General features: G+C 71.9%; 103 protein-coding genes, 3 tRNA genes, 5 pseudogenes and 1 riboswitch (2 of these 112 only partly in view). Of the genes and pseudogenes, 70 read left to right on the top strand and 41 right to left on the bottom strand.

What is annotated here, in order from left to right; all coding sequences use genetic code 11:
- The 6 genes in view from pcaB to ACWD1Z_RS05365 are tightly spaced (at most 19 nt apart) and all read right to left on the bottom strand, a layout consistent with a single transcriptional unit that may run on beyond the window.
- Positions 1-531, bottom strand: partial view of a 3-carboxy-cis,cis-muconate cycloisomerase gene (gene pcaB, locus ACWD1Z_RS05390; RefSeq protein ID WP_451115732.1) — the 5' end (the start) only. 783 nt of this gene lie to the left of the window's left edge; 531 of the gene's 1,314 nt are visible here — the first part of the coding sequence; it begins with the start codon at positions 529-531; the stop codon falls past the left edge of the window.
- A complete protein-coding gene (gene pcaG, locus ACWD1Z_RS05385) occupies positions 528-1,133 on the bottom strand; it encodes a protocatechuate 3,4-dioxygenase subunit alpha (protein ID WP_451115730.1) in 606 nt (201 codons plus the stop codon). The genes pcaB and pcaG overlap by 4 nt, the downstream gene beginning before the upstream one ends.
- Before the next feature lie 6 nt (positions 1,134-1,139).
- Positions 1,140-1,913 carry a protocatechuate 3,4-dioxygenase subunit beta gene (pcaH, locus tag ACWD1Z_RS05380; RefSeq protein WP_451115728.1) on the bottom strand — a complete coding sequence of 258 codons (774 nt, stop codon included), beginning with the start codon at positions 1,911-1,913 and terminating at the stop codon, positions 1,140-1,142.
- A gap of 19 nt (positions 1,914-1,932) precedes the next feature.
- Complete coding sequence (locus ACWD1Z_RS05375; RefSeq protein WP_451115727.1) at positions 1,933-3,135, bottom strand: thiolase family protein; 1,203 nt, start codon at positions 3,133-3,135, stop codon at positions 1,933-1,935.
- Positions 3,132-3,776, bottom strand: a complete 645-nt coding sequence (locus ACWD1Z_RS05370) for a CoA transferase subunit B (protein ID WP_451115725.1) — start codon at positions 3,774-3,776, stop codon at positions 3,132-3,134. Before ACWD1Z_RS05370 ends, ACWD1Z_RS05375 begins: the two co-directional genes overlap by 4 nt.
- Positions 3,776-4,558 carry a CoA transferase subunit A gene (locus ACWD1Z_RS05365; protein WP_451115723.1) on the bottom strand — a complete coding sequence of 261 codons (783 nt, stop codon included), beginning with the start codon at positions 4,556-4,558 and terminating at the stop codon, positions 3,776-3,778. The genes ACWD1Z_RS05370 and ACWD1Z_RS05365 overlap by 1 nt, the downstream gene beginning before the upstream one ends.
- A gap of 198 nt (positions 4,559-4,756) precedes the next feature.
- On the opposite strand from ACWD1Z_RS05365, the gene ACWD1Z_RS05360 reads away from it, so the two are divergent.
- Positions 4,757-5,221, top strand: a complete 465-nt coding sequence (locus ACWD1Z_RS05360; protein WP_451115721.1) for a MarR family winged helix-turn-helix transcriptional regulator — start codon at positions 4,757-4,759, stop codon at positions 5,219-5,221.
- Between the two features lie 16 nt (positions 5,222-5,237).
- Here the strand turns inward: ACWD1Z_RS05360 and ACWD1Z_RS05355 are convergent, their stop codons facing one another.
- On the bottom strand, positions 5,238-6,203 hold the full coding sequence (locus tag ACWD1Z_RS05355) for a DUF3048 domain-containing protein (RefSeq protein WP_451115719.1): 966 nt from the start codon (positions 6,201-6,203) through the stop codon (positions 5,238-5,240).
- 173 nt (positions 6,204-6,376) lie between these two features.
- On the opposite strand from ACWD1Z_RS05355, the gene ACWD1Z_RS05350 reads away from it, so the two are divergent.
- Positions 6,377-7,567, top strand: coding sequence for a zinc-dependent alcohol dehydrogenase (locus ACWD1Z_RS05350; protein ID WP_451115717.1), 1,191 nt, complete (start codon positions 6,377-6,379; stop codon positions 7,565-7,567).
- Here ACWD1Z_RS05350 and ACWD1Z_RS05345 read toward each other — a convergent pair whose 3' ends face one another.
- Positions 7,568-8,632 carry an ATP-dependent DNA ligase gene (locus ACWD1Z_RS05345; protein ID WP_451115715.1) on the bottom strand — a complete coding sequence of 355 codons (1,065 nt, stop codon included), beginning with the start codon at positions 8,630-8,632 and terminating at the stop codon, positions 7,568-7,570.
- Positions 8,633-8,706: 74 nt separating this feature from the next.
- Here ACWD1Z_RS05345 and ligD point away from each other — a divergent pair, with 74 nt between their 5' ends.
- Positions 8,707-9,732: a non-homologous end-joining DNA ligase gene (gene ligD, locus ACWD1Z_RS05340; RefSeq protein ID WP_451115713.1), complete on the top strand. Its 1,026-nt coding sequence runs from the start codon at positions 8,707-8,709 to the stop codon at positions 9,730-9,732.
- On the opposite strand, the gene ACWD1Z_RS05335 is transcribed toward ligD, so the two are convergent.
- Together ACWD1Z_RS05335 and ACWD1Z_RS05330 are read right to left on the bottom strand one after the other, a co-directional pair.
- Positions 9,719-11,902 carry an OmpL47-type beta-barrel domain-containing protein gene (locus ACWD1Z_RS05335; protein ID WP_451115711.1) on the bottom strand — a complete coding sequence of 728 codons (2,184 nt, stop codon included), beginning with the start codon at positions 11,900-11,902 and terminating at the stop codon, positions 9,719-9,721. The two genes, ligD and ACWD1Z_RS05335, sit on opposite strands and share 14 nt — an antisense overlap.
- A complete protein-coding gene (locus tag ACWD1Z_RS05330; RefSeq protein ID WP_451115709.1) occupies positions 11,902-14,379 on the bottom strand; it encodes a ThuA domain-containing protein in 2,478 nt (825 codons plus the stop codon). The genes ACWD1Z_RS05335 and ACWD1Z_RS05330 overlap by 1 nt, the downstream gene beginning before the upstream one ends.
- A 163-nt stretch (positions 14,380-14,542) precedes the next feature.
- Between ACWD1Z_RS05330 and ACWD1Z_RS05325 the strand changes: the two genes are divergently transcribed.
- The 7 genes and pseudogenes from ACWD1Z_RS05325 to ACWD1Z_RS05295 form a co-directional block, all read left to right on the top strand.
- Entirely contained in the window at positions 14,543-15,553 is a 1,011-nt protein-coding gene (locus tag ACWD1Z_RS05325; RefSeq protein ID WP_451115708.1) for a multicopper oxidase domain-containing protein, read from the top strand.
- Positions 15,554-15,619: 66 nt separating this feature from the next.
- Positions 15,620-16,630 (top strand): LacI family DNA-binding transcriptional regulator, encoded by a 1,011-nt coding sequence (locus ACWD1Z_RS05320; RefSeq protein ID WP_451115706.1) that lies wholly within the window; start codon positions 15,620-15,622, stop codon positions 16,628-16,630.
- A gap of 459 nt (positions 16,631-17,089) precedes the next feature.
- A complete protein-coding gene (locus ACWD1Z_RS05315) occupies positions 17,090-17,884 on the top strand; it encodes a VOC family protein (RefSeq protein ID WP_451115704.1) in 795 nt (264 codons plus the stop codon).
- 151 nt (positions 17,885-18,035) lie between these two features.
- Positions 18,036-18,281 carry a WhiB family transcriptional regulator gene (locus ACWD1Z_RS05310; RefSeq protein WP_250073254.1) on the top strand — a complete coding sequence of 82 codons (246 nt, stop codon included), beginning with the start codon at positions 18,036-18,038 and terminating at the stop codon, positions 18,279-18,281.
- Positions 18,282-18,357: 76 nt separating this feature from the next.
- Positions 18,358-18,432, top strand: a tRNA-Gly gene (locus ACWD1Z_RS05305).
- Positions 18,433-18,441: 9 nt separating this feature from the next.
- A tRNA-Glu gene (locus tag ACWD1Z_RS05300) sits at positions 18,442-18,517 on the top strand.
- 65 nt (positions 18,518-18,582) lie between these two features.
- A pseudogene (locus ACWD1Z_RS05295) lies at positions 18,583-18,864 on the top strand (short-chain dehydrogenase); the annotation flags it as partial.
- A gap of 8 nt (positions 18,865-18,872) precedes the next feature.
- Here ACWD1Z_RS05295 and ACWD1Z_RS05290 read toward each other — a convergent pair.
- The 4 genes from ACWD1Z_RS05290 to ACWD1Z_RS05275 form a co-directional block, all read right to left on the bottom strand.
- The gene (locus ACWD1Z_RS05290) at positions 18,873-19,850 is read right to left on the bottom strand and encodes an acyl-ACP desaturase (RefSeq protein ID WP_451115702.1); all 978 of its coding nucleotides are present in this window, start codon (positions 19,848-19,850) and stop codon (positions 18,873-18,875) included.
- A gap of 218 nt (positions 19,851-20,068) precedes the next feature.
- A complete protein-coding gene (ddaH, locus tag ACWD1Z_RS05285) occupies positions 20,069-20,845 on the bottom strand; it encodes a dimethylargininase (RefSeq protein ID WP_451115701.1) in 777 nt (258 codons plus the stop codon).
- Positions 20,846-20,937: 92 nt separating this feature from the next.
- Complete coding sequence (locus tag ACWD1Z_RS05280; protein WP_451115699.1) at positions 20,938-23,196, bottom strand: ATP-binding cassette domain-containing protein; 2,259 nt, start codon at positions 23,194-23,196, stop codon at positions 20,938-20,940.
- Between the two features lie 10 nt (positions 23,197-23,206).
- Positions 23,207-24,829 (bottom strand): ABC-F family ATP-binding cassette domain-containing protein, encoded by a 1,623-nt coding sequence (locus ACWD1Z_RS05275; protein ID WP_451115697.1) that lies wholly within the window; start codon positions 24,827-24,829, stop codon positions 23,207-23,209.
- Between the two features lie 339 nt (positions 24,830-25,168).
- On the opposite strand from ACWD1Z_RS05275, the gene ACWD1Z_RS05270 reads away from it, so the two are divergent.
- Together ACWD1Z_RS05270 and ACWD1Z_RS05265 are read left to right on the top strand one after the other, a co-directional pair.
- Positions 25,169-25,822, top strand: a complete 654-nt coding sequence (locus tag ACWD1Z_RS05270; protein ID WP_451115696.1) for a GNAT family N-acetyltransferase — start codon at positions 25,169-25,171, stop codon at positions 25,820-25,822.
- A 133-nt stretch (positions 25,823-25,955) separates the two neighbouring features.
- A pseudogene (locus ACWD1Z_RS05265) lies at positions 25,956-26,739 on the top strand (isocitrate lyase/PEP mutase family protein).
- On the opposite strand, the gene ACWD1Z_RS05260 reads toward ACWD1Z_RS05265, so the two are convergent.
- Positions 26,736-27,152, bottom strand: a complete 417-nt coding sequence (locus ACWD1Z_RS05260; protein ID WP_451115694.1) for an SsgA family sporulation/cell division regulator — start codon at positions 27,150-27,152, stop codon at positions 26,736-26,738. The pseudogene ACWD1Z_RS05265 and the gene ACWD1Z_RS05260 sit on opposite strands and share 4 nt — an antisense overlap.
- A 246-nt stretch (positions 27,153-27,398) precedes the next feature.
- On the opposite strand from ACWD1Z_RS05260, the gene ACWD1Z_RS05255 reads away from it, so the two are divergent.
- The 4 genes and pseudogenes from ACWD1Z_RS05255 (at position 27,399) to mmpA (ending at position 30,351) form a co-directional block, all read left to right on the top strand.
- A complete protein-coding gene (locus tag ACWD1Z_RS05255) occupies positions 27,399-28,532 on the top strand; it encodes a WD40/YVTN/BNR-like repeat-containing protein (protein ID WP_451115692.1) in 1,134 nt (377 codons plus the stop codon).
- A 48-nt stretch (positions 28,533-28,580) separates the two neighbouring features.
- Complete coding sequence (locus tag ACWD1Z_RS05250; RefSeq protein WP_451115690.1) at positions 28,581-28,910, top strand: plasmid stabilization protein; 330 nt, start codon at positions 28,581-28,583, stop codon at positions 28,908-28,910.
- 28 nt (positions 28,911-28,938) lie between these two features.
- Positions 28,939-29,622 (top strand): annotated as a pseudogene (locus ACWD1Z_RS05245) (endonuclease V); the annotation flags it as partial.
- A 552-nt stretch (positions 29,623-30,174) separates the two neighbouring features.
- Positions 30,175-30,351: a morphogenic membrane protein MmpA gene (gene mmpA, locus ACWD1Z_RS05240; protein WP_451116325.1), complete on the top strand. Its 177-nt coding sequence runs from the start codon at positions 30,175-30,177 to the stop codon at positions 30,349-30,351.
- Between the two features lie 3 nt (positions 30,352-30,354).
- On the opposite strand, the gene ACWD1Z_RS05235 is transcribed toward mmpA, so the two are convergent.
- Positions 30,355-31,533 (bottom strand): saccharopine dehydrogenase family protein, encoded by a 1,179-nt coding sequence (locus ACWD1Z_RS05235; RefSeq protein WP_451115688.1) that lies wholly within the window; start codon positions 31,531-31,533, stop codon positions 30,355-30,357.
- Between the two features lie 281 nt (positions 31,534-31,814).
- On the opposite strand from ACWD1Z_RS05235, the gene ACWD1Z_RS05230 reads away from it, so the two are divergent.
- From ACWD1Z_RS05230 to ACWD1Z_RS05215, 4 genes are read left to right on the top strand one after another with little or no spacing between them, the layout of a single operon-like run.
- A complete protein-coding gene (locus ACWD1Z_RS05230; protein ID WP_451115686.1) occupies positions 31,815-32,945 on the top strand; it encodes a CaiB/BaiF CoA transferase family protein in 1,131 nt (376 codons plus the stop codon).
- Entirely contained in the window at positions 32,942-34,084 is a 1,143-nt protein-coding gene (locus tag ACWD1Z_RS05225; RefSeq protein ID WP_451115684.1) for an acyl-CoA dehydrogenase family protein, read from the top strand. The genes ACWD1Z_RS05230 and ACWD1Z_RS05225 overlap by 4 nt, the downstream gene beginning before the upstream one ends.
- Before the next feature lie 40 nt (positions 34,085-34,124).
- Positions 34,125-35,339 carry an acetyl-CoA C-acetyltransferase gene (locus tag ACWD1Z_RS05220; RefSeq protein ID WP_451115682.1) on the top strand — a complete coding sequence of 405 codons (1,215 nt, stop codon included), beginning with the start codon at positions 34,125-34,127 and terminating at the stop codon, positions 35,337-35,339.
- A gap of 41 nt (positions 35,340-35,380) precedes the next feature.
- Positions 35,381-37,549, top strand: coding sequence for a 3-hydroxyacyl-CoA dehydrogenase NAD-binding domain-containing protein (locus ACWD1Z_RS05215; RefSeq protein WP_451115680.1), 2,169 nt, complete (start codon positions 35,381-35,383; stop codon positions 37,547-37,549).
- A 13-nt stretch (positions 37,550-37,562) separates the two neighbouring features.
- On the opposite strand, the gene ACWD1Z_RS05210 is transcribed toward ACWD1Z_RS05215, so the two are convergent.
- Positions 37,563-38,285: a MerR family transcriptional regulator gene (locus ACWD1Z_RS05210; RefSeq protein ID WP_451115678.1), complete on the bottom strand. Its 723-nt coding sequence runs from the start codon at positions 38,283-38,285 to the stop codon at positions 37,563-37,565.
- Positions 38,286-38,539: 254 nt separating this feature from the next.
- Between ACWD1Z_RS05210 and ACWD1Z_RS05205 the strand changes: the two genes are divergently transcribed.
- The gene (locus ACWD1Z_RS05205; RefSeq protein ID WP_451115676.1) at positions 38,540-40,012 is read left to right on the top strand and encodes an amino acid permease; all 1,473 of its coding nucleotides are present in this window, start codon (positions 38,540-38,542) and stop codon (positions 40,010-40,012) included.
- A gap of 41 nt (positions 40,013-40,053) precedes the next feature.
- Positions 40,054-40,578 carry an Appr-1-p processing protein gene (locus ACWD1Z_RS05200; protein WP_451115674.1) on the top strand — a complete coding sequence of 175 codons (525 nt, stop codon included), beginning with the start codon at positions 40,054-40,056 and terminating at the stop codon, positions 40,576-40,578.
- Positions 40,579-40,670: 92 nt separating this feature from the next.
- Here the strand turns inward: ACWD1Z_RS05200 and ACWD1Z_RS05195 are convergent, their stop codons facing one another.
- Entirely contained in the window at positions 40,671-42,164 is a 1,494-nt protein-coding gene (locus ACWD1Z_RS05195) for a M1 family metallopeptidase (protein WP_451115672.1), read from the bottom strand.
- A 189-nt stretch (positions 42,165-42,353) separates the two neighbouring features.
- On the opposite strand from ACWD1Z_RS05195, the gene ACWD1Z_RS05190 reads away from it, so the two are divergent.
- The 3 genes from ACWD1Z_RS05190 to ACWD1Z_RS05180 all read left to right on the top strand — a co-directional run bounded on the left by ACWD1Z_RS05190 (position 42,354) and on the right by ACWD1Z_RS05180 (position 47,328).
- Complete coding sequence (locus tag ACWD1Z_RS05190) at positions 42,354-44,294, top strand: Xaa-Pro dipeptidyl-peptidase (RefSeq protein WP_451115671.1); 1,941 nt, start codon at positions 42,354-42,356, stop codon at positions 44,292-44,294.
- On the top strand, positions 44,291-45,538 hold the full coding sequence (locus ACWD1Z_RS05185; protein WP_451115669.1) for a M14 family metallopeptidase: 1,248 nt from the start codon (positions 44,291-44,293) through the stop codon (positions 45,536-45,538). The genes ACWD1Z_RS05190 and ACWD1Z_RS05185 overlap by 4 nt, the downstream gene beginning before the upstream one ends.
- A gap of 86 nt (positions 45,539-45,624) precedes the next feature.
- Positions 45,625-47,328, top strand: coding sequence for a BCCT family transporter (locus ACWD1Z_RS05180; RefSeq protein WP_451115667.1), 1,704 nt, complete (start codon positions 45,625-45,627; stop codon positions 47,326-47,328).
- A 6-nt stretch (positions 47,329-47,334) separates the two neighbouring features.
- Here ACWD1Z_RS05180 and ACWD1Z_RS05175 read toward each other — a convergent pair whose 3' ends face one another.
- Positions 47,335-48,273, bottom strand: a complete 939-nt coding sequence (locus ACWD1Z_RS05175) for an FAD-dependent oxidoreductase (protein WP_451115665.1) — start codon at positions 48,271-48,273, stop codon at positions 47,335-47,337.
- 66 nt (positions 48,274-48,339) lie between these two features.
- Here ACWD1Z_RS05175 and ACWD1Z_RS05170 point away from each other — a divergent pair, with 66 nt between their 5' ends.
- Together ACWD1Z_RS05170 and ACWD1Z_RS05165 are read left to right on the top strand one after the other, a co-directional pair.
- Positions 48,340-49,362 carry an oxidoreductase gene (locus tag ACWD1Z_RS05170; RefSeq protein ID WP_451115663.1) on the top strand — a complete coding sequence of 341 codons (1,023 nt, stop codon included), beginning with the start codon at positions 48,340-48,342 and terminating at the stop codon, positions 49,360-49,362.
- A gap of 49 nt (positions 49,363-49,411) precedes the next feature.
- The gene (locus ACWD1Z_RS05165) at positions 49,412-51,052 is read left to right on the top strand and encodes an ABC-F family ATP-binding cassette domain-containing protein (RefSeq protein WP_451115661.1); all 1,641 of its coding nucleotides are present in this window, start codon (positions 49,412-49,414) and stop codon (positions 51,050-51,052) included.
- Here the strand turns inward: ACWD1Z_RS05165 and ACWD1Z_RS05160 are convergent.
- The 4 genes from ACWD1Z_RS05160 to ACWD1Z_RS05145 all read right to left on the bottom strand — a co-directional run bounded on the left by ACWD1Z_RS05160 (position 51,049) and on the right by ACWD1Z_RS05145 (position 55,918).
- Positions 51,049-52,236, bottom strand: a complete 1,188-nt coding sequence (locus ACWD1Z_RS05160; RefSeq protein WP_451115659.1) for a serine hydrolase domain-containing protein — start codon at positions 52,234-52,236, stop codon at positions 51,049-51,051. The genes ACWD1Z_RS05165 and ACWD1Z_RS05160 overlap by 4 nt on opposite strands.
- Before the next feature lie 127 nt (positions 52,237-52,363).
- Entirely contained in the window at positions 52,364-54,754 is a 2,391-nt protein-coding gene (locus ACWD1Z_RS05155; protein ID WP_451115657.1) for a Tex family protein, read from the bottom strand.
- An 82-nt stretch (positions 54,755-54,836) separates the two neighbouring features.
- Positions 54,837-54,968 carry an LPFR motif small protein gene (locus ACWD1Z_RS05150; protein ID WP_256959483.1) on the bottom strand — a complete coding sequence of 44 codons (132 nt, stop codon included), beginning with the start codon at positions 54,966-54,968 and terminating at the stop codon, positions 54,837-54,839.
- A gap of 80 nt (positions 54,969-55,048) precedes the next feature.
- On the bottom strand, positions 55,049-55,918 hold the full coding sequence (locus ACWD1Z_RS05145; RefSeq protein WP_451115656.1) for an SCO6745 family protein: 870 nt from the start codon (positions 55,916-55,918) through the stop codon (positions 55,049-55,051).
- A gap of 115 nt (positions 55,919-56,033) precedes the next feature.
- Here ACWD1Z_RS05145 and ACWD1Z_RS05140 point away from each other — a divergent pair, with 115 nt between their 5' ends.
- The gene (locus ACWD1Z_RS05140) at positions 56,034-56,993 is read left to right on the top strand and encodes a GlxA family transcriptional regulator (protein WP_451115654.1); all 960 of its coding nucleotides are present in this window, start codon (positions 56,034-56,036) and stop codon (positions 56,991-56,993) included.
- A gap of 19 nt (positions 56,994-57,012) precedes the next feature.
- Positions 57,013-57,648: a DJ-1/PfpI family protein gene (locus tag ACWD1Z_RS05135; RefSeq protein WP_451115652.1), complete on the top strand. Its 636-nt coding sequence runs from the start codon at positions 57,013-57,015 to the stop codon at positions 57,646-57,648.
- Here the strand turns inward: ACWD1Z_RS05135 and ACWD1Z_RS05130 are convergent.
- Entirely contained in the window at positions 57,635-58,390 is a 756-nt protein-coding gene (locus ACWD1Z_RS05130) for an enoyl-CoA hydratase/isomerase family protein (RefSeq protein WP_451115651.1), read from the bottom strand. The genes ACWD1Z_RS05135 and ACWD1Z_RS05130 overlap by 14 nt on opposite strands.
- A gap of 113 nt (positions 58,391-58,503) precedes the next feature.
- Here ACWD1Z_RS05130 and ACWD1Z_RS05125 point away from each other — a divergent pair, with 113 nt between their 5' ends.
- Positions 58,504-59,154 (top strand): HdeD family acid-resistance protein, encoded by a 651-nt coding sequence (locus ACWD1Z_RS05125; protein ID WP_451115649.1) that lies wholly within the window; start codon positions 58,504-58,506, stop codon positions 59,152-59,154.
- 175 nt (positions 59,155-59,329) lie between these two features.
- Positions 59,330-59,806, top strand: a complete 477-nt coding sequence (locus ACWD1Z_RS05120; protein WP_451116324.1) for an ATP-binding protein — start codon at positions 59,330-59,332, stop codon at positions 59,804-59,806.
- A gap of 1 nt (position 59,807) precedes the next feature.
- Here the strand turns inward: ACWD1Z_RS05120 and idi are convergent, their stop codons facing one another.
- From idi to galE, 3 genes are all read right to left on the bottom strand, one after another.
- Positions 59,808-60,401: an isopentenyl-diphosphate Delta-isomerase gene (idi, locus tag ACWD1Z_RS05115; RefSeq protein ID WP_451115647.1), complete on the bottom strand. Its 594-nt coding sequence runs from the start codon at positions 60,399-60,401 to the stop codon at positions 59,808-59,810.
- 163 nt (positions 60,402-60,564) lie between these two features.
- Positions 60,565-61,503 (bottom strand): cation diffusion facilitator family transporter, encoded by a 939-nt coding sequence (locus tag ACWD1Z_RS05110; protein WP_451115646.1) that lies wholly within the window; start codon positions 61,501-61,503, stop codon positions 60,565-60,567.
- A 134-nt stretch (positions 61,504-61,637) separates the two neighbouring features.
- Positions 61,638-62,603 (bottom strand): UDP-glucose 4-epimerase GalE, encoded by a 966-nt coding sequence (gene galE / locus ACWD1Z_RS05105; protein ID WP_451115645.1) that lies wholly within the window; start codon positions 62,601-62,603, stop codon positions 61,638-61,640.
- Between the two features lie 277 nt (positions 62,604-62,880).
- Between galE and ACWD1Z_RS05100 the strand changes: the two genes are divergently transcribed.
- The 20 genes from ACWD1Z_RS05100 (at position 62,881) to ACWD1Z_RS05005 (ending at position 83,833) form a co-directional block, all read left to right on the top strand.
- Entirely contained in the window at positions 62,881-64,656 is a 1,776-nt protein-coding gene (locus tag ACWD1Z_RS05100; protein WP_451115643.1) for a DUF5941 domain-containing protein, read from the top strand.
- Positions 64,653-65,405, top strand: coding sequence for a phosphocholine cytidylyltransferase family protein (locus ACWD1Z_RS05095; RefSeq protein ID WP_451115641.1), 753 nt, complete (start codon positions 64,653-64,655; stop codon positions 65,403-65,405). The genes ACWD1Z_RS05100 and ACWD1Z_RS05095 overlap by 4 nt, the downstream gene beginning before the upstream one ends.
- Positions 65,393-66,454 (top strand): iron-containing alcohol dehydrogenase family protein, encoded by a 1,062-nt coding sequence (locus ACWD1Z_RS05090; protein ID WP_451115639.1) that lies wholly within the window; start codon positions 65,393-65,395, stop codon positions 66,452-66,454. Before ACWD1Z_RS05095 ends, ACWD1Z_RS05090 begins: the two co-directional genes overlap by 13 nt.
- A complete protein-coding gene (locus ACWD1Z_RS05085; protein WP_451115638.1) occupies positions 66,432-67,211 on the top strand; it encodes a CDP-alcohol phosphatidyltransferase family protein in 780 nt (259 codons plus the stop codon). The genes ACWD1Z_RS05090 and ACWD1Z_RS05085 overlap by 23 nt, the downstream gene beginning before the upstream one ends.
- An 8-nt stretch (positions 67,212-67,219) precedes the next feature.
- Positions 67,220-68,092: a glycosyltransferase family 2 protein gene (locus ACWD1Z_RS05080; protein ID WP_451116322.1), complete on the top strand. Its 873-nt coding sequence runs from the start codon at positions 67,220-67,222 to the stop codon at positions 68,090-68,092.
- A gap of 95 nt (positions 68,093-68,187) precedes the next feature.
- The gene (locus ACWD1Z_RS05075) at positions 68,188-69,117 is read left to right on the top strand and encodes an ABC transporter permease (RefSeq protein WP_451115636.1); all 930 of its coding nucleotides are present in this window, start codon (positions 68,188-68,190) and stop codon (positions 69,115-69,117) included.
- Positions 69,110-69,886, top strand: coding sequence for an ABC transporter ATP-binding protein (locus ACWD1Z_RS05070; RefSeq protein ID WP_451115634.1), 777 nt, complete (start codon positions 69,110-69,112; stop codon positions 69,884-69,886). Before ACWD1Z_RS05075 ends, ACWD1Z_RS05070 begins: the two co-directional genes overlap by 8 nt.
- Before the next feature lie 402 nt (positions 69,887-70,288).
- A complete protein-coding gene (gene hpnC / locus ACWD1Z_RS05065) occupies positions 70,289-71,176 on the top strand; it encodes a squalene synthase HpnC (RefSeq protein ID WP_451115633.1) in 888 nt (295 codons plus the stop codon).
- Positions 71,173-72,123 carry a presqualene diphosphate synthase HpnD gene (hpnD, locus tag ACWD1Z_RS05060; protein ID WP_451115632.1) on the top strand — a complete coding sequence of 317 codons (951 nt, stop codon included), beginning with the start codon at positions 71,173-71,175 and terminating at the stop codon, positions 72,121-72,123. Before hpnC ends, hpnD begins: the two co-directional genes overlap by 4 nt.
- Positions 72,123-72,263, top strand: a complete 141-nt coding sequence (locus ACWD1Z_RS05055; RefSeq protein ID WP_451115631.1) for a DUF6380 family protein — start codon at positions 72,123-72,125, stop codon at positions 72,261-72,263. Before hpnD ends, ACWD1Z_RS05055 begins: the two co-directional genes overlap by 1 nt.
- Positions 72,260-73,654, top strand: a complete 1,395-nt coding sequence (gene hpnE, locus ACWD1Z_RS05050) for a hydroxysqualene dehydroxylase HpnE (protein ID WP_451115629.1) — start codon at positions 72,260-72,262, stop codon at positions 73,652-73,654. The genes ACWD1Z_RS05055 and hpnE overlap by 4 nt, the downstream gene beginning before the upstream one ends.
- Positions 73,654-74,781, top strand: a complete 1,128-nt coding sequence (locus tag ACWD1Z_RS05045) for a polyprenyl synthetase family protein (protein WP_451115627.1) — start codon at positions 73,654-73,656, stop codon at positions 74,779-74,781. Before hpnE ends, ACWD1Z_RS05045 begins: the two co-directional genes overlap by 1 nt.
- Before the next feature lie 118 nt (positions 74,782-74,899).
- On the top strand, positions 74,900-76,891 hold the full coding sequence (gene shc, locus ACWD1Z_RS05040) for a squalene--hopene cyclase (RefSeq protein WP_451115625.1): 1,992 nt from the start codon (positions 74,900-74,902) through the stop codon (positions 76,889-76,891).
- Positions 76,891-77,532 (top strand): phosphorylase family protein, encoded by a 642-nt coding sequence (locus ACWD1Z_RS05035; protein WP_451115623.1) that lies wholly within the window; start codon positions 76,891-76,893, stop codon positions 77,530-77,532. The genes shc and ACWD1Z_RS05035 overlap by 1 nt, the downstream gene beginning before the upstream one ends.
- Positions 77,533-77,537: 5 nt before the next feature.
- Entirely contained in the window at positions 77,538-78,560 is a 1,023-nt protein-coding gene (gene hpnH / locus ACWD1Z_RS05030; RefSeq protein ID WP_451115621.1) for an adenosyl-hopene transferase HpnH, read from the top strand.
- Between the two features lie 4 nt (positions 78,561-78,564).
- Positions 78,565-79,722 carry a flavodoxin-dependent (E)-4-hydroxy-3-methylbut-2-enyl-diphosphate synthase gene (gene ispG / locus ACWD1Z_RS05025; RefSeq protein WP_451115619.1) on the top strand — a complete coding sequence of 386 codons (1,158 nt, stop codon included), beginning with the start codon at positions 78,565-78,567 and terminating at the stop codon, positions 79,720-79,722.
- Between the two features lie 27 nt (positions 79,723-79,749).
- On the top strand, positions 79,750-81,642 hold the full coding sequence (gene dxs, locus ACWD1Z_RS05020) for a 1-deoxy-D-xylulose-5-phosphate synthase (protein WP_451115617.1): 1,893 nt from the start codon (positions 79,750-79,752) through the stop codon (positions 81,640-81,642).
- Entirely contained in the window at positions 81,639-83,024 is a 1,386-nt protein-coding gene (locus ACWD1Z_RS05015) for an aspartate aminotransferase family protein (RefSeq protein ID WP_451115615.1), read from the top strand. Before dxs ends, ACWD1Z_RS05015 begins: the two co-directional genes overlap by 4 nt.
- A 78-nt stretch (positions 83,025-83,102) precedes the next feature.
- Positions 83,103-83,714 carry a helix-turn-helix domain-containing protein gene (locus tag ACWD1Z_RS05010; protein WP_451115613.1) on the top strand — a complete coding sequence of 204 codons (612 nt, stop codon included), beginning with the start codon at positions 83,103-83,105 and terminating at the stop codon, positions 83,712-83,714.
- Positions 83,711-83,833, top strand: a complete 123-nt coding sequence (locus ACWD1Z_RS05005; RefSeq protein WP_451115611.1) for a DUF6126 family protein — start codon at positions 83,711-83,713, stop codon at positions 83,831-83,833. The genes ACWD1Z_RS05010 and ACWD1Z_RS05005 overlap by 4 nt, the downstream gene beginning before the upstream one ends.
- Positions 83,834-83,842: 9 nt before the next feature.
- Here ACWD1Z_RS05005 and ACWD1Z_RS05000 read toward each other — a convergent pair whose 3' ends face one another.
- Complete coding sequence (locus tag ACWD1Z_RS05000; RefSeq protein ID WP_451115609.1) at positions 83,843-84,628, bottom strand: tyrosine-protein phosphatase; 786 nt, start codon at positions 84,626-84,628, stop codon at positions 83,843-83,845.
- Positions 84,629-85,112: 484 nt separating this feature from the next.
- A riboswitch (cyclic di-AMP (ydaO/yuaA leader) is annotated at positions 85,113-85,282 on the top strand.
- Positions 85,283-85,284: 2 nt separating this feature from the next.
- Here ACWD1Z_RS05000 and ACWD1Z_RS04995 point away from each other — a divergent pair.
- The 3 genes from ACWD1Z_RS04995 to ACWD1Z_RS04985 all read left to right on the top strand — a co-directional run bounded on the left by ACWD1Z_RS04995 (position 85,285) and on the right by ACWD1Z_RS04985 (position 88,158).
- Positions 85,285-86,241, top strand: coding sequence for a LysM peptidoglycan-binding domain-containing M23 family metallopeptidase (locus tag ACWD1Z_RS04995; RefSeq protein WP_451115607.1), 957 nt, complete (start codon positions 85,285-85,287; stop codon positions 86,239-86,241).
- A 219-nt stretch (positions 86,242-86,460) separates the two neighbouring features.
- Positions 86,461-87,246 (top strand): SGNH/GDSL hydrolase family protein, encoded by a 786-nt coding sequence (locus ACWD1Z_RS04990; protein ID WP_451116320.1) that lies wholly within the window; start codon positions 86,461-86,463, stop codon positions 87,244-87,246.
- A gap of 123 nt (positions 87,247-87,369) precedes the next feature.
- Complete coding sequence (locus ACWD1Z_RS04985) at positions 87,370-88,158, top strand: SIMPL domain-containing protein (protein WP_451115605.1); 789 nt, start codon at positions 87,370-87,372, stop codon at positions 88,156-88,158.
- A 9-nt stretch (positions 88,159-88,167) separates the two neighbouring features.
- On the opposite strand, the gene ACWD1Z_RS04980 is transcribed toward ACWD1Z_RS04985, so the two are convergent.
- Positions 88,168-88,788: a TetR family transcriptional regulator C-terminal domain-containing protein gene (locus tag ACWD1Z_RS04980; RefSeq protein WP_451115604.1), complete on the bottom strand. Its 621-nt coding sequence runs from the start codon at positions 88,786-88,788 to the stop codon at positions 88,168-88,170.
- Positions 88,789-89,434: 646 nt separating this feature from the next.
- The gene (locus ACWD1Z_RS04975; RefSeq protein WP_451115602.1) at positions 89,435-90,613 is read right to left on the bottom strand and encodes a Glu/Leu/Phe/Val dehydrogenase dimerization domain-containing protein; all 1,179 of its coding nucleotides are present in this window, start codon (positions 90,611-90,613) and stop codon (positions 89,435-89,437) included.
- 150 nt (positions 90,614-90,763) lie between these two features.
- Between ACWD1Z_RS04975 and ACWD1Z_RS04970 the strand changes: the two genes are divergently transcribed.
- The 6 genes from ACWD1Z_RS04970 (at position 90,764) to ACWD1Z_RS04945 (ending at position 96,342) form a co-directional block, all read left to right on the top strand.
- The gene (locus ACWD1Z_RS04970) at positions 90,764-91,957 is read left to right on the top strand and encodes an MBL fold metallo-hydrolase (protein ID WP_451115601.1); all 1,194 of its coding nucleotides are present in this window, start codon (positions 90,764-90,766) and stop codon (positions 91,955-91,957) included.
- A 431-nt stretch (positions 91,958-92,388) separates the two neighbouring features.
- Entirely contained in the window at positions 92,389-94,119 is a 1,731-nt protein-coding gene (locus tag ACWD1Z_RS04965) for an ATP-binding protein (protein WP_451115599.1), read from the top strand.
- Between the two features lie 181 nt (positions 94,120-94,300).
- Complete coding sequence (locus ACWD1Z_RS04960; protein ID WP_389419069.1) at positions 94,301-94,735, top strand: roadblock/LC7 domain-containing protein; 435 nt, start codon at positions 94,301-94,303, stop codon at positions 94,733-94,735.
- A 2-nt stretch (positions 94,736-94,737) separates the two neighbouring features.
- Positions 94,738-95,109 carry a DUF742 domain-containing protein gene (locus ACWD1Z_RS04955; protein WP_451116318.1) on the top strand — a complete coding sequence of 124 codons (372 nt, stop codon included), beginning with the start codon at positions 94,738-94,740 and terminating at the stop codon, positions 95,107-95,109.
- On the top strand, positions 95,087-95,704 hold the full coding sequence (locus tag ACWD1Z_RS04950) for a GTP-binding protein (RefSeq protein ID WP_451115597.1): 618 nt from the start codon (positions 95,087-95,089) through the stop codon (positions 95,702-95,704). Before ACWD1Z_RS04955 ends, ACWD1Z_RS04950 begins: the two co-directional genes overlap by 23 nt.
- Positions 95,705-95,763: 59 nt before the next feature.
- On the top strand, positions 95,764-96,342 hold the full coding sequence (locus ACWD1Z_RS04945) for a GAF domain-containing protein (RefSeq protein ID WP_451115595.1): 579 nt from the start codon (positions 95,764-95,766) through the stop codon (positions 96,340-96,342).
- A gap of 13 nt (positions 96,343-96,355) precedes the next feature.
- Here the strand turns inward: ACWD1Z_RS04945 and ACWD1Z_RS04940 are convergent, their stop codons facing one another.
- A complete protein-coding gene (locus ACWD1Z_RS04940; RefSeq protein ID WP_451115593.1) occupies positions 96,356-96,958 on the bottom strand; it encodes a GOLPH3/VPS74 family protein in 603 nt (200 codons plus the stop codon).
- Positions 96,959-97,183: 225 nt separating this feature from the next.
- Between ACWD1Z_RS04940 and tdh the strand changes: the two genes are divergently transcribed.
- The 9 genes and pseudogenes from tdh to ACWD1Z_RS04895 all read left to right on the top strand — a co-directional run bounded on the left by tdh (position 97,184) and on the right by ACWD1Z_RS04895 (position 104,437).
- A complete protein-coding gene (tdh, locus tag ACWD1Z_RS04935; RefSeq protein WP_451115591.1) occupies positions 97,184-98,212 on the top strand; it encodes an L-threonine 3-dehydrogenase in 1,029 nt (342 codons plus the stop codon).
- A 19-nt stretch (positions 98,213-98,231) separates the two neighbouring features.
- Positions 98,232-99,425: a glycine C-acetyltransferase gene (locus tag ACWD1Z_RS04930; protein WP_451115589.1), complete on the top strand. Its 1,194-nt coding sequence runs from the start codon at positions 98,232-98,234 to the stop codon at positions 99,423-99,425.
- A gap of 17 nt (positions 99,426-99,442) precedes the next feature.
- Positions 99,443-100,345, top strand: coding sequence for a LysR family transcriptional regulator (locus ACWD1Z_RS04925; protein WP_451115588.1), 903 nt, complete (start codon positions 99,443-99,445; stop codon positions 100,343-100,345).
- A 55-nt stretch (positions 100,346-100,400) separates the two neighbouring features.
- Positions 100,401-100,976 (top strand): helix-turn-helix domain-containing protein, encoded by a 576-nt coding sequence (locus tag ACWD1Z_RS04920; RefSeq protein WP_451115586.1) that lies wholly within the window; start codon positions 100,401-100,403, stop codon positions 100,974-100,976.
- Positions 100,973-101,494, top strand: a complete 522-nt coding sequence (locus ACWD1Z_RS04915) for an N-acetyltransferase family protein (protein WP_451115584.1) — start codon at positions 100,973-100,975, stop codon at positions 101,492-101,494. Before ACWD1Z_RS04920 ends, ACWD1Z_RS04915 begins: the two co-directional genes overlap by 4 nt.
- Positions 101,495-101,523: 29 nt before the next feature.
- Positions 101,524-101,883 (top strand): MmcQ/YjbR family DNA-binding protein, encoded by a 360-nt coding sequence (locus tag ACWD1Z_RS04910; RefSeq protein ID WP_451115582.1) that lies wholly within the window; start codon positions 101,524-101,526, stop codon positions 101,881-101,883.
- 116 nt (positions 101,884-101,999) lie between these two features.
- Positions 102,000-103,284: pseudogene (locus tag ACWD1Z_RS04905) on the top strand (MFS transporter).
- 79 nt (positions 103,285-103,363) lie between these two features.
- A tRNA-Pro gene (locus ACWD1Z_RS04900) sits at positions 103,364-103,437 on the top strand.
- Positions 103,438-103,585: 148 nt separating this feature from the next.
- Complete coding sequence (locus ACWD1Z_RS04895; protein ID WP_451115581.1) at positions 103,586-104,437, top strand: DUF72 domain-containing protein; 852 nt, start codon at positions 103,586-103,588, stop codon at positions 104,435-104,437.
- A 145-nt stretch (positions 104,438-104,582) separates the two neighbouring features.
- Here the strand turns inward: ACWD1Z_RS04895 and ACWD1Z_RS04890 are convergent, their stop codons facing one another.
- The 10 genes and pseudogenes from ACWD1Z_RS04890 to ACWD1Z_RS04845 form a co-directional block, all read right to left on the bottom strand.
- The gene (locus tag ACWD1Z_RS04890; protein ID WP_451115579.1) at positions 104,583-104,873 is read right to left on the bottom strand and encodes a DUF1905 domain-containing protein; all 291 of its coding nucleotides are present in this window, start codon (positions 104,871-104,873) and stop codon (positions 104,583-104,585) included.
- A 112-nt stretch (positions 104,874-104,985) separates the two neighbouring features.
- Entirely contained in the window at positions 104,986-107,205 is a 2,220-nt protein-coding gene (katG, locus tag ACWD1Z_RS04885; protein ID WP_451115577.1) for a catalase/peroxidase HPI, read from the bottom strand.
- A gap of 34 nt (positions 107,206-107,239) precedes the next feature.
- Positions 107,240-107,677, bottom strand: a complete 438-nt coding sequence (locus ACWD1Z_RS04880) for a Fur family transcriptional regulator (RefSeq protein ID WP_451115575.1) — start codon at positions 107,675-107,677, stop codon at positions 107,240-107,242.
- A 122-nt stretch (positions 107,678-107,799) separates the two neighbouring features.
- Positions 107,800-108,327 (bottom strand): NUDIX hydrolase family protein, encoded by a 528-nt coding sequence (locus tag ACWD1Z_RS04875; protein ID WP_250073405.1) that lies wholly within the window; start codon positions 108,325-108,327, stop codon positions 107,800-107,802.
- Positions 108,328-108,369: 42 nt separating this feature from the next.
- Positions 108,370-108,615: pseudogene (locus ACWD1Z_RS04870) on the bottom strand (amidohydrolase family protein); the annotation flags it as partial.
- A gap of 109 nt (positions 108,616-108,724) precedes the next feature.
- Complete coding sequence (locus tag ACWD1Z_RS04865) at positions 108,725-109,105, bottom strand: hypothetical protein (RefSeq protein WP_451115573.1); 381 nt, start codon at positions 109,103-109,105, stop codon at positions 108,725-108,727.
- Between the two features lie 215 nt (positions 109,106-109,320).
- Positions 109,321-110,130, bottom strand: coding sequence for an SAM-dependent methyltransferase (locus tag ACWD1Z_RS04860; RefSeq protein WP_451115572.1), 810 nt, complete (start codon positions 110,128-110,130; stop codon positions 109,321-109,323).
- 146 nt (positions 110,131-110,276) lie between these two features.
- Positions 110,277-110,609: a DUF3140 domain-containing protein gene (locus ACWD1Z_RS04855; RefSeq protein WP_451115570.1), complete on the bottom strand. Its 333-nt coding sequence runs from the start codon at positions 110,607-110,609 to the stop codon at positions 110,277-110,279.
- A 49-nt stretch (positions 110,610-110,658) separates the two neighbouring features.
- Entirely contained in the window at positions 110,659-111,141 is a 483-nt protein-coding gene (locus ACWD1Z_RS04850; RefSeq protein ID WP_451115568.1) for a Dps family protein, read from the bottom strand.
- Entirely contained in the window at positions 111,138-111,395 is a 258-nt protein-coding gene (locus tag ACWD1Z_RS04845; protein WP_451115566.1) for a WhiB family transcriptional regulator, read from the bottom strand. The genes ACWD1Z_RS04850 and ACWD1Z_RS04845 overlap by 4 nt, the downstream gene beginning before the upstream one ends.
- 144 nt (positions 111,396-111,539) lie before the next feature.
- Here ACWD1Z_RS04845 and ACWD1Z_RS04840 point away from each other — a divergent pair, with 144 nt between their 5' ends.
- Positions 111,540-111,805, top strand: partial view of a thiolase family protein gene (locus ACWD1Z_RS04840; RefSeq protein WP_451115564.1) — the beginning only. Its footprint extends 922 nt past the window's final position; only the first 266 of its 1,188 coding nucleotides appear in the window; the start codon lies at positions 111,540-111,542; the stop codon falls past the right edge of the window.

The raw sequence follows: 111,805 nt of genomic DNA, 5'->3' as shown, positions 1-111,805 counted from the left end.
GGTCACCCGGTCCCGCGCGTCCAGCACCAGCGAACGCCAGCCCGCCGCCTTCAGCCCGAACGTCGTCGGTACGGCGTGCTGGGTGAGGGTGCGGCCGGGCAGCGCGGTGTCCCGGTGCTCGGCGGCCAGCCGCGCCAGCGCCGACTCGGTGCGCGCCAGGTCGGCGAGGAGCGGCTGCAGGGCGCGGTGGGCGACCAGCATGGTCGCGGTGTCCATGATGTCCTGGCTGGTCGCGCCCCGGTGGACGCAAGGCCCGTACTCCTCGCCCACCGCCTTCGTCAGATCGGCGACGAGCGGGATGACCGGGTTGCCGGCGGCGCGGGCGCGCCGGGCGATCGACGCCACGTCGAACCGTGCGGCGTCGGCCGCCCCGGTCACCGCCTCGCCCGCCTCGGCCGGGCCCTGGGCGCGGGCCAGCGCGGCCTCGGCGTCGAGCAGCGCCTGGAGGTAGGCGGTGTCACCGGTCGCGGACGCGGCGGCGGAGTCCGCCCACCCGGGACCGAGCAGCGCGTCGTCGTCGGCAGAACTCACTGGAACTCCAGGAAGACCGTTTCGCCCTCGCCCTGAAGGCGGATGTCGAAACGGTAGGTGCCGTGCGGTCCCTCGGCGGCGATCAGCGTGGCGCGCCGCTCCGGATCCACCCGGGACAGCAGGGGGTCCGCGGCCAGTGCCGCGTCGTCGCCCGGCAGGTAGATCCGCGTGTACAGGTGCACGAGGAGTCCGCGCGCGAACAGGCAGACGCTGAGGTACGGCATGTTCCGCCCGCGCGCGCCGGGCCGCAGTGTCCGCGCGGACCAGTGGCCGTTGGCGTCGGTCTGCACGCGTCCCCAGCCGGTGAACTCGACGCCGTTGCGGCCCAGGAAGCCGCCGCTCGCCGGGTCGCGCCGCATGGAGCCGTCGACCCGCGGCACCCGGCCGTCCGGGTCGGGACCCCAGAGCTCCAGGAACGCGTCCGGCAGCGGATCGCCCGCGCCGTCGCGGACGTATCCCTGGAGGGCGATCGTGTCCGGGTGGCCGACCGGGGCGATGTCGCCGCCGCCGGGGAAGGGCAGGGCGTGGCCGTAGAAGGGCCCGACGGTGTGCGAGGGGGTGGGCAGGACCGTCTCGGGACGACTGGTGTCGATCTTCGTCATGGCAGCTCAGCGCCCTTCTTCGATCCAGGTGGCGTGCGGGCCGTCGAGGACGATGTCCCAGTGGTAGCCCAGGGAGAACTCCGGTACCGACAGGCTGTGGTCGTAGGTCGCGATCAGCCGCCGGCGGGCCGCGTCGTCGGTGACGGACTGGATGATCGGGTCGTAGGGGAACAGTGGGTCGCTGGGGAAGTACATCTGCGTCACCAGCCGCTGGGTGAACGCCGAGCCGAAGACCGAGAAGTGGATGTGCGCCGGACGCCAGGCGTTGAGGTGCTGACGCCAGGGGTAGGGGCCCGGCTGGATGGTGGTGAAGGTGTAGCAGCCGCTGTCGTCGGTCAGGGTGCGGCCGACGCCGGTGAAGTTCGGGTCCAGCGGGGCGTCGTGCTGCTCGCGCTGATGGGCGTAGCGGCCGGCCGAGTTGGCCTGCCAGATCTCGACGAGCTGGCCGCGGACCGGGCGTCCGTCGCGGTCGAGGAGCCGTCCGGAGACGGTGATGCGTTCCCCGATCGGCTCGCCGTCGTGCTGCCGGGTCAGGTCGTTGTCGATCTCGGTGATGTCCCGCTCCCCGAAGGCGGGGGAGGCCAGCTCCACCAGCTCCGGGTCCTTGCTGACGTCGATCGCGACCGGCGGCTGCTTGGGGTGGCGCAGGACGGAGGAGCGGTACGGCGCGTAGTCGCGCCGCGGGTGGTGCTCGACGGGGGCGCCGTCGGCGATCCGCTTCTCGTAGGCGGCGTGCTCGGCCGCGATCTCCCGGTCGATGTCGTGCTGGGTGAGAGTCATGGGGTTTCCTCGGGGGTTCTCAGCGTTCGAGGACGAGGGCGAGGCCCTGGCCCACGCCGATGCACAGGGTGGCGACGCCGACTCCGGAGCCCTTGCGGGCGAGCTGGTGGGCGACGGTGCCGGCGAGACGGGCGCCGGAGGCGCCGAGGGGGTGGCCGAGGGCGATGGCGCCGCCCTGCGGGTTGAGGATCGCCGGGTCCAGGCCGGGCCATTCGGCGAGGCAGCCGAGGACCTGGGCGGCGAAGGCCTCGTTGAGTTCGAGGACGTCCAGGTCGCCGAAGATCCGGCCCGCCTTGGTGAGGGCGCGGTGGACGGCTTCGACGGGGGCGAGGCCGAAGTAGTGCGGGTCGAGGGCGTGGACGCCGGTGGCGGAGATCCGGGCGAGGGGTTCGCGGCCGGTGGCCTTCAGGCCCGCCTCGTCGACCAGCAGCAGCGCGGCGGCGCCGTCGTTCAGCGGTGACGCGTTGCCCGCGGTGACCGTGCCGCCGTCCGGACGGAACGACGGCTTCAGCTTCGCCATCGCCTCCGGCGACGCGTCCGGCCGTACGCTCTCGTCGGCGCCGACGACGACCGGGTCGCCCTTGCGCTGCGGGACCGGCACCGGCGCGAGTTCGGCGTCGAACAGCCCCTCGGCCTGGGCCCGGGCCGCCTTGTGGTGGCTGTGCAGGGCGAACTCGTCCTGCTGCTCCCGGGTGATCTTGTGCTTGTCGGCGATCAGTTCCGCCGACTCGCCGAGCGGGATCGTCCACTGCGGTTCCATCCGCGGGTTGACCATGCGCCAGCCGAGCGTGGTCGAGTACAGCTCGGTGTGGGCGGCGGGGAACGGCTTGTCGTTCTTGGGCAGGACGTAGGGGGCGCGGGTCATGGACTCCACGCCGCCGGCCACGGCGATGGAGGCGTCCCCGGCGGCGATGGCGCGGGCCGCCTGGACGACCGCCTCCAGGCCCGAGGCGCACAGGCGGTTGACGGTCACGCCGGGGACCGAGGTCGGCAGCCCGGCGAGCAGCGCCGCCATCCTGCCGACGTTGCGGTTCTCCTCGCCGGCGCCGTTGGCGTTGCCGAAGTAGACGTCCTCGATGCGGGCGGGATCCAGCCGCGGGGTGCGGGCGATCAGTTCCCGGACGGCGTGGGCGGCCAGGTCGTCCGGGCGTACGGCGGCGAGAGCGCCGTTGTAGCGGCCGATCGGGGTACGGACCGCGTCGACGATGTAAACGGGGTTCACAGCAGATTCTCCGCAACGGTCAGTTCTGCGTCGGTCTTCGCGACGATCTCGTCCACGTCCACACCGGGCGCCGTCTCGACGAGGAGCAGACCCTCGGGCGTCACGTCGAGCACGCCGAGATCGGTGATGACCCGGTTCACACACGCCTTGCCGGTGAGCGGCAGCACGCACTCCTTGAGGATCTTCGGGGAGCCGTCCTTGGCGGTGTGCGTCATCACCACGATCACCGTGCGGGCGCCGTGCACCAGGTCCATGGCCCCGCCGATCCCGGTGATCAGCTTGCCCGGGATGGCCCAGTTCGCCAGATCGCCGCCCGCGGAGACCTGCATCGCCCCGAGCACGGCGACGTCGATGTGGCCGCCCCTGATCATCGAGAAGGACAGCGCCGAGTCGAAGAAGGAGGCGCCCGGCAGGACCGTCACGGTCTCCTTCCCGGCGTTGATCAGATCCGGGTCCACCTGGTCCTCGGCGGGGTACGGGCCCGTGCCCAGGATGCCGTTCTCCGACTCCAGGATCACCTCCACGCCCTCGGGCAGGTAGTTGGGGATCAGGGTCGGCAGGCCGATGCCGAGATTGACGTACTGGCCGTCCGCCAGCTCGCGCGCCGCCCGCGCGGCCATCTCCTCGCGTGTCCAGGCCATCAGCCGCTCACCGTTCCTCGTGCCGCGGGCGCGGAGACCGTGCGCCGTTCGATCTTCTTGTCGCCCGCCTGCTCGGCGGTGAGGGCGAGGACCCGCTGCACGAAGATCCCCGGCAGATGGACCGCGTCCGGGTCGATCTCGCCGGGCTCGACCAGCTCCTCCACCTCGGCGATCGTGATCCGCCCGGCCATCGCGGCCAGCGGATTGAAGTTCCGCGCGGACTTGCTGAACACCAGGTTCCCGTGCCGGTCGCCCTTCGCCGCCCGGACCAGCGCGAAGTCGGTGCGGATCCCGTGCTCCAGCACGTACTCGGTGCCGTCGAACTCGCGGACCTCCTTCGCGGGGGAGGCGAGAGCGACGCCGCCGGAGCCGTCGTAGCGCCACGGCAGTCCGCCGTCGGCGACCTGCGTGCCCACTCCGGCGGGGGTGTAGAAGGCGGGGATCCCGGCCCCGCCCGCGCGCAGCCGCTCGGCGAGGGTGCCCTGGGGGATCATCTCCACCTCCAGCTCACCGGCGAGGTACTGGCGGGCGAACTCCTTGTTCGCGCCGATGTAGGAGCCGGTCACCCGCGCGATCCGCCCGGCCGCGAGCAGGACGGCGAGCCCGGACTCCATCGCCCCGCAGTTGTTGGACACGACCGACAGCCCGCCGGTGCCCTGCTCGTACAGCGCCTCGATGAGCACGTTGGGCACACCGCTCAGCCCGAAACCGCCCACCGCCAACGACGCGCCGTCCGGCACGTCTGCCACCGCCTCGACGGCCGTGGCGACCACCTTGTCCATCCGTGAAGCCCCATCTCGTCCGAGCGCCCGGTCTGGAATTAGTCAGGGCACTGAGTATTTCAGCGAGGTGTCCTTCACGCTGCCACTGGTCGGCCGAAGCGTCAAGACCTCGGGTAAACGGCAGGTCATCGGTGCAGACGGTGAGTGTCGAGAGGGGTATCGTTCCGTGCACCAACGAATTCAAGGACGGGAGCGCACATGGCCGCGGTGGATCTGACCAGCCACCCCGGGCACCTGGCCCGGCGGTTGCAGCAGGCGCACTACCTGCTGTGGAACACGATGGTCTCGGAGGAGATCACCTCACCGCAGTTCGCCGTCCTGAACGCGCTCGTGGCCGAACCCGGGCTCGACCAGCGGACGGTGGGGGAGCGGGTGGGTCTTGACCGGTCCACCATCGCGGAGGTCATCAGCCGGCTCGGCCGGCGCGGGCTGCTGGACAAGGTCCGTGACCCGGCGGACGGCCGCCGCTTCCTGCTGCGTCTGACGGACGACGGGGTGCGCACCCACCGCAAGCTCACCGTGCGCACGGCCCGGATGAACCAGGTGTTCCTCGCCCCGCTCTCGGCTGACGAGCAGACCGTCTTCTTCGACCTCATCCGGCGGGTCGCGGACGCGGCCGAAGGGCTCCGCAACCCCGCGGAACCCCTGGTGGCTCCCCGCTGACCGAGCCGCCCGGACCTCAGGCCGCCCGCGCGTAGACCACCCACACCTGGCCCTCGGCGAAGTTCACGGGGCTGCCGTCCGGGTCCGTGAACTCGGTGCCGTCCGCGGGCGTCGCGCGCTTCCAGTCGGCGTCGTAGGCCCGCCCGTCGCGCAGCACCTTCGCCTTCCCCGAGCCCACCGTCTCGGTGTACGGCGTGTAGTTGCCGAGGGAGTCGTGGTACCCGGACGTGCGGATCGTGACGTACTGCACGACCACGGTCGCCGGAGCCACCCGCTTGCCGTCCGTCTGCACGGTCGGCGCGCCGTCCTGCGAGACCAGCCAGCGTCCCTGGTCCGCGGACCAGGAGAAGGTGAAGGCGGCGGCCGGGTAGCGGACCGTCTCCGAGGTGTCCGCCCGGCCGCCGGCGGGGGCGGCGCCGTAGCGGAAGCCGGTGGTCAGCGCGCCGGCGCCGGGCGGCGAGGGCATCAGCCGGGCCGGGCGCAGATAGAGGTTGTGCGGGGAGGGCCGGTCGGTGCCGCGGTAGTAGGCGCCGTCGGTCCGGCCCGGCGGCTGCGCGTCGATCGGGGCCTTGTCGATCAGCGGGAGCAGCTTGCGCTGGACTCCGGAGAAGGCGAGCGTCGGGTTCTCGAACTGGCGCAGCAGTTCCAGGTCGGACTCCCGGGCGCTGCGCACCGGGCCGACGGTCTCGGGCAGCTGCGTCGCGTACACCGCCATCAGGCGGCTCAGGCCGCCCTCGACCGGTTCGACGTAGACGATGTCCGCGGCGTCGAGGCCGGTCTGGGGCTTGGCCCGGCGGACGTTGTCGATCTTCACGGCGAGCACCGAGGCCGGGGTGGCCGCCTCGGAGCTCCGGTCGGGCGCGCGTCCGTCGTCCCGCCCGTCGCCCGGCGCGGTGCAGCCCGCCGCCAGCGAGACCGCCATCGCCGTGGCCAGCAGCGCCGCGGTCGTCGCGGCGCGTCCCGTCCGCGTCCTGCGTCCCATGCCCACCGACGCCACCCCGTTCTGTTGCCTTGATTGTGCGCTTATCAGTTCATTGATGGCCATACCCGGTGGAATCCGATCGCTCGCTGTGAATAGACCGATCGGCGCACCCGCGGTTCACAGCAGCGGCCCCGGGTACCCGGGACGCGGATCCGATGGAGGGAGCCAGAGGCGTGAAGGCTGTGACGTGGCAGGGCAAGCGGGACGTCCGGGTGGAGAACGTGCCCGATCCGATCATCCAGGAGCCCACGGACGCGATCATCCGCATCACCTCCAGTGGGCTGTGCGGCTCCGATCTGCATCTGTACGAGGTGCTCACCCCGTTCATGACGCCGGGCGACATCCTCGGGCACGAGCCCATGGGCATCGTCGAGGAGGTCGGCGCGGGCGTCGTGGACCTCAGCGCGGGCGACCGGGTCGTGGTGCCGTTCCAGATCGCCTGCGGCGACTGCTGGATGTGCCTGAACGGGCTGCCCACCCAGTGCGAGACCACCCAGTGCACCGGCGAGGGCATGGGCGCCGCCCTCTTCGGCTACACCCGGCTGTACGGCTCGGTGCCGGGCGCGCAGGCCGAGTACCTGCGGGTCCCGCAGGCGCAGTTCGGCCCGATCAAGGTGCCCGAGGGCCCGCCCGACGACCGGTTCGTCTACCTCTCCGACGTGCTGCCCACCGCCTGGCAGGCGGTCGCCTATGCCGACGTCCCGCCCGGCGGCAGCGTCGCGGTGCTCGGACTCGGGCCGATCGGTGACATGGCCTGCCGGATCGCGCGGGCGCGCGGCGCCGGGAGCGTGTTCGGCGTGGACCTGGTCACCGAACGGCTGCAGCGGGCGCGGGACCGGGGCGTGGAGACGTTCGACCTGCGGGACTTCGACAGCGAGAAGGAACTCGTCACGGCCATCCGCGACCGCACCGACGGCCGCGGCCCCGACGCCGTGATCGACGCGGTCGGCACCGAGGCGCACGGCAGCGCCGCCGCCCGCCTCGCCCAGCAGGCCACCGGGCTGCTGCCGAGGGCACTGAGCGGGAAGCTCGCGGAACGCTTCAGCGTCGACCGGCTCGCCGCCCTCTACACCGCCATCGACCTGGTCCGCCGCGGCGGCACCCTCTCGCTGGTCGGTGTCTACGGCGGCACCGCCGACCCGCTGCCGCTGCTCACCATGTTCGACAAGCAGATCCAGATCCGGATGGGCCAGGCCAACGTCCGCCGCTGGGCCGACGAGATCATGCCGTACCTCACGGACGAGGACCCCCTCGGCGTCGACGACTTCGCCACCCACCGGGTGCCGCTGACCGACGCGCCGCACGCGTACGAGATGTTCCAGCGCAAGCAGGACGGCGCGGTCAAGGTGCTGATGCAGCCCTGATCAGCCGCCGAGGATCTCCTCCAGGTCGTACCGGACCGGCTCCTCCAGCTGGGCGTACGTACAGCTCTCCGGAGTCCGGTCCGGGCGCCAGCGGCGGAACCGGGCGGTGTGCCGGAAGCGCGCCCCCTGCTCCATGTGGTCGTACGCCACCTCGCACACCCGCTCGGGTCTGAGCGGCACCCACGACAGGTCCTTCTTGCCCGACCAGCGGCTCGGCGCCCCCGGCAGCCGGGCCGTCTCGTGCGCCGCCTCCTCGGCCCAGGCCGCCCAGGGATGCCCGGCGACCTCGTCCATGCGCAGCGGCTCCAGCTCCTCGACCAGCGCGGCGCGCACCTTCATGGAGAAGGCGGCGGACACCCCGACATGCTGGAGGGCGCCCCGGTCGTCGTAGAGCCCGAGCAGCAGCGAGCCCACGACGGGCCCGCTCTTGTGCAGCCGGTACCCGGCCACCACCACATCGGCCGTCCGCTCGTGCTTGATCTTGAACATGGTCCGCTCGTCCGGCCGGTACCGCGAGGTGGGCGGCTTGGCGATCACCCCGTCGAGACCGGCCCCCTCGTACTGCTCGAACCACCGCTCGGCCACCTCGATGTCCATGGTCGCGGGTGCCACGTGCACGGGCGGCGTCGCCCCGGCCAGCGCCCTGGTCAGCAGCGCCCGGCGGTCGGTCAGGGGTACGTCCAGCAGCGACTCGTCCGCCAGGGCGAGCAGATCGAAGGCGACGAAGGAGGCGGGGGTCCGCTCGGCGAGCGTCCGCACCCGGGAGGCCGCCGGATGGATCCGCTCGGTGAGCGCGTCGAAGTCCAGATGCCCCTCGCGGGCGATCACGATCTCCCCGTCCAGCACGCACCGCTCGGGCAGCCGCTCCTTCAGCGCCGTCACCAGCTCGGGAAAATACCTGGTCAGAGACTTGGTGGTACGGCTGCCCAGCTCCAGCTCGGCACCGTCGCGGAACACGATCGCCCGGAACCCGTCCCACTTCGCCTCGTAGTGCATGCCCGCCGGGATCCTGGCGACCGACTTGGCGAGCATCGGCTTGACGGGCGGCATCACGGGGAGGTCCATGGTCCGATTTTGCGCGGAACCCTCCCGATCCGCCCGGTATGCGAGCCATGGGAGGTGCGCCTACCGTGGCTCGCATGGGTGAAGCGGTGGAGTTGGCGGCGGGCGGGCGCACGGTACGGCTGTCCAGCCCGGACAAGGTCTTCTTCCCGGAGCGCGGTTTCACCAAGCTGGACCTCGCCCGGTACTACCAGGCCGTCGGGCCCGGCATCCTGCGCGCCCTGCGGAACCGGCCCACCACGCTGGAGCGCTATCCGGACGGGGTGAACGGCGAGAACTTCTTCCAGAAGCGGGCCCCCAAGAACATGCCCGACTGGATCCCCACCGCCCACATCACCTTCCCCAGCGGACGCAGCGCCGACGAGATGTGCCCGACCGAGGAGGCGGCCGTGCTCTGGGCCGCCCAGTACGGCACGCTCACCTTCCACCCCTGGCCGGTGCGCCGGGACGACGTCGACAGCCCCGACGAACTCCGCATCGACCTCGACCCGCAGCCCGGCACCGACTACGACGACGCGGTCCGCGCCGCCCACGAACTGCGTGCCGTGCTGGAGGAGTTCGGGGGCCTGAAGGGCTGGCCCAAGACCTCCGGCGGACGAGGGCTGCACGTCTTCGTGCCGATCGAACCGCGCTGGACGTTCACCCAGGTCCGCCGGGCCGCCATCGCCGTCGGCCGGGAGATGGAGCGCCGGATGCCGCGGCAGGTGACGATCAAGTGGTGGAAGGAGGAGCGGGGTGAGCGGATCTTCATCGACTACAACCAGACCGCCCGCGACCGCACCATCGCCTCCGCCTACTCGGTGCGCCCCCGCCCGCACGCCCCCGTCTCCGCACCCCTGACCTGGGACGAGGTCGGCACCGCACACCCCCGCGACTTCGACCTGGCGACCATGCCGGCCCGCTTCGCCGAACTCGGCGACGTGCACGCCGACATGGACGAGCACCGCTTCTCGCTGGAGGCACTGCTGGAACTGGCCGCGCGGGACGAGCGCGACCACGGGCTCGGGGATCTGCCGTACCCGCCCGAGTATCCGAAGATGCCGGGAGAACCCAAGCGGGTACAGCCGAGCAAGGCCCGCAAGGAGGGGCCTACAGCTCCTTGATCCGGATGTCCCGGTACGACACCACGTCCGTCGTGCCGTGCACCTGGAGGCCCAGGTAACCGGAGGCGAACCGGCGTCCGTCCGTGCCGGGATCGTCCGAGCGGGGCGGGGAGAAGTCCTGGCCGCCCAGGTTGTCGAACTCGTTGATCAGCACGCCGTTGCGGTAGACCGAGTAGTGCTGGTCCACCACCCGGATCTCGTAGTCGTTCCAGGTGCCCTTCTCGGTCACGCCCGCGCCGGCCAGGCCGACCCGGTCGAAGCCGTAGACCGAGCCCGTCTTGTACATGTCGCCGTCGGGCCGGTCGAGCACCTGCACCTCGTGGCCGTACTTGATGGCGACCCACTCGGGACGGGTCTCCTCGGGATGGTCGTGGACCCACGGGAAGCGCACGAAGACACCGGAGTTGGCGTTCCCGGTGCCCGGAGCGTCGTCACGCCACTGCAGGCGCAGCGAGAAGTCGCCGTACTTGCGCTCGGGGAACCACAGCATGCCGAGCCCGGCCCGGGTGGTGCCGCTGGTCATCGACCCGTCGGCGTTCAGGCCGAACGAACCGCCGCCCACGTGGCGCCACTTGGCGAACGAGCCGGCGCTGCCGTCGAAGAGCGTGCGGTAGCCCTCGGTCTGGCCCGGTGTGCCGATACCGGACTGGCGGGCGGCCCGGGTGATCAGGTTGTACTCGCGCTGGTCGACGACGCCTTCCCGCAGCAGCCGGTCGAGGACCGTCTTCACATGCTTGAGGAACAGCGCCTGGGACGTCCACTCCTTCTCGTCCTCGATCAACTCGTTGATCCGGCACCGGTTGTCGGTCAGCCGGTTCGGCACCCCGGAGTCGACCGTGCCGACGATGACCGTCAGCCGCTCGTCGTACTCCGGACAGGGCGGCGCGGGCACCCCGCCCGACACGACCGTGAAGCTCACCGTCCGCGCCGCGGAGGTGTTGCCCGCCGTGTCGGTCGCCCGGTACGCGAGCGTGTGCGCGCCCGCCCGGTCGACGATCACGGGTGCGCCGTACGCCAGATAGGGCCCGCCGTCGAGCGAGTACTCGATGCCCGCGACCCCGCCCGCGTCGGTCGCGCTGACCGTCACCCTGGCGCTCGCCACGTACGCCCCGTCGGAGTTGCGCGTGCCCTCCACGGTCACGCCCGTCACCGGCGGTGTGGTGTCCTGCGGCGGCGCCGCGACCACGGTGAACTCCACGCTCTTGACGGCCGCCACGTTCCCGGCCTTGTCGGTGGCGCGGAACCGGACGGTGTGCGTGCCGACCTGATGCACCATCACGGGCATGGTGTACGGCTGCCAGGCGCCCGTCCCGACGGCGTACTCGATGGTGTTGACGCCCGAACCGGTGTCGGACGCGGAGACGGTCACCGTCGCCATGTCGGTGTAACTGCCGTCGGGATTGCGCTCCCCGCTCACCGTCGCGGAGGTCTCCGGCGGGGTCGTGTCGTCCGTGGGCGGCGCCACCACCGTGAACGCGGCGCTCTTCTCGGCGGAGACGTTCCCCGCCTTGTCCACGGCCCGGTAGCGCACCGTGTGGTCACCGACCTGGTCCACCACGACCGGCGTGGTGTACGGCTGCCAGGCGCCCGTGCCGATCGCGTACTCGACGCGGTCCACCCCGGAGCCGCCCTCGTCGGTGGCGTGGATCATGACGCTCGCCGAACCGACGTACTGGCCCTGCGCGTTCTGCGTGCCACTGACGTGCGCCGAGGTCGCGGGCGCGGTGGTGTCCTCGCCGGTGCCCTCGGTGACGACGAGGATGCCCTGCATCTGGCCGTGGCCGGGGATCGTGCAGGAGTAGAAGTAGCGGCCCGGGGTGAGCGTGACCTCGGCGGTGTGGCGGCCGCCCTGGTCGTCGCCCGGGGTCGCCAGGATGTTGAGCTGGACATCGCTGTTGAACTCGGGGTCGCTGGTGGCGAACGTCAGCGTGTGCGGCATGCCGGTGGTGTTGCCGGTCGCCGCGCTGTTCTCGAAGACGATCGTCGCCGCGCCCGCCACCGCCGTGGTGGGGGCCGAGGTGTACTTGGTGATGTCGTCGCCCGCCGTCCAGGTGAGCACCTGCGCCGCGGCGGCCGCCGGTTCGGGCCGGGCGGTGGACGGCGCCGCCTGCACCCCGAGCAGGACCAGGACGGCGGCCAGCAGGGCCGTCAGGAGTCTGCGCTGCCGCATCACTGCGCTCCCCTCGCCAGCTGTCCGGCGGCCGGCGTCGGGCCGCCGCCGGTGTACGTGATCCGCCACAGCGCGGACTTGGCGTCCGAGGTGAAGAAGCCGCGGCCGTAGTCGAGGACGTAGAGCGCGCCGTCCGGACCGAACCTCCAGTCCATGAGGTTCTTGATGCCGTCGCTGCCGACCGGCACGATCTTCTTCAACGACTCCGAGTGCACCGGCAGTCCGCCCTCGCCGTGCGTCCTCGGGTCGGTGATGACCGCGTTGCGCGGCTGGTCGGCGTCGTAGAAGTCACCGACGAACCACTTCCCGTCCCAGTACGCGGGCCACTTGGTGGTGCTGGTGCTCGCCGCGTCGTAGCGGTAGACGGGTCCGTTCATCGCGGCCTGTCCGCCTCCCTTGAGCCACGGCAGCAGATACGTCGACTCCGCCTGCTGGTAGGACGGGACGCCGTCCGCGTCGCGCGGGAAGTCCGGGGCGCCGCCCTGGGGCGAGTACCAGATGTTGTTGCCGGTCACCGGCGGCAGGTTGACCAGGCCGTCGTTGTTCGGCGACTCGTTCTTCGGGTGGTCGCAGTCGTACCAGCCGAGCGGCTTGGCCGGGTCCGGCAGATTGCGGTCCCGGTAGGGCTGCTTGTTGCCCATGCAGTACGGCCAGCCCCGGTTGCTCGCCTTGGTGATGACGGCGAACGTGTCGTACTTGGCCGGACCCCAGGTCGGTGACGGAGCGCCGGCGTCCGGGCCGACCCAGCCCGCGTAGAGGATGTCGGTCGACCTGTCGACGAAGATACGGGCCGGGTTCCTGACACCCATCACATAGATCTCGCCGCGCGTCTTGCCGCCGCCCTCGTCCGTCTCCCGCCCGGTGAACAGGTTCCCCTCGGGCAGCGTGTACGTCCCGTCCCGCTCCGGATGGATGCGCAGGATCTTGCCGTTGAGGTTGTTGGTGTTCCCGGCGGTCCGGCGCGCGTCGGCGAAGGAGACGCCCTTGTAGTTCGGCTGAGGGTTGTTGCCCGAGTAACCGTCGCTGAAGCGGCTGGAGTTGTTGTCGCCGGTCGCGATGTACAGGTTGCCCTTCGAGTCCCAGGCCATCCCGCCGCCCGCGTGGCAGCAACTGTGGATCTGCACCGGCCACTTGAGCAGCACCTTCTCGCTGCTCAGGTCCAGCTTGTTCGTCGCGAGGTCGAGCGTGAAGCGGGAGACCCGCCGCTCGGCCATGCGGGTGTCACGGTTGATCTGCGCGTGCGGGGTCCAGTGCAGGTACACCCACCCGTTCTCCTGGAACCGCGGATCCAGCTCGATGCCGAGCAACCCCTCCTCGACCTTGACCAGTTCGTCGCCGCCGCCCTTGTTGCCGAAGACGGTGAGCGCGCCCGCCCGGGTGACCTGCTCGGTCTTCGGGTCATAGACGTGGATCTCGCCCTGGCCCTTGCCGATGTCCGGGTTGTTCCAGTCGGTGATCACCGGCTGGGAGGAGTCGGCGCCGCCGCGCCCGATGTAGAGCACCCGCCCGTCGGGGGCGGTGACCAGGCCGTGCGGTTCGCCGATCTGGTCGTTCTGGCCCGGCTGGTTGGGCCGGGTGAGCCGCTCGGCCGTGTAGTGGCCGGTGATGGTGGCCTTGCAGTCCGCCCGCACCAGCCGGGTCGTCCACAGCAGGGCGCCGCGCAGATGGGCGCGGAAGTCCGTCTCGTCGTACGAGGAGACCGTGCCGCCCATGCCGGTGTAGAAGGACCGGCCGCCGTCGTAGTCACGGCACCAGCTCACCGGGTGGTCCCAGCCGTTGGCGCCCGCACCGGGCTGGTACGTCGACTCGCGCACCCGGGCGACGGTGTGCACGCTGCCGGTGGGATTCTTCGCCCAGTTCAGCCAGCGGTCCGGCCGCTTCCACTGCACCGGCAGATCCTTGGTCGCCGGATGCGAGCGGTCGCCGACCTCCACGGTCGCCCGCTGCACGCCGGCCGGGCCGCCGGCCGCCGGCCGGGCACCGATCAGCCCGGTGAACCACTCCGAGTACGGCTCCGCGCGCGCCGCGTCGTGCAGGCCGACGAAACCGCCGCCCGCCTCCATGTAGGCCTCGAGTCCCGCTTCCTGCTCGGGGTCGAGGACGTCGCCGCCGCCGGTCGGGAACACGATGGCGTTGTAACGGCCCAGCGCGGTCTCGTCGGTGAAGACCGAGGCGTCGTCCGTCGCCTCGACCTTGAAGCGCTGGTTCAGCGGCCCCGAGAGACCGATCTTCTCGATCGCCTCGATACCGGCGTTCACCAGGGGCGACTCGTCGCCGGCGGCGGCGGAGCCGTAGAAGATCAGCACGCGTACGTTCGCGCCGCCCGGGGGCGACTTGATGGACATCGTTGTCAGGGTCGGGTCGGGGGCCACGCGCGCACTCGCGGGCGGGCCCGACAGCAGTCCGGCGGCAACGGCTCCGGCCGCTACGGCCGCCGCCCAGCCGCGTCTTCTCGTGCTCAACCCTCGTAAGTGCATGGGCACCTCCTCGGTCACAGCAACAGCGCCATGGAAGCTAGACCTCTTCGCTTCACTCGCCAATACCTATGACCAGAATGGAACGAACTTTGTCCTGCGTGTGGATAAACCGCTCCGGTCCCGCTACTGTCTCGAACTCCGTACCGGAACAGGGGAGTTCGGCATGGACAGACGCGGCTTCAACCGTCGGGTACTGCTGGGCGGCGCGGCCCTCACGACATCGTTGTCGATGGCGCCGAAGGCCACCGGCGCCGACCGAACGGCGCGTACGGCGACCGCCACGGGCGAGGTCAGACACCTCAAGCTGTACGCCGAGAAGCTCGCCGACGGGCAGATGGGCTACGGCTTCGAGAAGGGCAAGGCGACCATCCCGGGACCGCTGATCGAGGTCACCGAGGGCGACACCCTGCACATCGAGTTCGAGAACACCATGGACGTGGCGGCCAGCCTCCATGTGCACGGCCTGGACTACGAGATCTCCAGCGACGGCACCAAGCTGAGCAAGAGCGACGTCGAGCCCGGCGGCACCCGCACCTACACCTGGCGCACCCACGCCCCCGGCCGCCGCAAGGACGGCACCTGGCGGGCGGGCAGCGCGGGTTACTGGCACTACCACGACCACGTGGTCGGGACGGAACACGGAACGGGCGGCATCCGGAAGGGCCTGTACGGCCCGGTGATCGTGCGGCGCGCGGGCGATGTGCTGCCGGACATGACGTACACGATCGTCTTCAACGACCTGCTGATCAACAACAAGCCGGCGCACTCCGGGCCCGACTTCGAGGCCACCGTGGGGGATCGGGTCGAGTTCGTGATGATCACGCACGGCGAGTTCTACCACACCTTCCACCTGCACGGTCACCGGTGGGCGGACAACCGCACGGGCATGCTCACCGGGCCCGACGATCCCAGTCAGGTCATCGACAACAAGATCGTGGGCCCGGCGGACTCCTTCGGCTTCCAGGTGATCGCGGGCGAGGGGGTCGGCGCGGGGGCCTGGATGTACCACTGCCATGTGCAGAGCCACTCCGACATGGGGATGGTGGGGCTGTTCCTGGTGAAGAAGACGGACGGGACGATCCCGGGGTACGAGCCGCACGAGCACCAGCAAGAGCAAGAGCAAGAGCAAGAGCAAAAGCAAGAGCAAAAGCAAGAGCACGAACACGAGCACTGAGTCAGGACTGGAGCGCTCTCACGGCGTGGGAGGCCGGGGCTATCCTGGGCCGATGAGGAGCCCGAAGTGACCGGCACCGCCCCGCGTCCCACGCTGGAGGCCGTGGCCGCACGCGCCGGGGTCTCACGGGCCACCGCGTCCCGGGTGGTCAACGGCGGGGACGGGGTCAGGGAACCCCTCGCCGCGCGGGTGCGGCGAGCGGTGGAGGAGCTCGGATACGTGCCCAATCAGGCGGCCCGCAGTCTGGTCACCCGGCGCCACGACGCGGTGGCCGTCGTCGTCGCGGAACCGGAGAGCCGGGTCTTCGCCGACCCCTTCTTCGCCCTGCAACTGCGGGGCATCAGCAAGGAGTTGGCCGCCCACGACAACCAGCTCGTCCTGCTGCTCACCGAGGGCCGGGACGACCATGCCCGGGTCGCCCGCTACCTGTTCGGCGGGCATGTCGACGGCGCGCTGGTCTTCTCCCTGCACCTCGACGACCCGCTGCCCGGACTGATCCAGCAGGCCCGCATTCCCACGGTGTTCGGGGGACGGCCCGGCTGGCGCGGGGTCCGCGGCGACGTGGTGTACGTCGACAGCGACAACCGGGGCGGGGCGCGGGAGGCCGTACGGCATCTCGTGCGGCTCGGCCGGAGCCGGGTGGCGCACATCACCGGGGCGCTGGACCAGACCTCGGCGGTGGACCGGCTGGACGGGTACCGGGATGTCATGGAGGGCGCGGATCCGCGGTGGATCGCCGAGGGCGACTTCACGCCGGGCGGCGGTGAACGGGCGATGCGCGAACTCCTCGACCGGTGCCCCGACGTGGACGCCGTGTTCGCCGCGAACGACCTGACCGCGGCAGGCGCCCTGCGGGTGCTGCGGGAGCGGGGGCGGCGGGTGCCGCAGGACGTGGCCGTCATCGGGTTCGACGACATGCTGCCGGTGGCCGAGCAGACGGATCCGCCGCTGACGACGGTCCGTCAGGACATCGAGGAGATGGGGCGGTTGATGGCCCGGCTGCTGCTGCGCGGGCCGGCCGACGAGCAGGCGAGCGTGGTCCTGCCGACGACGCTGGTGCGGCGGGGCTCGGCCTAGAACGGGGAGGGTGTTCTCCGTCGGGACAACCCGGGCGGCAGGGCCGTCGGCCGGTCTGCTCCAGGCGGAAGCCGACTGGCCGGCGGTGCCTGCCGGGGACGACCACTACCCGTATCCGAGGACCGGCTGGTCCTTCGTGCCGAGCCGGTCGAGAATCCCCCGGATGGCCCCGTGGCTCAGGGCTTCTCGTGGCGGAGCATGGAGCAGCTACTCAGCGCCTCGGCCCAACAGGTCTGCGAACATGTGTTCGACGCGTTGCTGTGCGGCCCGGTCCCGGTCCAGGGACGTCCCCGAGCGGCTCCGGCGTCGGCTCCCCGTGCCCACGACCCGCTCCCATGCCGCACGCTCCGGTAAGAACATCCGGACGTCCCACGGATGGGACGCGCTCCGACGGCGATTGTCAGTGGGCGGTGGAAGACTCGGCTGAGCACGCATCGGGACCCCTCGGAGGAGGGCATCATGCTCACCACCCGTTTTGTCCACGGCGCTCCCAACTGGGTCGACGTCGGGACCACCGACATCGACGGCGCCACCGCCTTCTACCACGCCCTGTTCGGCTGGGAGTTCCGGTCGGCGGGCCCCCGGTCCGGCGGCTACGGCTTCTTCCAGCTCGACGGGAGGACCGCCGCCGGTGGCATGCAGAACCCGCCCGAGCAGGGCCCGCCCGCCTGGACCGTCTACTTCCACAGCCCGGACGCGGACGCCACGGCGAAGGCGGTGGAGCGGGCGGGCGGCCAGGTGGTCATGCCGCCCGACGACGTCATGGGCAAGGGCCGCATGGCCATCCTCGCCGACCACGCGGGGGTGACCTTCGGCGTCTGGCAGCCCGCCGCCCTCCAGGGCCTCGACGTCGCGGGCGACCCCGGCTCGCTGTGCTGGGTGGAGCTGTACACCCAGGACCTGGCCCGGGAGGCCGCCTTCTTCGACACCGTGTTCGGCTGGGAGACCTCGGCGATGGCGTTCCCCGGCGGCGTCTACACCGGTATCAACCCCGCCGGCGCCGGCGAGGACGCCATGTTCGGCGGCCTGGTCACCCTGGCCGACGACCCCACCGGCACCGAGGAGGAGCCGTACTGGCTGCCGTACTTCGAGGTCGGGGACACCGATGTCGTCGTCAGCAAGGCGCAGGAGCAGGGCGGCACGGTCCGGATGCCCGCCGTCGACGTGGAGGGTGTCGGCCGGATGGCCAAGCTGGAGGACCCCTACGGCGCCCGCTTCGCGGTGATCAGGAGCGCCGCCCCGCCGGAGGGCTGACCGGGCTCCCGGATCGCGTCGGACACGCCGCGCGCCGCCGTGCTTTCCGGGGCGCGGCGGGGGCATCATCGTGCGGTCGCCCGGGGCCGCGCCCCGAGGCGTTGATCCGGCGTTGATCGAACGTTTTTCGCCGCCGGGCACGCTTCGGGCCATGTTCATCGACACAGTCACCACGCCCGATCTCACCTGGCAGCAGGAGGCGTTGTGCGCGCAGACCGGGGCGGACTTCTTCTTCCCCGAGCCGGGCAGCTCCGTACGGGAGGCGAAGCGGATCTGCGGCCTGTGCCCCATCCGCTCCGCCTGTCTGGAGTACGCCCTGGACAACGACGAGCGCTTCGGCGTCTGGGGCGGCCTGTCGGAGAAGGAGCGGCTGGCGCTGCGGCGCACGGCCCACTGACCTGAGGCCACGCCCCGTGCGCCGCCGGAAACGAGGCGACCGGCCGTTCGCGGTGCGGTTGGGATCCGGGGGCGCACCCGGGCGTAGCGCAGAGGCAGGCGCACCCGCCTCGCCAAGGCGGCAGACATCGGTACGAATCCGATCCCCGGGTCCGCGTCGGGGCCCCTGCGGAGCAGAGGCAGACTCACCGCCTTCTCAGGGCGGACACGCCGGTTCGAATCCGGCCGGGGCCACCACGCGCACAGGCACGGGGCGGGGACATGGGCGAGGGCATCGACGAGGAGGAGCCGGCCGCCTTCCACACAAGACGGCCGGCCACCCGCACACCGACACGGCCAAGGCCGCCCTCAACCTGCTCACGCGCACCAGCGCCGCCGAACTCGCGGGCCGGGGCGTCCACATGTGCGCCGCCGACACCGGCTGGATCACCGACGAGAACCCCGCGCCCAAGAAGGCCCGCATGGCCGGCGCGGGATTCCGGACGCCGCTGGACGTCGTGGACGGGGCGGCCCGCGTGTACGCCCCGATCGTGCGCGGCGAGGCGGGCGATCCGGTGTCCGGGGTGTTCCTGAAGGACTACCGGGCAGGGCGTCAGCCCGCGGCGCGCGCCGCCATGCGCGCCTTGCGCGCGGCCAGCTTCTCGTCGAACTTCGAGGCCTCGGCGTCCAGGCCGTTCATGAACAGGCCGAGTTCCTCCTGCGCCTTGAGGCCCTCCGGGCCGAGGCCGTCGATCTCCAGGACCCTCAGATGGCGCAGCACCGGCTGGAGCACGTCGTCGTGGTGGATCCGCATGTTGTAGACCTCGCCGATCGCCATCTGCGCGGCGAACCGCTCGAAGCCGGGCATGCCGTGACCGGGCATCCGGAAGTTCACGACGACGTCCCGGACCGCCTGCATGGTCAGGTCGGGGGCGAGCTCGAAGGCGGCCTTCAGCAGGTTCCGGTAGAAGACCATGTGCAGGTTCTCGTCGGTCGCGATGCGCGCGAGCATGCGGTCGCAGACCGGGTCGCCGGACTGGTGGCCGGTGTTGCGGTGCGAGATGCGCGTCGCGAGCTCCTGGAAGGCGACGTAGGCCACCGAGTGCAGCATCGAGTGCCGGTTGTCCGACTCGAAGCCCTCGCTCATGTGGGCCATGCGGAAGGCTTCCAGCTTGTCCGGGTCCACCGCGCGCGAGGCGAGCAGGTAGTCGCGCATCACGATGCCGTGCCGGCCCTCCTCGGCGGTCCAGCGGTGCACCCAGGTGCCCCAGGCGCCGTCGCGGCCGAAGAGCGAGGCGATCTCGTGGTGGTAGCTGGGCAGGTTGTCCTCGGTCAGCAGGTTCACGACCAGCGCGATCCGGCCGATCTCGGTGACCTTGGACTGCTCCTTGTCCCAGGCCTCGCCGTCCTCGAAGAACCCGGGGAAGTTGCGGCCGTCGGACCAGGGCACGTACTCGTGCGGCATCCAGTCCTTGGCGACCGAGAGATGGCGGTTCAGTTCCGTCTCGACCACTTCCTCGAGCGCGTAGAGCAGCCTGGCGTCGGTCCAGGCCGAGGTCGGGCTGCCGAGGTTCGGGGAAGTAATCGTCACGGGAACTCCAGGGGGGCGTCACACGAGCGGAAGCGGACCGGCTGGCGGTCGGTGGAACCTACGGAATCGTAGGCTACGAGACCGTAGGTTACGAAGCCGTAGGTTAAAAATGCTGTAAGGACCGCTGATCAGCCGGGTTCCCAAGGATGCGGAGGGCATGCCCGAAGAGCCCCGGGAACCGGCAGGTCCCGGGACTGCGAGGATGAGGTGTCACCAGGTCAGGCGTACAGGTCCCGCATCCGTACCGAGAGACATGTCACACAGCCTTCGAGCTTCTCGAACTCGCCGATGTCCACCACGACCGGCTCATGACCGAGGTCGGCGAGCAGCTCCGCCGTCTTCGGCGCGCTCGCGGAGATCAGCAACCGGTTGCCGCCGAGCAGCACCACATGGCCCCCGGCCTCCTCGGGCACCGACAGGAAGCGCGGGAAGAGCGCCGGCCGGTCGACCTTCGGGATGTGCCCGATCACCGTTCCGTCGGGCAGCGCGGTGACCGCGGACTTCAGATGCAGCACCTTGCTCACCGGTACGGCGACGACCCGCGCCCCGAGCGGCTCGAAGGCGGCCCGCACCTGCTGGACGCCGGCCGCGTTGGTGCGCCCGCCGCGGCCGACGTAGATCGTGTCACCGACCTTCAGCACATCGCCGCCGTCCAGGGTGCCGGGCTCCCAGATCCAGTTCACCGAGCAGCCGAGGGAGGCGACGGCCTCCTCGACGCCGACGGTCTCCGCGCACCGCGCCTCGGCGCCGGGGCGGGTGATCAGCGCGACGTTCCGGTACATGACGACCGTGTCCTCGACGAACACCGCGTCCGGGCAGTCGTCGGCCGGATCCACCTCGACGGTCTCCCAGCCGTGGGCGCGCAGCGCCTCCGTGTACGCCTCCCACTGCTCCACAGCGCGGCCGACGTCGACCTTCTCCCGCTCGATGTGCGTCACCAGCCCCTCGGCGAGGCGCGGGCCGGGGCGGCGGACGAGGGCCTTCTTGCTGGGCACGAGATTCTCCGAATCGGCGACAGGTTCCGGCGCCCGTGATCCGGCGCCGGTCCGCCATCATGCAGGGCCGGTCCGCCCGGGCAAAACCCGTCTCACCAGGCTGTGGCCCTCCTGAGATGCTCCGCGGTGAAGGATCCGGGGACGTCGAGGAGCCCGCGCGGGGTACCGGTGAAGATCACCTCGCCGCCGTCGCGCCCGCCGTCCGGACCGAGGTCGACGACCCAGTCGGCGTGCGCCACCACGTCCAGGTGGTGCTCGACCACCACGACCGTGTTGCCCGCGTCGACCAGCCGGTCCAGCAGGGCGAGCAGCGCGTCCACGTCGGACAGGTGCAGCCCGGTCGTCGGCTCGTCGAGGACGTACAGGGCCCCGGTCAGATGCAGCCGGGTCGCCAGCTTGATGCGCTGGCGCTCCCCGCCGGAGAGCGTGGACAGCGGCTGGCCGAGGGTGAGGTAGGTGAGCCCGACGTCGCGCAGGGCGCGCAGCCGGCGCCGTACGCCGGTGTCGGCGAAGAAGTCGAGCGCCTGCCCCGCCGTCATCTCCAGGACGTCCGCGATGGAGCGGCCGTCGACGGTCAGCCGCAGCACCTCGTCCTTGAAGCGCCGCCCCTCGCAGTCGTGACAGGTCGTCGTCACCGGGTCCATGAAGGCGAGGTCGGTGGAGATGATCCCGCGGCCCTCGCAGGTGGCGCAGGCGCCGGAGGAGTTGAAGCTGAACAGGCCCGCCTCGGCACCGGTCTCCCGGGCGAAGATCTTCCGGACCGTGTCCATGATCCCGACATAGGTCGCCGGGGTGGACCGCGCCGAGATCCCGATCGACGACTGGTCCACGACCACCGCCTCCGGGTGAGCCCGGGTCAACTCCGCGGCCAGGGAGCTCTTGCCCGACCCGGCCACCCCCGTCACCACGGTCAGCACCCCGGCCGGGAACTCCACCGTCACGTCCCGCAGGTTGTGCCGGTCCGCGCCCTTCACCCACAGCCCGCCGGCCGCCTCCCGCACGGTCTCCTTCACGGCGGTACGACGGCCCAGACACCGCCCGGTCAGCGTCCCGGAGGCGGCCAGACCGTCCGGCGTGCCCTCGAACACCACCCGCCCGCCGTCGGCGCCGGCCCGCGGACCCATGTCGACCACATGGTCCGCGAGGGCGATGACGTCCCGGTCGTGCTCCACGACGAGCACGGTGTTGCCCTTGTCGCGCAGCCGCAGCAGCAGCTCCCCGAGCCGCCCCACGTCCCGCGGATGCAGCCCGACGCTCGGCTCGTCGAAGATGTACGTCATCCCGGTCAGGCTGGAACCGAGGTGCCGCACCGTCTTCAGCCGCTGCCCCTCGCCGCCGGAGAGCGTGGCGGTCTCCCGGTCCAGGCTGAGATAGCCGAGCCCGATCGCGTCGATGCGCTCCAGCGCGGCCACCGCGGCCCCGGCGATCGGCCGCGCGACCGGGTCGTCGATCTCCTTCAGTACGGCGATGAGGTCGCTGACCTGCATCCGGGTGCAGTCGGCGATGGTCAGCCCGTTGATCTCGGTGGCGAGCGCCGCCGCGTTGAGCCGGGCGCCGCGGCAGGCCGGGCAGACGCCGTCCACCATGAACTCCCGGACCAGGTCACGGGTCTTCTGGCTCATCGACGACAGGTCCCGCTTCAGGTACAGCCGTTCGAAACGGTCGGCGAGCCCTTCGTAGTCGGTGGTCCAGGTGCCGCCCGAGCCGCTGACGGTGACCTTGCTGCCGGGCCTGCCGCGCAGCAGGAACTCCCGCTCCGCGGCGGTGAACCGCCGCACCGGCTTGTGCGGGTCCAGCTCGGCGGAGTTCGTGTACGCCTGCCCCTGCCAGGTGCCCGCGGCGAACGGCGGGAAGCGGACCGCGCCGTCGGCGAGGGAGCGCTCCTCGTCCAGGATGCGGCTCCAGTCCGGCCCCACGGCCCGCCCGAGACCGTCGCACTGCGGGCACATGCCCGAGGGGTCGTTGAAGGAGTACGCGGTCGCGGGACCGGCACTCGGGGTGCCGTGCCGGGAGAACAGCACCCGGATGACCGAGTAGACGTCCGTCATCGTGCCGACCGTGGAGCGCGAGTGGCCGCCGATCGGGCGCTGGTCGACGACGATCGCGGGGGAGAGGTCCCGCAGCGTCTCCGCGTGCGGCCGCTCGTACTTGGGCAGCCGGTTGCGCACGAACCAGGTGAACGTCTCGTTCAGCTGGCGCTGCGACTCCACCGCGATGGTGTCGAAGACGACCGAGGACTTGCCCGATCCCGAAACGCCGGTGAACACGGTCAGCCGGCCCTTCGGGATGCGGAGCGTGACGTCCTTGAGGTTGTTCTCCCTGGCTCCGGTGATGGTGATGAACTCGCTCATGCCGTCGACGCTAGGCGGGATACCCGACAGCCTCTGGCGTGATTTCCTTCAGTTCTCCGTCGAGCAGCAGCCAGCGGGTGATGCCGATCGACTCCAGGAACGGCAGGTCGTGGCTGGCCACGATCAGCGCTCCCTCGTACGACTCCAGGGCCGTGGTGAGCTGCCGTACGCTCGCCATGTCCAGGTTGTTCGTCGGCTCGTCCAGCATCAGCAGCTGCGGGGCGGGCTCGGCCAGCATCAGCGCCGCCAGTGCCGCCCGGAAGCGTTCGCCGCCGGAGAGCGTCGCCGCCTTCTGGTCGGCGCGGGCGCCCCGGAACAGGAAGCGGGCCAGCCGCGCCCGGATCCGGTTGTTGGTGGCGGCCGGCGCGAACCGGGCCACGTTCTCGGCGACGGTCCGCTCGCCGTCCAGGACATCGAGCCGCTGCGGCAGGAACCGCATCGGCACATGCGTGCGGGCCTCGCCCGACACCGGCTCCAACTCCCCGGCGATGGTGCGCAGCAGCGTGGTCTTGCCCGAGCCGTTGCGTCCGATCAGCGCGATCCGCTCCGGCCCGCGCAGATCGAACCCGCCCGCCACACGCGCGCCGTGGGCCAACTCCAGATCCAGCAGCGTGAGCACCTCCCGGCCCGGCGGCACGGCCGTGTACGGCAGGTCGACGCGGATCACGTCGTCGTCCCGTACGGCCTCCACCGCCTCGTCGAGCCGCTCCTTGGCCTCGGCGAGCTTCTCCTCGTGCATGATCCGGTGCTTGCCCGCGGACTCCTGTGCCGCCCGCTTGCGCGCCCCCATGACGATCTTCGGCTCGCGCTTCTGATCCCACATCTTCTGGCCGTACCGCTTGCGGCGGGCCAACTTGACCTGGGCGTTGGTCAGTTCGCGTTTCTGCTTCTTCAGATCGGCCTCGGCGACCCGCACCATCCGCTCGGCCGCCTCCTGTTCCACCGCGAGCGCCTCCTCGTACGCCGAGTAGTTGCCGCCGTACCAGGTGATCTCCCCGGAGCGCAGATCGGCGATCTGGTCGACCAGGTCGAGGAGTTCGCGGTCGTGGCTGACCACGACCAGGACCCCCGGCCAGGCGGAGACCGCGGCGTACAGCCTCCGGCGCGCGTACAGGTCGAGGTTGTTGGTCGGCTCGTCCAGGAGCAGGACGTCCGGGCGGCGCAGCAGCAGCGCGGCGAGCCGCAGCAGCACCGACTCACCGCCGGACACCTCACCGACCGTACGGTCCAACTGGATGTGACCGAGGCCGAGTTCGCCGAGCGTGGCGAGGGCGCGCTCCTCCACGTCCCAGTCGTCGCCGACGGTCTCGAAGTACGCCTCGGACACGTCGCCCGCCTCGATGGCGTGCAGCGCGGCGCGCCGGTCGGCGATGCCGAGGGCCTCGTCGACCTTGAGGCCGGTGTCGAGCGTGATGTTCTGCGGCAGGTAGCCGACCTCGCCCGCGACACGGACGGTGCCGTCGGCGGGGGTGAGTTCACCGGCGATGAGCTTCAACAGGGTGGATTTCCCCGAGCCGTTCACTCCGACGAGCCCGGTGCGGCCGGGGCCGAAGGCGGTGTCGAGGCCCTCGAAGACGGGGGTGCCGTCGGGCCAGGTGAAGGCGAGGGACGTACAGGCGATGGAAGGTGACATGCGGGCCTCCGCGGTTGCTCGACGCGACAAGGGCAAACGCGTATCGAGACACCTGCGACCCGCGAGGAGGCCTCGGGAGGGCAGCGCAAAGGCCCTGTTCCGGAGGACGGCTCGAACGCCGAGGTCGCACACGGCGGCCACACCTCGGGGGTGTGACGGCGGGTGTCTCAGGACCTCAGACGAGCAACGTCCTTCTCCAATCGACGGCAACAGGACCGCTCCACACCGTAGGAGGGGGCGGAGGGGCTGTCAACGGAATTAGTGCGGAGCCGACACCCAGGGGCAGGCAGCCACCGCGTAATATGCGGTCACCGTCTTTGCCTATTACGGGGGATCCGTATGGACGCCGAACTCGTACGTTCGTGGGTGGAGGGCTGGGTCGTCTCCCGCGGAGCGGCGCCGCCGGTCGCCGAGCCCTGGGGCTGCACCGTCTACGTGGGGCTGACCGGCCACGTCACCCGGCACGTCCTGCCCGATGCCGACGAGGCGCTGGTCCGCAAACTGACGGAGGCGGCCACGGCGCCGGGCACCTGGCTCAAGGTCTTCCTGCCGCGGCGGACCGTCGCCCCCTGGGTGGCGCCCGGCTGGCGCTTCGAGGACGACGGCTTCCTGATGTCCGCCCCGCTGCGGTCCGCCGCCGCCCAGGTTCCCGCGGGGTACCGGACGCGTACCTGGACCAGGGGCGGTGTCACCCGCGTGTTCGTCCTGACCCAGGACGGCGCGTTCGCGGCCCGTGGCCAGGTCGTGGTGCCCGGCCCCGGGCGGAGGGCCGTGGTCGACCAGGTCGAGACCTCCGCGGCCCACCGCCGCAGGGGACTCGGCAGTCTGGTCATGCGGACCCTGGGGAACACCGCCGTCGCCGCGGGCGCCTCGGACGCCGTGCTGGCCGCGACGACCGAAGGGCGCGCCCTGTACGCGTCCCTGGGCTGGCACACCCGCGGCCCGCTGACCAGCCTGGTCCGTGACGCTGCGGCGCACCCGCCGAGCGCCTGAGCATGCCGGGAAGCTCCGCGTCCGGGGCCGTACGTCCCTGTCGGATTCCTGCCAGCCCTTGCCTGGACGAGCTGGTTGGGTCGACGCATGACGAAGGACGCCTCCCTCCGCGAGCGCTCTCGCCTTCCGCTCCCTGCACGTCCCGGGCACCCCGCTGGTGCTGCCGAACGCCTGGGGCACCGCCAGTGCCCGTCGCGGACGCCGGCGCCCCCGCACTGGCCACCACGAGCGCCGGGCTCGCCTGGGACCTCGGTGCCGCGGACGGCGGCCGGCTGGACCGCGACCGAGCCCTGGAGGCCCTCGCGCGCATCGTGGCCGCCATGGGGGTGCCGGTGAGCGCGGACATCGAGAGCGGATACGCCGAGGATCCGGCGGGCGTCGCCGGGACGATCCGGGCGGTGCTCGCGCTCGGCGCGGTGGGCGTGAACATCGAGGACGCCCGGTACGGGCCCGGCGCGGGACCGCTGCGCCCCGTTCCCGAGCAGGCGGAGCGGATCGCCGCCGCCCGCGCGGCCGCCGATGCCGAGGAGGTGCCGCTGTTCGTCAACGCGCGCATCGACACGTTCCTGCGGGGCGCCGGGGGAGTGGACGCCACCCTGGAGCGGGCCGCCGCCTTCCTCGCCGCGGGCGCCGACGGGATCTTCGTCCCCGGGGCCGTCGACCCGGGAACCGTGAAGCTGCTCGTCGACGGGATCGACGCGCCCCTGAACGTGCCGGCGGGCCCCGGCGCGCCGAGCATGTCCGAGCCGGCCTCGCTCGGTGTGGCGCGCGTCAGCGTCGGCTCGGGAATCGCCCAGGCCGTCCACGCCCTCGTCCGGCGCGCCGCGCGGGAGCTGCTCGGTGCGGGGACCTACGGGACGCTCGCGGGCGGAGCCGATTACGGCGAGCTCAACTCCCTGCTGGGCGGCGCCTGTTAGCAGGCGTCCCGCATCAGTTCGGCCAGGTCGTGGTCCAGGTCGAGCTGGAGGTGTTCCAGGCCGACCGGGACCAGCTCGCCGGTGGCGTCCAGGAACCGGCGGATCTCACCGCTGCGGACGTGTACGACGGCCGTGCCCTCGGGGGCGTGGAACTCCAGGACCGTGCGGTCGTAGCCGTAGGGCCGGACGCGGACGTCGCCGTGGCCCACGCTCCCGCGCATCCCGTCGGTGAGGAGCTCCCGGCTGAAGGTCCAGCAGACCTCGACGCCCTCCAGGGTGGCGGGGGCCGGGAAGGTCATGCGGACGGCGAACGGGTCGCGCCGGTCGTAGTGCAGCGTGGCGGGGATGCTCGACACCCGCGGCGCGGCGGCGACGAGACGGGCCTCTACGAGCTGCTCGATGACGTAGGACAACGCCTTGCTCCCTTGCGACGGCTGGACGGGGCTCCGGGATGGCCGGGCACTGTAAGAGACGACGGAATCGAGGAATCCGTGCACACCGGGGTCGAGTGACCTCGGTCACCGCCTTTCATGCACTGGAGTGACGGGTTTCGTCTGTTGGTGTTGTGGAGGCCTTATGTGGCTGCTGAGGCGGTCCGATGGCGTGAGGCTGCGAGGCGGTCTGGACGGCGCCGTGGGGGTGGACTAGCTTCCCCCGCCATGAGGGCCTTGGGGAAGACGCGGCGCAGGGGACGCACGTTTCGCACGACGGCCGCGGGGGCGGTGTGCGCGGCGGCGCTGGCCGCGCTGACAGCCGTCCCGGCGCAGGCCCAGGCGCCCGCGCAGACGTACGAGGTGGCTTCCTCGTACGGGCAGCCTTCCCTCCACTGGGCGCCCAAGGACACCGGCAGTCCGGGCGTACGGTTCCGTGGGCTCGCGGCGGTCGATCGGGATACCGCCTGGCTGGCCGGGAGTGCCGGCACGGTGCTGCGCACCACGGACGGCGGGGCGAGCTGGCGGAACGTCTCGCCGCCGGGGGCCGGGGAGCTCCAGTTCCGGGACGTCGAGGCGTTCGACGCGCGCCGGGCCGTGGTGCTCGCCATCGGGGAGGGCGAGGCGTCCCGGGTGTACCGCACCGAGGACGGCGGCGCGACCTGGACCGAGGCGTTCCGCAACACCGACCCGCGTGCCTTCTACGACTGCATGGCCTTCTTCGACCGCCGCCACGGCCTCGCCATGAGCGACCCGGTGGAGGGGAAGTTCCGCATCCTGTCCACGGCCGACGGCGGCCGGTCCTGGACGGTCCTGCCCCCGGACGGGATGCCCGACGCGCTGCCGGGCGAGGCCGGCTTCGCGGCCAGTGGCCAGTGCCTGGTGACGGCCGGGTCCCAGGACGTCTGGCTGGCCACCGGCGGCGCCGCACGCGCGCGTGTGCTGCACTCCGCCGACCGCGGACGGACCTGGACCGCCGCCGACACCCCGATCCCCGCCGGGGACCCCGCCCGGGGCGTCTTCGCCCTCGCCTTCCGCGACCGGGCGCACGGGCTCGCCGTCGGCGGCGACTACCGCCCCGACCAGAGTTCCCCGAGCGCGGCGGCCCGCACCCGGGACGGCGGCGCCGGCTGGCGGCCCGCCGCGGCCCCGGTCAGCGCCTACCGCTCGGGCGTCGCCTGGCTCCCGCACAGCCGCACCGCCGCCCTCGCGGTCGGCCCCACCGGCACCGACCTGACCACGGACGGCGGCCGCACCTGGCGGACCGTCGACACCGGCTCGTACGACACCGTCGACTGCACGCCCGACCTCGGCTGCTGGGCGGCGGGTGAGAAGGGGCGCGCGGCCCGTCTGGAGAGGTGATCCGGAATGTGGGTACTCGGCCGCCGACCGCGGAAGGAGTGAGCGCACATGCCCAGCGGTTCGAGTCCCAAGCGGGAACGCCAGTACGAGCACATAAAGAAGAGCGCGCAGGAGCGCGGCGAGAGCACCGGGCGGGCCAAGGAGATCGCCGCCCGCACGGTGAACAAGGAACGCGCCCGCTCCGGCGAGTCCAAGACGGCCAGCCGTACCTCGACCCAGGACATGTCGTCAGGCAAGCGGGGCGGCCAGCGGTCCGGCAAGGGCTCCCAGGGCCCCACGTACGACCAGCTGTACGAGGAGGCCAAGCGCCGCAACGTGCACGGCCGTTCGGACATGAACAAGAGCCAGCTCAAGCGCGCCCTGGGCGACAAGAGCTGACCGAGGGGGCCGTACGCTCGTCGGCATCATGACGACCGTACGCATCCCCGCGGGCTGGCCCGCCACCGAGGAAGAGGCCCGTGCCGTCCAGGACGAGCTGCGCGCACGCGTGGTGCTGGACGAGCCGGGCCCGCCGCCCGGCACCGGGCACGTCACCGGCGTCGACGTGGCCTACGACGACGAGCTGGACGTCGTGGCGGCGGCGGCCGTGGTCCTGGACGCGGCGACCCTGGAGGTCGTCGCGGAGGCGACCGCCGTCGGCCGGATCTCCTTCCCGTACGTGCCGGGCCTGCTGGCCTTCCGGGAGATCCCCACGGTGCTGGCCGCCCTCGACGCGCTCTCCTGCGACCCCGGCCTGGTGGTCTGCGACGGCTACGGCCTCGCCCACCCCCGCCGCTTCGGCCTCGCCAGCCACCTCGGCGTCCTCACCGGCCTGCCCACCATCGGCGTCGCCAAGAACCCCTTCACCTTCTCCTACGACGAACCGGACGCGCCCCGAGGATCCTCGTCCCCCCTGCTCGCGGGCCCGGAGGAGGTCGGCCGTGCCCTGCGCACCCGGGAGTCCGTGAAACCCGTCTTCGTCTCCACCGGCCACCGCGTCACCCTCGCCACGGCCTGCGCCCACACCCTCGCCCTCACTCCGGCCTACCGCCTCCCGGAAACCACCCGCACAGCAGACGCCCTCTGCCGCCGGACCCTGCGCGAGGCGACGACACCGGACGGGCAACTCGCCGCACGCGCGCGTGCGGACAAGGACCGTTCCTGGGGGCGCACCCTCTTCGAGTCCCGGCGCGACCCGGTGGCCTGGGCGGGCCGGGTGCTCGAAGCGGCCGTCGCGGAGGGGGACCGGACACCGGAACTCCAGGCCGTGGTGGCCATGGCGGCCGACCGGGACGAGTGGAGCCGTGGCCGCGCCTTGTTCGGACGGGTGCGGGAAGCCGGGTCCGGGGCCGAGGACCAGCCGGTGTTCCGGCTCGCGGAGCAGGTGGCCAAGGTCGCCCACAACGCGGCAGGTCCGCCGCCGTACTTCGACCATCACGCGGGCTGGGACATCGGGCCGCTCGCCTGCCGGATCGCGGCCGCCTCCCCCGACCCGGCTCTCCGGGCCCGCCTCGCAGCCGCGCTGGGGGACCGGCCCCCGGCGGACCACGTCGACCGAGCACCCGGGATCTGAGTACGTCGCCTGAGTATCCGTACGGATGTCCGCGCCCCGTCCGGGCGGCAGGCTGGGCGCATGACTTCGCACCGTGTGGCCTCGCACCGCATGACCTCTCAGCGGGGGGCTTCCCGGCGTACCGCCTCCCGGCGTTCGCCGAAGCCCCTCGCCGATCCCGAGCGGCCCGTCGAGCGGGCCGTGACGGCCGTGCTCGTGCTCGCGGTGCTGGCGGGGCTCGGGTGGATCTGCGGGATGATCTACACCGTGGCCCAGTGGCCCCTGTAGGGGCTAGCGGCTCGCGGCCACCCGGAAGACGATTCCCGCGCGTCGGAGCCGTTCGGTCAGTGCGTCGCCCATGGCGGTGGCCGTGGTGACCTGCCCGGCCGTCGGCGGCAGTTCGTCGAAGGCGAGGCAGAGCGCCGACTCGGCGAGCATCTTCGCCGTCTCGTCGTAGCCGGGGTCCCCGCCCGAGACCTCGGTGAAGACCCGGCGGCCACCGCCCTGTCCGACGAACCGCACCGAGAACCAGCTCCTGGCCCGCTTCTGAGGGCTCGGTCCGTCCCCCGGCCTGAGCCGGTCCGACAGCCACCGGCGCGCGGGCGGCAGCTGGGCGGCGGCGGCCAGTCCGCCCACGCCCACCACACCGGCCACGGCGACGGGCAGATGCCGTACCGCCGCGTAGTGCCGGTAGCGGAAGTCGGGGCCGTAGCGGTCCAGCGCCTTCGCGGAGCGGCGGACGATCTGCGGGTCGATGGTCGGCAGCGGCAGCGCCCAGGCGCCCACCTCCCCGGCGAACCGGGGCAGGCCCGTGGGGGCGAGGGCCCGGCGGCCCACCAGCCGCGGCTCGTACCGGTGCCGGTCCCGCGCCGCGGCGATCATCTGGCGCCCCCGCGCGAACTGGCCCAGCGCCGAAGCGAACGTCCCGCCCGAGAACATGGCGTCCGCCGTGACGAACCCGTCCACCGTCAGCGGCACCCCCTCCGGCAGCTGCCGGACCGTGAACCAGACGCCCAGATCGTGCGGGACGGAGTCGAACCCGGCCGCGTGCACGAGCCGGGCGCCCGTCTCACGCGCGCGTGCGTCGTGCCGCACGTACATCAGGTCCACGAACTCCGGCTCACCGCACAGGTCGAGGTAGTCCGTGCCGCTGTCCGCGCAGGCGGCGACGAGATCCTCGCCGTACCGCACATAGGGGCCCACCGTCGTGGCCACCACGCGCGCGTGCCGGGCGAGTTCCCGCACCGACCCCGGATCCGCCACGTCCGCACGCAGCACGCCGACCCGCTCACCCCCGGGCAGCCGCTCCCGCAGCCGCTCCAGTTTCGTCGCGTCACGGCCCGCCACCGCCCAGCGCAGCCCCTCGGGCGCGTGCGCCGCCAGGTACTCCGCGGTGAGCGCCCCGGCGAAGCCGGTGGCCCCGAAGAGCACGATGTCGTAGGGACGGTCCGCCTCGTTCAGCCTGCTCATGACACCTCTCGGTCCCTCACCACGCGCCGTTGTCGGTGGCCGAGGCTAGCGTGAGGCGTGCGGAACCCGGCGAGGAGCCCGGGAGGAAGCGGACGGACGTGCACCGGAACGCCCTGAAGAAGGGGGAGAAAGTACGCCAGTTCACCCTCCGCGCGCCCGGCGCCGCCGCCACCGGATACCTTTCACTAAGCGCTTGCTCGCCCACCTCTTGTGCTCGCTGGGGCAAGTTCCTAACATCCCTGGTGTTACATCATTACTGTCACACCTACCCTGGGGACCGGATGGCAATGACGCCAGGACACGGCCCGCTCACCGGCGTACGCGTCGTGGAGCTGGCCGGCATCGGGCCCGGCCCGTTCGCCGCGATGCTCCTCGCCGACCTCGGGGCCGACGTCGTGCGCGTGGACCGCCCCGGCGGCCCGGCACTCGCGATCGATCCCGCGTACGACGTCACCAACCGCAACAAGCGCTCGGTGATCGTCGACCTGAAGGCTCCCGACGGCCCCGCGCGCGTGCTCGACCTCGCCGCCCGCGCGGACGTCCTGATCGAGGGCTTCCGCCCCGGAGTCGCCGAACGGCTCGGCGTGGGCCCCGACGCCTGCCGGGCCCGCAACCCACGGCTCGTCTACGGCCGGATGACCGGCTGGGGCCAGGACGGCCCCCTCGCCCAGCGCGCCGGGCACGACATCGCGTACATCGCCCGCACCGGCACCCTCGGCATGATCGGCGCCCCCGGGGAGCCCCCGCCCGCCCCGGCCAACCTCCTCGGCGACTACGCGGGCGGCTCCCTGTACCTCGTCGTCGGCGTCCTCGCCGCCCTGCACCACGCCCGCGCCACCGGCACCGGCCAGGTCGTGGACGCCGCGATCGTGGACGGCACCGCCCACCTGTCCGCGATGATCCACGGCATGCTCGCCGCCGGCGGCTGGCAGGACCGCCGCGCCGCCAACCTCCTGGACGGAGGCTGCCCGTACTACGGCACCTACGAGACGGCCGACGGCGCGTACATGGCGGTCGGCGCCCTGGAGCCGCAGTTCTACGACACCTTCCTGGACCTGCTCGGCCTCGAGGGGTACGCCGACGCCCGCCGGGACTGGACCCGCTGGGGCGAACTGCGCACGGCGGTCACCGCCCGCTTCCGGACCCGGACCCGGGCCGAGTGGACGGACGTCTTCGCCGGCTCCGACGCCTGTGTGGCGCCCGTCCTGTCGCTGACCGAGGCCCCGCACGACCCGCATCTGGCCGCCCGCGGCACCTTCACCGACCACGGCGGCATCACCCAGCCCGCGCCCGCGCCCCGCTTCTCCGCCACCCCCACCGCCGTGCGCTCCGGGCCCGCGCGGCCGGGCGGCGACACCGCGGACGTGGCGCGCGACTGGGACGTACCCGATCTGATGAAGGGCCTCGAATGAAGCGGCGGATCTTCTCCGACGAGCACGACGCGTTCCGCGAGACCGTGCGCAGCTTCCTCGCCAAGGAGGTGCTGCCCTTCTACGACCAGTGGGAGAAGGACGGCATCGCCTCCCGCGACGCCTGGCGGGCGGCCGGCAAGCAGGGTCTGCTGGGCATGGCCGTCGGCGAGGAGTACGGGGGCGGCGGTACCGCCGACTTCCGCTACAGCGCCGTCATGGCCGAGGAGTTCACCCGCGCGGGCACTCCCGGGCTGGCGCTCGGACTGCACAACGACATCATCGGCCCGTATCTGACCGGGCTCGCCACCGAGGAGCAGAAGCGCCGCTGGCTGCCCGGCTTCTGCGACGGCTCGCTGATCACGGCCATCGCCATGACCGAGCCGGGCGCGGGCTCCGACCTCCAGGGCATCCGGACGCACGCCGAGGACCGCGGCGACCACTGGCTGCTCAACGGCTCCAAGACGTTCATCTCCAACGGCATCCTCGCCGACCTGGTGATCGTGGTGGCGAAGACCACCCCGGAGGGCGGCGCGCACGGGCTGTCCCTGCTGGTCGTCGAACGCGGCGCGGAGGGCTTCGAGCGCGGCCGCAACCTCGACAAGATCGGCCAGAAGGCGCAGGACACGGCCGAGTTGTTCTTCCACGACGTGCGCGTGCCCAAGGAGAACCTGCTCGGCGAGCTCAACGGCGCCTTCGTGCACCTGATGACCAACCTCGCCCAGGAGCGCCTGAGCATCGCGGTCGCCGCCATCGCGGGCGCGGAGCACCTGCTGGAGATCACCACCCGGTACGTCAAGGAGCGCGAGGCGTTCGGCCGGCCGCTGGCCACCAAGCAGCACATCCGGTTCGAGATCGCGGAGATGGCCACCGAGTGCGCCGTCACCCGCACCTTCCTCGACCGCTGCGTCGAGGAGCACGCGGACGGCGCACTGGACGCCGTCGACGCCTCCATGGCCAAGTGGTGGGCGACCGAACTGCAGAAGCGCGTCGCCGACCGCTGTCTGCAACTGCACGGCGGCTACGGCTACATGAGCGAATACCCCGTGGCCCGGGCCTTCACCGACGGACGTATCCAGACCATCTACGGCGGGACGACCGAGATCATGAAGGAGATCATCGGCCGCTCCCTGCTCGGCTGACGCACAGTCGCCCGGCCGACCCTCACCGAAAGGCTTCCTCGTGAGCACCGAAGCGTACGTGTACGACGCGATCCGCACCCCGCGCGGGCGCGGCAAGGCGAACGGCGCCCTGCACGGCACCAAGCCCATCGACCTGGTCGTCGGACTCATCCACGAGATCCGCGACCGCTTCCCCGGCCTGGACCCGGCCGCGATCGACGACATCGTGCTCGGTGTGGTCGGCCCGGTCGGCGACCAGGGCTCCGACATCGCCCGGATCGCCGCCGTCGCCGCGGGCCTGCCGGACACGGTGGCGGGCGTCCAGGAGAACCGCTTCTGTGCGTCGGGCCTGGAGGCGGTCAACATGGCCGCGATGAAGGTCCGTTCGGGCTGGGAGGACCTGGTCCTGGCGGGCGGTGTGGAGTCCATGTCCCGGGTGCCGATGGCCTCCGACGGCGGCGCCTGGTTCAACGACCCGATGACCAACCTGGCCGTCGACTTCGTGCCGCAGGGCATCGGCGCCGACCTGATCGCCACCATCGAGGGCTTCTCCCGGCGCGACGTCGACGAGTACGCGGCCCTCTCCCAGGAGCGGGCGGCCACGGCGTGGAAGGAGGCCCGCTTCGAGCGGTCGGTCGTCCCGGTGAAGGACCGCAGCGGCCTGGTCGTCCTCGATCACGACGAGCACCTGCGCCCCGGCACCACCGCCGACTCCCTGGCGAAGCTGAAGCCGTCCTTCGCGGACATCGGCGACCTGGGCGGCTTCGACGCCGTGGCGCTGCAGAAGTACCACTGGGTGGAGCGGATCGACCACGTCCACCACGCGGGCAACTCCTCCGGCATCGTCGACGGCGCCGCGCTCGTCGCCATCGGCTCCCGGGAGGTCGGCGAGCGGTACGGACTCACCCCGCGCGCGCGGATCGTCTCCGCCGCCGTCTCCGGCTCCGAGCCCACGATCATGCTCACCGGCCCGGCCCCGGCCACCCGCAAGGCCCTGGCGAAGGCCGGTCTGACCATCGACGACATCGACCTCGTCGAGATCAACGAGGCGTTCGCGGCGGTCGTCCTGCGCTTCGTCAAGGACATGGGCCTGTCCCTGGACAAGGTCAACGTCAACGGCGGCGCCATCGCCCTCGGCCACCCGCTCGGCGCCACCGGCGCGATGATCCTCGGCACCCTCGTCGACGAACTGGAGCGCCAGGACAAGCGCTACGGCCTCGCCACCCTCTGCGTCGGCGGCGGCATGGGCATCGCCACCGTCGTCGAACGCATCTGAACTCCCCAGCGGCCACACGAGACTTCTACGGAGACCCCCTCATGACCACCACCATCCGCTGGGAACAGGACCGCACCGGTGTCGTCACCCTCGTCCTCGACGACCCCGACCAGTCCGCCAACACCATGAACCAGGCCTTCCGCGACTCCCTCGCCCAGGTCACCGACCGGCTGGAGGCCGAGCAGGACACCATCCGCGGTGTCATCATCACCTCCGCCAAGAAGACCTTCTTCGCCGGCGGCGACCTGCGCGACCTGATCCGGGTCACCCCCGACACGGCCCAGGACCTGTTCGACGGCGGCCTGGCGATCAAGCGGAACCTGCGCCGCATCGAGACCCTCGGCAAGCCGGTCGTCGCCGCCCTCAACGGCGCCGCCCTCGGCGGCGGTTACGAGATCGCCCTGGCCTGCCACCACCGCATCGCCCTGGACGCGCCCGGCTCGAAGATCGGCTGCCCCGAGGTCACCCTCGGCCTGCTCCCGGGCGGCGGCGGCGTGGTCCGCACCGTCCGCCTGCTGGGCATCGCCGACGCCCTGCTGAAGGTCCTCCTCCAGGGCACCCAGTACGACCCGCGGCGCGCCCTCCAGAACGGTCTGGTCGACGACGTGGCCGCCACCCACGAGGACATGCTCGCCAAGGCCCGCGCCTTCATCGAGGCCAACCCCGAGTCCCGGCAGCCCTGGGACCGGCCCGGCTACCGCATCCCCGGCGGCACCCCCGCGAACCCCAAGTTCGCCGCCAACCTGCCCGCCTTCCCGGCCAGTCTGCGCAAGCAGACGGGCGGCGCCCCCTACCCGGCCCCGCGCAACATCCTCGCGGCGGCGGTGGAGGGCGCCCAGGTCGACTTCGAGACCGCGCAGGTCATCGAGGCGCGCTACTTCGTCGAACTGGCCGCGGGACAGACCTCGAAGAACATGATCCAGGCGTTCTTCTTCGACCTCCAGGCCGTCAACTCCGGCGCGAATCGCCCCAAGGGCGTCGAGGCGCGCCAGGTCCGCAAGGTCGCCGTCCTCGGGGCCGGGATGATGGGCGCGGGCATCGCGTACTCCTGCGCCCGCGCGGGTATCGACGTCGTCCTGAAGGACGTGGCCCTGGAAGCCGCGGTCAAGGGCAAGGGCTACTCCGAGAAGCTCTGCGCGAAGGCCGTGAGCCGGGGCCGTACGACCCAGGAGAAGGCGGACGCGCTGCTGGCCCGCATCACGCCGACGGCCGACCCGCAGGACGTGGCGGGCTGCGACGCGGTGATCGAGGCGGTCTTCGAGAACCCCGAGCTGAAGCACAAGGTCTTCCAGGAGATCCAGCACCTCGTCGAGCCGGACGCGCTGCTGTGCTCCAACACCTCCACGCTGCCGATCACCGCTCTCGCCGAAGGCGTGGAGCGGCAGTCGGACTTCATCGGCCTGCACTTCTTCTCGCCGGTCGACAAGATGCCGCTGGTCGAGATCATCAAGGGGGAGCGGACCGGTGAGGAGGCGCTGGCCAGGGCCTTCGACCTGGTGCGCCAGATCAACAAGACCCCGATCGTCGTCAACGACTCGCGCGGCTTCTTCACCTCCCGGGTGATCGGCCACTTCATCAACGAGGGCGTGGCGATGGTGGGCGAGGGCATCGAGCCGGCCTCCGTCGAACAGGCGGCGGCCCAGGCGGGTTACCCGGCCAAGGTCCTCTCCCTGATGGACGAACTGACGCTCACGCTCCCGCGCAAGATCCGCAACGAGTCCAAGCGGGCCGTGGAAGAGGCGGGCGGCACCTGGCCGACGCACCCCGCGGAGGCCGTGATCGACCGGATGGTCGACGAGTTCGGCAGGCCGGGCCGCAGCGGCGGAGCGGGCTTCTACGACTACGACGAGACCGGCAAGCGGGTGGGGATCTGGCCGGGCCTGCGTGAACACTTCACCCGCGAGGGCACTCGGATCCCGTTCAGGGACATGCAGGAGCGCATGCTCTTCTCGGAGGCCCTGGACACCGTCCGCCTCCTGGAGGAGGGCGTCCTGAGCTCGGTCGCCGACGCCAACATCGGCTCGATCTTCGGCATCGGCTTCCCCGGCTGGACGGGCGGCGTCCTGCAGTACATCAACGGCTACGAGGGCGGCCTGCCCGGCTTCGTGGCACGCGCGCGTGAGCTGGCGGACCGCTACGGAGACCGGTTCCTGCCGCCGGCGCTGCTGGTGGAGAAGGCGGAGGAGGGGGAGCGGTTCACGGACGCGTGACGCACCCCGCGGCTCAGGCGGACCCGTCCACCTCCGACGGGTCCGCCGCCTTGACCCACCCCCGCAGCTCCTCCTTCAGCGACCGCTGGAAGGAGGTCAACAGCGCCTGCACCACCAGCGGTTGCATATCGGACGAGAGCGACTTCACGTCCTGGGCCGCACGCTCGGAGACCTCGCCGCGGAACAGCTGTGACAATTCGTGCGCGGCGGCCCGTGAGTGGTCGATCAGCACCTTCCGCGCGGCCAGGATCGCGTCCTGCGACAGCGGCATGTCGAGCAGCCGCACCCCGAGCCGCAGCAGCCCGACGTCCACCCGGAACTTCTCCCCGTCGGCCCCGACGACGCCCATCGCGGCCAGCCGCCGCACGTCCTCGTCGGCCAGCTCCCGCCCCGCCCGCCGCTCCAGCTCCGCGCGCGTCACCGTCTCCACGGCGTCCGGGGCCCAGGAGGCCACCACGGCCCGGTGGATGGCGAGATCGTCGGGGCTCAGCCCCGGCGGCAGGCGCTGCATGTACCGCTCGATCGCCGCCAGCGTCATGCCCTGCTGCTGCAGCTCCTCGATCAGCGCCAGCCGCGCCACATGCTCCGGACCGTAGTGCCCCACCCGGCGCGGACCGATCACCGGCGGCGGCAGCAGCCCCTTGGTGCCGTAGAACCGCACGGTACGCACCGTGACGCCCGCCCGCGCGGCCAGCTCGTCGATGGTGAGGGTGGGGTCCTCGGCGTCGGTCTTCATGTGCAGCAGTATCGCTGTCTCACCACTGCTGTGAAACCGGTCCGGGCGCGCGAAGCCGATCACGAGGAGTTCCCCGGGACGTCATGTGCGGATCATGTGAGATGTACCGCTCTGTGAACTCCGCCACCGCGTGAACGGCCGTCCATGAGGGAAGGTGGCGCCTTGGTCTGTGCTCTTACCGAGGGCGCGGGCCATACGTACGTCCGGCACACCCGAGCGCGATCCGCTCGGGCGCACCAGAGAGTGGTACCCCCGTGAGCAAGGACGCCGTGGACACGGCACAGGCCGCACCCCCCACCCTGGCGGCCCAGGCGCCCGCGGACGCGGGCGACGCCGGTTACAGCAAGGACCTCAAGGCCCGCCACGTCAACATGATCGCCATCGGCGGAGCGATCGGCACCGGACTCTTCCTGGGCGCCGGAGGACGCCTCCACAACGCCGGACCGGCGCTGGCCATCGCCTACCTGGTCTGCGGGATCTTCGCCTTCTTCGTCGTACGGGCCCTCGGTGAGCTGGTCCTGTACCGGCCCTCCTCCGGTTCCTTCGTGTCGTACGCGCGCGAGTTCCTCGGCGAGAAGGGCGCCTACGTCGCGGGCTGGATGTACTTCCTGAACTGGTCCACGACCGGTATCGCCGACATCACCGCCATCGCGCTCTACACGCACTACTGGAGCGCCTTCACCGACATCCCGCAGTGGGTGCTCGCCCTGATCGCCCTCGCGGTGGTGCTGGCGGTCAACCTGATCTCGGTGAAGATCTTCGGCGAGATGGAGTTCTGGTTCGCGATCATCAAGGTCGCCACGCTGGTGGCGTTCATGTTCGTCGGCATCTTCCTGCTGGCCACCCAGCACGAGGTGGGCGGCACCACGCCCGGCCTGAGCGTGATCACCGACCACGGCGGTGTCCTCCCGCACGGCCTGATGCCGGTCGTCCTGGTCATGCAGGGCGTGATCTTCGCCTACGCCGCCCTGGAACTGGTCGGCGTCGCCGCCGGCGAGACCGCCGAGCCGGAGAAGGTCGTCCCGCGCGCGGTGAACTCGATCATGTGGCGGGTGGGCCTGTTCTACGTCGGCTCGGTCGTCCTGCTCGCCCTGCTGCTCCCCGGTTCGGTGTACTCCGCCGACGAGAGCCCCTTCGTCACCGTGCTGTCGAAGATCGGCGTCGAGGGCGCCGGAGACGTGATGAACCTGGTGGTCCTCACCGCCGCGATGTCCTCGCTCAACTCCGGCCTGTACTCCACCGGCCGCATCCTGCGCTCCATGGCCATGGCGGGCTCCGCGCCCAAGTTCACCGCCCGCATGAACCGCAGCCAGGTGCCCTACGGCGGCATCCTGCTGACCTGCGCGGTGTGTGTGCTCGGCGTCGGCCTGAACTTCCTGATGCCGAGCCAGGCCTTCGAGATCGTGCTGAACGTCGCCTCCCTCGGCATCATCAGCACCTGGGTGATCATCATGATCTGCCACCTGGTGTTCGTGCGCCGCGCCAAGGCCGGCCTGCTCGCCCGCCCCTCCTTCCGGCTCCCCGGCAGCCCGGTCACGGAGATCGTCACGATCGCCTTCCTGCTCGCCGTGCTCGGCCTGATGTGGAACGACCCCGAGGTCGGCCGCAAGACCCTGCTGCTCATCCCGCTGATCGCCGCGATGCTGGTGACCGGCTGGTTCGGCGTCCGCCGCCGAGTGGCGAAGACCCAGGAACAGGAGTTGGCCGCGCTCACCGAGCGGCCGTAAATCCAGCGGCCACTGTCAGTGGCAGCGCCTACGGTGGCGTCATGTCGGAGATCACTTATGTCCGGGGTGACGCCACCGTTCCGTCGGCGAAGGGCGTCAAGGTGATCGCCCATGTCTGCAACGACATCGGGGGATGGGGCAAGGGCTTCGTGCTCGCGGTGTCGCGCCGCTGGCCGGAGCCGGAGAAGGCGTACCGCGCCTGGCACCGGGACCGCGCCGCGAACGACTTCGGCCTGGGCGCCGCCCAGTTCATCCAGGTGGAGCCGTACCTCTGGGTGGCCAACCTGATCGGCCAGCGCGGCATACTCCCCCACGCTCGACTTCGCTCGCGCGGGGGGACCCCCATCGGCAGCAAGGGCGTCCCCGTCCGCTACGAGGCGATCGACGCTGCTCTGGCCCGCCTCGCCGACCGGGCCGCCGAGCTCGGCGCGTCCGTGCACATGCCCCGCATCGGGTGCGGTCTCGCCGGCGGAAAGTGGTCCCGAGTCGAACCCCTGATCACCGAGCGGCTGGTGCGCCGGGGCATACCCGTCACCGTCTACGACCACGGGGACGGGCAGCGCTGAGCCGTGCGCTCGCGGAGGCCGAGCCGGTGGGCGCCGCCCACACCTCGACCGGCGTCGAGGGGTGGACGGCGCCCGGGTGACCGGGGATCCGGTCAGTGCTCGTGCACGTCGCCCGTCGCCGTGATCTTCTTCCACGACTTGGGCTGCGCCGGAGCCGATGTCTCCCGCGCGATGGACGCCGCACGCGCCGCGGGCGCGGCCGGCTTCGACGGCTGGTACAGCCAGGTGTCGAAGAACGCCGCCAGCGGCTGCCCGGACACCCCCTCGGCGTACGCCCGGAAGTCGGCCACGGACGCGTTCCCGTGGGCGTACTTCGCCGTCCAGCCCTTGAGGATCGCGAAGAAGTCCTCGTCCCCGATCTCGTTGCGCAGCGCCTGGAGTGCCAGCGCGCCCCGGTCGTAGACGGCGATGTGGAACTGGTTGTCCGGACCCGGGTCACCCGGCCGCACCGTCCAGAACGGATCGTCGGCCGCGCGCGTGGCGTACACGTAGTCGGCGATCTCCTGCGCCGTGCCCTCGCCCTCGTGCTCGGACCACAGCCACTCGGAATAGCGCGCGAAGCCCTCGTTGATCCAGATGTCCTTCCACCCGGCGACCGACACGGAGTTGCCGTACCACTGGTGCGCCAGCTCGTGGACGACCAGATAGGTGTTGGTCCCGTTCGCGAACCGGACCGGGCTGTAGAAGGGCCGGGTCTGCGTCTCCAGCGCGAACCGGGTGCTGGTGTTCGGCACATAGCCGCCGAGCGCGTTGAAGGGATACGGCCCGAAGTACTCGCTCAGCCAGTCGGCGATCTCCCCGGTCCGCTCGATGCTGGCGCGGGCCGCTCCGTCGTTGTCGCCCAGGTCCTTGCTGTAGGCGTTGACGACCGGGATCCCGCTCTCGGTCCGGCCGGTGGTGATGTCGAACCTGCCGACCGCGAGCGTGGCGAGGTAGGTCGCCTGCGGCTTGTTGGAACGCCAGTTCCAGCGGGTCCAGCCGAGGCGTGAACTCGTCGACTGCAGCGTGCCGTTGGAGATGGCCTGGGTGCCGTCCGGGACCTGCACCGAGACGTCGTAGGTGGCCTTGTCGAGCGGATGGTCGTTGCTCGGGAACCACCACCAGGCCGCCTCGGGCTCGTTGGCGGCGACCCCGCCGTCCGCGGTGCGGTGCCAGCTGGTGAACCCGTACGCCTGCTCACTGGACGGCACCCCGCTGTAGCGGACCACGACGGTCAGGGGCGAGCCCTTGGCCAGCGGGTTCTTCGGGGTGATCTCCAGCTCGTGCTCGCCGGAGGTGGTGAACGACGCCTTGGCGCCATTGACCCGCACCTCGCCGACGTCCAGCAGGAAGTCCAGGTTGAACCGCGACAGGTCCTGCGTGGTGCGGGCCAGCAGGGTCGCGGTGCCCTCCAGGCGGTCGGTCGCGGGCTCGTACTTCAGGCGCAGGTCGTAGTGCGAGACGTAGTATCCGCCGTTGCCGTAGGCCGGGTAGTAGGGATCGCCGATGCCCGGGGCGCCGGGGGCGGAACTCGCGGCCGATGCCGGGATCGCCAGCAGTACGGAGGCCGCCGCGAGTGCGCCCGGCGCGAAGAATCTGCGGTGCACGAAAGCTCCAAGTCGTAGGGGACCGAAGGCTGTTCGAACCCTATTCAGTCCCTGTGTCCCGCCCGTGTCCACCGGCCCGGCTGTCACACGATCGCCATTCGGCCGACACGAGCCCACGGACCCCGGTGACCATTCCAGCTTCCTGTTGCCCTCTTCTGTACGGGAGTTGACCGAGGTAGCGTCCCGCGCATGCCGATACGCACGCGCTTCATGATCTGGAGACCGCTCGCGACGGCGGCCACGGCCGCCCTGATGGCCACCTTCCTCTCACCCGCGACGGCCGGGGCAGCCCCGCGCACGAGCCAACCCGTCCACTCCTACGACGCCGCCATCCGCGAGGCCGTCTGGGTGGACACCGGACTCGACGGCGACGCCGACGGACGCACCGACCGCGTCGCCGTCGACATCGTCCGCCCCAGCGAACCCGCGCAAAAGGGCCGCAAGGTGCCCGTCATCATGGACGCCAGCCCTTACTACTCCTGCTGCGGACGGGGCAACGAGAGCCAGAAGAAGACGTACGACGCGGACGGCGACGTCGTCCAGATGCCGCTGTTCTACGACAACTACTTCGTGCCCCGCGGCTACGCCTTCGTCGGCGTCGACCTGGCCGGCACCAACCGCTCCGACGGCTGCGTCGACGTCGGCGGGCGCTCCGACGTCCAGTCCGCCAAGGCCGTCGTCGACTGGCTGAACGGCCGCGCCAAGGCGTACACCACCCGCACCGGCACCACCCGCGCCAAGGCCACGAACTGGACCAACGGCAAGACCGGCATGATCGGCAAGAGCTACGACGGCACCATCGCCAACGGCGTCGCCGCGACCGGGGTCGAGGGCCTGGAGACGATCGTCCCCATCGGCGCCATCTCCTCCTGGTACGACTACTACTTCGCCCAGGGCGCCCCGCTCTTCGACTCGGGCCCCGACTGGCTGTCGAACTACGTCGAGAGCCCCGACGCCCGCGCCCGCTGCGCCGCCGTGCAGCACAAGATCGTCACCGGCGCCCCGCGCACCGGCGACTGGACCCCGCTGTGGAGTGAGCGGAACTACGTGCCGGACGCCGACCGGGTCGAGGCCAGCGTCTTCGTGATCCACGGCATGCAGGACCTCAACGTCCGCGCCAAGCACTTCGGCCAGTGGTGGGACGCGCTCGCCAGGAACGGCGTCGAGCGCAAGATCTGGCTCTCCCAGGTCGGACACGTCGACCCCTTCGACTTCCGCCGCGCCGAATGGGTGAGCACCCTGCACCGCTGGTTCGACCACGAACTCCTCGGCTACGACAACGGCATCGACGACGAACCGATGGCCGACATCGAACGCCGGCCCGACCAGTGGGTCACCTCGGACGTCTGGCCGCCGCGCGGCACCGGGAAGACCACCCTGCGGCCCGCCGAAGGAGCCCAAGAGGGCGTCGGCACCCTCGGCCTGACCCGCGGCACCGGCACCGAGACCTTCACCGACGACCCCGCGCGCGACGAGACCGACTGGGCCGCCCACATCGACCGGCCCACCCCCGACAAGGCGGGCTTCGTCACCGGACCGCTCACCCGCGACCTGCGGCTGTCCGGCTCCTCCAAGGTCACCGTCACCGCGACCCCGACCACCGCCACGGCCCATCTGTCGGCCGTCCTCGTGGACCTCGGCCCCGACACCATCCGCGACTACGCCGGCGCCGGCGAGGGCATCACCACCCTCACCGAGCGGACCTGCTGGGGCGCGAGCAGCACCGGCGACAGCGCCTGCTTCAAGGAGACCGCAGCGAAGACGGCCGACGTCGACTACACGATCCTCAGCCGCGGCTGGGCCGACCTCGCCTCGTACGGGGGAGCGCCCCTCACCCCCGGCACGCCGTACACCGTCACCCTCGATCTGGCGGCCACCGACCATGTCGTCCCGGCCGGCCACCGGCTCGCCCTGATCGTCGCGGGCACCGACCGGGACCTGATCGAACCGCCGTCCACGACCCCCACGCTGACGCTCGACCTGTCCCGCACCTCGGCCCGTGTGCCGCTGGTCGGCGGCGCCGACGCCTTCCGCGAGGCCGCCTCCGGCGCGAGTGCCGCCCCGAGCGAGGCCGTCCTCGACGGCGTACGCGAGCCGCGCACCGCGCAGCGCATCCCGGAGGTCTCGTGAAGTCCCGTATCGCCGCGGTGATCGCGGCCGCCCTCGCCGCACCCCTGCTGTCGGTCCCGGCGCACGCGGCGGACACCCCGCCCCGCACCGGCTTCGAGGAGTCGGGCGGCGCCCGCTGGACCAGCCAGCCCGAGGAGCAGGACTTCCTCGCCGCCGTCGACGAGGCGAGCGACCGGGTGTCGGTCAGCCGGATCGGCACCACCGACCAGGACCGCCCGCTCCAGCTGGTGCGCATCGGCACCCGCCCGACCACCCGCACCGTCCTGCTGGTGTGCAGCCAGCACGGCGACGAGCCCTCGGGCCGCGAGGCATGCCTGACCACCGTCCGCGACCTGGCGTACGGCGACGACGAGCGCACCCGGCGCCTGCTGCGGAGCACGACCGTGCTCGTCGTGCCCACCGCCAACCCCGACGGCCGGGCCGCGAACACCCGCGGCAACAGCGACGGCGTCGACATCAACCGCGACCACCTCGCCCTGAAGACCGCCGAGGGCCGGGCCCTGGCCGCGGTGATCCGGGACCGCAGGCCGGACGTGGTCTACGACCTGCACGAGTACGGCGGCACACCGCCCTACTACGACAAGGACCTGTTCGACCTGTGGCCGCGCAACCTCAACACGGCCCCGGCGGTGCACGAGGAGGCACGGACGCTCTCGCTCGACTTCGTGCGGCCGTCGGCCCGGGCCGACGGCTACACGACCGGCACCTACGGCATCTGGACCGACCCCGTCACGGGTGAACCCGTCCGGCAGGTCGCCGGGGACGGCCAGGAGCGCATCCTGCGCAACATGTCCGGAATCAAGCACACCGTCGGCCTGCTCATCGAGAGCCGGGTCGAACCCCTCACCGAGGTGCCGGAGCCGGTCAACAACCTGCGCCGGGTCCACTCCCAACTCTCCGCCCTCAAGGGCCTGTTCTCCTTCGCGGGGGAGCGGGGACGGCAGGTCGACGCGGCGACCGCGGCCGCCCGCCTCGCCGGATGGCGTGACACCGGACCGGTCTTCGTCGGCGGCGCGGACAACGACCCCGCCGAACCCGCCGAGATCATCCAGGACCCGCCCTGCGGCTACCGGCTGACGGACGATCAGTACGCCGGACTGAAGGACGAACTGGCGCTGCACGGAGTGCGCACCCGGGGCACCTACGTCCCGCTCCGCCAGTCGCTGCGCGCCCTGGTCCCGCTGCTCCTCGACGCCCGCGCCCCGTATCACCTCACGGCGGCGGAGCCCGACACCGACTGCTGAAACGGCCCTGACGGACGGCACCTGTGGTAGGCCGTAGGGATGCGCACATAGGGCATACCCACGGATTCCATTGAAAGGTGCCATAGATGACGGAAGACCTGAAGAAAAGGGGTGGCCGGGAAGGCCCTTCGGAGCCTCCCGGCCCCCACCACACCGACCGCCTGGTGTTCGGAGTCACCGCCGTCATCACCGTGGCCTTCGTGATCTGGGGCTCGACGGCGACCGACTCGCTGCAGAGCGTCTCCACGAAGATGCTCAACGGCCTGATCCACAACGGCGGCTGGGCCTTCATGCTCGCCGCCTCCTGCTTCGTCGTCTTCGCCCTCTGGCTCGCGGTCAGCCGCTACGGCCGCATCCACCTCGGCGCCGAGGGCGAGGAACCCGAGTTCCGGACCGTGTCCTGGATCGCGATGATGTTCAGCGCGGGCATGGGCATCGGCCTGATGTTCTACGGCGTGAGCGAGCCGCTCTCGCACTACATGAGCCCGCCCCCGGGCACCGACCCCGCCAACTCCGGTGAACGCATGGAGACGGCGATGGCCACCACCCTCTTCCACTGGACGCTGCACCCCTGGGCGATCTACGCGGTGGTCGGCCTCGCCATCGCCTACAGCACCTTCCGCAGGCGCCGCCGCCAGACCATCAGCGCCGTCTTCACCCCGCTCATCGGGGAGCGGCACGCCAACGGCACCGGCGGCCGGATCATCGACATGCTCGCGATCATCGCCACCGTCTTCGGCTCCGCGGCCTCCCTGGGCCTCGGCGCGCTCCAGATCGGCTCCGGCTTCCAGGAGCTGGACTGGATGGACGACGTCAGCGACGGCCTGCTCGTCGCCATCATCGCCGTACTGACCCTGGCCTTCGTCGCCTCGGCCGTCTCCGGTGTCGAGCGGGGCATCCAGTGGCTGTCCAACACCAACATGGTGCTCGCCCTGGTCCTCTCCCTGTTCGTGTTCCTCGCCGGCCCCTCGATCATCGTGCTCGACCTGCTGCCCACGTCGATCTTCGCCTACCTCGGCGACCTGCCCCAGCTCGCCGGGCGCACCGAGGCCAGCGGCGGCGAGGGCGTCGCGGACTGGCTCGGCAGCTGGACCGTCTTCTACTGGGCCTGGTGGATCTCCTGGACGCCCTTCGTCGGCATGTTCATCGCCCGGATCAGCCGGGGCCGCACCATCCGGCAGTTCGTCGGCGGGGTCATCCTCGTGCCGAGCACCGTCAGCCTCGTCTGGTTCGCGGTCTTCGGCGGTACGGCGATGAAGCTGAAGGAGGGCGGCGCGCTCGGCGGCGAGGACACCCCCGAGGGCCAACTCTTCGGCGTGCTCCAGGAGTTCCCCATCGCCACGGCCACCAGCCTGCTGGTGATGATCCTGGTCGGCATCTTCTTCGTCTCGGGCGCCGACGCCGCGTCCATCGTGATGGGCACCCTCTCCCAGAAGGGCGCGCTCGAACCCGGCCGTCTCGTCGTGGTGTTCTGGGGCGTGGTGACCGGCGCCGTCGCCGCCATCATGCTGCTCGTCGGCAGCAACCAGGGCGACGCGCTCACCGGCCTGCAGAACCTCACGATCCTGGCCGCCGCACCCTTCGTCCTGGTGATGATCGGCATGTGCGTCGCCCTGCTGCGCGATCTGCGCCGGGACCCCGTCATCGTGCGCCGCGAGATGGGCAGCGAAGCCGTCGCCCTGGCCGTGATCACCGGTCACCGCAAGTACGACGGCGACTTCGAGATCAAGGTCGGCCCCGGCCCCGGCACCGAGACGGAGGGCGACCCGCTGGGCCACGACCACGCCTGAGCGCGCTCAGCGGGAGGCGAGGGCGGCCGCCTCCTCCGCGCAGCCCCAGGCCACCGTCACTCCGGCGCCGCCATGGCCGTAGTTGTGCACCAGGGCCCGTCCGTCCGGCAGGAGTTCGCGTTCCAGCCGGACCGCGTCCCGCACCGGCCGCAGCCCCACCCGGTGGTCCAGCACCCGCGCCCCGGCGATCTCCGGCCTGAGCTCGGCACACCGCGCCACGATCGCCTCGGCCACCTTCGCGTCCGGCTCCAGCGACCAGGCGCCCTCCTCCGCCGTGCCGCCCAGCAGCAGCCGGCCGGGCTGCGGAAAGAAGTACGCCATCTCGCCGGAGGGGTCGGTGGAGGTGACCCAGGTGTCGATCCCCGGGTTCTGAACGACCACCAACTGCCCCCGCACCGGCCGCACGGACGGATCGGGCACCAGTTCCCGCGCCCCGAGCCCCGTGCAGTTGACCACGACCGGCGCCTGCGCCTCCGCGAGCGCGGACACCTCCCGCGCCTCGATCTCCCCGCCCGCGCCGAGGAACCGTTCCCGCAGCCACGGCAGATGAGTCGACATGTCGATGAGCGGCAGCCGGGCCGACAGCCCCGCGCCGTCCGGCGCGGCCCGCAGCCCCGGCACCCGCCGGGCCGCCCAGGCGTCCGCCCCGTCCAGCTCCCCTTCGCCCAGTACCCCTTCGACCATGCGTACGCCGGTGGCCTCGGGACGCCGGGCCAGCTCCTCGTACACGTCGAAGGACCGCAGCGCCCACCGCCGCGCCAGGGCCAGCGGTTCGATCCGGTACGGCCACCACAGCGCGCCCGCGACCGCCGAGGTGGTCCGCTCCACGGGGTCCCGCGTCCACACCCGCACCCGGCGCCCGCCCTCGGCCAGGACCACGGCCGTGGTCAGTCCGATGACCCCGCCGCCGACCACGATGACTTCGCCGCTCCGCCGCTTCTCCACCCCGGGACGGTAGCGGAATGTGCCATGCCGTGCTCACATCACCCCCGCGCTGGGGATACTCACAGCATGTCTGCCGAGTACGCGACCTTCGACCTGGCACCGGCGATGCGTGCCGGTGGAGTCCTCGCCAACGGTGACTACCAAGTCCACCGGGACTTCGTGGACTTCATCGTCGAGGGCCGCCCGCTGCTGTTCCAGCTCTCCGACCTCGACGCCGTCTCCCCGCTCGCCTCCGACGTACCGCCCGCGATCTTCACCGCCCAGGTCCAGAGCCTCCTGCTGGAGGCGGACCCACCGCTGCCGGACGGCCGGTACGTCATCTACGGCTGCCCCGAGTGCGAGAGCCTGGCGTGCGGCGCGGTCACCGCCGCCATCGACCGGTCCGGCGACGACTTCATCTGGCGGGACTTCGCCTGGCAGACCGACGAGCGCGCCGATCTGGAGCGCAACGGCTACCACGGCATAGGGCCCTTCCGCTTCCGGGGCGCCGAGTACCGGGCGGCCCTGGCCGCCCTCCTCGCGGCGGCCCCCGCCGGTTCCCGCCGCCGCGTCCTGCTGATCGGCGCCCGGGTCGCCCTGCTGGCCAAGCTCGCCGCCGCCCTGCGCACCATCGGCATCGGCGCCGACATCACCCGCGACGCCGACGGCGTGCCCCCCGACGAACTGCGCGGCTACGGCGCCGTCGCCTTCGGCCGCGCGGTCACCGAGCAGGAACGTGCCGCCGTACGCCGGGTCTTCGACCGCGCCGGGATCGAGGTGGCCTACGTCCACGGCCTCGCCCCGATCGTCCCGTTGCTGGTCGCCCAGATAGAGAACGCCCTGGACCGCAGCCCGGTGCGGCAGCGCCGGCTGACCCGCCTGGTCGCGGTGGACGGCGAGGCCGGGGTGGAGGTCACCTCACCGTGCCGGGTCCGGCTGACCGCGTACCGCCGGGACCGCCTCTACCGCACCCACGCCCACGAGGTCTTCGACGGCGTCCTGGAGGCCGGCCGCCACCGCATCGCCCTGGACGCCAAGGCGGTCAAGGGGGAGTCCTACGTGGTGGCGCGCAGCTCGGGGAGCGTGCTGGTGGAGGCCATGGCCCGGTGAGACGAGGGGCATGAAGCCACCCGGCTGCGCCCCTTAGGATCGAGGCCTGATGACTGCCACCCTCGTCGTGAAGAACCTCGCCGCCGGCCACGGCGACCGCGCCCCGTTCAGCGGGCTCGACCTCGTCGTCGCGCCCGGAGACGTGATCGGTCTGGTCGGCGCCAACGGTGCCGGGAAGTCCACCCTGCTCAGGATGCTCGCCGGGCTGCTCGCACCGGAGGAGGGTGAGCTGCGTCTCTCCCCGCCGACCGCGACCGTCGGCCACCTCCCGCAGGAGCCGGAGCGGCGGCCCGGCGAGACCGTCCGCGCGTTCCTGGCCCGGCGCACCGGCGTCGCCGAGGCCCAGCGCGCCATGGACGAGTCCACCCAGGCCCTGGTGGACGGGGCGCCGGGCGCGGACGACGCGTATGCGACCAGCCTGGAGCGCTGGCTGGACCTGGGCGGCGCCGATCTCGACGAGCGGGCCGAGGAGGTCGCCGGCTCCCTGGGCCTGGCCGTCGACCTGGACCAGCCGATGACGTCGCTGTCGGGCGGCCAGGCGGCGCGGGCCGGGCTCGCCTCCCTGCTGCTGTCCCGCTACGACGTCTTCCTCCTCGACGAGCCCACCAACGACCTCGACCTCGACGGCCTGGAGCGCCTGGAACGCTTCGTCAGCGGCCTGCGCGCGGGCACCGTCGTCGTCAGCCACGACCGGGAGTTCCTCACCCGCACGGTCACCAAGCTCCTCGAACTCGACCTCGCCCAGCAGCAGATCAACCTCTACGGCGGCGGCTACGCGGCCTACCTCGAGGAGCGCGAGGTCGCCCGCCGCCACGCCCGCGAGGACTTCGAGGAGTACGCCGACAAGCGGGCCTCTCTCCAGGACCGCGCCCAGATGCAGCGCTCCTGGATGGACAAGGGCGTGAAGAACGCCCGCCGCAAGGCGGGCAACGACAACGACAAGATCGGCCGCAAGTTCCGCAGCGAGGCCAGCGAGAAACAGGCCGCCAAGGCCCGCCAGACCCAGCGCATGATCGAACGCCTCGACGTCGTCGAGGAGCCGCGCAAGGAGTGGGACCTGCGCATGGAGATCGCCTCGGCCCCGCGCTCGGGCGCGGTGGTGGCGACCCTGCGCGAGGCGGAGGTCACCCGTGGCGGCTTCACCCTCGGCCCGGTCACCCTGCAGATCGACTGGGCGGACCGGGTGGCGGTCACCGGCGCCAACGGCGCGGGCAAGTCGACCCTGCTGGGCGCCCTGCTCGGCCGTGTCCCCCTGACCGCGGGACAGGCGGCGCTCGGCTCGGGCGTGCTGATCGGCGAGGTCGACCAGGCCCGCAAGCTGTTCCACGGCCAGGAGGCGCTGCTGGACGCCTTCGCCGCGGCCGTCCCGGACACCGAACCGGCCGAAGTGCGCACCCTGCTCGCCAAGTTCGGCCTGAAAGCCGACCACGTCCTGCGCCCGGCGGCCACGCTCTCACCCGGCGAACGCACCCGGGCCGCCCTGGCCCTGCTGCAGGGCCGGGGCGTCAACCTCCTCGTCCTCGACGAGCCGACCAACCACCTCGACCTCCCGGCCATCGAGCAGCTGGAGTCGGCACTCGACGCCTACGAGGGCACCCTGCTCCTGGTGACCCACGACCGGCGCATGCTGGACGCGGTCCACGTCACCCGGCGCCTGGAGGTCGCCGACGGCAAGGTGACCGAGCGCTAGCCCTTGCCCTTGCCCTTCAGCAGCGCGCAGACGAAGTTCTCCTGGACGGCGCGGAGTGTGCGCAGCAGATCCGGCTTGAGGGTCTGGTTGATCTGCGTGGTCGTGGAGAACGTCAGGGACTTGCGCCCGTCCGGGGTGGCCGCGAACAGCTGGGTGTAGCCGGGCGTGTTGCCGGTGTGGCCGAGGACCACCCCGCAGCGCGTGGCGTACCGGAAGAGGGCGAGCCCCGCCTTGTTCCTTCCCGGCCCCGCGGGCTCGGACGCGCCCTCGATCCAGGCGCGCTGCTGCCGGACGACGTCCTGGCCGTAGAGCTTGCCCCCGGCGTAGCCGCGGATGAAGCGGGTCATGTCGGCGGGCGTGGAGACGATGCCGCCCGAGGCCCACACCCCGGACATGCCGATGAGTTCGCTGACGTCCTCCGGCGGCTCGGGCGGGGACACGTCGTAGCCGTGCAGGTACGGCCTCGGCATCCGGTGGTCCTGCGGCAGGCTGGTGTGGCGCAGGCCGAGCGGCCGGTACACCAGCTCGCGCAGCAGCCGTTCGTACCGTTCGCCGGTGGCCGCCTCGGCCATCAGGGCCACGGCGATGTTGTCGGAGTTGGAGTACCGGTACCGGCTGCCCGGCGGGAAGTGCAGGGGGCGGTCGGCGACGAAGTCGAGCAGCCTGCGGGAGTCGAAGCGGTGCCGGGGGTCCGCGAGCAGCGTCTCCACGAACTCGGGCGACTCGGAGTAGTCGGGCAGGCCGCTGGTGTGCTGCAGCAACTGGCGCAGGGTCACCGCGCTCCAGGCGTCCGGCAGGTGGGGCAGGCGCTCGCCCAGGGTGTCGTCCAGGCTCAGGTCGCCGAGGCGGACGAGGGACAGGGCGACCGCGCCGCTGAACGCCTTGGCCGCGCTGGCGATCCGCATGTGGTCGTGCGCCCCGGGCTTGCGCCCGGTCTCCAGGTCGGCCACCCCGGCCTTCACCACGCGGGTGTGGCGGTCGTCCTTGAGCACGGCGATGACTCCGGGCGGACCGCCGGGTCTGCGGATCAGGTCCTCCAACTGCCGCTGGAGGGCGGGGTCGTGGTCCGGCCGGGGAGGGGTGGCGGCGCCCGCCACGGCGGGGGACAGCGTGGTCAGACAGACCGCGATGAGGGGGACCGCTCCCAGCCGGGAGCGGCGCAGGACACGGCGGCGGATCGGCATGGGCACTCCCGGGAGGCGCTGGTCGGTCGCGGTCCAGCCTGCTGCGCCCCGCACCCGTGGGCCCGCCGTGTTGCTGCACACGGCCCAATGGCCCGGCCGCTCCGCGAGGGAGAGGCCGGGCCGCCGGTCAGCGCTTGCCCTTCTTCGGCTCCACCAGCCCCGCGCGCCGCAGCGCGTCGGCCATCGCACTGTTCGCCGGAGGCGGCGCCTGACGCGCGGTACCGCCACCGCCACCGCCACCCCCGCCGCGCCCCTGGCGCTGCTGCGGCGGACGCCCGCCGCGCTGCTGACGGCGCTCACCGCCACCGCTTGACTGGCCCTGGGCAGCGGCCTCGTCGTCCAGGCGCAGCGTCAGCGAGATCCGCTTGCGCGGGATGTCGACGTCGAGGACCTTCACCTTCACGATGTCACCCGGCTTGACGACGTCCCGCGGGTCCTTCACGAACGTCTTCGACATCGCGGAGACATGCACCAGGCCGTCCTGGTGGACACCGACGTCGACGAAGGCCCCGAAGGCGGCGACATTGGTGACGACGCCCTCCAGGACCATCCCGGAGGACAGGTCGGAGATCTTCTCGACGCCCTCCTTGAAGGTGGCCGTCCGGAACGCGGGCCGCGGGTCGCGCCCCGGCTTCTCCAGCTCCTTGAGGATGTCGGTCACGGTCGGCAGACCGAACGTCTCGTCCACGAACTCCTGCGGCCTGAGCGAGCGCAGCACACCGGTGTTCCCGATGAGGGACGCCACCTCCTGGCCGGAGGTCTTCACCATCCGCCGGACCACCGGGTACGCCTCGGGGTGCACGCTGGAGGCGTCCAAGGGGTCGTCGCCGCCCCGGATCCGCAGGAAGCCCGCGCACTGCTCGTAGGCCTTGGGGCCGAGCCGGGCCACCTTCTTCAGCTGGGACCGGGAGGTGAAGGGACCGTTCGCGTCGCGGTGCGCCACGATGTTCTCGGCGAGTCCGGAGGTGATGCCGGAGACCCGGGAGAGCAGCGGGGCGGACGCGGTGTTCACGTCGACGCCGACGCCGTTCACACAGTCCTCCACCACCGCGTCCAGGGAGCGCGACAGCTTCACCTCGGACAGGTCGTGCTGGTACTGCCCGACGCCGATCGACTTCGGGTCGATCTTCACCAGCTCGGCGAGGGGGTCTTGCAGGCGGCGCGCGATGGAGACGGCGCCGCGCAGCGACACGTCCATGTCGGGCAGTTCCTGCGAGGCGAACGCGGAGGCCGAGTACACGGAGGCGCCGGCCTCGGACACCATCACCTTGGTGAGCTTCAACTCGGGGTGCTTGGTGATGAGTTCACCGGCGAGCTTGTCGGTCTCGCGGGACGCGGTGCCGTTGCCGATGGCGATCAGCTCGACGGCGTGCTCCTTGGCGAGCCGGGCGAGCCGTGCGATGGCCTCGTCCCACTTGTTGGCCGGGACGTGCGGGTGGATGACGTCGGTGGCCACGACCTTGCCGGTCGCGTCGACCACGGCCACCTTCACGCCCGTACGGAACCCGGGGTCCAGGCCGAGCGTCGCGCGGGTGCCGGCCGGCGCGGCGAGCAGCAGGTCGCGCAGGTTCGCCGCGAAGACGTCGACCGCCTCGTCCTCGGCGGCCGTGCGCAGCCGCAGCCGCAGGTCGATGCCGAGGTGCACCAGCAGCCGGGTCCGCCAGGCCCAGCGGACGGTGTCCTTCAGCCACTTGTCGCCGGGCCGGCCGCGGTCGGCGATCCCGAACCTGGCGGCGACGATGCCCTCGTACGACGACGGCCCGTCCGTCGGCTCCTCCGGCTCCAGGACGAGGTCGAGGACCTCCTCCTTCTCGCCGCGCAGCATGGCCAGGACCCGGTGCGAGGGCAGCTCGGTGAACGGCTCGGCGCAGTCGAAGTAGTCGGAGAACTTGGCGCCCGCCTCCTCCTTGCCCTCGCGCACCTTGGCGACCAGCCGCCCGCGCACCCACATGCGCTCCCGCAGCTCGCCGATCAGGTCGGCGTCCTCCGAGAACCGCTCGGTGAGGATCGCCCGGGCGCCGTCGAGGGCGGCCTGCGGATCGGCCACGCCCTTGTCGGCGTCGACGAACGCGGCGGCCGCGGCCGGCGGCTCGACGGCCGGATCGCCGAGCAGCCCGTCGGCGAGCGGCTCCAGGCCCGCCTCGCGCGCGATCTGCGCCTTGGTGCGCCGCTTGGGCTTGAACGGCAGATAGATGTCCTCCAGGCGCGCCTTGGTCTCGGCGCCCAGGATCCGCGCCTCCAGCTCACCGGTGAGCTTGCCCTGCTCGCGCACGGACTCCAGGATCGCCGTCCGGCGCTCCTCCAGCTCCCGCAGGTAGCGCAGCCGCTCCTCGATCGTGCGCAGCTGCGCGTCGTCGAGCATCTCGGTCGCTTCCTTGCGGTAGCGGGCGATGAAGGGCACCGTCGAACCGCCGTCGAGCAGTTCCACGGCGGCCTTCACCTGCCGCTCCCGCACGCCGAGTTCCTCGGCGATCCTGCTTTCGATGGACCCTGCTGCCATGGACCCGGGTGTCGTCACGATCCCGTACCGCCTTCTCACTGAGGTTGCGCGGCAATTGTGGCAGGTGACACCGACAACCGGGGATGAGGGCGGGCCCGGGTCAGGCCCTGCGCCCCCGCGCGCTGCCGGACGCGCCGCCGAAGAGCCGGGCGAGCGCCCGGAAGGGCAGGGTCACGACGGTGGCGATGGCGCCACCGATCTGGCGGAGAACGTCTGCAATAGCGCGGAACACGAGCTTCCCCTTTCCTCTGCGGCCACGTCGGCCGTGGGGATCGGGTACCTCGTGCGCTCTCGATCATGCATGGTGCGCGATCACGCCTTGCCGATCAGGTCGGCCGGGAAGGCGCCCGCGGCCAGTGCGGTGCGGACGAAGCCCGAGCCCAGCTCCGTCAGCCGGGCCACGCCCTCGGCGCCCAGGTGCTCGTAGGGCGCGCGGTCCAGGCGGTCCGTCTCGCGCTCGACCCGGTCGCGCAGGGCGATGCCCTCCTCGGTCAGTTCGCCCGAGTCGTCGAGCAGGCCCCGCGCGCGCAGACGGGCGCAGGCCGCGTCCCACTCGTCCTGGTTCCAGCCGCGCGTGGCGAGCTGCCACTTCGGGGTGAAACCCCGGCCGGTCGCGGTGTGCGTCACCAGCGCCTCCAGGCCGTCGAGCTCCGCGGCCACCAGCGCCACGAGATGCCCGTCGCCCCGGTACTCGCGCAGCAGCGTGGCGGCATGGAAGTACGCCAGGTGCGGCTCCTCGGGAACCGGCAGGTCCGCGTGGGCGGCGTACAGCGGCCGGGCGTGGCGCGAGCACGCCTCGGTGGCGCGCAGCGCCAGCTCCGCCGCCTCGGCCAGCTCCGCGGAGGCGATGATCTCCGCGCCGAGCAGCCGGCGCAGCATGGCGTCGACGGCACGCGCGCGTGCGGCGAGCACCTGCTCCGGGGCGGCGGTCCGCCACACGGCGGGGACATGGCGGGCCACGGCCTCGTACTTGTAGTTGTAGAAGGTGGCCGCGACCGTGCCGGGCCCGACGGCGCCGAGGGCGGCGGACCGTACCGCGAAGTTCACGGCCTTGGGGTGGGTGATCCCCAGGGCGCCCGCTTCCTCGCCCAGCTCGGGCGCGAAGTAGTGCATGGAGTGCAGCGTGTTGAGCGCGTTGTGGCAGCGGCGGCCCGCGCGCGGGTCCAGGGCGGCTGTAGTCATGCCGGGCAGGTTACCGACCGCTTGGTATCCCAGGTCCAGGGGGTGACCGCAGGTGGCAGGAAAGGTGGGGAACTCGTCATTGCGGCCATGAGCGCCACCGCGAAGAATCGAGGGCATGGCGCAGCGAACGGTTCTCCTGGTCCTCTTCGACGGCGTGCAGAGCCTCGACGTCACCGGCCCGCTGGAGGTCTTCACGGGCGCGGAGCAGCAGGCGCCGGGCACCTACCGCATCCGTACGGCCTCCCTGGACGGCGGCCCCGTCCGCACCTCCAGCGGCCTGACCCTCGTACCGGACACCTCCCTCGCCGAGGCGCCCGGCCCGCACACCCTGCTCATCCCGGGCGGCCAGGGCACCCGCGGTCCCGACCCGCGGCTGACCGCCTGGCTGCGCGAGCACGGACCGCGCGCCGAGCGCCTCGTCTCCGTCTGCACCGGAGCGATCCTGCTCGCCGCGGCCGGCCTGCTGGACGGCCGCCGGGTGACGACCCACTGGGCGTACTGCGCCAAGCTCGCCCGTGACCACCCGGCGATCGACGTCGACCCCGATCCCATCTACGTCCGCGACGGACAGGTCGCCACCTCGGCCGGCGTCACCGCGGGCATCGACCTCGCGCTCGCCCTGGTCGAGGAGGACCTCGGCCGGGACACCGCCCTGACCATCGCCCGCTACCTGGTCGTCTTCCTGCGCCGACCGGGCAACCAGGCCCAGTTCAGCGCCCAGCTCGCCGCCCAGACCGCCCGCCGCGAACCGCTCCGGGACGTCCAGCAGTGGATCACCGAGCACCCCGCCGAGGACCTGGCAGTCGAGACGCTCGCCGCCCGCGCGGGACTCTCCCCGCGCCACTTCGCCCGGGCCTTCCGCGCCGAGACCGGCACCACCCCCGGCCGCTTCGTGGACCGGGTCCGCCTGGAACACGCCCGCCGCCTCCTGGAGGACACCGCCGCGGGCGTCGAGGAGATCAGCCGGGCCAGCGGCTACGGCACCCCCGAGGCCATGCGCCGGGCCTTCCTGAAGGCCCTCGGCACGGCCCCGGCGGAGTACCGCCGCCGCTTCCACCCCGCGCCCGTCCACTGACGCCGACGAAAGGCCCCCGATGCAGATCGCCATCGTCCTGTTCGACCGTTTCACCGCCCTCGACGCCGTGGGTCCCTACGAGACCCTCGGCCGCCTGCCGGACGCGGAGACCGTCTTCGTGGCCGAGCGGACCGGTCCCGTCCGCAGTGACACCGGGAACCTCGCGCTCACCGCCGACCGCACCCTGGCCGAGGTGCCGGGCCCGGACATCGTGGTCGTGCCGGGCGGCCCCGGCCAGACCCCGCAGATGGAGAACACCGCGTTGCTGGACTGGCTGCGCGCCGCCGACGCCACCAGCACCTGGACGACGTCCGTGTGCACCGGCTCCCTGCTGCTGGCCGCCGCGGGGCTGCTGGCGGGGCGCCGGGCGACCTCCCACTGGCTGGCCCTGGACCACCTGAAGCGGTTCGGCGCCGAGCCCACCGGCGAGCGGGTGGTCATCGACGGCAAGTACGTCACCGCCGCCGGTGTCTCCTCCGGCATCGACATGGGCCTGACGCTCCTCGGGCGCATCGCGGGGGACAAACACGCCCAGGCCGTGCAGCTGCTCACGGAGTACGACCCGCAGCCGCCCTACGACGCCGGCTCGCCCGAGAAGGCGCCCGCGCATCTGGTGGCGGAGTTCCGCGCCCAGAGCCGGTTCATCCTGACGTAGGCACGCTCCAGGTGAAGCGCGGCGGCCGGCGCTGAAGGAACGCGGCGACCCCCTCCGCGAGGTCGCCGCTGCCGCGCGCCTGCTCGCTCCAGTGGGCGTCCCGGTCCTGGCGGCCGTTCGCGAACTCCTTGGCCGCCGCCTGCGTCAGCTGCGAGCGGCTGACCAGGACCCGGGTGAACTCGGCCACCCGCTTGTCCAGTTCGCCCGCGGGCAGCACCTCGTCGACCAGCCCCGCGCGCAGCGCCCGCGCGGAGTCGATCAACTCGCCCGAGAACAGCAGGTACTTGGCGGTGGCCGGGCCGGTCAGCGCCACCAGCCGCCGGGTGGAGGAGGCCGGGTAGACGATGCCCAGCTTCGCCGGCGTCACCCCGAACAGCGCCCCCTCCTCGGCGAACCGCAGATCGCAGGCCGCCGCGAGCTGCGTGCCGCCGCCCACGCAGTGCCCGCGCACGGCGGCCAGCGTCGGCTTCGGGAACGCCCCGAGCGCGTCCTCGGCGCGCCGGGCGAGGCCCTGCGCCTCCTCGGGCGCGTGCTGGAGCGCGCCGATGTCCGCCCCCGCGCAGAACGTGCCGCCCGCCCCGGTCAGCACCAGCGCCCGCACCTGCGGATCGGCCGCCAGGGTGGCGAGCAGCGGCGGCAGCGCGGCCCACATCGCCGAGGTCATGGCGTTGCGCTTCTCGGGATGGTGGATGACGACGGTGGCGACCGAGTCGGTGACACCGTGCAGCAGCTGGGGCTCCATGCGCCGGATGCTATCCGCCCCACCGGACGGCCGATCAGGAAGGGCGACGCGGAACGTTACGGCACGGGGTGCGAAGGGGACTCGAAGGCTGCACAACGACGGAGGAGGCGCCGATGAGCGAGTCCACCCAGGAGCTGCGCCGCGGTTTCGGCCGGCTCACCGTGCTCGGCGTGATCCTCGTCGTAGCCGGTCTGGTCGGCCTGGTCTACACGGCCGCCGCCACGCTGACCTCGATGCTGCTGTTCGGCTGGCTGCTGCTGATCGGCGGCGCCGTCGGCCTGCTGCACGCCATCCAGGCGCGCGGCTCCAACTTCTTCTGGCTCGGTGTGGTGGTCGCGGCGCTGAACATCGCGGCCGGTGTCGTGATCATCACCAAACCGGAGGCGGCGGCCGAGGCGCTGACCATGTTCGCCGCGCTGCTGTTCCTCACCGGCGGGGTGTTCCGGCTGGTGGGCAGCGCGGTGGTGCGCGGACCGCAGTTCGGCTGGACGCTGATCCAGGGCGCCTTCGACCTGCTGCTGGGCATTCTGGTGCTGGCCTCCTGGCCGAGCAGCAGCAAGTACGTCATCGGTACCTTCTTCTCGCTCGCCCTGCTCTTCGACGGGCTCGGGCTCATCGCCACGGGCTACGGCGGCCGGCGCGTGATGGGGATGGTCTCCGACGCGATGGACAGCGAGGCCAAGGAGCCCGGCACCCCCGCGCCCGGCACCCCCGCCCCGGACGCCCCCGCGCCCGGCGCCACCAAACCCGTACAACCCGAATAGTTCGTCATGTCGGCACAGGTGGGACAGGACCGGTCCCGCACCTGACCACGTCATGCGTCATCGATCAGAAAGCGCTCGAAAAGCGCTGACTTGTGTTCAGTTCCCTGGACCGGAGCGGCTCGGAACCAACACTCGACTCGTGGTGACAATCGAGCGCAAGGGTGGCGACCGGACGATGGAGAACCATGGGCGCGGGCCGGCCCCACGCCCAACAGAGGACCCACTGCCCTACGAGGGTGTGTGGCGGTTCACCGCCTCGGCCGTCGACGCTTCCGTCCCGCAGGCGCGGCACGCCGTACGGGATCTGCTGTACCGCCAGGGGGTGCCGCTGACGGACGACCAGGTGCACGCCCTGCTGCTGATCGTCTCGGAGCTGGTCACCAACGCCGTCCGGCACGCGGCGCTGCTGTCCCCGGTGCTCGCCGTGGAGGTCGCCGTCGGCGCGGAGTGGGTGCGGGTGGCCGTGGAGGACAACCACCCCTACCGCCCGACCGCCCTGGAGGCCGACCACGGCCAGACCGGCGGGCGCGGGCTGCTGCTGGTGCGGGAGATCACCCAGGAGGCGGGCGGCGTCTGCGACGTCGAGCACACCGCGAGCGGCGGCAAGGTGATCTGGGCCGCCCTGCCGCTCAGACCCGCGCGCGTGCCGTAGCTCACCAGCCGGCGGACGGGCCCGTCAGTTCGCGGACCGCGGGACGGGCCGCGTCCAGCACGGTCATGAACCAGGCCGAGAAGGCGTTCTCGGCGTGCCGCTCCGCCAGCTCGGCGGGGGTCACGAAGGCGGTGTCCCCGACCTCCTCCGGGTCGGGGCGCGGCGGGGACTGCACCATGCCCACGAAGAGGTGGTTGTACTCCTGCTCCACCAGGCCCGAGTCCGGGTCGGGGTGGTTGTAGCGGACCGTGCCCGCCTCCGCCATCAGCGACGGCGACACCCCCAGCTCCTCGTACGTCCGCCGGGCCGCGGCCGCGAAGGGCGCCTCGCCGGGGTAGGGGTGGCCGCAGCAGGTGTTGGACCACACACCGGGGGAGTGGTACTTGCCCAGCGCCCGCCGCTGAAGCAGCAGCCGGCCCCGCTCGTCGAAGAGGAACACGGAGAAGGCGCGGTGCAGCCGTCCCGGGGGCTGGTGGGCGGCGAGCTTCTCCGCGGTGCCGATCGTCACACCGTTCTCGTCGACCAGTTCGAGCAGGATCTCGGCTGCGGTGCCGTTCGGCGAGGCGTGCGTCGCGGCGGCAGGTGTGATCGGCATACCCATCCTTCACATCGGTTGTGCGCCCCAAGTGTGCCGCACGAATCCGGCACTCCCGGCAGTTGGTGCCCGGCGCGGCGAACGCGGAACCCTGCCGCCGCCCGGCGGTGGGAGTGCGGACGCCGCCGCGCGCCGGACCGCCGCGGTGCGCCGCGCGCCGGATTCAGTGGCAGAGCCGCGCCTCGTGCTCGGCGTGCCCGCTGGGCTCCAGCTGGAAGGTGCAGTGCTCGACGTCGAAGTGGTCGCCCAGGCAGCCCTGGAGCTCGTGGAGCATCTTCTCGTGCCCGATCGCGCTGAGCGCCTCGGGGCTGACGACCACGTGCGCGGAGAGCACCGGCATGCCCGAGGTGATGGTCCAGGCGTGCAGGTCGTGCACGTCCTCGACCCCGTCGAGAGCCAGTATGTGGGCCCGTACCTCCATCATGTCGACGCCCCTGGGTGCCGCCTCCAGCAGGATCTCCAGGGTCTCGCGCAGCAGCTTCACGGTCCGCGGCACGATCATCAGGCCGATGACGAGCGAGGCGATGGGGTCCGCCGCCTGCCAGCCCGTCGTCAGGATCACCACCGCGGAGATCAGCACCGCCAGCGAGCCCAGCGCGTCGGCGGCCACCTCCAGGAACGCCCCGCGGACGTTCAGGCTCTCCTTCTGGCCGCGCATCAGCAGCGTGAGCGAGATCATGTTCGCGACCAGGCCGATCGCACCGAACACGATGGTCAGCCCGCCCTCGGTCCCGGCCGGCGTGATGAACCGCTGGATCGCCTCGTAGAGGACGTACCCGCCGACGCCGAGCAGCAGCAGACAGTTGGCGAGCGCGGCGAGGATCTCCGCGCGGGCGTAGCCGAAGGTGCGGTTGCCGGTCGCCGGACGGCTCGCGAAGTGGATCGCCAGCAGCGCCATGGCGAGCCCCACGGCGTCGGTCGCCATGTGCGCGGCGTCCGCGACGAGGGCGAGCGAGTCGGCGAGCACGCCGCCGACGATCTCCACCACCATCACGGTGAGCGTGATCGACAGCGCGATGCGCAGCCTGCCGCGGTACGCCGCGGTCGCCGTACCGCCGGCGTGGCCGCCGTGCGCGTGCCCGTGATCGTGCCCAGCCCCCATGAAGAGCCGCCTCCTGTCATCGCTTCCGGATCACAGTGAACTACGGGTGGGGGGTATCGGGCAACGCGGCACTGAACACCGTTGTCATATGCTCTGACCTGCGGAAACGATCCGCAGGTCAGAGCGCTGGGCGATCAGGTGCCGTGGTGCAGCAGCCATCCGCGCCAGGCGGAGCCGACCATCTCGCGCACCGAGCGGCGGGCCGTCCAGCCGAGTTCCTCGGCGGCCAGCGCGGCCGAGGCGACCGCCCGCGGCGCGTCCCCGGGGCGGCGGTCCTCGACGACGGGCGGCCGGGCGTCGCCGGTGACCTCGCCGATGACGTCGATCAGCTCGCGCACCGAGACGCCCTCGCCGCGGCCGATGTTGACCGTGAGGTCGCCGCTCAGGTCGGCCAGCCGCCGGGCGGCGGCGAGATGGGCCTCGGCGAGGTCGGCGACATGGATGTAGTCGCGGACGCAGGTGCCGTCCGGCGTCGGGTAGTCGTCGCCGAAGATCCGGGGAGCCTCGTCGCGGGTGAGCCGGTCGAAGACCATGGGCACGATGTTGAAGACACCGGTGTCGGCGAGCTCGGGCGCGGCGGCGCCGGCCACGTTGAAGTAGCGCAGGCAGACGGTGGAGATCCCGTGGGCCCGCCCGGCGGCCCGTACCAGCCACTCGCCGGTGAGTTTCGTCTCGCCGTACGGATTCACCGGGGCGCACGGGGTGTCCTCGGTGATGAGGTCCACATCGGGGTTGCCGTAGACGGCGGCCGACGAGGAGAAGACCAGCCGCCGGACACCGGCCTCCGCCACCGCGTCCAGGAGCGTGGCCAGACCTCCCACGTTCTCCCGGTAGTAGCGGGTGGGCTGGGCCACGGACTCGCCGACCTGCTTGCGCGCCGCGAGATGCACCACACCCGTCACCGCGTGCTCCGCCAGCACCCGCTTGAGCAGATCGCCGTCGAGGGAGGAGCCCTGGATCAGCGGCACTCCGGCCGGCAGCCGCGCGGGCACCCCGGCCGAGAGGTCGTCCAGCGCCAGCACGCGCTCCCCGGCCTCGGTCATCGCCCGCGCCACGTGGGCCCCGATGTACCCCGCCCCGCCTGTGATCAGCCATGTCATGGTCGTCCACCCTATGCTCAGCCCCCGCGACCATAGAAAATGCGGCAAATGTCCGCTCTGGCAGCGCAGTTTGTAGGCCAGGCCCCGTTTCCCCGATGATGATCGCGGCAACGGCGTGGGCGAACCGCGTCGATCGGGCCGTGAAACGGGCGGTGAACGCCGCGTTCCCGGTATCCGATAGCCTCTGCCGACATGCCGCCCGGGTGTCACGGACCAGGGGCGCCCCACCGTGTCAATGACCGGCGCCCGCGCGTCGGCACCCAGGGAGTGAGTTCGGTTGTCGACCGCCATCCTCACCGGCCAGCCGGTCCCCGGATCGCCGATCGAGGGCGACCTGCGCTCCCTCGGCTTCGACGTCCGGACCGCCGCCGACGCCGCGGCGGCCGAGACGCTGCTGGCCCAGGTGCCGAGCCGGGAACGGGTCGCCGTGGTCGACGCCCGCTTCGTCGGCCATGTGCACGCGCTGCGCCTCGGCCTGACCGACCCCCGCTTCCCGCTCGCCGCGATCCCGGGCGCGCTGACGGCCCAGCCCGCCGCCCGCCAGGCCCTCACCCGGGCGCTGGCCCGGGAGGACTCGGCCGCCGGCACCACCCTCGTGGACAGCCTCGCCGACCGGCTCACCGCGGCGGTCGACGCCCCCGTGCACCGCCCCGAGCTGGGCAGCCTCGTCGCGCGGGTCCCCGCCGACCCCCAGGCCCGCAACGAGGCACGGCAGGCCGTCGCCGCCGTCGACGACGAGGCCGTACGCCTGAAGTCGGCCGTGAAGGCCCGCGACGGCTTCTTCACCACCTTCTGCGTCAGCCCCTACTCGCGCTACCTCGCGCGCTGGTGCGCCCGCCGGGGCCTGACCCCGAACCAGGTCACCACCGCGTCCCTGCTCACCGCGCTCATAGCCGCGGCCTGCGCGGCCACCGGCACCCGCGGCGGCTTCGTCGCGGCCGGCGTGCTGCTGCTCCTCTCCTTCGTGCTGGACTGCACCGACGGCCAGCTCGCCCGCTACTCCCTGCAGTACTCCACGCTCGGCGCCTGGCTGGACGCCACCTTCGACCGGGCCAAGGAGTACGCCTACTACGCCGGCCTCGCGCTCGGAGCGGCCCGGGGCGGCGACGACGTATGGGCGCTCGCCCTCGGCGCGATGGTCCTGCAGACCTGCCGGCACGTCGTGGACTTCTCCTTCAACGAGGCGCACGTCGTAGGCACTGACGCCACCGCCAACACCAGCCCCACCGCCGCCCTTTCCGACAAGCTCGACAGCGTCGGCTGGACGGTCTGGGTCCGCCGCATGATCGTGCTCCCCATCGGCGAGCGCTGGGCGATGATCGCCGTCCTGACCGCGCTCACCACCCCCCGGATCACCTTCTGCGCCCTGCTCATCGGGTGCGCCTTCGCGGCGGCCTACACCACGGCGGGCCGTGTGCTGCGTTCCCTGACCCGCAAGGCCGTCCGCACGGACCGGGCCGCCCAGGCGCTGGACGACCTGGCGGACAACGGCCCGCTGACCGAGCTGCTGCCTGCCAAGGTGCCGGTCGACGCGGTGGTGGCGGCCCTGACCGGCGCCGTGCTGGTGACGGGCTGCGCCCTGATCTGGGGGGCGGGCTGGCAGACCGTCCTGGGTGCCGTCGGCTACGTCGCCTGCTCCGCCGTCGCCGTCGGCCGCCCCCTCAAGGGCGCCCTCGACTGGCTGCTCCCGCCGGTCTTCCGGGCCGCCGAATACGGCACCGTCCTGATCCTCGCGGCTCAGGCGGAGGTGAACGGAGCCCTTCCTGCGGCTTTCGGTCTGGTGGCCGCCGTCGCCTACCATCACTACGACACGGTGTACCGCATCCGCGGCAACGCCGGAGCGCCCCCGGCCTGGCTGGTGCGCGCCATCGGGGGGCACGAAGGACGCACGCTGCTCGTCACCGTCCTTGCCGCGGTGCTCACCGCCTCGCAGTTCCCGGTCGCGCTCACGGCTGTGGCCGTGGCCGTCGCGCTCGTGGTGCTCGTGGAGAGCATCCGCTTCTGGGTCTCCGCTGGAGCCCCTGCCGTACACGATGAAGGAGAACCCGCATGATCGGCCTCGTGCTGGCGGCCGGCGCCGGACGGCGTCTGCGCCCCTACACCGACAGCCTTCCCAAGGCTCTGGTGCCGGTGGGCCCCGCGGGCATAGCAGGCGAACCCACGGTTCTCGACCTCACCCTCGGCAACTTCGCCGAGATCGGGCTGACCGAGGTCGCGATCATCGTCGGCTACCGCAAGGAGGCCGTCTACGAGCGCAAGGCGGCCCTGGAGGCGAAGTACGGCCTCAAGCTCACCCTCATCGACAACGACAAGGCCGAGGAGTGGAACAACGCCTACTCCCTGTGGTGCGGCCGTGACGCCCTCAAGGACGGCGTGATCCTCGCCAACGGCGACACCGTCCACCCGGTCTCCGTCGAGAAGACGCTGCTCGCCGCCCGCGGCGACGGCAAGAAGATCATCCTCGCCCTCGACACCGTGAAGTCGCTCGCGGACGAGGAGATGAAGGTCGTCGTGGACCCCGCCAAGGGCGTCACGAAGATCACCAAGCTGATGGACCCGGCCGAGGCCACCGGCGAGTACATCGGCGTCACCCTGATCGAGGGGGACGCCGCCACCGAGCTGGCCGACGCCCTGAAGACGGTCTGGGAGACCGACCCGCAGCAGTTCTACGAGCACGGCTACCAGGAGCTCGTGAACCGCGGCTTCACGATCGACACGGCGCCGATCGGCGACGTCCAGTGGGTGGAGATCGACAACCACGACGATCTCGCCCGCGGACGGGAGATCGCGTGCCAGTACTGACCCGGCTGATCCCCTCACCGGTCGTCGTCGACATCCGCCCGGGTGCCCTCGACGACCTGGGCTGCGTCCTCGCCGACCAGCGCGTCTCGCACTCCGGCAAGCTCGCCGTCGCCGTCAGCGGCGGCTCCGGCGCCCGGCTGCGTCGGCGGCTGGAGCCGAGCCTGCCCGGTGCGACCTGGTACGAGGTCGGCGGCGGCACCCTGGACGACGCGGTCCGGCTGGCCGGCGACATAAAGGCCGGCCACTACGACGCGGTCGTCGGCCTCGGCGGCGGCAAGATCATCGACTGCGCCAAGTTCGCCGCGGCACGGGTCGGCCTCCCGCTGGTCGCCGTACCGACGAACCTCGCGCACGACGGTCTGTGCTCGCCGGTCGCCACCCTCGACAACGACGCGGGCCGCGGCTCCTACGGGGTGCCCAACCCGATCGCGGTCGTCATCGACCTCGACGTCATCCGGGATGCCCCGGCCCGCTTCGTCCGGGCCGGCATCGGCGACGCCGTCTCCAACATCTCCGCCATCGCGGACTGGGAGCTGGCCCACCGGGTCAAGGGCGAGAAGATCGACGGCCTGGCCGCGGCCATCGCCCGGCAGGCGGGCGAGGCGGTGCTCCGGCATCCGGGAGGCATCGGGGACATCGCCTTCCTCCAGGTGCTCGCCGAGGCGCTGGTGCTCAGCGGCATCGCCATGTCGGTGTCGGGCGACTCCCGCCCGTCCTCCGGCGCCTGCCACGAGATCAACCACGCGTTCGACCTGCTCTACCCCAGGCGCGCCGCCGCCCACGGCGAACAGTGCGGACTGGGCGCGGCCTTCGCGATGTTCCTGCGCGGAGCCCACGAGGAGTCGGCCTACATGGCCGAGGTGCTGCGCCGGCACGGGCTCCCGGTGCTGCCGGAGGAGATCGGCTTCAGCCCGGACGAGTTCGTCCGGGCCGTGGAGTTCGCCCCGCAGACCCGCCCCGGCCGCTTCACGATCCTCGAACACCTCGACCTGACCACCGACCAGATCAAGGACATGTACACCGACTATGTCAAGGCCATCGGTAGCTGAACTCCGTCCGGTCGTCCACCCCGCGGGGGTGAAGGACCGGCGCAGCGGTGAGCACTGGATGGGACGCCTCTACATGCGTGAGGTGTCCCTGCGGGTCGACCGCTACCTGGTCAACACCAGGGTGACGCCCAACCAGCTCACGTACCTGATGACCGTCTTCGGTGTGCTCGCGGCCCCGGCACTGCTCGTGCCGGGGATCATGGGCGCCGTGCTCGGCGTGCTCTGCGTCCAGATGTATCTGCTGCTGGACTGCGTCGACGGCGAGATCGCCCGCTGGAAGAAGCAGTACTCGCTCAACGGCGTCTACCTCGACCGGGTCGGCGCCTACCTCACCGACGCCGCCGTCCTCGTCGGCTTCGGGCTGCGCGCCGCTGACGTGTGGGGCAGCGGCCGTATCGACTGGCTGTGGGCCTTCCTCGGCACGCTGGCCGCGCTCGGCGCCATCCTGATCAAGGCGGAGACCGACCTGGTCGGGGTCGCCCGGCACCAGGGCGGGCTGCCGCCGGTCAAGGAGGCCGCCGCCGAGATGCGCTCCTCCGGGATGGCGCTGGCCCGGCGTGCCGCCGCCGCCCTGCAGTTCCACCGGCTGATCCTCGGCATCGAGGCGTCCCTGCTGATCCTGGTCCTGGCGATCGTGGACCAGTTGCGCGGCGACCTGTTCTACTCCCGGCTCGGTGTCGCCGTACTCGCCGGCATCGCGCTGCTGCAGACCCTGCTGCACCTGGTGTCCATCCTCGCGTCGAGCAGGCTGAAGTGAGTGCCCCGATGAAGGTCGGGGTGGTCGTCATCACCATGGGCAACCGCCCCGACGAACTGCGCGCCCTCCTCGACTCGATCGCCAAGCAGGACGGCGACCGCGTCGAGGTGGTCGTGGTCGGCAACGGCTCGCCGGTCCCGGACGTGCCCGACGGCGTGCGCACCATCGAGCTGCAGGAGAACCTCGGCATCCCCGGCGGCCGCAACGTCGGCATCGAGGCCTTCGGCCCCAGCGGCCGCGACGTCGACATATTGCTCTTCCTCGACGACGACGGGCTCCTCGCCCAGCACGACACCGCCGAGCTCTGCCGCCGGGCCTTCGCCAAGGACCCCCGGCTCGGCATCATCAGCTTCCGCATCGCCGACCCGGACACGGGCGTCACCCAGCGCCGCCACGTCCCCCGGCTGCGCGCCGCCGACCCGATGCGCTCCTCCCGGGTCACCACCTTCCTCGGCGGCGCCAACGCCGTCCGCACCCAGGTCTTCGCGGAAGTCGGCGGCCTGCCGGACGAGTTCTTCTACGCGCACGAGGAAACCGACCTGGCATGGCGGGCCCTCGACGCGGGCTGGTCGATCGACTACCGGTCCGACATGGTGCTGTACCACCCCACGACCGCCCCCTCCCGGCACGCGGTCTACCACCGCATGGTCGCCCGCAACCGGGTCTGGCTCGCCCGCCGCAACCTCCCCGCGCTCCTCGTCCCCGTCTACCTGGGCGTGTGGATGCTGCTCACCCTGATACGCCGGCCCTCGCGGCCCGCGCTCAAGGCATGGTTCGGCGGATTCCGGGAAGGCTGGACGAGCCCGTGCGGCCCCCGCCGGCCCATGAAGTGGCGTACGGTGTGGCGGCTGACCCGGCTGGGCCGTCCTCCTGTCGTCTGACAAGCTTCACCGACAGCACAGGAGGTCCGCACCCGGCCTCAGGCGCACGGCAAGCCCGCACAGGCTGCGCATCTCGAAGACGAAAGTTTCCACCAGTGAGTGAGACAACGCACGACGGACACGTCGCGGTGACCGCGCCGCCGTCGCCCGACGAGGGACTCACGGCGGCCGAGCTGGCCGCCAAGTACGGGCTGAGCGTGAGCGGCGCCCGCCCCTCGCTCCTCGAGTACGTCCGCCAGCTCTGGGACCGGCGGCACTTCATCCTCGCCTTCTCGCGGGCGAAGCTGACCGCCCAGTACAGCCAGGCCAAGCTCGGCCAGCTCTGGCAAGTGGTGACCCCGCTGCTGAACGCGGCCGTGTACTTCTTCATCTTCGGCGTCATCCTGGAAGCCGACCGGGGCATGTCCCGCGAGGTGTACATCCCGTTCCTGGTCACCGGCGTCTTCGTGTTCACCTTCACGCAGAGCTCGGTGATGGCGGGCGTCCGCGCGATCTCTGGCAACCTCGGCCTGGTGCGCGCGCTGCACTTCCCGCGCGCCTCGCTGCCGGTGTCCTTCTCGCTCCAGCAGCTCCAGCAGCTGCTCGCGTCGATGGTCGTGCTGGTCGCGGTGACCTGCGCGTTCGGCAGCTACCCGGACGTGTCCTGGCTGCTGATGGTTCCGGTGCTGGCGCTGCAGTTCCTGTTCAACACCGGTCTGGCCCTGATCATGGCCCGGGCCGGCGCCAAGACCCCGGACCTGGCCCAGCTGATGCCGTTCGTGATGCGTACCTGGATGTACGCCTCCGGCGTCATGTACTCGATCCCGATCATGCTCGCCGACAAGCCGCAGTGGATCGCGGACGTCCTGCAGTGGAACCCGGCCGCCATCTACATGGACCTGATGCGCTTCGCGCTGATCGACGGCTACGGCTCGGAGAACCTGCCGAACCACGTCTGGGCGGTCGCGGGCGGCTGGGCCCTGCTCTTCGCGGTCGGCGGCTTCGTGTACTTCTGGAAGGCGGAGGAGAGGTACGGCCGTGGCTGACACCCGGGTTCCCACCGTCATCGCCGACGAGCTGCACATCGTCTACCGCGTCAACGGCGCCAAGGCGGGCAAGGGCAGCGCCACCGCCGCGCTCAGCCGGATGCTCAGGCGCGGCTCCGAGGACGCGCAGCGGGGGGTGCGCAAGGTGCACGCCGTCAAGGGCGTGTCCTTCGTCGCCTACCGCGGCGAGGCCATCGGCCTGATCGGCTCCAACGGCTCCGGCAAGTCGACCCTGCTGCGGGCCATCGCGGGGCTGCTCCCGGCGGAGCGGGGCAAGGTCTACACCGACGGCCAGCCCTCGCTGCTGGGGGTGAACGCGGCCCTGATGAACGACCTGACCGGCGAGCGGAACGTCATCCTGGGCGGTCTCGCCATGGGCATGTCCCGCGAGGAGATCAAGGAGCGCTACCAGCAGATCGTCGACTTCTCGGGCATCAACGAGAAGGGCGACTTCATCACCCTGCCGATGCGCACCTACTCCTCCGGCATGGCGGCCCGGCTGCGGTTCTCCATCGCCGCCGCCAAGGACCATGACGTCCTGATGATCGACGAGGCCCTGGCCACCGGCGACCGCAAGTTCCAGAAGCGCTCCGAGCAGCGCATCCGGGAGCTGCGCAAGGAGGCCGGCACGGTGTTCCTGGTCAGCCACAACAACAAGTCGATCCGTGACACCTGCGACCGGGTGCTGTGGCTGGAGCGCGGCGAGCTGCGCATGGACGGCCCGACCGACGAGGTCATCAAGGAGTACGAGAAGTTCACGGGCAAGTAGTCCACCCCCCACCGGCGCACCCGGCCGAGCCCGCTTCCCACCGCCCCGCGGGAACCCGTCCGGCGGGGCTCCGCGTCTGCAAAGGAAACGTCAACTTCGGTCGGTCTCAGGAATCTTGGGACCAATCGGTGTGTTCTTGTGATGCGCAGGACACCCCGGCGAACCGCCGTGCGTTGTACAACGTAAGCTGTACCGGTCCCCAATCGCGGCAAGTGGGGCGATAATGCCCCACACCCTCTGCGGGGAAGGCCGCGCGGACAGCTGGGCGGCGTGTCCGAAATAGTGCGTATTGGGTCGGCGGTGTAGAACGGGAGATGTGACGGCAATGGCTACGGAAACTCCCCTGCGCAACGCAGCATGTGCCGTCCCCGCCCCAGGCAGTCCGCGGTGACGGGAACCGGCATGCCGCCGGCCGGTGCGGCGGAGCGCGGCACGCTCGACAAGGCCGCGCACGAGAACTTCCCCGTGGCTCCCTTCTTCCTGCCCCGGGCCTGGCGCACCGACCTCATGGCGGTCTACGGCTTCGCCCGCCTCGTCGACGACATCGGCGACGGTGATCTGGCCCCCGGTGGCGCCGACGCACGGCTGCTCGGCGTGTCGGCCACGGACGCCGGCGACCGGCTGCGGATGCTGGACGCCTTCGAGGCCGACCTGCGACGCGTGTTCGACGCCACGCCCCGCCACCCCCTGCTGCGCCGCCTCCAGCCCACGGTCCGGCGCTGCTCGCTGACCCCCGAGCCGTTCCTCGCCCTGATCGCGGCCAACCGCCAGGACCAGCTGGTCAGCCGCTACGAGAGCTACGACGACCTGCTCGCCTACTGCGCGCTGTCCGCCAACCCCGTCGGCCATCTCGTCCTCGGCGTGACCGGCACCGCCACCCCCGAGCGGATCCGCCGCTCCGACGCGATCTGCACCGCCCTGCAGATCGTCGAGCACCTCCAGGACGTCGCCGAGGACCTCGGCCGCGACCGCGTCTACCTGCCCGCCGCGGACATGAAGCGCTTTCACGTCCAGGAGGCGGATCTCGCCATGACCACCGCGGGGGCATCGGTGCGCGCACTGATCGCCTTCGAGGCCCAACGCGCCCGCGAGCTCCTGAATGAAGGCGCCCCCCTGGTGGGTAGCGTCCACGGCAGGCTGAGACTGCTGCTCGCAGGGTTCGTGGCGGGGGGAAGGGCGGCGATCCACGCGATCGCCGCCGCCGATTTCGACGTACTTCCCGGCCCGCCCAAGCCCGGCACGATCCAGCTGCTGCGCGAGGTGGGCGTGACTCTGCGAGGAGAGGGGTGATCCGGACTGTGGAGTTCGCACCACACGCGTCCGCACCGGTACTCGCCGCCTACAGCTACTGCGAGGCCGTCACCGGACAGCAGGCACGCAACTTCGCGTACGGCATCCGGCTGCTGCCGACACCGAAGCGGCGCGCGATGTCGGCGCTGTACGCGTTCTCGCGCCGTGTCGACGACATCGGCGACGGCGCGCTCGCCCACGAGGTCAAGGTCGCCAGACTCGAGGACACCCGGGCGCTGCTCACCCGGGTGCGCGACGGCGCGGTCGACGAGGACGACACCGACCCGGTCGCGGTCGCCCTCGCCCATGCCGCCGACGTCTTCCCGATCCCCCTCGACGGACTGGACGAGCTGATCGACGGCGTGCTGATGGACGTACGCGGCGAGACGTACGAGACCTGGGACGACCTGAAGGTGTACTGCCGCTGTGTGGCGGGCGCCATCGGCCGGCTCTCGCTGGGTGTGTTCGGCACCGAGCCCGGGGCGCGCGGCGCCGAGCGCGCGCCGGAGTACGCCGACACGCTCGGGCTCGCGCTGCAGCTCACCAACATCCTGAGAGACGTGCGCGAGGACGCGGAGGGCGGCCGTACCTATCTGCCCGCCGACGACCTCGCGAAATTCGGCTGCTCGGCCGGGTTCGCCGGGCCGGCGGTGCCGGAGGGCGCGGACTTCGCGGGCCTCGTGCACTTCGAAGTGCGCAGGGCCCGCGCCCTTTTCGCCGAGGGCTACCGGCTGCTGCCGATGCTCGACCGGCGCAGCGGCGCCTGTGTCGCCGCCATGGCCGGCATCTACCGCCGTCTGCTGGACCGCATCGAGCGCGAGCCGGAGGCGGTGCTGCGCGGGCGCGTCTCCCTGCCCGGACGGGAGAAGGCGTACGTGGCCGTGCGCGGCCTTTCCGGTCTCGACACCCGGCATGTGTCGCGGCGGACGATCAGGAGGCGGGCCTGATGGACAAACCGGTCCGAGGCGAAGCCACCGGGGAGAAGTGGCAGGCAACCCTCCGCGGTGTGGCGGCGTCCCTGACTGAGACGGCCGGCCGTGCACCGTTCGAGCACCGCGGCGGCCGTTCGGGGGAGGGCACACGATGACCGACGGCATCACGACCAAAGGCCATGCCGTCGTGGTCGGCGGCGGACTCGCCGGCATCACCGCGGCGCTGGCGCTCGCCGACGCGGGGGTCCGAGTGACGCTCCTGGAGGGCCGGCCCCGCCTCGGCGGCCTCGCCTTCTCCTTCCGGCGCGGCGACCTCACCGTCGACAACGGCCAGCATGTCTACCTGCGCTGCTGCACCGCCTACCGCTGGTTCCTGGACCGGATCGAGGGCACCGCGCTGGCGCCGCTGCAGGATCGTCTCGACGTGCCCGTACTCGACCTGGCCAAGCCCGAGGGGCGGCGGCTCGGCCGGATCCGGCGCGACCCGCTGCCCGTACCGCTGCATCTGGGGCGCAGCCTCGCCACCTACCCGCACCTCTCCCTCGCCGAGCGCGCCGCCGTCGGGCGTGCCGCGTTCGCGCTGATGTCGCTCGACCTCGCCGATCCGGCCCTGGACGCGCAGAACTTCGGCACCTGGCTGGCCGCGCACGGGCAGTCCCCGCGTGCCGTCACGGCCCTGTGGAACCTGGTCGGGATCGCCACCCTCAACGCGTTCGCGGAGGACGCCTCCCTGGGACTCGCCGCGATGGTGTTCAAGACCGGTCTGCTCTCCGACCCCGGCGCGGCCGACATCGGATGGGCGCATGTCCCGCTGGGCGACCTGCACGACCGGCTGGCCCGCAAGGCACTCGACTCCGCGGGCGTGCGCACCGAGATCCGTACCCGGGTCACCTCCATCTCCCCTGACGGCGAAGGCCGTTGGAGCGTCGAGGTGCCCGGCGAGACGCTCCGGGCGGACGCCGTCGTCCTCGCCGTACCGCAGAGCGAGGCCCACGACCTGTTGCCCGAGGGAGCCCTGGACGACCCCGGACGGCTGCTCGGCATCGGCACCGCGCCGATCCTGAACGTCCACGTCGTCTACGACCGGCCGGTGCTGAGCGCCCCCTTCTTCGCCGCCCTCGGCACTCCGGTGCAGTGGGTGTTCGACCGGACGGACTCCTCCGGTCTGCGCGAGGGCCAGTACCTCGCGCTGTCGCAGTCGGCCGCCCACCACGAGATCGACGCGCCGGTGGCCCAGCTGCGCGAGAAGTACCTGCCGGAGCTGGCCCGGCTGCTGCCGCGGGCCCGGGGCGCCGAGGTGAAGGACTTCTTCGTGACCCGGGAGCGCACGGCGACGTTCGCCCCCACCCCCGGTGTCGGGCGGCTGCGGCCCGGCACCCGCACCAAGGCCGCCGGCCTCTATCTGGCCGGAGCGTGGACCGCCACAGGGTGGCCCGCGACCATGGAGAGTGCGGTCCGCAGCGGTGTGAGCGCGGCCGGCGCCGCGCTGAGCGCCTTGGGCCGGCCCCGCCCCCGCCACCTCTTCGAAGTCGAGGAGGCGGCCTGATGCTGCATCAGCGCGCGGCTGGTCCCCGCACCCCCGGTACCGCAACAAGAGGAGAGACTGTGCCCCCTGTGCCCCCGGCCTCGACGGCTTCCGAGGCGGTGGACGTGACCGCGCTCCTGGAGCGCGGCCGGACCCTGGCCACCCCGGTGCTGCGGGCGGCGATCGACCGCCTGGCGCCTCCCATGGACACCGTCTCCGCCTACCACTTCGGCTGGATCGACGCCCAGGGCAGGCCCACGGCCGGCGACGGCGGCAAGGCCGTGCGCCCCGCCCTCGCCGTGCTCTCCGCCGAGGTCACCGGCGCCGCCCCCGAGGTCGGCATCCCCGGTGCGGTCGCCGTCGAGCTGGTGCACAACTTCTCGCTCCTGCACGACGACCTGATGGACGGCGACGAGCAGCGCCGGCACCGCGACACGGTGTGGAAGGTGCACGGCCCCGCCCAGGCCATCCTGGTCGGCGACGCCCTGTTCGCCCTCGCCAACGAGCTGCTGCTGGAGCTCGGCACCGTCCAGGCCGGCCGCGCCACCCGCCGGCTGACCAGCGCCACCCGGGCGCTGATCGACGGACAGGCCCAGGACATGTCCTACGAGCACCGCGACCGCGTCAGCGTCGAGGAGTGCCTGGAGATGGAGGGCAACAAGACCGGCGCGCTGCTCGCCTGCGCCAGCTCCATCGGCGCGGTGCTCGGCGGCGCGGACGACCGCACCGCCGACACCCTGGAGAAGTACGGCTACCACCTCGGCCTCGCCTTCCAGGCCGTCGACGACCTCCTCGGCATCTGGGGCGACCCGGTCTCCACCGGCAAGCAGACCTGGAGCGATCTGCGCCAGCGCAAGAAGTCCCTTCCGGTCGTGGCCGCGCTCGCGGCGGGCGGCGCCGCCTCCGAGCAGCTCGCCGAGCTGCTCGCCGCCGACGCCGAGAGCAGCGACTTCGAGACGTTCTCGGAGGAGGAGTTCGCCACCCGCGCCGCGCTCATCGAGGAGGCGGGCGGCCGCGAGTGGACCGCGGAAGAGGCCCGCCGTCAGCACACCGTCGCCATCGAGGCGCTGGACGCCGTCGAGATGCCCGACCGGGTGCGGGCCCAGTTCACGGCGCTGGCCGACTTCGTCGTCGTACGAAAGAGATGATCACTATCGGTCGAATAGCCCTCGCGTAGTCGCCGGCCGGTGGCGCGAGAAGAGCGCGCACCGGCCGACGGCGGACCCACAGCAGAGCACCATTTGCACACTGCACGAAGGGGAAGCCATGACAGCGACGACCGACGGAAGCACCGGGGCCCTGCCGCCCCGCGCTGCCGCGGCCAGCGAAACCGACAGCATCACCCCCGCGGCGGCGGGGGTTCACGACGCCGCCGAGCACGCCATGCGGCGTGCCACCGACTTCCTGCTGTCCCGGCAGGACGCCGAGGGCTGGTGGAAGGGCGACCTCGAGACGAACGTCACCATGGACGCCGAGGATCTGCTGCTCCGTCAGTTCCTGGGCATCCTGGAGGAGTCCACCGCCCACGCCGCCGCCCTGTTCATCCGCGGCGAGCAGCGCGAGGACGGCACCTGGGCCACCTTCTACGGCGGGCCCGGCGACCTCTCCGCCACCGTCGAGGCCTATGTCGCGCTGCGCCTGGCGGGCGACGCGCCGGACGCTCCCCACATGGCGAAGGCGTCGGCATGGATCAGGGCCCGCGGGGGGATCGCCGCCGCCCGGGTGTTCACCCGGATCTGGCTGGCCCTGTTCGGCTGGTGGAAGTGGGAGGACCTGCCCGAACTCCCGCCGGAGCTGATCTACTTCCCGACCTGGGTGCCGCTGAACATCTACGACTTCGGCTGCTGGGCCCGGCAGACCATCGTCCCGCTGACGATCGTCTCCGCCAAGCGGCCGGTACGCCCCGCGCCCTTCGCGCTGGACGAACTGCACACCGACCCGGCGAACCCCAACCCGCCCAAGCCCCTGGCTCGGGCGGCGAGTTGGGACGGTGCCTTCCAACGGCTCGACAAGGCGCTGCACCAGCTGCGCCGGATCGCCCCGCGCAGGCTGCGCCGGGCCGCGATGAACACCGCCGCCCGCTGGATCATCGAGCGCCAGGAGAACGACGGCTGCTGGGGCGGCATCCAGCCCCCCGCGGTGTACTCGATCATCGCCCTGCACCTGCTCGGCTACGACCTCCAGCACCCGGTGATCCGGGAGGGGCTCGCCTCGCTGGACCGTTTCGCCGTCTGGCGCGAGGACGGCGCCCGCATGATCGAGGCCTGCCAGTCCCCGGTGTGGGACACCTGCCTGGCCACCATCGCGCTCGCCGACGCCGGGCTGCCCGCCGACCATCCGCAACTGGTCAAGGCGGCCGACTGGATGCTCGGCGAGGAGATCGTCCGGCCCGGCGACTGGGCCGTGAAGCGCCCCCAACTGCCGCCCGGTGGCTGGGCGTTCGAGTTCCACAACGACAACTACCCGGACATCGACGACACCGCCGAGGTGGTCCTCGCGCTGCGCCGGGTCCGCCACCACGACCCGGAGCGGGTGGAGAAGGCGATCGGGCGCGGGGTCCGCTGGAGCCTCGGGATGCAGTCCAGGAACGGCGCCTGGGGCGCCTTCGACGTCGACAACACCAGCCCCTTCCCCAACCGGCTGCCGTTCTGCGACTTCGGCGAGGTCATCGACCCGCCGTCGGCCGATGTCACCGCGCACGTCGTGGAGATGCTCGCCGTGGAGGGGCTCGCCCATGACCCGCGCACCCGGCGGGGCATCCAGTGGCTGCTCGCCGAACAGGAGGCGGACGGCTCGTGGTTCGGACGCTGGGGCGTCAACTACGTCTACGGCACCGGATCCGTCGTCCCCGCCCTCACGGCCGCCGGGATCCCCACCGCGCACCCGGCGATCCGCCGGGCCGTGGCCTGGCTGGAGTCCGTCCAGAACGACGACGGCGGCTGGGGCGAGGACCTGCGCTCCTACCGGGACGCCAAGGGCTGGAGCGGCCGGGGCGTCTCCACCGCCTCGCAGACCGCCTGGGCGCTGATGGCGCTGCTGGCTGCGGGGGAGCGGGACTCCCGGACCGTGGAGCGCGGGGTGGCATGGCTCGCGGCCACCCAGCGCGCGGACGGCTCCTGGGACGAGCCGTACTTCACCGGCACCGGGTTCCCCTGGGACTTCTCCATCAACTACCACCTCTACCGGCAGGTCTTCCCGCTCACCGCGCTCGGCCGGTACGTGCACGGGGAGCCCTTCGCCGACGCCAAGGGGGGCTGATGAGCGCACAGCCCGCCGCGGCCCCGCTGCTGATCGCCTGCGCGCTCGGCATCGAGCGCCTCGCGCTGCGCACGGGCGACCAGCGCGGCGCCGGCGGGCCGGTCACCGTGGTGCGGACCGGCATGGGACCCAGGGCGGCCGAGCGGTCCGTCACCCGGATCCTCGCACAGCCGGCGCTGGCCGGGGCCGCCGTGCTCGCCACCGGCTTCTGCGCGGGGCTCGCCCCCGGGATGCACCCCGGCGACCTGGTCGTCGCCGAGGAGACCCGGGATCCGCGCGGCACCACCGGGTGCGTGGCGACCGAACTGCTGGTCAAGGAACTCACCCGCGCGGTGCCGGGACGGACCGTGCACACCGGGCCGCTCACCGGCTCCGATCATGTGGTCCGTGGTCAGGAACGGTCCGCTCTGCGCGCGACCGGCGCCATCGCGGTCGACATGGAGTCGGCCGCGACGCTCCTGAGCGCCGTGCGCGCGGGCGAGCGCCCCGTTGCGGCCGTACGGGTGGTCGTGGACGCTCCAGAACATGAACTGGTCCGGATCGGCACGGTACGCGGGGGAATATCTGCCTTCCGTGTTCTCAGGTCGGTCCTTCCCGCTTTCTTCGAATGGCACCGTTCTTTGCTGCTCCCCAGGAGGTGAGCCAGATGGCCATGCCGCTGCGTCAGTCCATCAAGGTCGCTACTTACTTGGCTGAACAAAAGCTCCGCAAGCGCGACAAGTTCCCGCTCATCGTGGAGCTGGAACCGCTTTACGCGTGCAACCTCAAGTGCGAGGGATGCGGCAAGATCCAGCATCCGGCGGGCGTGCTCAAGCAGCGCATGCCGGTCGCTCAGGCCGTGGGCGCGGTGCTCGAATCCGGCGCGCCGATGGTGTCGATCGCCGGCGGTGAGCCCCTGATGCACCCGCAGATCGACGAGATCGTGCGGCAGTTGGTGGCCAGGCGGAAATACGTCTTCCTGTGCACCAACGCCCTGCTGCTGCGCAAGAAGATGGACAAGTTCAAGCCCTCGCCCTACTTCGCCTTCGCCGTGCACATCGACGGGCTGCGCGAGCGCCACGACGAGTCGGTGGCGAAGGAGGGCGTGTTCGACGAGGCGGTGGAGGCGATCAAGGAGGCCAAGCGGCGCGGCTTCCGGGTCACCACCAACTCCACCTTCTTCAACACCGACACCCCGCAGACCATCATCGAGGTCCTCGACTTCCTCAACGACGACCTGAAGGTCGACGAGATGATGATCTCGCCCGCCTACGCCTACGAGAAGGCCCCCGACCAGGAGCACTTCCTGGGCGTGGAGCAGACCCGCGAACTGTTCAAGAAGGCCTTCGCGGGCGGCAACCGGCGCAAGTGGCGGCTCAACCACTCCCCGCTCTTCCTGGACTTCCTGGAGGGCAAGGTCGACTTCCCGTGCACCGCGTGGGCGATCCCGAACTACTCGCTCTTCGGCTGGCAGCGCCCCTGCTACCTGATGAGCGACGGCTATGTGCCGACGTACCGCGAACTCGTCGAGGAGACCGACTGGGACAAGTACGGCCGCGGCAAGGACCCGCGCTGCGCCAACTGCATGGCGCACTGCGGCTACGAGCCCACCGCCGTCCTCGCCACCATGGGCTCCCTGAAGGAGTCGCTGCGCGCCATGCGCGAGACGGTCAGCGGAAACCGGGAGTGACCTGATGACCGCCATCCCCTTGGGCGTTCCCGGGGTACCGGTCCGGCCGATCGCCGAGCGGCGGCGGTCGCGACGGATCCAGGTCGGACCGGTGGCGGTCGGGGGCGGGGCCCCGGTGTCGGTGCAGTCGATGACCACCACCCGCACGTCCGACATCGGCGCCACCCTGCAGCAGATCGCCGAACTCACCGCGTCCGGCTGCCAGATCGTCCGCGTCGCCTGTCCCACGCAGGACGACGCGGACGCCCTCGCGACCATCGCCCGCAAGTCGCAGATCCCGGTGATCGCGGACATCCACTTCCAGCCCAAGTACGTGTTCGCCGCGATCGAGGCGGGCTGTGCGGCCGTACGCGTCAATCCCGGCAACATCAAGCAGTTCGACGACAAGGTCAAGGAGATCGCGCGGGCCGCGGCCGACCACGGCACGCCCATCCGGATCGGGGTCAACGCGGGCTCGCTGGACCGGCGGCTGCTGCAGAAGTACGGGAAGGCCACGCCCGAGGCGCTGGTGGAGAGCGCCCTGTGGGAAGCGTCGCTGTTCGAGGAGCACGGCTTCCGGGACATCAAGATCTCGGTGAAGCACAACGACCCCGTGGTGATGGTCAGCGCCTATCAGCTGCTCGCCGAGCAGTGCGACTACCCGCTGCACCTGGGCGTCACGGAGGCCGGTCCCGCCTTCCAGGGCACGATCAAGTCGGCGGTGGCCTTCGGGGCGCTGCTCAGCCGGGGGATCGGCGACACGATCCGGGTGTCCCTGTCGGCGCCGCCCGCCGAGGAGGTCAAGGTCGGCATCCAGATCCTGGAGTCCCTGGGACTGCGGCAGCGGCGTCTGGAGATCGTCTCGTGCCCCTCCTGCGGGCGCGCCCAGGTCGACGTCTACAAGCTGGCCGACGAGGTCACGGCGGGCCTGGAGGGCATGGAGGTGCCGCTGCGGGTGGCCGTCATGGGGTGTGTGGTCAACGGTCCCGGCGAGGCCCGGGAGGCGGACCTGGGGGTCGCCTCCGGCAATGGCAAGGGGCAGATCTTCGTGAAGGGCGAGGTCGTCAAGACCGTGCCGGAGTCGAGGATCGTGGAGACCCTCATCGAGGAGGCGATGAAGATCGCCGAGCGGATGGAGCAGGACGGCGTCGGGTCGGGGGAGCCGGCCGTCACCGTGAGTTGAGCACCACGGACCGAAGGGGGCCCGCACATGACGATTCTGGAGAGCATCCGGGGACCACGCGACCTGAAGGCGCTGTCCGAGCCGGAACTTCGGCAACTGTCCGAGGAGATCAGGGAGTTCCTGGTGCACGCGGTCGCCAGGACCGGCGGGCACCTCGGGCCCAACCTGGGGGTGGTGGAACTCACCGTCGCACTCCACCGGGTCTTCGAGTCGCCGGCCGACCGCATCGTGTGGGACACCGGCCATCAGAGCTATGTGCACAAGCTGCTGACCGGACGTCAGGACTTCTCCAAGCTGCGCGGCAAGGGCGGCCTGTCCGGCTACCCCTCGCGTGAGGAGTCCGAGCACGACATCGTCGAGAACAGCCACGCCTCCACCGCGCTGGGCTGGGCGGACGGGCTCGCCAAGGCCCGCCAGGTGCAGGGCGGGAAGGGCCATGTCGTCGCGGTCATCGGCGACGGCGCGCTGACCGGCGGGATGGCCTGGGAGGCGCTGAACAACATCGCGGCCGCCAAGGACCGGCCGCTGATCATCGTCGTCAACGACAACGAGCGGTCCTACGCCCCGACCATCGGCGGCCTGGCCGACCACCTCGCCACCCTGCGCACCACCGACAGCTACGAACGGGTCCTGGCCTGGGGCAAGGACGTCCTGCTGCGCACGCCCGTGGTCGGCCACACCCTCTACGAGTCCCTGCACGGCGCCAAGAAGGGCTTCAAGGACGCCTTCGCCCCGCAGGGCCTGTTCGAGGACCTGGGCCTGAAGTACGTCGGGCCCATCGACGGGCACGACATCGGCGCCGTCGAGTCCGCGCTGCGCCGCGCGAAGCGCTTCCACGGGCCCGTCCTGGTGCACTGCCTCACCGAGAAGGGCCGCGGCTACGAACCCGCCCTCGCCCACGAGGAGGACCACTTCCACACCGTCGGTGCGATGGACCCGCTCACCTGTGAGTCCCTCGCCCCCGCCAACGGGCCTTCCTGGACGTCGGTGTTCGGCGACGAGATCGTGCGGATCGGGGAGGAGCGCGAGGACGTCGTGGCGATCACGGCGGCCATGCTGCACCCGGTGGGGCTCGGCAGATTCGCCCAGCGGTTCCCGGACCGGGTCTGGGACGTCGGCATCGCCGAGCAGCATGCCGCGGTGTCCGCGGCGGGGCTCGCCACCGGCGGGGTCCATCCCGTCGTCGCCGTCTACGCCACCTTCCTCAACCGCGCCTTCGACCAGCTCCTGATGGACGTGGCCCTGCACCGCTGCGGGGTGACCTTCGTGCTGGACCGGGCCGGGGTCACCGGAGTCGACGGTGCCTCCCACAACGGCATGTGGGACATGTCGATCCTCCAGGTCGTGCCCGGCCTCAGGATCGCCGCGCCGCGCGACGCCGACCAGCTGCGGGCGCAGCTGCGGGAAGCCGTCGCCGTGGACGACGCGCCGACCCTCGTCCGGTTCCCCAAGGAGTCGGTGGGCCCGGCGATCCCGGCGGTGGACCGGGTCGGCGGCCTGGACGTGCTGCACCGCGGGGAGCGGCCCGAGGTGCTGCTGGTCGCCGTCGGCGTGATGGCCCCCGTCTGCCTTCAGGCGGCGGACCTGCTGGCGGCCCGGGGCATCGACTGCACGGTGGTGGACCCCCGCTGGGTCAAGCCCGTCGACCCGGCGCTGCCCGCGCTGGCCGCCGGGCACCGGCTGGTGGCCGTCGTGGAGGACAACAGCCGGGCCGCCGGGGTGGGCGCCGCCGTGGCGCTGGCCCTCGGTGACGCCGACGTCGACGTGCCGGTACGGCGCTTCGGCATCCCCGAGCAGTTCCTCGCCCACGCCAAACGCGGCGAGGTGCTGGCCGACATCGGCCTCACCCCCGTGGAGGTCGCCGGACGGATCGGCGCGAGCCTGGCCGTCCAGGAGCCAGTCAAGGAGACAGTGGAATGACCACGGAGTTCGACCTCGGCGCACTGCTGGCCGAGCGCGGAGCCGAGCGCTACGAGCTGCACGGCAGATACCTGAACCACCAGCTCCCGCGCATGCTGCACACCATTGGCTTCGACAAGGTCTACGAGCGCGCCGAGGGCGCCTACTTCTGGGACGCCGACGGCCGGGAACACCTGGACATGCTCGCCGGGTTCGGGGTGATGGGCCTGGGCCGCCATCACCCCGTCGTCCGCAAGGCGCTGCACGACGTCCTCGACGCCCAGCTCGCCGACCTCACCCGCTTCGACTGCCAGCCCCTGCCCGGACTGCTCGCCGAGCAGCTGCTCGCGCACAGTCCGCACCTGGACCGGGTGTTCTTCGGCAACAGCGGCACGGAGGCGGTCGAGACCGCGCTGAAGTTCGCCCGGCGGGCGACCGGCAAGGCGCGCGTCCTGTACTGCGACCACTCCTTCCACGGCCTGACCACCGGTTCCCTGTCCGTCAACGGCGAGGACGGCTTCCGCGACGGCTTCGGGCCGCTGCTGCCCGACACCGCCGTCCCCCTCGGTGACCTCGACGCCCTGGCCCGGGAGCTGAAGAAGGGCGACGTCGCCGCCCTGATCGTCGAGCCGATCCAGGGCAAGGGCGTGCACGAGGCCCCGCCCGGCTATCTGCGGGCCGCCCAGGAACTGCTGCACCGGCACAAGGCGCTGCTCATCGCCGACGAGGTGCAGACCGGGCTCGGCCGGACCGGGGACTTCTACGCCTACCAGCACGAGGACGGGGTCGAGCCGGACCTGGTCTGCGTGGCCAAGGCGCTCTCCGGCGGCTATGTGCCGGTCGGGGCCACCCTCGGCAAGGACTGGATCTTCAAGAAGGTGTACTCCTCGATGGACCGGGTGCTGGTGCACTCGGCGAGCTTCGGCTCCAACGCACAGGCCATGGCGGCCGGCCTCGCGGTGCTCTCGGTCATCGAGAACGAGCGGCTCGTCGCGAACGCCCGCGCCACCGGCGAGCTGCTGAAGTCCCGGCTCGCGGCCCTGGTCGACAAGTACGAGCTGCTCGCCGACGTACGCGGCCGGGGCCTGATGATCGGCATCGAGTTCGGCCGGCCCTCCTCGCTGAAGCTGCGCAGCCGGTGGACCATGCTGCAGACGGCCCGCAAGGGACTCTTCGCGCAGATGGTCGTCGTACCGCTGCTCCAGCGGCACCGGATCCTCACCCAGGTCTCCGGCGACCACCTGGAGGTGATCAAGCTGATTCCGCCGCTGATCGTGGGGGAGCGGGAGGTCGAGCGGTTCGTGGACGCCTTCACCGAGGTGATGGACGACGCGCACGGCGGGGGCGGGCTGATGTGGGACTTCGGCAAGACGCTGGTGAAGCAGGCCGTCGCCAACCGGTAGGGCCACCCCGTGGCGGGCAGGCTTGCCTCTGAGGCAAGGAATTTGCCGTAGAGGCAAGGCCCCGGCTGAATGGAGGGCATGAGCTCTCCCGAGACCGGGCCGGACGACGACCTGCCCGCGGTGGCGCCGCAGCTGCGGGCCCTGCGCCGCCAGGCCGCCCTCACCCTGGAGGCCGCGGCTCGCGCCGCCGGTCTGTCGCCGGCCCACCTGTCCCGTCTGGAGACGGGACAGCGCCAGCCCTCGCTGCCGATGCTGCTCTCGCTCGCGCGCGTCTACGGTACGACCGTCTCGGAGCTGCTCGGCGAGACGGTCGCCGACCGGGACGCCGTCATCCGCGCCGCCGACATGGAACCGACGGCGGCCGGCGGCTGGACGTACCGGCAGGCGGGCGCGCCCGGCCGGGGGATGCAGGCGCTGCGGCTGCACGTCCCCTTCGGCTCCAAGGGCGACATCGTGCGGGTGCACCCCGGCGAGGAATGGCTCTACGTCCTCACCGGGCGGCTCCGGCTGCGCCTCGGGGACACCACGCACCGGCTCGCCCCGGGCGACAGCGCCCACTTCGACTCGCTCACCCCGCACCGCATCGCCGCCCTGGACCGGGACGGCGTGGAGCTGCTGTTCGTCCACACCTTGCTGCAGAGCCCCACGACCGCCCTGTGCCTGGGCCCGACCCCCGGAGAGACGCCATGAGCGACATGGAGGAGAGGTTCCCGCGCGCCCTGTGGATCCGGCTGGTCATCTACCTGGCGGTGGGCCATGTCTTCGCCGCGTTCGTCTATCTGATCTTCGAGCTGGGGGCCGGGCAGTAGCCGCCGGGCTCAGTCGAGCAGCCGCTCCCGCAGCCGCTCCCGGATCTCCGGGGTGATGCCGAGCCCCTGCTCCAGGTAGGTGTCGACGTCGCCCCAGGTCTCCTCGATGGTGTCGAAGGCCGCCGTGAGGTACTCGGCGCGCGCGTCGAAGAGCGGGCTGAGCAGCTCCATGACCTCGGGGGTGTGGGTGTTGTTGCGCTGCACCTTGTAGCGGCGGTGCTTGGCGTTGGACTCCAGGTAGTCGGCGAGGATCGCCTCGCGCTCGACGCCGAGGGCGAGCAGCGTCACCGCGATCGACAGTCCGGCCCGGTCCTTGCCCGCCGCGCAGTGCATCAGGGCCGGAACGCTGTCCTCGGCCAGGGAGCGCAGCACCTGGGAGTGCTCGGCGGTGCGCTCCTTGACGATCGTGCGGTACGACTCGATCATCCGGTTCGCGGCCTTGCCGTCGTCGAGGATCTGCCGCAGCTGCTCGATCTCGCCGTCGCGGACCATCTTCCAGAACTCGGCGCCGTCCGCGGGGTCCGTCAGCGGGAGGTTCACATTCCGGACACCGGTGAGTTCGACGTCGGGGCCCTCCAGCTTCTGGTCCGCCGCATTGCGGAAGTCGAAGATCGTGTGCAGGCCGAGGGAGTCGAGGAACGCCGTGTCCTGCTCGGTCGCGTGCGCGAGGTGGCCGCTGCGGAACAGCACGCCGTAGCGCACCCGCCGTCCGTCCGTGGTCGGCAGCCCGCCCACGTCACGGAAGTTGCGCACTCCGGCCAGCTCGGGCTCGGTCGACGGGACCTGCTGCGTCACTGGGGCTCCTCCCACCGGATCCCGCCGACTCGGGTCGCCGGCGGACACGCCTTGACGATACGACATGCACACCGGCCGCTCATTGAATGCGGCAAAACGGGCGAACAACGTGGAAACCCTGCTGATTCATCGCGGGTTCACGCATCAACCATGATGTGACGGTTCTCCGCCCGCGCCGCTTCTGGGTGTTCTGTCCGAATTGCAGCCTTCCTTCCAACTCGCTCTGGAATAAAGGGGTGTGGAGCAGCGTCACGTGAGCAGCGTCATATCCGTGACCGAGCGTCGCCCGTCATGTTCACGTAATTCACCCGTTTCTCAAGGGCGTTTGCGGGAACGGCCCCTGCTTAATGCACGCAAAGTGACGAGGAATTCCCACAGGGGATCAAGAGGTACGGCTTCATGCGGAACCTTCTGCTTGTCCCTTTGCGTCTTGGTCGCTTACGTTCGCCACCAATCCGAGCGGAACGCCTAATCCTGCCGCTGCTCGGAATCCGCACCCACTCACCCGTGCACGGCAGGAGCGGGGGACCCACAGGCACCACCGCCTGGTCCGGTTCCCGGAACAGGCTCGGGGTCAAGTCGCGCCCAGCGCGCGGCCGGACATCTCCAGTCCGCACCCGACAGCTCACCTCGTAGGCGCCGGAGAGGAAATCGCCATGCCCGCGAAGGGTAAGCACCGCCGTCCCAAGGCCCTGCGCTTCACTCGCTCGATCGCCGTTGCCGGCACCGGTGGCGCCGCACTCGCCCTCCCGCTCCTGGGGGCCACCGGCGCCCACGCGGCCCCGTCGCAGTCCGTTCCGGAAAAGGCCGTTCAGTCGGTCCAGACCGCGGACAAGAAGGCGGCCGAGAAGAAGGCCACCGCGAAGAAGGCCACCGCCACGACGTACACGGTGCGCTCGGGGGACTACCTTTCGAAGATCGCGAACGAGCAGCACGTCAGCGGTGGCTGGGAGAGGCTCTACGCCGACAACCGTGAGGCCGTCGGCGACGACCCGGCGCTGATCCACCCCGGCCTGAAGCTGTCGATCGGCAAGAGAGCCGCCACGACGGACACCGCCGAGAAGCCGGCCGCCAAGTCCTCCGCGAAGTCCTCGTCCGCCGAGTCCTCCTCGTCGGGCTCCGCCAAGTCCTCCGAGGCCGCGGAGTCCTCGCAGGCTTCGGAGTCCGAGGCGGCCCCCACCGCGCAGGCCGCGCAGAGCTCCGCCGGCGGCTTCAGCTCCCCGGTCTCCGGTGCCGGGGTCGGCACCGCCTACAAGGTCGCGGGCAGCATGTGGTCCAGCGGCTACCACACCGGCGTCGACTTCGTCGTGCCGACCGGTACCTCCCTGAAGGCCGTGGGCGCGGGCACCGTCGTCTCGGCCGGCTGGGCCGGCGCGTACGGCAACCAGGTCGTCATCCAGCTCGCCGACGGCCACTACGCGCAGTACGCCCACCTGTCCTCGCTGTCCGTCTCCAGCGGCCAGTCGGTGACGGCGGGCCAGCAGGTCGGTCTCTCCGGCTCGACCGGCAACTCGACCGGCCCACACCTGCACTTCGAGATCCGCACCACGCCGGACTACGGCTCGGACGTCGACCCGGTCGCCTACCTCCGCGCGAAGGGCGTCTCCGTCTGACGGACGCGCCGCCGAGGAACCACCTGCCTGACACGCCGCCGAAGGCCGGACCCCAGATCCCCGGGTCCGGCCTTCGGTGTTTTTATTCCGGAATTGGCCAAGCCTTGAAGAGTGGGGTATCTCACCGGCCGTCAACCCCTGCCTACGGTCGCGTAGGTCACATTCGAAGGTGAATCATGACCCGATGTGGCAGACGATTCGAAGAGTGACAACAGAGCAGTGATCGGGTCGTACGTGGCGCTGGGGGACAGCTTCACCGAGGGCGTGGGAGATCCCGGCCCGGACGGGGCGTTCGTCGGCTGGGCCGACCGGTTCGCGGTACTGCTCGCGGACCGCCGCCCCGAGGGGGACTTCCGCTACACGAACCTGGCCGTACGCGGGAAGCTGCTGGACCAGATCGTGGCCGACCAGCTTCCCAGGGCGCTCGAACTCGCCCCGGACCTGGTCTCGTTCTGCGCCGGCGGCAACGACATCATCCGGCCCGGCACCGACCCCGACGAGGTCGCCGAGCGGTTCGAGCGGGCCGTGGCCCGGCTCACCGAGGCCGCCGGGACCGTCATGGTGACCACCGGCTTCGACACCCGTGGCGTGCCGGTGCTGAAGCATCTGCGCGGCAAGATCGCCACGTACAACCTCCATGTCCGGGCCATCGCCGACCGGTACGGCTGCCCGGTGCTGGACCTGTGGTCCCTCAAGACCGTGCAGGACCGGCGCGCCTGGGACACCGACCGGCTGCATCTGTCGCCCGAGGGACACACGCGGGTGGCGCTGCGCGCGGGACAGGTCCTCGGTCTGGAGGTACCGGCCGACCCGGACCAGCCCTGGCCGCCGCTGCCGCCGCGCGGGACCCTCGAGATCCGGCGCGACGATGTGCAGTGGGCACGCGAATACCTGGTGCCGTGGTTCGGGCGGCGGCTGCGCGGGGAGTCGTCGGGCGACCATGTGACCGCCAAGGGCAGTCTGTCGCCGGGCGACATCAGGATGTGGATCGAGACGGCCGTCTGAGCCAGGCGCCGGGGCCGGGGCGGGCTCGACCAGTGAGGTGACGGCGGGGGAGTGGTGCACGCGCGCGTGCGGACCCCGGTGCTGGGATGGGCCCGTCCCGTCCCCACGCCCGGAAGGTCGGCCATGACCGTACCGCTGCCCCGTCCCACCGCCACGCTTGCCGTTGCCCTCCTCGCCCTCGGTCTGCCGCTCCTCGCGGCCGCTCCGGCGACCGCGCTGGCGAGCCCCGCTGCTCTTTCGGTGACGGCTCCGGCCGGCCCCGCCGCCTCGGCCGTGCGCAGCGCGCCGGTCTCGTCGACCATCACGGTGACCGGGGTCGGCTCCGCGACCGCCGTTCCCGATCTGGCCATCGTCAGCGTCGGTGTCGAGGCCGTCGGCAAGACCGCGCAGGCCGCCCAGGACGCCCAGAGCAAGGCCGCGAACGCCCTGCTGAACGCGGTGCGCGAGCGCGGGGTGGCCGAGCAGGACGTGCGTACCGAGGGGCTGTCCCTGACGCCCGTGTACAAGTACCAGGACGGCAACTCCACGCTGACGGGGTATCAGGCCGCGCAGAACTTCTCCCTGAAGATCCGCATGGTTGCGCGGACCGGCCTGATCCTGCAGTCCGTCACGGACGCCACCGGTGACGCGGGCCGTATCCACGGGGTCGTCTTCGACGTCGCCGACCGCACCGAACTGCGGGCACGCGCGCGTGCGGCCGCGCACAAGGACGCGCACGCCAAGGCGCTCCAGTACGCCCGGCTCAGCGGACGGGACCTGGGACGGCTGGTCTCGCTCACCGAGGGCGTGTCGGGCGGGCCCTCCCCGGTCCCGGCCCCCGCCGACGTGGCCGGGAGCGGGGTGGGCGTGCCGATCGCGCCCGGCGAGATCCAGGACGACGTGCGGGTCACGGCCGTCTACGAGCTGGACTGATTCCGGGGCTCACCGCGCCGCCGCGGTCAACGCCTCCAGCCCCACACCGAGTTCCCGGGCCAGCGCCTCGTCGGCCCACTCCTGCGCACGCGCGCGGGACAGCGCGCCCGGGTAGGACGTCAGCTGGACGGCGAGCCCGTCGAGCAGGGCCGTCAGGCGCAGGGCCGCGCCGGCCGGGTCGGGGCAGCGGAACTCGCCCGCGGCCACCCCTTCGGCGATGACCTCGGCGAGGGCCGCCTTCCACTGCGTGTCGAGGGCCTGGGTGACCTCGCGCAGCGCGGGTTCGCGCAGCGCCGCGGCCCAGCCCTCGATCCACAGCCGCCAGCCCTTGGCCTGGCCGGTGGGCGCGTACCAGCGCACCGCCGCGCGCAGCCGGCGCAGCGCGGTCGTCCGGCGCCCGAGCAGCTTGCGCAACTGGGCCAGGTCGTCCTCGGCCGCGTGGGCGAAGGCGGCGGCGACCAGCTTCTCCTTGCTGGAGAAGTGGTACAGCACCAGGGCGTTGCTCACGCCGAGCGCCGACGCCACGTCGGCGATCCGCACCGCCGCCACGCCCCGCGCCTCGATCTGCTCGACGGCGGCCCGCAGCAACTCCTCACGCCGCTCCGCCACACTCAACCGAACCCTCGCCACGCGCCTCACCCTAATCCTTGCCCCCCAGGCCGCCCGCCCGCGGGCCGCACCGCCGAGGCACGCCAAGCCGGGGGCGCGGCCCTGCCGCCGCGATCGGCAGACCGCCGCTTGCGTGCCGCCCGGCGGGCTGAGGTGGAGCAGACGGCTTATGTGCCGTTAGGCCGCTGAGGTGCGACAAGCTGGTGCGGGCCGCCTTGTCCGCCGAGGTGCGGTGCGCCGGTGCACGGTGCCCTTGTCCGCCGAGGCGCGGCAAGGGGTGCGTGCCGCCTTGCCCGGTGCTGTGAGCCACGCCAGTGTGTGCTGCCCCGTCGCGGAAGTGGGCAGGCCGGTGGCGCCGCCCGGCTGCCGAAGTGGGGTAAGTGGGTGTGCGCTGCACCGTCGCCGAGGTGTGGCGAGCCCGGGTGTGCTGCTCTGTCGCCGGTGTGGGGCATGCCGGTGGGCGCCGCCCGGCCCTCGTCGTGCGGCGAACCCGGTGCGCGCCGCCCGGCTGCCGGAGTGGGGTAAGCCGGTGTGCGCTGCACCGTCGCCGAGGTGCGGCAAGCCCGGTGCGTGCCGCCCTGCCCCCCCCGCCACCCGGTCCGTCACCGTGCGGCAAGGACAGTGCGCGTCGCTCAACCTGCCGTCTTGGGGCGAGCCGGTGGGTGGTTCAGCGGTAGGGGCCATATCGGTCTGTGATGGTGGGGAGCCGGGCCGTGGCGAGGGCGTGGGCTGCTGCGCGGGGGGTTGTGCCGTCGGTCTGGGCGCGGGTCAGTATCTGCTCGGTCAGGGTGCGCATCGAGCGGCGGACGCGGGCGAGGGCCTCCGACGCGTCGGGGCCGATGTCGCCGAAGAGGGTCCACCACCACCAGGCGTTCGTGCCGGAGTTGACCACGACGTCGGGGAGCACGGTGACCCCGCGGCCGGCGAGCAGCGCCTCGGCCTCCGGCAGCACCGGCATATTGGCCGCCTCGACGATCCAGCGGGCGGTGATCCGCTCCTGGTTCACGGCGTCGACGGCGTACGACACGGCCGCCGGCACCAGCACCTCCGCGTCCGCCGACAGCCAGGCGTCGCCCGGCAGTTCAAGGTCCCCCGGGCGCAACGCGGCGCGGTCCACGGTGCCGTACGCGTCCCGCGCGGCGAGCAGCGCCTCGACGTCCAGGCCCGCCGGGTTGGCGACGGTGCCCTTGAGGTCGGCGACGGCCACCACCGTCAGCCCCGCGCGCGTGAGGAACCGGGCCGTGGCCCCGCCCATGGTGCCGAACCCCTGCACGGCCACGCGCGTGCCCGCGTAGGGCACCCCGGCCCGGTCCAGAGCCGTGAGCGCCGACTCCGCCACCCCGCAGCCGCCGACCAGTTCGTCCAGCCCGATGCCGTCGACCTCCACGGCGAAGGCGTCCGCGAGCCGGCGCCGGGCGGCGGCCTCGTCGTCGAGCAGCGGATACACGGCCTGGACGGACGACACCAGGCCCGCCTCGGCCGCCGCCCGGTCCACCAGGTCCTGGCTGAGCCCGAGATCCTCGCCGGTGGTCCAGAAGCACTCGACGTACGGCCGCAGGGCCCGCAGGTAGCGCACGAGCAGGCCGTACGCCGCCGGATCGCGCGGATCGCAGTCGATGCCGCCCTTGGCTCCGCCGAGCGGGATGTAACGGCCGGCCGGGTCGTAGTGCAGTGCTTCCTTCATGGACATGCCGCGGGCGAGCCCCGTGATCTCGTCGAGGGCGCACCCCTCGCGCATCCGCAGACCGCCGCTGCACACCCCCCGCACCAGCCGGTCGATCACGAGAAAGCCCTGGCGGCCGGTGATGTCGTCGGTCCAGGTCAGCGACAGGAGGGGAGCGGACATGACGTCTCCTTACTGAATCATCAGTCAGTATCTTCAGCGGTCGTCCGCACTGTCAATGTGTTCAACGGATCTTCGGACGGTCCGGGCCGGGGGCGTTGTCGGAGGGGCCGACCATAATGGGATGCCTCGACGACTCCACATGGAGGTACCGTGACCGGTTTCCGTTCCCTGAGCTCCGTGCTCCGCGCGCTGGAGCCGGCGGCCTTCGGCGCGGAGCCGAGCGGCGAGCGCCTGGCGCGCATCCGCAGATCGCCCCACTTCGAGGACGGCGTCTTCCAGAACCCCGGCGGACTCGCCCGGACCCGGCCCTCCGGCTCGATGCTGGAGTTCGCCAAGGTCTTCTTCGCCAAGGACGAGCGCCCGCGCAGATCCCCCCGCGGCAGCGTGCCCGTGCACTCCACCACCCTCGCGGACCTCGCGTGCCCGCCCGCCACCGGTCTGCGCATCACTTGGATGGGCCACTCCAGCGTGCTCGCGGAGATCGACGGGCACCGGGTGCTCTTCGACCCCGTCTGGGGCGAGCGCTGCTCCCCGTTCGCCTTCGCCGGGCCCAAGCGACTGCACCCGGCGCCACTGCCGCTGGCCGCGCTCGGCCCGGTCGACGTCGTCGTCATCTCGCACGACCACTACGACCACCTGGACCTGCCCTCCATCAAGGCGCTGGCCGGCACGGACACCGTGTTCGCCGTGCCGCTCGGCGTCGGCGCCCACCTGGAGCGCTGGGGCGTCTCCCCCGACCGGCTGCGCGAGCTGGACTGGCACGAGTCGGCCAAGGTCGGCGGGCTCACCCTGACCGCCACCCCCGCCCGGCACTTCTGCGGCCGCGGTCTGCGCAACACCCAGCACACGCTGTGGGCCTCCTGGTCCGTGGCCGGCTCCGAGCACCGGATCTTCCACAGCGGCGACACCGGGTACTTCGAGGGCTTCAAGGACATCGGCGCCGAACACGGCCCGTTCGACACGACGATGATCCAGATCGGCGCGTACAGCGACTTCTGGCCGGACATCCACATGACACCCGAGCAGGGCATGCGCGCCCACCTCGACCTCCAGGGCGGACAGCCGCACGGCGTGCTGCTGCCGATCCACTGGGCCACCTTCAACCTCGCCACGCACGCGTGGGCGGAGCCCGGGGAGTGGACCCGGGACGCCGCCGACGAGGCCGGCCAGGCGGCCGCCTTCCCGCGGCCCGGCGAGCCGTTCGAGCCCGCCGGACTGCTGCCCGTCCAGCCCTGGTGGCGCTCCCTGTCAGCGCCGCTCCCGCACCCCTGGCGCCGTCCGGAGCCGGTGGCCGCGCCCGAGGAGAGCGCCCGCGGCGACCTCGATCTGGCCGGTGACCGCTGAGCGGCGGAGAAGCACCCCGACACGGCGGGTGACGGTCGGGCCAAAACCCCCGAGGGTGTGAAAGCGGCGTCGGCGGGTTGACGCCGGTCGGAGAAACGGCGGACGACGAGGGCCGGGAAGCGAAGGGCTTCCCGGCCCTCGTCGTCCGTGTGTGACCACTTCCGACCAGGTGTGATCGATGCTTTTGCGTTCGAGGGCGGGATCCGCTTCGGGCGGTCGATCTCCCGTACGAGGGCTCATACCAGAGGTGGATGCTCCGCGTACGAGTTTGTCAACTGCCCACCGCACCTGATGCGTTGCCGACTACTGTCAGTGTCCGTCGGGCAACGCGGGGCCGAATTCCTCGGTCCCGCCGACCGACACCGCGATGGCGCCGCGCCCGCCCGCGCCCCGGCCCGGTGGCGCGCCCGACGGACAGTACGAGGACACCGATGTCTCACCTCCGCGCACCGGCCGCACGCGCAGACCGCCGTGAGGGCGGGCGGCACGGTCGGCCGGTCGCCCGCCCCGCCCCGGCCCTGCCCGAGACGCACATACGGCCGCAGCTCCTGCGGCTCGCCGTGCTGCCCCCGGTCGCGGTCGCCCTCGCCGGCTGCGCGGCCGTGCTGTTCACCGTCCGCACCACCGGCGCCCGGCCGGGCCTCGCCCTGTGGGGCATGCTCGCCGGCGCCGGCGCGGTCGCCCTCTCGGGGATCGTGATCGCCGCCGTGGCCGCCGACCGCACCGCCGGCTCCGTCAGCGAACGCATCGGCGCCCTGCGCCGCAGCAGCGCCCGCGGCGAGGCCGACCTGCGCGCCCTGGTCGAATCCCTGCGCCGGGGCGACAGCCCGCCCCGGCGCAAACCGCGCAGCGGTCCGCCCGAGGACGCCGACGACCTCGAACTGCTCGCCGCCGACCTGGCCCGCGCCCACGACGGGGCCGTCACCGCCGTCGTCCAGGCCGCACAGCTGTCCAGCCAGGCCGGCAGCGAACAGAAGCTGGAGGTCTTCGTCAACCTCGCCCGGCGCCTGCAGTCGCTGGTGCACCGCGAGATCTCGATCCTCGACGAGCTGGAGAACGAGATCGAGGACCCCGACCTGCTCAAGGGCCTCTTCCACGTCGACCACCTCGCCACCCGGATCCGCCGCCACGCCGAGAACCTCGCCGTCCTCGGCGGCGCCGTCTCGCGCCGCCAGTGGAGCAACCCGGTCTCCATGACCGAGGTACTGCGCTCGGCCATCGCCGAGGTCGAGCAGTACTCCCGGGTCAAGCTCGTGCCGCCGGTCGACGGCACCCTGCGCGGACACGCCGTCGCCGACGTCATCCACCTGCTCGCCGAACTCGTGGAGAACGCCACCGTGTTCTCCGCCCCGCACACCCAGGTGCTGCTGCGCGCCAACCTCGTCACCTCGGGGCTCGCCGTCGAGGTCGAGGACCGCGGCCTGGGCATGCCCGTCGGCGAACAGGAGCGGATGAACGCCCTGCTCGCCGACCCCGACCAGGTCAACGTCGCCAGCCTGCTGGCGGACGGCCGCATCGGCCTGTTCGTGGTCTCCCAGCTCGCCAAGCGGCACGGCATCAACGTCCGGCTCCAGACCAACATCTACGGCGGAGTGCAGGCCGTCCTCGTCGTCCCGCAGGGCCTGCTCGGCAGCGCGCCGGGCGGCGCCGGGACCGCCGTAGCCCCGCAAGCGCCGCAGCCGCAGGTGGCCGGGCCACCCCCCGCGCAGGCCCCGTCGCAGCGGCCGGGCCCCCGGGCCGCGACGCCCAGGGCGAACGGCTCCGGGCCCGTGCCGTTGCCGGTGCGCGGCGCCCATGAGGAGCGGCGCACCATCGCGGAGGCCGTGCCCGGCATCAGCCCCGAGGACCGGGCGGTCGTCGCCGAGCACACCGTCGCGCCGCCCACCCCGCGCTCCAGTGCCGTGCGCGGCACCATGGGCAAGCCCCAACTGCCCAAGCGCCGCGCCCAGGAACACCTCGCCCCCCAACTGCGCGACGGTCCCGCGCCGCGCCAGGAACCCGAGCACCTCGCCGGGCACGACCCCGGGCTGATGGCCGCCTTCCAGCGCGGCGTCGGCCTCGCCGAGGCGCAACAGCACCGGAGTCCGAGCACCCTGACCAGCTCGGACCCGACGCCCTCGCCGCGGACTTCACGGCGGCGGACTTCACGGCGGCGGACGTGACGCCCGCGCGCATCCCTCAGGCGCGCCCCGCGCACCTGTCCCGCCCCGAGCACACCAACCGGCACGACGGGAGCGCATCAGCCGGATGACCACGCACGTACCCACCCCCACCCCCACGCCCACGTCCGGGTCCTGTCCCAGCGCTCCCGCTGACCTTCGTACCTCAAGGAGTCGATCCACCATGGCGAGCGAAGCGCCGACCGGCCATGCATCCGATCTCGACTGGCTGATGAGCGGCCTCGTGCAGCGCGTACCGCACACCAGCAGCGCGGTGCTCCTGTCCTGCGACGGGCTCGTGAAGTCGGTCCACGGCCTCGACGCGGACAGCGCCGACCACATGGCGGCGCTGGCCTCCGGTCTGTACTCCCTCGGCCGCAGCGCCGGGGTCCGCTTCGGTGACGGCGGAGACGTCCGCCAGGTCGTCGTCGAACTCGACTCCACCCTGCTGTTCGTCACCACCGCCGGATCCGGCACCTGTCTCGCCGTGCTGGCCGGCCGCGAGGCCGACGCCGCCGTGCTCGGCTACGAGATGGCGATGCTGGTCAAGAGCGTCCGCCCCTATCTGGTGACCGCGCCCCGCCACCATGCCGTCGAACCGTCGGCGTCGAGGCCTTGAGCGTGGCGGCGGCCGGTGACGGGCCCTGGCTCGATGACGCGGCCGGACGGCTGGTGCGCCCCTTCACGGTCAGCAACGGCCGGACCCGGCCCACCGTCGCCCTCGACCTGATCTCCCAGGTGATGGCCACCGGGGCGACCCCCCTCGGCTATCCGGGCCCTGAACAGACGGAGGCGCTCGACCTGTGCCGCGCCCCCGTATCGGTCGCCGAGGTCGCGGCCCACCTGAAGCTGCCGGCGGCAGTGACCAAGGTGCTGCTGGCGGACCTCGTCGACTGCGGGGCGCTCACCACCAAGCCCCCCGAGTTCCACCACAACCCCACTGACCGGGCCCTTCTGGAGGCAGTGCTCGATGGACTACGACGACAGCTCTGACTACGCCGGCGGCGCCGACCCGTTCCCCACCGCACTGAAGATCCTGGTGGCGGGCGGGTTCGGGGTCGGCAAGACGACCTTCGTCGGCGCGGTCAGCGAGATCGCACCGCTCAGCACCGAGGAACTGCTCACCACGGTCAGCGCCGCGACCGACAATCTCGACGGCATCGAGAACAAGGTCGAGACCACGGTCGCCATGGACTTCGGCCGCATCACGCTCGACCCCCGACATGTCCTGTACCTGTTCGGCACGCCCGGACAGGAGCGGTTCTGGTTCATGTGGGACGAGCTCTGCGAAGGCGCCCTCGGCGCGGTCGTCCTCGCCGACACCCGGCGCCTGGAGGACTGCTTCGCCGCCGTCGACTTCTTCGAGCAGCGCGGCCTCGGCTTCATCCTCGCCATCAACGACTTCGACGGCGCCTACCGCTACGACCCCGAGGAGGTGCGCGCCGCCATCGACCTCGACCCCGGGGTCCCCGTCGTGCGCTGCGACGCCCGGATCTCCAGCTCGGGCGTCCAGACCCTGCTGACCCTCGTCAAACACCTCATCGCGCACGCCCCGGCCCCCGCGACCGGCTACGGCGCCCATATGTGATCCCCGCACACCCCACGGAGCCCTCCTATGTCATACGCCCACACCCCCGGAGCGCGCCGATGAGCTACGACCCGCCCCGCCCGGCCGGTCGACTGCTGCTCACGCCCGAGGACAAGGAGGCACCCGCCCGAGCGGACCGGCTGCGCCGACTCGGCCTCGGCGAGCGGACGGAACCCGCCCTCGACGTCTACGCCGACGCCCTCGCCGAGATGACCGGGGCGCCGTACGCCATGGTCAACTTCATCGACGAGAACCGGCAGTTCTTCGCGGGCCTGCGTCTTCCGCCGGCCGCGCTGTTCGTGAAGGGCGACGGCACCAGTCCGCGGGTCGGCCGCACCCTGCCGCGCGACCACGGGTTCTGCCCCCATGTGGTGGTCCGGCGCAAGGCGCTCGTCCTGGAGGACGTCTGCGACTATCCGCGGTTCGCGGGCAACCCGGTGGTCGACGAGTTCGGCATCCGCTCCTACCTCGGCGCACCGCTGATCGACACCACGGGGATGGTGCTCGGCACCGTGTGCGTCGCCGACGTGCGGCCACGGCCGTGGGGGAGACCGGGCCTGGAGGCGATCAAGGCGTCGGCCGCGGATCTCGCCGCCCGGCTGGAACGGCGTGCGGCCGACGGCCTGCCGCTGCCCTGAGCCCCCGTCCGGTCTAGAAGCCGCGCCAGACGTTGTCGAACGCGGAGTCCTCGATCGACCGCCGCTGCCGTACGGCCTCCAGTTCCATCACCGCGTCGCCCACGGCGGCCAGCACCGTCGTGACCGTGTCGTCGGTGAGGTCCTCGGTGGTGTCGGCCGGGTCATCGAGGCCGGCGGCCGCGGCGAGCGCGGCGAGGACGGGCTCACCGGACGCCCGGCGCTCCTCGGCGCCGGCGCGGGCCGGCGAGTCGACGGGCACCGCCTGGCCGGACCCCCGCGTGAAGCGGGGGCCGCGTCCGCGGGTGGCCAGGCCGGCCCGCTCCAGATCGTCGACGTAGGCCGCGAAGAGCCCGGAGCCCCGCCGCCACAGCCAGTCCGTGACGGTCTCGTACGGCTCCTTCCGCAGCAGCGCCGCGGCGGCCTCGTCGAGCAGCCGGTCGCCCGTCGCGGTCGTCGTGCCCGGTACGAGGCGGTCGTCGTCCAGCGTGAGCGCCCCGGCCTCGACCAGGTCCAGCACCTCGGCTCCCGCGAGCGCGAGCGAGAGGTCGCCCTGCTCCACGGAACGGCCGGGCGCCGGGTCCAGGGCGACGATCGCGAGATCCCGTGCGGTGTTCATGTGCGACTCCAGGTCGGTCGGCCGGTGCGGTGTGCCCCGTTGATTGTTGCCTCCTTCGGTCCTTTTGGGACCGGTGTGAAGGAGATCTGCGGCTCCGCTTAAGAAATCCTCGATGGACCGGGGCGGCGAGGTACGGCAGATTGCTAGTCGATTCCACCCCTCTCCCCGGATACGGGCGCCTTCGGCATGCCCGCGCCCGGGGCCGTACCCACAGGAGCCGTACGAGTGAAGGCGCTGGTCAAGGAGAAGGCGGAGCCCGGGCTGTGGCTCACGGACGTCCCCGAGCCCGCCGTCGGTCCCGGCGACGTACTCATCAAGGTGCTGCGCACCGGCATCTGCGGCACCGATCTGCACATCCGGTCCTGGGACGGCTGGGCGCGGCAGGCGATCCGCACCCCGCTGGTGCTCGGCCACGAGTTCGTCGGCGAGGTCGTCGACACCGGCCGGGACGTCACCGACATCCGGCCCGGCGACCGGGTCAGCGGCGAGGGGCATCTGGTGTGCGGCAAGTGCCGCAACTGCCTGGCCGGACGGCGGCACCTGTGCCGGGCCACGATCGGGCTCGGGGTCGGACGCGACGGCGCGTTCGCCGAGTACGTCGCGCTGCCCGCCGCCAATGTCTGGGTGCACCGGGTCCCGGTCGACCTCGATGTTGCCGCGATCTTCGACCCGTTCGGCAACGCCGTGCACACCGCGCTGTCCTTCCCGCTGGTCGGCGAGGACGTCCTGATCACCGGCGCGGGCCCGATCGGTCTGATGGCCGCCGCGGTCGCCCGGCACGCGGGCGCCCGCAACGTCGTGATCACCGACGTCAGCGAGGAGCGGCTGGATCTCGCCCGCAAGATCGGCGTGAGCCTGGCCCTGAACGTGGCGGAGACCGGGATCGCGGACGGCCAGCGGGAGCTGGGGCTGCGCGAGGGCTTCGACATCGGGCTGGAGATGTCCGGCCGTCCCGAGGCCATGCGCGACATGATCGCCAACATGACGCACGGCGGCCGGATCGCCATGCTCGGTCTGCCCGCCGAGGAGTTCGCGGTGGACTGGGCCCGCGTCGTCACCTCGATGATCACGATCAAGGGCATCTACGGCCGCGAGATGTTCGAGACCTGGTACGCGATGTCGGTCCTCCTGGAGGGCGGCCTCGACCTCAGCCCCGTGATCACCGGCCGGTACGGCTTCCGTGACTTCGAGGCGGCCTTCTCCGACGCGGCGAGCGGCCGCGGCGGCAAGGTCATCCTCGACTGGACCGCGTAACCCCTTAGGAGCTTCTTCGATGTTCGACTCCGTGCGCGACGACCTGCGCGTCACCCTCGACGAGATCCGGGCCGCCGGACTGCACAAGCCCGAGCGGGTCATCGGCACCCCGCAGTCCGCGACCGTCGACGTGACCGCGGGCGGCCGTCCCGGCGAGGTCCTCAACTTCTGCGCCAACAACTACCTCGGCCTCGCCGACCACCCCGAGGTGATCGCCGCCGCCCACGCGGCGCTGGACCGCTGGGGCTACGGCATGGCCTCCGTGCGCTTCATCTGCGGTACGCAGGAGGTGCACAAGGAGCTGGAGGCGCGGCTCTCCGCCTTCCTCGGGCAGGAGGACACGATCCTGTACTCCTCCTGCTTCGACGCCAACGGCGGTGTCTTCGAGACCCTGCTCGGCCCCGAGGACGCGGTGATCTCCGACGCCCTCAACCACGCCTCCATCATCGACGGCATCCGCCTGTCCAAGGCCCGCCGGTTCCGCTACGCCAACCGTGATCTGGCCGACCTGGAACGGCAGTTGAAGGACGCCTCCGACGCCCGGCGCCGGCTGATCGTCACCGACGGCGTCTTCTCCATGGACGGCTATGTCGCGCCGCTCGCCGAGATCTGCGACCTCGCCGACCGCTACGACGCCATGGTCATGGTCGACGACTCGCACGCGGTCGGCTTCGTCGGCCCCGGCGGCCGCGGCACCCCCGAGCTGCACGGCGTGATGGACCGCGTCGACATCATCACCGGCACCCTCGGCAAGGCCCTCGGCGGAGCCTCCGGCGGCTATGTGGCGGCCCGCGCCGAGATCGTCGCCCTGCTCCGCCAGCGCTCCCGTCCGTACCTCTTCTCCAACACCCTCGCCCCGGTGATCGCCGCGGCCTCCCTGAAGGTGCTGGACCTGCTGGAGTCGGCGGACGACCTGCGCGTCCGGCTGAACGAGAACACCGCGCTGTTCCGCCGCCGGATGACCGAGGAGGGTTTCGACATCCTCCCCGGCGACCACGCCATCGCGCCCGTGATGATCGGTGACGCCGCTGTCGCCGGCCGGCTGGCGGAGCTGCTGCTGGAGCGCGGGGTGTATGTCATCGGCTTCTCCTACCCGGTGGTGCCCCAGGGCCAGGCCCGCATCCGGGTGCAGTTGTCCGCCGCGCACTCCACCGACGACGTGAACCGGGCCGTGGACGCGTTCGTCGCCGCCCGCGCGGAACTGGCCGCCTGACCTGAGAGAATCGATCCGTGATCGAAGCGCGGCGGCTCCACATCCTTCGTGCGGTGGCCGACCATCGCACCGTGACGGCGGCTGCCGCCGCGCTGTATCTCACGCCCTCGGCCGTGTCGCAGCAGCTCACCGCGCTGGAGCAGGAGACCGGCCACCGCCTGGTGGAGCGCGGCGCCAAGGGCGTACGGCTCACCCCGGCCGGTGAGATCCTGCTGAGCCACACCCACGCCGTCCTCGCCCAGCTGGAGCGCGCCGAGGCGGAGCTGGCCGCCTACGGCTCCGGGGCGGCCGGCACGGTCACCGTCGCCGCCTTCGCGACCGGCATCGCCCAGGTGGTCGCCCCGGCCGTGGCCCGCCTCGCCGCGTCGGCGCCCGGCATCCGGATCCGCGTCCAGGACGCCGAGGGCGACGCCAGCCTGCCGATGGTGCTGGACCGGCAGGTCGACATCGCGGTCGCCGTCGAGTACCGCGGCGCCCCGCCCGCCGACGACCCCCGGCTGAGCCACGTCCCGCTGTACGCCGAGCCCTTCGACGCGGTCGTGCCGATGACCCACCGGCTGGCGGACGCGGCCGAGGTGCCGCTGGGGGAACTGGCCAAGGACCCGTGGATCGGCCCGTACCCCGGCAACCCCTGCCACGACGTGGTCGTCCTCGCCTGCGAGAGCGCCGGCTTCCAGCCGCGCCTGGAACACTCCTCGGACGACTTCCGCGCGGTCGTGGCACTGGCCTCCGCGGACGCGGGCGTCGCCCTGATCCCGCGCTCGGCGCTGAGCGGCATGGACCTCACCGGGGTGGTCGTCCGCCCGGTCGACGGCACGGCGCCCACCCGGCGGGTCTTCGCCGCCGTACGCCGTGGCGCCGAGGACCACCCGCTGATCCGCCCGGTGCTGGACGCCCTGCGGGCGGCGGGCGAGGGGTAGCGAACCGCCCTGGTCGTACTGACCGCCGTATCACATCTGGGATAGGGTCCCGGATATGAAACAGAGTGTGGAGGTCGACCCCGTCGACGTCCGGCTCGGTGCGCGGCTGGCCGCGCTGCGGGCCGAGCGCGGGTGGTCGCTGGGTGAGGTCGCGGAGCGCAGCGGCGTCAGCAAGTCGACCCTGTCCCGGGCCGAGCGGGCGGAGATCAGCCCCACCGCCGCGCTGCTCAACCGGCTCTGCGGGGTGTACGGGCGGACCATGTCCCAGCTGCTCAGCGAGGTGGAATCCGAGCCCGCGCTGCTGGTGCGGGCCGCCGAGCAGCAGGTCTGGGCGGACCGGGCCTCCGGCTTCGTCCGGCGGTCCGTCTCCCCGCCGCATCCCGGGCTGCGCGGCGAACTCGTCGAGGGCCGGCTCGCGGCGGGCGCCGACATCGCCTACGACCGGCCGCCCGTGCCGGGTCTGGAGCAGCACCTCTGGGTCCTCGAAGGAGAGCTGGAGGTGACGGCGCAGGACGCCCAGCACCACCTGGAAGCGGGGGACTGCCTGCGGTTGCGGGTGTGGGGGCCCACGCGGTTCCGGTGCACCGGCCCCGGCGAGGCGCGGTATGTGCTGGCGGTGGTGCTGCCGTGAACGTCCTCCGGCTGGACGAGGGTCAACTGCTCGCCCGTACCGATGAGTTGGCGGAGCTGCTGGTGGACGCCGTGGCGGGGGGTGCCTCGGTCGGGTTTCTCGCGCCACTGGACAGGGCCGCCGCGGAGGAGTGGTGGAAAGCCCGGGCGGAAGGGCCGTTCGCGGTGTGGGCGGCGGTCGACGGCGGGCGGATCGTCGGCACCGTCAGCCTGGCCTTCCCCGACAAGCCCAACAGCCGCCACCGCGCCGAGCTGGTCAAGCTGATGGTGCACCGGGACGCGCGCGGCCGCGGCCTCGGCCGTACGCTCCTGGCCACCGCCGAGCAGGCGGCCACCGCCGCGGGGATCACCCTCCTGCACCTCGACACCGAGACCGGCAGCCCCGCCGAGCACCTCTACCGCTCGGCAGGCTGGACCCGGGCCGGGGTGATCCCCGACTACGCGGCGGACCCGGGCGGAACGCTGCGGCCGACGACGCTGTACTACAAGCAGGTCGGGGCGCCCGTACCCGCCCGGTGATGTCAGTGCGAGCGGTTACGGTGCCTGCCATGCAGGATGCCGAAGACGTACGCCGTACCGCCCTGTCCCTGCCGGACACGACGGAGAAGACCGCCTGGAACATGCCCACGTTCCGGGTGGCGGGGAAGATGTTCGCGACGCTGCCCGAGGACGAGACCTCCATCGCCGTGCGCTGCCCCAAGGAGGAGCGCGACGAACTGGTGCTGGCCGAGCCGGGGAAGTTCTGGATCGCCGGCCACGAGGCGCAGTTCGCCTGGGTGCGGGTCCGGCTCGCGGCGCTGGAGGACGGGGAGGAGCTGCGGGACATCCTCGCCGACTCCTGGCGCCAGGCGGCACCCACCCGACTCCTGGAGGCCCACCCGGAGTTGGGGCTTCCGGCCGCGGACTGAAATCCCCTCGGGCGTTGTCAGTGCCGCGTGGCATGATCCGGAGGCGTGAGCGGAAGCCGGGGCGGAGGGGGCCCCGGCTGCCGCGGTGACCGGTGCACGGGGAGGGGAGCGCGGGGATGGCGAGGCGGCGGTCGAAGGTGTCGGGCGAGGTCCGTCCGGTCTGGTCCAGGGACTTCGCCCTCTTCTTCGCCGCCCGTGCCGTCGCCCGGCTCGGCGACACCATGCTGCCGGTGGCCCTCGCCGCCGGACTGCTCCAGCACGGGTACGGCGCGGGCGCGGTCGGCCTCGCCATGGCCGCCACGGCCGCCGCCTTCGCCGGGTTCGTCGTCTTCGGCGGAGTGATCGCCGACCGCTTCAGCACCCGCCGGCTCATGATCGGCGCCGACCTGGTGCGGCTGGGCACCCAGGCCCTCGCCGCGGCCCTGTTCTTCAGCGGTCATGTGGTGCTGTGGGAGATCTGCGCGATCGGTTTCGTCAACGGTGTCGCGGGCGCCGTCTTCCAGCCCGGCGTCGCCAGTACGACCCCCCCGGCTCGCCACCGACGTCCAGGGCGCGAACGGCGCCATACGCATCGCGGAGTCCGCGGCCCACCTCGCGGGCCCCGCCCTGGCCGGCCTCCTCGTCGGCCTCGCCTCCCCGGGAGGTGTCTTCGCCGCCCACGCCGCGACGTACGCGGTGAGCGCCCTGTGCCTGCTCCTGCTGCGCCTGCCCCCGCTCGCCTCCGGCAGCGCGCCGGTACCGAGCACCTTCCGGGCGGACCTGGTCGAGGGCTGGCGGGAGTTCCGGGCGCGCACCTGGCTCTGGGCGGTCATCGCCGTCTGGTGCCTGTACATGCTCATGGTGTGGGGCCCGACCCTGCCGCTGGTCGCGACCGAGGTGGTGCAGGAGCACGGCGCCGGCGCCTACGGCCTGATCAACTCCGCCCTCGGCGCGGGCACCGTCGTCGGCGGCCTCCTCGCCCTGCGCCTGCGCCCCCGCCGTATGCTGCGGGCCGGCGCGATCAGCCTCTTCGCCTTCGTCGGCTTCCCGGCGACCGTGGGCCTCGGCCTGGACGTACCCGCGATGGCGGCGGGTGCCGCGGTGGCGGGTGCGGGCATGTCCTTCTGGAGCGTGATGTGGGCGACCACCGTCCAGACCCAGGTCCCGCCGGACGTCCTCAACCGCATCCACGCCTACGACGTGGCCGGCTCCCTGGCCATGATGCCGGTGGGCCAGGCCCTCGCGGGCCCCTCCGCGTCCGCGCTCGGCGCCGAGAACGTCCTGCTGGTCGCGGGGGTGACGAGCCTGGTCGTCGCGGCGACCCTGCTCGCGGTCCGGCCGGTGCGTGACCTGGTACGGGCCGACGCGCCGACCGCCGGATCGATGCCCGCGGGGCAGCCGGAGCGGGCCCGCGCCGAATAAACCGGTGCGCGACCACGGACCCGAGTGCGGTATTGTTTCCCTGTTCGTTCGGCCCGGGGAAAGCCCAGGTCAGCGGCATCGGGACGTGGCGCAGCTTGGTAGCGCACTTGACTGGGGGTCAAGGGGTCGCAGGTTCAAATCCTGTCGTCCCGACTGTGCGGAAACGCAGGTCGGAGGCCGTTCTCTCGTGACGAGAGAGCGGCCTTTCGTGCGTCCGGGGGCGGCAGAACAGCACGGAGAACGTCACGGAGGGGGTGAGCGCTTTCCCGGGTAGAGGGGCCGCGAGGAAAGGACGGCCGGGATGGGCGAGTTTCTGATCGGGACGTGTTCGTGGACGGACAAGGCGCTGGTGGCCAGCGGATGGTACCCGCCCGGGCGCCGTGACCCGGAGGGGCGGCTGCGGCACTACGCCGAGCACTTCTCCGTCGTGGAGGTCGACGCCGGCTACTACGCGCTTCCCAGCGTGCGCAACAGTCTGCTCTGGAACGAACGCACGCCGCCGGGCTTCCGGTTCGATGTCAAGGCGTTCTCCCTCCTCACCGGCCACCCGACCCGCAGGACCGCCCTGCCCGCCGACCTGCGCGGCCACGCCCTCGACGACCCGGAGCTGCTCGACGAGGTCTGGCACCGTTTCGGCGCGGCCCTGCGGCCCCTCCAGGAGTCCGGCCGGCTGGGCGCCGTACTGTTCCAGTTCCCGCCGTGGTTCGGTCCGGGCGCGCGGGCGGAGACCGTGCTCGATGCCACCAGGAAGCGGGCGTACCAGTGGCCGATGGCCGTGGAGTTCCGCCATCCCGACTGGTGGTGCGAGGACCGGCGGGAGCACACGGCCGCCCTGTTGAGGGACCTGGACGCCACCGCGGTGGCCGTCGACACGGTCCAAGGGCTGCCCACCTCGATGCCCGCCGTCACACCCGTCACGTCACCGAGGCTCGCGGTGGTCCGCTTTCACGGCCGTAGCGCCGCCTGGGGGACCGGAAGCAAGGAGGACCGCTTCCGCCATACCTACACGCGGGAGGAGCTGGCCGCCTGGCTGCCGCGCCTGCGCGTCCTGGCGGACCGGGCCGAGCAGTTGCACGTCCTGTTCAACAACTGCTGCGGTGACGCCGCGGTACGCGCCGCCGGGACGTTGCGCGAGCTGCTGGAAGGTTCCTGAAGCGACCCCGGTCCATGCCCTTGATGACCCTGCCGCCGCCCAGGGCGAACAAACGGGGTCAGCTCGGTGGGAGCGGCACCCTGGGGAACGTCCACCTCGGGCTTCGTCTGCTCACCCATCACAGCGTCCTCCGTCATGTCCGGGGTCACTGCCAGCGGACCGTCAGTTCTATCTCCACCTCGTCGCCCGCCTCCAGGCCCTGCGGCATGCGTACCGCGGCCTTCAGCGGCAGCAGGTAGCGGCCGTCCTTCGGGAACAGTGACGTGGTGAAGGCGACCGCGCCGATGCGGGCCTCCACCGGGATCACGCCCCAGCCGTAGGTGGCCGCGGACGCGACCTGGTGGATGTCGGCGGACTCCTCCCGCGGTACGGGGACGAAGTAGTACGGCGACGGGCCGCGCCATTCGATCACCTGGCCGGTGAAGGCGAGTTCCAACAGGTCAGCCTCGATTCGGGACGGCGATGCGGTGGGACAGGCACAGTACACAGACGGCCGGGCCGGCCGACGGGTGTGTCGGCCGGCCCGGGTGTCCAGGGGCGGGGTTCGCTCAGACCAGGTCGAAGCGGTCCAGGTCCATGACCTTGGACCACGCCGCGGCGAAGTCCCGCACGAACTTCTCCTTCGCGTCGTCGCTCGCGTAGACCTCCGCGAGCGCCCGCAGCTCGGAGTTGGAGCCGAAGACCAGGTCGGCGCGGGTGCCGGTCCACTTGACCGCGCCGGAGGCCAGGTCACGGCCCTCGAAGGTGCTCTGGTCCGGGGACGTCGACTTCCACTCCGTGCCCAGGTCGAGCAGGTTGACGAAGAAGTCGTTGGTCAGCTTGCCCGGCGTCTCGGTGAGCACGCCGTGCTTGGAGCCGTTGTGGTTGGCGCCGAGGACCCGCAGGCCGCCGACGAGCACGGTCATCTCGGGGGCGGTCAGCGTGAGCAGGTTCGCCCGGTCCAGCAGCAGGTACTCGGCCGGCAGCCGGTTGCCCTTGCCGAGGTAGTTGCGGAACCCGTCGGACGTCGGCTCCAGCGCCGCGAACGACTCGACGTCGGTGTGCTCCTCGGTCGCGTCGACCCGGCCCGGGGAGAAGGCCACGTCGACCTCGACACCGGCGTCCTTGGCGGCCTGCTCCACGGCGGCGGTGCCACCGAGGACGATCAGGTCGGCCAGGGAGACCTTCTTGGCGCCGGAGTTGAACTCGCTCCGGATCTCCTCCAGGGTGCGCAGCACCTGGGCGAGCTCGTCGGGGTTGTTGACCTCCCAGCCGCGCTGCGGCTCCAGGCGGATCCGGGCACCGTTGGCGCCACCGCGCTTGTCACTGCCGCGGAACGTCGAGGCCGACGCCCACGCGGTGGAGACCAGCTGCGGGACGGTCAGACCCGAGGCGAGGATCCTGGCCTTCAGGGCCGCCACGTCGGCGGCGTCGATGGCCTCGCCCTCAGCCTGCGGCAGCGGGTCCTGCCACAGCATCGTCTCCTCGGGGACCTCCGGGCCGAGGTACAGCGACTTCGGGCCCAGGTCACGGTGGGTCAGCTTGTACCAGGCGCGGGCGAAGGCGTCCGCGAACTCGGCCGGGTTCTCGTGGAAGCGCTTGGAGATCGGGCCGTAGATCGGGTCGAAGCGCAGCGAGAGGTCGGTGGTGAGCATCGTGGGCAGACGCTTCTTCGACGGGTCGTGCGCGTCGGGGATGATCGCCTCGGCGTCCTTGGCCACCCACTGCTTGGCGCCGGCCGGGGACTCGGTCAGCTCCCACTCGAAGCCGAAGAGGATGTCGAAGAAGTCGTTGCTCCACTGGGTGGGCTTGGTGGTCCAGGTGACCTCCAGACCACTGGTGATCGCGTCGCCGCCCTTGCCGGTGCCGTAGGTGGACTTCCAGCCCAGGCCCTGCTCCTCCATGGAGGCGGCCTCGGGGTCGTTGCCGACATGGTCGGCCGGGCCGGCGCCGTGGGTCTTGCCGAAGGTGTGACCACCGGCGATCAGCGCGACGGTCTCCTCGTCGTTCATCGCCATCCGGTGGAAGGTCTCCCGGATGTCGCGGGCCGCGGCGATCGGGTCCGGGTTGCCGTTGGGGCCCTCCGGGTTGACGTAGATGAGGCCCATCTGGACCGCGCCGAGCGGGTTCTCCAGCTCACGGTCGCCGCTGTAGCGCTGGTCGTCGAGCCAGGTGGTCTCGGGGCCCCAGTAGACGTCCTCGTCGGCCTCCCAGACGTCGGCGCGGCCGCCGCCGAAGCCGAAGGTCTCGAAGCCCATCTGCTCCAGCGCCACATTGCCCGTGAGGATCATGAGGTCGGCCCAGGACAGGGACTGGCCGTACTTCTTCTTGACCGGCCACAGCAGACGGCGGGCCTTGTCGAGGTTGCCGTTGTCCGGCCAGCTGTTCAGCGGCGCGAAGCGCTGCTGCCCGCGGCCGCCACCGCCGCGGCCGTCGCTGATGCGGTAGGTGCCGGCGCTGTGCCAGGCCATACGGACCATCAGGGGGCCGTAGTTGCCGAAGTCGGCGGGCCACCAGTCCTGCGAGGAGGTGAGCACCTCGGCGATGTCCTGCTTCACGGCGGCCAGGTCGAGGGACTGGAACGCCTCGGCGTAATCGAAGTCCGCGCCGAGCGGGTTCGCGACCACCGGGTCCTTGGCAAGGATCTTCAGGTTGAGCCGCTCGGGCCACCACTGGCGGTTGCCGCCGCCCTGGGTCGGGTGCGCGGCACGACCGTGCGCGACGGGGCAGCCCCCCGTGACCTCCTCCGTCTTGGGGTCGGTGACGATTGCGTCGGGGTTCTCAGCCATGGGAATCCTTCCGGGCTTTGGGTGGAGCGGGTGCTCAAGGTGTCTGGGAGGGCGAGCAGTCGGGGCACACGCCCCAGTAGATGACCTCGGCCTCGTCGATCGCGAAGCCGTGGTCGTCCGAGGCGGTCAGGCAGGGGGCGTCGCCGACCGCGCAGTCGACGTCGGCGACGGCACCGCACGACCGGCACAGGACGTGGTGGTGGTTGTCCCCGACGCGGCCCTCGAACCGGGCCGGACTGCCGGCCGGCTCGATACGGCGGACGAGCCCGGCCGTGGTGAGGGCGTGCAGGCCCTCGTACACGGCTTGCAGGGAGACATGGCCCACGCGGTCCCGCACGCCGGAGGCGATGGCCTCGACACCCAGGTGGTCGCCGTGCCGGACGGTCTCCAGCAGCGCGACCCGGGCAGCCGTCACCCGCAGGCCGGCGCCGCGCAGCTCCTCGGCGGTGGTGGGGGTTCCGGATGAGCTCATGCGCCGAACCTACCCTCATAAACACGAATGGTTCAAGAAAACGAACAATTCAAATTTGGTGGCGGGCGGACATCGAGCCATCATCGAGCCGGAGTCGACCGCGCGGCGACTGCGCGTGACCGTCAGATCACACAGCCGACATGCGCCAGCGCCTGCTTCAGCAGCACGCCGTGCCCGCCCGGCATCTCGCTCTGCACCGCGGGGGACAGCGCCTCCTGCGGGCTGAACCAGACCAGGTCCAGAGCGTCCTGGCGGGGGCGGCAGTCCCCGGTGACCGGCACCACATAGGCGAGGGAGACCGCGTGCTGGCGCGGGTCGTGGTACGGCGTGACGCCGTGCGTCGGGAAGTACTCCGCGACCGTGAAGGGCTGGAGGGAGGCCGGGACCCGGGGCAGCGCGACCGGGCCGAGGTCCTTCTCCAGGTGCCGCAGGAGCGCGTCGCGCACCCGCTCGTGGTGCAGCACCCGGCCGGAGACCAGGGTCCGGCTGACCGTTCCGTCCGGTCCGATGCGCAGGAGCAGGCCGATGCTGGTGACCTCGCCGCTGTCGTCGACACGCACGGGCACGGCCTCGACATAGAGGATCGGCATACGGGCGCGGGCCATCTCCAGCTCGTCGGAGGTCAGCCAACCGGGCGTGGTTTCGGTCATATCAGACATTGCTTGATCATACTTTCCGGGATCGGCGCGCGCTCAGTCGCGACGGTGGACGGTTTCGGCGGGAAGTCCGTACAGGCGGCGGGCGTTGGCGGAGCCGGTCCACCGGACGATGCACAGCGCGTCCGGCAGGCTCAGTTCGTCGGCGTCCACCCGGTCCTGGAGCAGCGCCCCGAGACCGTGCCGGAAGGACACCGCGCCGAGCAGGTGGAACTCGGCCAGACCGTAGGCGTCGGAGCTGTACAGCAGTTTGCGGAAGGGTGTGATCTCCAGCGCCGCGGCCTGGCGCTGGAAGCCCGGCCGGTCCGGGTCTCCGGTGACCACGCCGCGGCAGTGGTGATCGGTGAACGGCTGGGCGTCGAGGGACTCGTGGACCGCGGTGGCCGGCACGTCAGTACCGCCGACGGTACGCCGCCGCGATCCGCCCGTCGTCGAGCCCGTCGGCGGCTGCGATCTCCCCTTGGCGTACGGCGATCATCGCGTCGGTGAGCACCGGCCCGAGGGCGGTGCGCGGCGCCTCGTCCGCCCGGACCTCCGCCATGGCCTCACCGAGCGAGGCCGGCAGCCGACGCACGCCCGGGGCGCGGGCCTGCCCGGCGTCGAGCAACTCCGGTTTGCCGGTGGTCTCCTGAGACAGCCGCGTGGACCTCATCATGCCGTCGAGGCCAGCGGTGCCGGTGATCACCCGCACGCCCGCCTCGCGGGACTCCCGGCCCCACGCGGTGAACGCCCCGGGACGCCCTCCGGGCACGGGATCGGCAAGGGTGGTCATCCGTTCTCCTCGTCGAGCTGGGCCGCGACACTCGCTGGGGCGTCAGGGTTTCACGGCCACCGTGCCGTCCTGCGGCACCGCGACGGGAGAGTCGGAAACCGGCCGTGGGGCCATTGTGCCGTCCCTTGATCATCCTGTCTTCGGAATCGGCGTCTCCGGAACGGCACCGGGCAGGGGAGGTTGGGTCCTGGGAGGAGGAGGGTGAGCAGGATGCCTCAGGGTTTGCGGGCGACCCCGCCATAGAGGGACACCGGTCCGTCGCCGAGCGGGGCCTCGTCCCGGGCGAGGTCGGGGCGCCAGTCCCGCACCGACACGATCCCCGGCTCCATCAGGTCGAGTCCCTTGAAGAAGCCGCCCACTTCGGCCCGGGTACGCGCGACGAGCGTCACCCCGCCCGCCGCGTACCGCTCGATGCCCTGCCGGACGTTCTCGGGCTCGAAGTCGGCGGTCATGCAGGACAGGACGAGACAACTGCCCGGTGCCAGTGCCTTGACGAGGGTGTCCACCAGCTCGTAGGCGCCGTCCTCGTCCGCGACGAAGTGCAGCAGGGCGATCAGGGACAGGGCGATCGGGCGGTCGAAGTCCAGCAGGCGGGCGGCCTGTTCGAGGATCGCGTCCGGCTCCCGGGCGTCGGCCTGGAGGTACTGCGTCACGCCCTCCGGGGTGCCGCGCAGCAGCGCCTCGGCGTGCGCGAGGACGATGGGGTCGTTGTCGACGTAGACCACGCGCGCGTCCGGGGCGAAGGACTGGGCGATCTGGTGGAGGTTGGGCTCGGTGGGTATGCCCGTGCCGATGTCCAGGAACTGGCGGATGCCGGTGGTCCCGGCGAGGTGGCGCGTGGCCCGCTGCATGAAACAGCGGTTGCTGCGCGCCGCCCGCGGCGCACCCGTGTCGATCGCCATGATCTGGCGGCCGAGGGCCTCGTCGACCGGGTAGTTGTCCTTGCCGCCGAGGTACCAGTCGTACACCCGGGCCGGATGGGGCCGGGTGGTGTCGATACGGACGGCCGGCTCGGTCCCGGTCACACATGGCTCCTCTGCTCGCTCGGCACGGGGGTGCGCTGCGGGCAGTCTTTCACGATCATCGGAGACGGCGGAGTCTGTCTTCGGCCACCTCACGGTCGGCTGTCGGCCACCTCAACACTCGGGCGGGCGCCGCCTGTTCACGGCGCTCACGCCTTGAGCGGGTCGTGGCCCAGGGACATCAGCAGGTGCCTGCGCCGGGGGTCCTCCGCCGCGGGTTCGCTCTCCGCGTCCGCCTGTTCGGCGACCGTGTCGACCACCTCGTACATGACCGCGACGTCCTCGTCGGTGAGGTCCGTGCGGCGCTTCTGGAGGATCGCCAGGACATGCTGTCCGGTCGGCGAACCGGCGTGCTCGGGGAGGGGTTCGGTCTCCTCGGAGGCCTCGCTGACCCGCAGCCAGGCGGCCAGTTCCTGCGAGGTCATGTTCACGGCACGGTGGAAGTCCTCCCACAGCGCGTCGAGTTCGAGGGAGTCGGTCATGGTCAGCCCCTTTTCACTCGCCCTCTTGCCCGTCTGCTCGCCCGTGCGGCTACTCGTCCCGGGGCCAGTTCTCGGCGTCGAACATCCAGCGCTGCTTCTCCAGGTCGCCGGTGACGCTGATGAGCAGGTCCTGGGTGACGGGATCCGCCTTCTCGGTGGCGTCGATGCGGGCGCGCAGCCGGCCGATGGCCGATTCCAGCGCGGCCACCATCAGCTTGACGACCTCGGTGTCGCGCAGCCAGCCCTCGTCCGCACCGGGCAGGCTGAGGGAGGCGGCTACGGTCTCCGGGCGGCCGTCGGGGGAGACGCCGATCGCGGCGGCGCGTTCGGCGACGGTGTCGGCGTGCTCGCGGGCGGCCAGGACGACCTCGTCCAGCTGCAGGTGGATCGAGCGGAACCTCGGTCCGACGACGTTCCAGTGCGCCTGCTTGCCGATCAGTGACAGACCCAGCAGGTCGACCAGCGTGTCCTGGAGGGCGTCACCGGCGATCCGGCGTTCCTTGTCGGGCAGAGTGCTCTTCACCACGGTCATAGGGTGCTTCTCCTCTCGGCGTGCTGCCTTGACGTCCGGAGCAGTACGGCGCGTTCCTCCTCGCAGGTCCCGCCCCACACACCCGATGCCTGGCCGCTGTGCAGCGCGAAGGCCAGACACTGGGTGATCACCGGGCAGCGGGCGCACACGCGCTTGGCCGCCGCGGTCTCCCGCAGCGCCGGCCCGCGTAGGCCCACGGGAAAGAACAACTCGGGGTCCTCCCCTGCGCAGGCTGCTTTCCGCAACCACTCCATGAGGCGCGGGTGCCCGGGGTGTACTCGTGCAAACGCGGCGTTCCGCCGTCGGCCGGGGTTCTTCCCAGGGGGAGGGGCGGCGGTCTATAGTCAAAAACTAGCGGTGCTAATTAAGAGAGTCGCTGTCGGTCAGGAGTCCTTCTCGTGCGTCCCGTCCACTTCGCGGCCGCCCGCCGCACCCCCATCGGCAAACTGCGCGGAGCCCTGTCCTGCGTACGGCCCGACGATCTCGCCGCGACCGTGATCCGCGGGCTGGTCGCCGACGTGCCCGCGCTCGACCCGGCGCGCATCGACGACGTGTACTGGGGCGCCGCCAACCAGTCCGGCGAGGACAACCGCAACGTCGCCCGCATGGCCGCGCTGCTCGCCGGGCTCCCCGAGTCGGTGCCCGGCGCCACGGTGAACCGGCT

The organism is Streptomyces sp. NPDC002784 (assembly GCF_053592135.1).
The sequence above is the reverse complement of the archived record's forward strand: the minus strand, read 5'-3'. Positions and strand labels throughout refer to the sequence as shown.

Excerpts from the sequence above, each read along its gene's own strand:
- pcaG (WP_451115730.1), bottom strand. The coding sequence starts at position 1,133 with ATGACGAAGATCGACACCAGTCGTCCCGAGACGGTCCTGCCCACCCCC.
- pcaH (WP_451115728.1), bottom strand. The coding sequence starts at position 1,913 with ATGACTCTCACCCAGCACGACATCGACCGGGAGATCGCGGCCGAGCAC.
- ACWD1Z_RS05370 (WP_451115725.1), bottom strand. The coding sequence starts at position 3,776 with ATGGCCTGGACACGCGAGGAGATGGCCGCGCGGGCGGCGCGCGAGCTG.
- ACWD1Z_RS05365 (WP_451115723.1), bottom strand. The coding sequence starts at position 4,558 with ATGGACAAGGTGGTCGCCACGGCCGTCGAGGCGGTGGCAGACGTGCCG.
- ACWD1Z_RS05360 (WP_451115721.1), top strand. The coding sequence starts at position 4,757 with ATGGCCGCGGTGGATCTGACCAGCCACCCCGGGCACCTGGCCCGGCGG.
- ACWD1Z_RS05355 (WP_451115719.1), bottom strand. The coding sequence starts at position 6,203 with ATGGGACGCAGGACGCGGACGGGACGCGCCGCGACGACCGCGGCGCTG.
- ACWD1Z_RS05345 (WP_451115715.1), bottom strand. The coding sequence starts at position 8,632 with ATGGACCTCCCCGTGATGCCGCCCGTCAAGCCGATGCTCGCCAAGTCG.
- ligD (WP_451115713.1), top strand. The coding sequence starts at position 8,707 with ATGGGTGAAGCGGTGGAGTTGGCGGCGGGCGGGCGCACGGTACGGCTG.
- ACWD1Z_RS05335 (WP_451115711.1), bottom strand. The coding sequence starts at position 11,902 with ATGCGGCAGCGCAGACTCCTGACGGCCCTGCTGGCCGCCGTCCTGGTC.
- ACWD1Z_RS05330 (WP_451115709.1), bottom strand. The coding sequence starts at position 14,379 with ATGCACTTACGAGGGTTGAGCACGAGAAGACGCGGCTGGGCGGCGGCC.
- ACWD1Z_RS05325 (WP_451115708.1), top strand. The coding sequence starts at position 14,543 with ATGGACAGACGCGGCTTCAACCGTCGGGTACTGCTGGGCGGCGCGGCC.
- ACWD1Z_RS05315 (WP_451115704.1), top strand. The coding sequence starts at position 17,090 with ATGCTCACCACCCGTTTTGTCCACGGCGCTCCCAACTGGGTCGACGTC.
- ACWD1Z_RS05310 (WP_250073254.1), top strand. The coding sequence starts at position 18,036 with ATGTTCATCGACACAGTCACCACGCCCGATCTCACCTGGCAGCAGGAG.
- ACWD1Z_RS05280 (WP_451115699.1), bottom strand. The coding sequence starts at position 23,196 with ATGAGCGAGTTCATCACCATCACCGGAGCCAGGGAGAACAACCTCAAG.
- ACWD1Z_RS05275 (WP_451115697.1), bottom strand. The coding sequence starts at position 24,829 with ATGTCACCTTCCATCGCCTGTACGTCCCTCGCCTTCACCTGGCCCGAC.
- ACWD1Z_RS05270 (WP_451115696.1), top strand. The coding sequence starts at position 25,169 with ATGGACGCCGAACTCGTACGTTCGTGGGTGGAGGGCTGGGTCGTCTCC.
- ACWD1Z_RS05255 (WP_451115692.1), top strand. The coding sequence starts at position 27,399 with ATGAGGGCCTTGGGGAAGACGCGGCGCAGGGGACGCACGTTTCGCACG.
- ACWD1Z_RS05250 (WP_451115690.1), top strand. The coding sequence starts at position 28,581 with ATGCCCAGCGGTTCGAGTCCCAAGCGGGAACGCCAGTACGAGCACATA.
- mmpA (WP_451116325.1), top strand. The coding sequence starts at position 30,175 with ATGACCTCTCAGCGGGGGGCTTCCCGGCGTACCGCCTCCCGGCGTTCG.
- ACWD1Z_RS05235 (WP_451115688.1), bottom strand. The coding sequence starts at position 31,533 with ATGAGCAGGCTGAACGAGGCGGACCGTCCCTACGACATCGTGCTCTTC.
- ACWD1Z_RS05230 (WP_451115686.1), top strand. The coding sequence starts at position 31,815 with ATGGCAATGACGCCAGGACACGGCCCGCTCACCGGCGTACGCGTCGTG.
- ACWD1Z_RS05225 (WP_451115684.1), top strand. The coding sequence starts at position 32,942 with ATGAAGCGGCGGATCTTCTCCGACGAGCACGACGCGTTCCGCGAGACC.
- ACWD1Z_RS05215 (WP_451115680.1), top strand. The coding sequence starts at position 35,381 with ATGACCACCACCATCCGCTGGGAACAGGACCGCACCGGTGTCGTCACC.
- ACWD1Z_RS05210 (WP_451115678.1), bottom strand. The coding sequence starts at position 38,285 with ATGAAGACCGACGCCGAGGACCCCACCCTCACCATCGACGAGCTGGCC.
- ACWD1Z_RS05200 (WP_451115674.1), top strand. The coding sequence starts at position 40,054 with ATGTCGGAGATCACTTATGTCCGGGGTGACGCCACCGTTCCGTCGGCG.
- ACWD1Z_RS05190 (WP_451115671.1), top strand. The coding sequence starts at position 42,354 with ATGCCGATACGCACGCGCTTCATGATCTGGAGACCGCTCGCGACGGCG.
- ACWD1Z_RS05180 (WP_451115667.1), top strand. The coding sequence starts at position 45,625 with ATGACGGAAGACCTGAAGAAAAGGGGTGGCCGGGAAGGCCCTTCGGAG.
- ACWD1Z_RS05170 (WP_451115663.1), top strand. The coding sequence starts at position 48,340 with ATGTCTGCCGAGTACGCGACCTTCGACCTGGCACCGGCGATGCGTGCC.
- ACWD1Z_RS05165 (WP_451115661.1), top strand. The coding sequence starts at position 49,412 with ATGACTGCCACCCTCGTCGTGAAGAACCTCGCCGCCGGCCACGGCGAC.
- ACWD1Z_RS05160 (WP_451115659.1), bottom strand. The coding sequence starts at position 52,236 with ATGCCGATCCGCCGCCGTGTCCTGCGCCGCTCCCGGCTGGGAGCGGTC.
- ACWD1Z_RS05145 (WP_451115656.1), bottom strand. The coding sequence starts at position 55,918 with ATGACTACAGCCGCCCTGGACCCGCGCGCGGGCCGCCGCTGCCACAAC.
- ACWD1Z_RS05140 (WP_451115654.1), top strand. The coding sequence starts at position 56,034 with ATGGCGCAGCGAACGGTTCTCCTGGTCCTCTTCGACGGCGTGCAGAGC.
- ACWD1Z_RS05135 (WP_451115652.1), top strand. The coding sequence starts at position 57,013 with ATGCAGATCGCCATCGTCCTGTTCGACCGTTTCACCGCCCTCGACGCC.
- ACWD1Z_RS05130 (WP_451115651.1), bottom strand. The coding sequence starts at position 58,390 with ATGGAGCCCCAGCTGCTGCACGGTGTCACCGACTCGGTCGCCACCGTC.
- ACWD1Z_RS05125 (WP_451115649.1), top strand. The coding sequence starts at position 58,504 with ATGAGCGAGTCCACCCAGGAGCTGCGCCGCGGTTTCGGCCGGCTCACC.
- ACWD1Z_RS05120 (WP_451116324.1), top strand. The coding sequence starts at position 59,330 with ATGGAGAACCATGGGCGCGGGCCGGCCCCACGCCCAACAGAGGACCCA.
- idi (WP_451115647.1), bottom strand. The coding sequence starts at position 60,401 with ATGCCGATCACACCTGCCGCCGCGACGCACGCCTCGCCGAACGGCACC.
- ACWD1Z_RS05110 (WP_451115646.1), bottom strand. The coding sequence starts at position 61,503 with ATGGGGGCTGGGCACGATCACGGGCACGCGCACGGCGGCCACGCCGGC.
- galE (WP_451115645.1), bottom strand. The coding sequence starts at position 62,603 with ATGACATGGCTGATCACAGGCGGGGCGGGGTACATCGGGGCCCACGTG.
- ACWD1Z_RS05095 (WP_451115641.1), top strand. The coding sequence starts at position 64,653 with ATGATCGGCCTCGTGCTGGCGGCCGGCGCCGGACGGCGTCTGCGCCCC.
- ACWD1Z_RS05085 (WP_451115638.1), top strand. The coding sequence starts at position 66,432 with ATGTCAAGGCCATCGGTAGCTGAACTCCGTCCGGTCGTCCACCCCGCG.
- ACWD1Z_RS05080 (WP_451116322.1), top strand. The coding sequence starts at position 67,220 with ATGAAGGTCGGGGTGGTCGTCATCACCATGGGCAACCGCCCCGACGAA.
- hpnC (WP_451115633.1), top strand. The coding sequence starts at position 70,289 with ATGCCGCCGGCCGGTGCGGCGGAGCGCGGCACGCTCGACAAGGCCGCG.
- ACWD1Z_RS05055 (WP_451115631.1), top strand. The coding sequence starts at position 72,123 with ATGGACAAACCGGTCCGAGGCGAAGCCACCGGGGAGAAGTGGCAGGCA.
- hpnE (WP_451115629.1), top strand. The coding sequence starts at position 72,260 with ATGACCGACGGCATCACGACCAAAGGCCATGCCGTCGTGGTCGGCGGC.
- ACWD1Z_RS05045 (WP_451115627.1), top strand. The coding sequence starts at position 73,654 with ATGCTGCATCAGCGCGCGGCTGGTCCCCGCACCCCCGGTACCGCAACA.
- shc (WP_451115625.1), top strand. The coding sequence starts at position 74,900 with ATGACAGCGACGACCGACGGAAGCACCGGGGCCCTGCCGCCCCGCGCT.
- ACWD1Z_RS05035 (WP_451115623.1), top strand. The coding sequence starts at position 76,891 with ATGAGCGCACAGCCCGCCGCGGCCCCGCTGCTGATCGCCTGCGCGCTC.
- hpnH (WP_451115621.1), top strand. The coding sequence starts at position 77,538 with ATGGCCATGCCGCTGCGTCAGTCCATCAAGGTCGCTACTTACTTGGCT.
- ispG (WP_451115619.1), top strand. The coding sequence starts at position 78,565 with ATGACCGCCATCCCCTTGGGCGTTCCCGGGGTACCGGTCCGGCCGATC.
- dxs (WP_451115617.1), top strand. The coding sequence starts at position 79,750 with ATGACGATTCTGGAGAGCATCCGGGGACCACGCGACCTGAAGGCGCTG.
- ACWD1Z_RS05015 (WP_451115615.1), top strand. The coding sequence starts at position 81,639 with ATGACCACGGAGTTCGACCTCGGCGCACTGCTGGCCGAGCGCGGAGCC.
- ACWD1Z_RS05010 (WP_451115613.1), top strand. The coding sequence starts at position 83,103 with ATGAGCTCTCCCGAGACCGGGCCGGACGACGACCTGCCCGCGGTGGCG.
- ACWD1Z_RS05005 (WP_451115611.1), top strand. The coding sequence starts at position 83,711 with ATGAGCGACATGGAGGAGAGGTTCCCGCGCGCCCTGTGGATCCGGCTG.
- ACWD1Z_RS04995 (WP_451115607.1), top strand. The coding sequence starts at position 85,285 with ATGCCCGCGAAGGGTAAGCACCGCCGTCCCAAGGCCCTGCGCTTCACT.
- ACWD1Z_RS04985 (WP_451115605.1), top strand. The coding sequence starts at position 87,370 with ATGACCGTACCGCTGCCCCGTCCCACCGCCACGCTTGCCGTTGCCCTC.
- ACWD1Z_RS04975 (WP_451115602.1), bottom strand. The coding sequence starts at position 90,613 with ATGTCCGCTCCCCTCCTGTCGCTGACCTGGACCGACGACATCACCGGC.
- ACWD1Z_RS04965 (WP_451115599.1), top strand. The coding sequence starts at position 92,389 with ATGTCTCACCTCCGCGCACCGGCCGCACGCGCAGACCGCCGTGAGGGC.
- ACWD1Z_RS04960 (WP_389419069.1), top strand. The coding sequence starts at position 94,301 with ATGGCGAGCGAAGCGCCGACCGGCCATGCATCCGATCTCGACTGGCTG.
- ACWD1Z_RS04950 (WP_451115597.1), top strand. The coding sequence starts at position 95,087 with ATGGACTACGACGACAGCTCTGACTACGCCGGCGGCGCCGACCCGTTC.
- ACWD1Z_RS04945 (WP_451115595.1), top strand. The coding sequence starts at position 95,764 with ATGAGCTACGACCCGCCCCGCCCGGCCGGTCGACTGCTGCTCACGCCC.
- ACWD1Z_RS04940 (WP_451115593.1), bottom strand. The coding sequence starts at position 96,958 with ATGAACACCGCACGGGATCTCGCGATCGTCGCCCTGGACCCGGCGCCC.
- ACWD1Z_RS04930 (WP_451115589.1), top strand. The coding sequence starts at position 98,232 with ATGTTCGACTCCGTGCGCGACGACCTGCGCGTCACCCTCGACGAGATC.
- ACWD1Z_RS04920 (WP_451115586.1), top strand. The coding sequence starts at position 100,401 with ATGAAACAGAGTGTGGAGGTCGACCCCGTCGACGTCCGGCTCGGTGCG.
- ACWD1Z_RS04910 (WP_451115582.1), top strand. The coding sequence starts at position 101,524 with ATGCAGGATGCCGAAGACGTACGCCGTACCGCCCTGTCCCTGCCGGAC.
- ACWD1Z_RS04895 (WP_451115581.1), top strand. The coding sequence starts at position 103,586 with ATGGGCGAGTTTCTGATCGGGACGTGTTCGTGGACGGACAAGGCGCTG.
- katG (WP_451115577.1), bottom strand. The coding sequence starts at position 107,205 with ATGGCTGAGAACCCCGACGCAATCGTCACCGACCCCAAGACGGAGGAG.
- ACWD1Z_RS04880 (WP_451115575.1), bottom strand. The coding sequence starts at position 107,677 with ATGAGCTCATCCGGAACCCCCACCACCGCCGAGGAGCTGCGCGGCGCC.
- ACWD1Z_RS04875 (WP_250073405.1), bottom strand. The coding sequence starts at position 108,327 with ATGACCGAAACCACGCCCGGTTGGCTGACCTCCGACGAGCTGGAGATG.
- ACWD1Z_RS04865 (WP_451115573.1), bottom strand. The coding sequence starts at position 109,105 with ATGACCACCCTTGCCGATCCCGTGCCCGGAGGGCGTCCCGGGGCGTTC.
- ACWD1Z_RS04855 (WP_451115570.1), bottom strand. The coding sequence starts at position 110,609 with ATGACCGACTCCCTCGAACTCGACGCGCTGTGGGAGGACTTCCACCGT.
- ACWD1Z_RS04850 (WP_451115568.1), bottom strand. The coding sequence starts at position 111,141 with ATGACCGTGGTGAAGAGCACTCTGCCCGACAAGGAACGCCGGATCGCC.
- ACWD1Z_RS04845 (WP_451115566.1), bottom strand. The coding sequence starts at position 111,395 with ATGGAGTGGTTGCGGAAAGCAGCCTGCGCAGGGGAGGACCCCGAGTTG.